This window comes from Shewanella phaeophyticola (assembly GCF_025398315.1).
GTDB classification, from domain to species: Bacteria; Pseudomonadota; Gammaproteobacteria; order Enterobacterales; family Shewanellaceae; genus Shewanella; species Shewanella phaeophyticola.
Window position 1 is genome coordinate 4152340 of the sequence record NZ_JAODOQ010000001.1, and the last position, 115343, is coordinate 4267682.

At 42.6% G+C, this 115343-nt stretch carries 78 protein-coding genes, 3 rRNA genes, 27 pseudogenes and 1 riboswitch (1 of these 109 running past the window's edge); of the genes and pseudogenes, 40 read left to right on the forward strand and 68 right to left on the reverse strand.

Going from position 1 to position 115343, the window contains the following annotated elements; all coding sequences use genetic code 11:
- The 8 genes and pseudogenes from N4T56_RS19290 to moaA all read right to left on the reverse strand — a co-directional run.
- On the reverse strand, positions 1–2 hold a 2-nt sliver of the coding sequence (locus tag N4T56_RS19290; protein WP_261734319.1) for a hypothetical protein. The gene continues 460 nt to the left of window position 1, outside the view; only 2 of the gene's 462 nt are visible here; only part of the start codon is in view: it crosses the left edge, with 2 bases visible at positions 1–2; its stop codon lies off the left edge, out of view.
- Positions 3–198: 196 nt separating this feature from the next.
- On the reverse strand, positions 199–1305 hold the full coding sequence (locus tag N4T56_RS19295; RefSeq protein ID WP_261734320.1) for an ABC transporter ATP-binding protein: 1107 nt from the start codon (positions 1303–1305) through the stop codon (positions 199–201).
- Entirely contained in the window at positions 1289–1966 is a 678-nt protein-coding gene (modB, locus tag N4T56_RS19300) for a molybdate ABC transporter permease subunit (RefSeq protein WP_261734321.1), read from the reverse strand. Before modB ends, N4T56_RS19295 begins: the two co-directional genes overlap by 17 nt.
- Entirely contained in the window at positions 1966–2814 is an 849-nt protein-coding gene (modA, locus tag N4T56_RS19305) for a molybdate ABC transporter substrate-binding protein (RefSeq protein WP_261734322.1), read from the reverse strand. The genes modB and modA overlap by 1 nt, the downstream gene beginning before the upstream one ends.
- A 64-nt stretch (positions 2815–2878) precedes the next feature.
- Entirely contained in the window at positions 2879–3340 is a 462-nt protein-coding gene (gene moaE, locus N4T56_RS19310; RefSeq protein WP_261734323.1) for a molybdopterin synthase catalytic subunit MoaE, read from the reverse strand.
- 2 nt (positions 3341–3342) lie between these two features.
- Positions 3343–3591 (reverse strand): annotated as a pseudogene (moaD, locus tag N4T56_RS19315) (molybdopterin synthase sulfur carrier subunit).
- Positions 3592–3645: 54 nt separating this feature from the next.
- Positions 3646–4077: a cyclic pyranopterin monophosphate synthase MoaC gene (moaC, locus tag N4T56_RS19320; protein WP_390904090.1), complete on the reverse strand. Its 432-nt coding sequence runs from the start codon at positions 4075–4077 to the stop codon at positions 3646–3648.
- A 113-nt stretch (positions 4078–4190) separates the two neighbouring features.
- Positions 4191–5172: pseudogene (moaA, locus tag N4T56_RS19325) on the reverse strand (GTP 3',8-cyclase MoaA).
- Positions 5160–5292: riboswitch (molybdenum cofactor riboswitch) on the reverse strand. (Overlaps the previous pseudogene by 13 nt.)
- Positions 5293–5525: 233 nt before the next feature.
- On the opposite strand from moaA, the pseudogene N4T56_RS19330 reads away from it, so the two are divergent.
- A pseudogene (locus tag N4T56_RS19330) lies at positions 5526–7175 on the forward strand (electron transfer flavoprotein-ubiquinone oxidoreductase).
- Between the two features lie 246 nt (positions 7176–7421).
- A complete protein-coding gene (locus N4T56_RS19335) occupies positions 7422–9341 on the forward strand; it encodes a methyl-accepting chemotaxis protein (RefSeq protein WP_261734324.1) in 1920 nt (639 codons plus the stop codon).
- Between the two features lie 95 nt (positions 9342–9436).
- Here the strand turns inward: N4T56_RS19335 and N4T56_RS19340 are convergent, their stop codons facing one another.
- From N4T56_RS19340 to N4T56_RS19365, 6 genes and pseudogenes are all read right to left on the reverse strand, one after another.
- Positions 9437–9796, reverse strand: coding sequence for a DUF4870 domain-containing protein (locus tag N4T56_RS19340; protein WP_261734325.1), 360 nt, complete (start codon positions 9794–9796; stop codon positions 9437–9439).
- Between the two features lie 54 nt (positions 9797–9850).
- Positions 9851–10543 (reverse strand): MOSC domain-containing protein, encoded by a 693-nt coding sequence (locus tag N4T56_RS19345; protein WP_261734326.1) that lies wholly within the window; start codon positions 10541–10543, stop codon positions 9851–9853.
- A 217-nt stretch (positions 10544–10760) separates the two neighbouring features.
- Positions 10761–11612 carry a PfkB family carbohydrate kinase gene (locus N4T56_RS19350; protein WP_261734327.1) on the reverse strand — a complete coding sequence of 284 codons (852 nt, stop codon included), beginning with the start codon at positions 11610–11612 and terminating at the stop codon, positions 10761–10763.
- Positions 11613–11690: 78 nt separating this feature from the next.
- Positions 11691–13029, reverse strand: a pseudogene (locus N4T56_RS19355) (coproporphyrinogen III oxidase family protein).
- Positions 13030–13279: 250 nt separating this feature from the next.
- Entirely contained in the window at positions 13280–13621 is a 342-nt protein-coding gene (gene yqfB, locus N4T56_RS19360) for a N(4)-acetylcytidine aminohydrolase (RefSeq protein ID WP_261734328.1), read from the reverse strand.
- 42 nt (positions 13622–13663) lie between these two features.
- The gene (locus N4T56_RS19365; RefSeq protein ID WP_261734329.1) at positions 13664–14533 is read right to left on the reverse strand and encodes an AraC family transcriptional regulator; all 870 of its coding nucleotides are present in this window, start codon (positions 14531–14533) and stop codon (positions 13664–13666) included.
- A 287-nt stretch (positions 14534–14820) separates the two neighbouring features.
- On the opposite strand from N4T56_RS19365, the gene N4T56_RS19370 reads away from it, so the two are divergent.
- Positions 14821–15984, forward strand: coding sequence for an iron-containing alcohol dehydrogenase (locus tag N4T56_RS19370; protein WP_261734330.1), 1164 nt, complete (start codon positions 14821–14823; stop codon positions 15982–15984).
- Positions 15985–16093: 109 nt separating this feature from the next.
- On the opposite strand, the gene N4T56_RS19375 is transcribed toward N4T56_RS19370, so the two are convergent.
- A complete protein-coding gene (locus N4T56_RS19375; protein WP_261734331.1) occupies positions 16094–16426 on the reverse strand; it encodes a DMT family transporter in 333 nt (110 codons plus the stop codon).
- A 257-nt stretch (positions 16427–16683) separates the two neighbouring features.
- Here N4T56_RS19375 and N4T56_RS19380 point away from each other — a divergent pair, with 257 nt between their 5' ends.
- Together N4T56_RS19380 and N4T56_RS19385 are read left to right on the forward strand one after the other, a co-directional pair.
- Complete coding sequence (locus N4T56_RS19380; protein WP_261734332.1) at positions 16684–17898, forward strand: tetratricopeptide repeat protein; 1215 nt, start codon at positions 16684–16686, stop codon at positions 17896–17898.
- An 89-nt stretch (positions 17899–17987) separates the two neighbouring features.
- Positions 17988–18533: a hypothetical protein gene (locus N4T56_RS19385; RefSeq protein WP_261734333.1), complete on the forward strand. Its 546-nt coding sequence runs from the start codon at positions 17988–17990 to the stop codon at positions 18531–18533.
- A 14-nt stretch (positions 18534–18547) separates the two neighbouring features.
- Here N4T56_RS19385 and N4T56_RS19390 read toward each other — a convergent pair whose 3' ends face one another.
- Both N4T56_RS19390 and N4T56_RS19395 read right to left on the reverse strand, forming a co-directional pair.
- Positions 18548–19069, reverse strand: coding sequence for a hypothetical protein (locus tag N4T56_RS19390; protein WP_261734334.1), 522 nt, complete (start codon positions 19067–19069; stop codon positions 18548–18550).
- On the reverse strand, positions 19057–19200 hold the full coding sequence (locus tag N4T56_RS19395; RefSeq protein WP_261734335.1) for a hypothetical protein: 144 nt from the start codon (positions 19198–19200) through the stop codon (positions 19057–19059). Before N4T56_RS19395 ends, N4T56_RS19390 begins: the two co-directional genes overlap by 13 nt.
- A 218-nt stretch (positions 19201–19418) precedes the next feature.
- On the opposite strand from N4T56_RS19395, the gene N4T56_RS19400 reads away from it, so the two are divergent.
- On the forward strand, positions 19419–20459 hold the full coding sequence (locus N4T56_RS19400; protein ID WP_261734336.1) for a DUF7450 family protein: 1041 nt from the start codon (positions 19419–19421) through the stop codon (positions 20457–20459).
- 103 nt (positions 20460–20562) lie between these two features.
- Here the strand turns inward: N4T56_RS19400 and N4T56_RS19405 are convergent.
- The 18 genes and pseudogenes from N4T56_RS19405 to N4T56_RS19490 form a co-directional block, all read right to left on the reverse strand.
- Positions 20563–21431 (reverse strand): annotated as a pseudogene (locus N4T56_RS19405) (EamA family transporter).
- Positions 21432–21542: 111 nt separating this feature from the next.
- Positions 21543–21986, reverse strand: a complete 444-nt coding sequence (locus N4T56_RS19410; protein WP_261734337.1) for a GNAT family N-acetyltransferase — start codon at positions 21984–21986, stop codon at positions 21543–21545.
- Positions 21987–22344: 358 nt separating this feature from the next.
- Entirely contained in the window at positions 22345–23316 is a 972-nt protein-coding gene (locus tag N4T56_RS19415; RefSeq protein WP_261734338.1) for a formate dehydrogenase subunit gamma, read from the reverse strand.
- Positions 23317–23395: 79 nt separating this feature from the next.
- Positions 23396–23964: pseudogene (fdh3B, locus tag N4T56_RS19420) on the reverse strand (formate dehydrogenase FDH3 subunit beta).
- 28 nt (positions 23965–23992) lie between these two features.
- Positions 23993–26852 (reverse strand): annotated as a pseudogene (locus N4T56_RS19425) (formate dehydrogenase subunit alpha).
- Positions 26853–26870: 18 nt separating this feature from the next.
- Positions 26871–27068: a formate dehydrogenase gene (locus tag N4T56_RS19430; RefSeq protein ID WP_261734339.1), complete on the reverse strand. Its 198-nt coding sequence runs from the start codon at positions 27066–27068 to the stop codon at positions 26871–26873.
- A 421-nt stretch (positions 27069–27489) separates the two neighbouring features.
- Positions 27490–28482 carry an alpha/beta fold hydrolase gene (locus tag N4T56_RS19435; protein ID WP_261734340.1) on the reverse strand — a complete coding sequence of 331 codons (993 nt, stop codon included), beginning with the start codon at positions 28480–28482 and terminating at the stop codon, positions 27490–27492.
- Between the two features lie 89 nt (positions 28483–28571).
- Positions 28572–29456, reverse strand: a pseudogene (locus tag N4T56_RS19440) (formate/nitrite transporter family protein).
- A 104-nt stretch (positions 29457–29560) separates the two neighbouring features.
- Positions 29561–30355, reverse strand: a complete 795-nt coding sequence (locus tag N4T56_RS19445; RefSeq protein ID WP_261734341.1) for an EcsC family protein — start codon at positions 30353–30355, stop codon at positions 29561–29563.
- An 84-nt stretch (positions 30356–30439) separates the two neighbouring features.
- Positions 30440–30673: a hypothetical protein gene (locus N4T56_RS19450; RefSeq protein WP_261734342.1), complete on the reverse strand. Its 234-nt coding sequence runs from the start codon at positions 30671–30673 to the stop codon at positions 30440–30442.
- Between the two features lie 277 nt (positions 30674–30950).
- A pseudogene (locus N4T56_RS19455) lies at positions 30951–31966 on the reverse strand (formate dehydrogenase subunit gamma).
- Positions 31967–32013: 47 nt separating this feature from the next.
- Positions 32014–32610 (reverse strand): formate dehydrogenase FDH3 subunit beta, encoded by a 597-nt coding sequence (gene fdh3B / locus N4T56_RS19460; protein WP_188919402.1) that lies wholly within the window; start codon positions 32608–32610, stop codon positions 32014–32016.
- A gap of 27 nt (positions 32611–32637) precedes the next feature.
- Positions 32638–35486: pseudogene (locus N4T56_RS19465) on the reverse strand (formate dehydrogenase subunit alpha).
- A 16-nt stretch (positions 35487–35502) separates the two neighbouring features.
- Entirely contained in the window at positions 35503–35700 is a 198-nt protein-coding gene (locus N4T56_RS19470; protein ID WP_188919404.1) for a formate dehydrogenase, read from the reverse strand.
- Between the two features lie 50 nt (positions 35701–35750).
- Positions 35751–36416, reverse strand: coding sequence for a TorD/DmsD family molecular chaperone (locus N4T56_RS19475; protein WP_261734343.1), 666 nt, complete (start codon positions 36414–36416; stop codon positions 35751–35753).
- Between the two features lie 10 nt (positions 36417–36426).
- Positions 36427–38114: pseudogene (locus N4T56_RS19480) on the reverse strand (4Fe-4S binding protein).
- A 140-nt stretch (positions 38115–38254) separates the two neighbouring features.
- Entirely contained in the window at positions 38255–38899 is a 645-nt protein-coding gene (locus tag N4T56_RS19485) for a DUF3306 domain-containing protein (protein ID WP_261734344.1), read from the reverse strand.
- Positions 38896–39363, reverse strand: coding sequence for a DUF3305 domain-containing protein (locus tag N4T56_RS19490; RefSeq protein ID WP_261734345.1), 468 nt, complete (start codon positions 39361–39363; stop codon positions 38896–38898). Before N4T56_RS19490 ends, N4T56_RS19485 begins: the two co-directional genes overlap by 4 nt.
- 335 nt (positions 39364–39698) lie before the next feature.
- On the opposite strand from N4T56_RS19490, the gene N4T56_RS19495 reads away from it, so the two are divergent.
- Positions 39699–40559 (forward strand): formate dehydrogenase accessory sulfurtransferase FdhD, encoded by an 861-nt coding sequence (locus N4T56_RS19495; RefSeq protein WP_261734346.1) that lies wholly within the window; start codon positions 39699–39701, stop codon positions 40557–40559.
- Positions 40560–40568: 9 nt separating this feature from the next.
- Here the strand turns inward: N4T56_RS19495 and rlmF are convergent.
- Both rlmF and N4T56_RS19505 read right to left on the reverse strand, forming a co-directional pair.
- A pseudogene (rlmF, locus tag N4T56_RS19500) lies at positions 40569–41632 on the reverse strand (23S rRNA (adenine(1618)-N(6))-methyltransferase RlmF).
- Positions 41632–42030, reverse strand: a complete 399-nt coding sequence (locus N4T56_RS19505; protein WP_188924733.1) for a flagellar basal body-associated protein FliL — start codon at positions 42028–42030, stop codon at positions 41632–41634. Before N4T56_RS19505 ends, rlmF begins: the two are co-directional and overlap by 1 nt.
- 126 nt (positions 42031–42156) lie before the next feature.
- Between N4T56_RS19505 and N4T56_RS19510 the strand changes: the two genes are divergently transcribed.
- Positions 42157–42723: a chorismate--pyruvate lyase family protein gene (locus N4T56_RS19510; protein WP_261734347.1), complete on the forward strand. Its 567-nt coding sequence runs from the start codon at positions 42157–42159 to the stop codon at positions 42721–42723.
- 71 nt (positions 42724–42794) lie between these two features.
- Here N4T56_RS19510 and N4T56_RS19515 read toward each other — a convergent pair whose 3' ends face one another.
- The 3 genes from N4T56_RS19515 to N4T56_RS19525 form a co-directional block, all read right to left on the reverse strand.
- The gene (locus N4T56_RS19515; RefSeq protein ID WP_261734348.1) at positions 42795–45662 is read right to left on the reverse strand and encodes an immune inhibitor A domain-containing protein; all 2868 of its coding nucleotides are present in this window, start codon (positions 45660–45662) and stop codon (positions 42795–42797) included.
- Entirely contained in the window at positions 45662–45970 is a 309-nt protein-coding gene (locus tag N4T56_RS19520; protein ID WP_261734349.1) for a hypothetical protein, read from the reverse strand. Before N4T56_RS19520 ends, N4T56_RS19515 begins: the two co-directional genes overlap by 1 nt.
- Before the next feature lie 183 nt (positions 45971–46153).
- Positions 46154–46750, reverse strand: coding sequence for a YhgN family NAAT transporter (locus N4T56_RS19525; RefSeq protein ID WP_261734350.1), 597 nt, complete (start codon positions 46748–46750; stop codon positions 46154–46156).
- 264 nt (positions 46751–47014) lie between these two features.
- Here N4T56_RS19525 and N4T56_RS19530 point away from each other — a divergent pair.
- The 3 genes and pseudogenes from N4T56_RS19530 to hemN all read left to right on the forward strand — a co-directional run bounded on the left by N4T56_RS19530 (position 47015) and on the right by hemN (position 50968).
- Positions 47015–48601, forward strand: a pseudogene (locus tag N4T56_RS19530) (metal transporter).
- A 56-nt stretch (positions 48602–48657) separates the two neighbouring features.
- Positions 48658–49407 carry an NRDE family protein gene (locus tag N4T56_RS19535; RefSeq protein WP_261734351.1) on the forward strand — a complete coding sequence of 250 codons (750 nt, stop codon included), beginning with the start codon at positions 48658–48660 and terminating at the stop codon, positions 49405–49407.
- Between the two features lie 184 nt (positions 49408–49591).
- Positions 49592–50968, forward strand: a complete 1377-nt coding sequence (gene hemN / locus N4T56_RS19540; protein WP_261734352.1) for an oxygen-independent coproporphyrinogen III oxidase — start codon at positions 49592–49594, stop codon at positions 50966–50968.
- A 156-nt stretch (positions 50969–51124) separates the two neighbouring features.
- Here the strand turns inward: hemN and add are convergent, their stop codons facing one another.
- Positions 51125–52123, reverse strand: a complete 999-nt coding sequence (gene add / locus N4T56_RS19545) for an adenosine deaminase (protein WP_261734353.1) — start codon at positions 52121–52123, stop codon at positions 51125–51127.
- A 219-nt stretch (positions 52124–52342) separates the two neighbouring features.
- Between add and N4T56_RS19550 the strand changes: the two genes are divergently transcribed.
- Entirely contained in the window at positions 52343–54148 is a 1806-nt protein-coding gene (locus N4T56_RS19550) for a DUF885 domain-containing protein (RefSeq protein ID WP_261734354.1), read from the forward strand.
- Positions 54149–54206: 58 nt separating this feature from the next.
- Entirely contained in the window at positions 54207–55181 is a 975-nt protein-coding gene (locus tag N4T56_RS19555; RefSeq protein WP_261734355.1) for an alpha/beta fold hydrolase, read from the forward strand.
- On the opposite strand, the gene N4T56_RS19560 is transcribed toward N4T56_RS19555, so the two are convergent.
- The 4 genes from N4T56_RS19560 to N4T56_RS19575 all read right to left on the reverse strand — a co-directional run bounded on the left by N4T56_RS19560 (position 55147) and on the right by N4T56_RS19575 (position 63568).
- Complete coding sequence (locus tag N4T56_RS19560; RefSeq protein ID WP_261734356.1) at positions 55147–57630, reverse strand: putative bifunctional diguanylate cyclase/phosphodiesterase; 2484 nt, start codon at positions 57628–57630, stop codon at positions 55147–55149. The genes N4T56_RS19555 and N4T56_RS19560 overlap by 35 nt on opposite strands.
- A gap of 754 nt (positions 57631–58384) precedes the next feature.
- Positions 58385–58501, reverse strand: a 5S ribosomal RNA gene (gene rrf / locus N4T56_RS19565).
- Positions 58502–58712: 211 nt separating this feature from the next.
- Positions 58713–61609, reverse strand: a 23S ribosomal RNA gene (locus tag N4T56_RS19570).
- Between the two features lie 415 nt (positions 61610–62024).
- Positions 62025–63568 (reverse strand): 16S ribosomal RNA (locus N4T56_RS19575).
- Together the 16S, 23S and 5S rRNA genes form the textbook arrangement of a ribosomal RNA operon.
- Positions 63569–64115: 547 nt before the next feature.
- Here N4T56_RS19575 and N4T56_RS19580 point away from each other — a divergent pair.
- From N4T56_RS19580 to N4T56_RS19595, 4 genes are all read left to right on the forward strand, one after another.
- Positions 64116–64667, forward strand: a complete 552-nt coding sequence (locus tag N4T56_RS19580; RefSeq protein WP_261734357.1) for a gamma carbonic anhydrase family protein — start codon at positions 64116–64118, stop codon at positions 64665–64667.
- Between the two features lie 253 nt (positions 64668–64920).
- Positions 64921–65625 (forward strand): GAF domain-containing protein, encoded by a 705-nt coding sequence (locus N4T56_RS19585; RefSeq protein WP_261734358.1) that lies wholly within the window; start codon positions 64921–64923, stop codon positions 65623–65625.
- A 68-nt stretch (positions 65626–65693) separates the two neighbouring features.
- Positions 65694–65936 carry a GGDEF domain-containing protein gene (locus tag N4T56_RS19590; protein ID WP_261734359.1) on the forward strand — a complete coding sequence of 81 codons (243 nt, stop codon included), beginning with the start codon at positions 65694–65696 and terminating at the stop codon, positions 65934–65936.
- On the forward strand, positions 65917–66144 hold the full coding sequence (locus N4T56_RS19595; protein WP_261734877.1) for a GGDEF domain-containing protein: 228 nt from the start codon (positions 65917–65919) through the stop codon (positions 66142–66144). The genes N4T56_RS19590 and N4T56_RS19595 overlap by 20 nt, the downstream gene beginning before the upstream one ends.
- A gap of 27 nt (positions 66145–66171) precedes the next feature.
- Here the strand turns inward: N4T56_RS19595 and N4T56_RS19600 are convergent, their stop codons facing one another.
- Genes N4T56_RS19600 through N4T56_RS19615 form a run of 4 tightly spaced genes read right to left on the reverse strand, consistent with a single transcriptional unit; the run spans position 66172 to position 69940 of the window.
- Positions 66172–66426 (reverse strand): DUF1488 family protein, encoded by a 255-nt coding sequence (locus tag N4T56_RS19600; RefSeq protein ID WP_261734360.1) that lies wholly within the window; start codon positions 66424–66426, stop codon positions 66172–66174.
- A 43-nt stretch (positions 66427–66469) separates the two neighbouring features.
- Positions 66470–67258 (reverse strand): shikimate dehydrogenase, encoded by a 789-nt coding sequence (aroE, locus tag N4T56_RS19605; protein WP_261734361.1) that lies wholly within the window; start codon positions 67256–67258, stop codon positions 66470–66472.
- Positions 67259–67289: 31 nt separating this feature from the next.
- Entirely contained in the window at positions 67290–68546 is a 1257-nt protein-coding gene (locus N4T56_RS19610) for an amidohydrolase family protein (protein WP_261734362.1), read from the reverse strand.
- 11 nt (positions 68547–68557) lie between these two features.
- Positions 68558–69940 (reverse strand): amidohydrolase, encoded by a 1383-nt coding sequence (locus tag N4T56_RS19615; protein WP_261734363.1) that lies wholly within the window; start codon positions 69938–69940, stop codon positions 68558–68560.
- A 159-nt stretch (positions 69941–70099) separates the two neighbouring features.
- Here N4T56_RS19615 and N4T56_RS19620 point away from each other — a divergent pair, with 159 nt between their 5' ends.
- A complete protein-coding gene (locus N4T56_RS19620) occupies positions 70100–70534 on the forward strand; it encodes a group II truncated hemoglobin (RefSeq protein WP_261734364.1) in 435 nt (144 codons plus the stop codon).
- A gap of 28 nt (positions 70535–70562) precedes the next feature.
- Here N4T56_RS19620 and hemF read toward each other — a convergent pair whose 3' ends face one another.
- The 7 genes and pseudogenes from hemF to N4T56_RS19650 form a co-directional block, all read right to left on the reverse strand.
- Positions 70563–71495, reverse strand: a complete 933-nt coding sequence (gene hemF, locus N4T56_RS19625; protein ID WP_261734878.1) for an oxygen-dependent coproporphyrinogen oxidase — start codon at positions 71493–71495, stop codon at positions 70563–70565.
- A 4-nt stretch (positions 71496–71499) separates the two neighbouring features.
- Positions 71500–72066 (reverse strand): annotated as a pseudogene (locus N4T56_RS19630) (L-threonylcarbamoyladenylate synthase).
- 39 nt (positions 72067–72105) lie between these two features.
- A complete protein-coding gene (locus N4T56_RS19635) occupies positions 72106–72669 on the reverse strand; it encodes a DNA topoisomerase family protein (RefSeq protein ID WP_261734365.1) in 564 nt (187 codons plus the stop codon).
- Positions 72670–72728: 59 nt separating this feature from the next.
- Entirely contained in the window at positions 72729–73202 is a 474-nt protein-coding gene (locus N4T56_RS19640; protein ID WP_101033474.1) for a DUF494 family protein, read from the reverse strand.
- Between the two features lie 2 nt (positions 73203–73204).
- Entirely contained in the window at positions 73205–73657 is a 453-nt protein-coding gene (locus N4T56_RS22965) for a DNA-processing protein DprA (RefSeq protein ID WP_449329051.1), read from the reverse strand.
- 22 nt (positions 73658–73679) lie between these two features.
- The gene (locus tag N4T56_RS22970) at positions 73680–74222 is read right to left on the reverse strand and encodes a DNA-processing protein DprA (protein WP_449329052.1); all 543 of its coding nucleotides are present in this window, start codon (positions 74220–74222) and stop codon (positions 73680–73682) included.
- 84 nt (positions 74223–74306) lie between these two features.
- Entirely contained in the window at positions 74307–75413 is a 1107-nt protein-coding gene (locus N4T56_RS19650; protein WP_261734366.1) for a LysM peptidoglycan-binding domain-containing protein, read from the reverse strand.
- A gap of 126 nt (positions 75414–75539) precedes the next feature.
- On the opposite strand from N4T56_RS19650, the gene def reads away from it, so the two are divergent.
- From def to trkA, 4 genes and pseudogenes are all read left to right on the forward strand, one after another.
- Positions 75540–76046 (forward strand): peptide deformylase, encoded by a 507-nt coding sequence (gene def / locus N4T56_RS19655; protein ID WP_261734367.1) that lies wholly within the window; start codon positions 75540–75542, stop codon positions 76044–76046.
- 15 nt (positions 76047–76061) lie between these two features.
- A pseudogene (fmt, locus tag N4T56_RS19660) lies at positions 76062–77017 on the forward strand (methionyl-tRNA formyltransferase).
- A 1-nt stretch (position 77018) separates the two neighbouring features.
- Positions 77019–78301 (forward strand): annotated as a pseudogene (gene rsmB, locus N4T56_RS19665) (16S rRNA (cytosine(967)-C(5))-methyltransferase RsmB).
- A 16-nt stretch (positions 78302–78317) separates the two neighbouring features.
- Positions 78318–79728: pseudogene (gene trkA / locus N4T56_RS19670) on the forward strand (Trk system potassium transporter TrkA).
- Between the two features lie 115 nt (positions 79729–79843).
- On the opposite strand, the gene hemG (N4T56_RS19675) reads toward trkA, so the two are convergent.
- On the reverse strand, positions 79844–80395 hold the full coding sequence (gene hemG, locus N4T56_RS19675; protein WP_261734368.1) for a menaquinone-dependent protoporphyrinogen IX dehydrogenase: 552 nt from the start codon (positions 80393–80395) through the stop codon (positions 79844–79846).
- Between the two features lie 194 nt (positions 80396–80589).
- Here hemG (N4T56_RS19675) and N4T56_RS19680 point away from each other — a divergent pair, with 194 nt between their 5' ends.
- Complete coding sequence (locus N4T56_RS19680) at positions 80590–80895, forward strand: ArsR/SmtB family transcription factor (protein WP_261734369.1); 306 nt, start codon at positions 80590–80592, stop codon at positions 80893–80895.
- 18 nt (positions 80896–80913) lie between these two features.
- Here N4T56_RS19680 and hemG (N4T56_RS19685) read toward each other — a convergent pair.
- From hemG (N4T56_RS19685) to pepQ, 4 genes and pseudogenes are all read right to left on the reverse strand, one after another.
- Positions 80914–81446 (reverse strand): annotated as a pseudogene (gene hemG / locus N4T56_RS19685) (menaquinone-dependent protoporphyrinogen IX dehydrogenase).
- Positions 81446–82904: pseudogene (locus N4T56_RS19690) on the reverse strand (TrkH family potassium uptake protein). The pseudogenes hemG (N4T56_RS19685) and N4T56_RS19690 overlap by 1 nt, the downstream one beginning before the upstream one ends.
- Positions 82904–83593, reverse strand: coding sequence for a YigZ family protein (locus N4T56_RS19695; protein WP_261734370.1), 690 nt, complete (start codon positions 83591–83593; stop codon positions 82904–82906). Before N4T56_RS19695 ends, N4T56_RS19690 begins: the two are co-directional and overlap by 1 nt.
- Positions 83586–84905 (reverse strand): annotated as a pseudogene (gene pepQ / locus N4T56_RS19700) (Xaa-Pro dipeptidase). The gene N4T56_RS19695 and the pseudogene pepQ overlap by 8 nt, the downstream one beginning before the upstream one ends.
- Positions 84906–85139: 234 nt before the next feature.
- On the opposite strand from pepQ, the pseudogene fadB reads away from it, so the two are divergent.
- The 5 genes and pseudogenes from fadB (at position 85140) to N4T56_RS19725 (ending at position 93175) form a co-directional block, all read left to right on the forward strand.
- Positions 85140–87289 (forward strand): annotated as a pseudogene (gene fadB / locus N4T56_RS19705) (fatty acid oxidation complex subunit alpha FadB).
- A gap of 22 nt (positions 87290–87311) precedes the next feature.
- Positions 87312–88476: pseudogene (fadA, locus tag N4T56_RS19710) on the forward strand (acetyl-CoA C-acyltransferase FadA).
- Between the two features lie 254 nt (positions 88477–88730).
- Entirely contained in the window at positions 88731–88976 is a 246-nt protein-coding gene (tusA, locus tag N4T56_RS19715; protein ID WP_261734371.1) for a sulfurtransferase TusA, read from the forward strand.
- 3 nt (positions 88977–88979) lie between these two features.
- Positions 88980–89423 carry an MOSC domain-containing protein gene (locus N4T56_RS19720; RefSeq protein WP_261734372.1) on the forward strand — a complete coding sequence of 148 codons (444 nt, stop codon included), beginning with the start codon at positions 88980–88982 and terminating at the stop codon, positions 89421–89423.
- A 568-nt stretch (positions 89424–89991) separates the two neighbouring features.
- Positions 89992–93175, forward strand: a pseudogene (locus N4T56_RS19725) (amidohydrolase family protein).
- A gap of 89 nt (positions 93176–93264) precedes the next feature.
- Here N4T56_RS19725 and N4T56_RS19730 read toward each other — a convergent pair.
- Complete coding sequence (locus N4T56_RS19730; protein WP_261734373.1) at positions 93265–93828, reverse strand: DNA-3-methyladenine glycosylase I; 564 nt, start codon at positions 93826–93828, stop codon at positions 93265–93267.
- A 112-nt stretch (positions 93829–93940) separates the two neighbouring features.
- Here N4T56_RS19730 and glyQ point away from each other — a divergent pair.
- Positions 93941–94848 (forward strand): annotated as a pseudogene (glyQ, locus tag N4T56_RS19735) (glycine--tRNA ligase subunit alpha).
- 9 nt (positions 94849–94857) lie between these two features.
- Positions 94858–96942: a glycine--tRNA ligase subunit beta gene (gene glyS / locus N4T56_RS19740; protein WP_261734374.1), complete on the forward strand. Its 2085-nt coding sequence runs from the start codon at positions 94858–94860 to the stop codon at positions 96940–96942.
- 94 nt (positions 96943–97036) lie between these two features.
- Here the strand turns inward: glyS and N4T56_RS19745 are convergent, their stop codons facing one another.
- The 5 genes from N4T56_RS19745 to dnaA form a co-directional block, all read right to left on the reverse strand.
- On the reverse strand, positions 97037–98089 hold the full coding sequence (locus tag N4T56_RS19745) for an HDOD domain-containing protein (protein WP_390904091.1): 1053 nt from the start codon (positions 98087–98089) through the stop codon (positions 97037–97039).
- A gap of 103 nt (positions 98090–98192) precedes the next feature.
- Positions 98193–100610 carry a DNA topoisomerase (ATP-hydrolyzing) subunit B gene (gyrB, locus tag N4T56_RS19750; protein ID WP_261734375.1) on the reverse strand — a complete coding sequence of 806 codons (2418 nt, stop codon included), beginning with the start codon at positions 100608–100610 and terminating at the stop codon, positions 98193–98195.
- A 15-nt stretch (positions 100611–100625) separates the two neighbouring features.
- A complete protein-coding gene (recF, locus tag N4T56_RS19755; RefSeq protein WP_261734376.1) occupies positions 100626–101708 on the reverse strand; it encodes a DNA replication/repair protein RecF in 1083 nt (360 codons plus the stop codon).
- Positions 101709–101796: 88 nt separating this feature from the next.
- Entirely contained in the window at positions 101797–102897 is a 1101-nt protein-coding gene (gene dnaN, locus N4T56_RS19760) for a DNA polymerase III subunit beta (protein WP_261734377.1), read from the reverse strand.
- An 18-nt stretch (positions 102898–102915) separates the two neighbouring features.
- Positions 102916–104304 carry a chromosomal replication initiator protein DnaA gene (gene dnaA / locus N4T56_RS19765; RefSeq protein WP_261734378.1) on the reverse strand — a complete coding sequence of 463 codons (1389 nt, stop codon included), beginning with the start codon at positions 104302–104304 and terminating at the stop codon, positions 102916–102918.
- Positions 104305–104749: 445 nt separating this feature from the next.
- Here dnaA and rpmH point away from each other — a divergent pair, with 445 nt between their 5' ends.
- The 6 genes from rpmH (at position 104750) to N4T56_RS19795 (ending at position 109214) form a co-directional block, all read left to right on the forward strand.
- Complete coding sequence (gene rpmH / locus N4T56_RS19770; RefSeq protein WP_006083827.1) at positions 104750–104887, forward strand: 50S ribosomal protein L34; 138 nt, start codon at positions 104750–104752, stop codon at positions 104885–104887.
- A 12-nt stretch (positions 104888–104899) separates the two neighbouring features.
- A complete protein-coding gene (gene rnpA, locus N4T56_RS19775) occupies positions 104900–105256 on the forward strand; it encodes a ribonuclease P protein component (protein WP_261734379.1) in 357 nt (118 codons plus the stop codon).
- Entirely contained in the window at positions 105223–105477 is a 255-nt protein-coding gene (yidD, locus tag N4T56_RS19780; protein WP_188739966.1) for a membrane protein insertion efficiency factor YidD, read from the forward strand. Before rnpA ends, yidD begins: the two co-directional genes overlap by 34 nt.
- Positions 105478–105480: 3 nt before the next feature.
- Positions 105481–107109, forward strand: coding sequence for a membrane protein insertase YidC (gene yidC, locus N4T56_RS19785; protein WP_261734380.1), 1629 nt, complete (start codon positions 105481–105483; stop codon positions 107107–107109).
- 97 nt (positions 107110–107206) lie between these two features.
- On the forward strand, positions 107207–108568 hold the full coding sequence (gene mnmE / locus N4T56_RS19790; protein ID WP_261734381.1) for a tRNA uridine-5-carboxymethylaminomethyl(34) synthesis GTPase MnmE: 1362 nt from the start codon (positions 107207–107209) through the stop codon (positions 108566–108568).
- A gap of 25 nt (positions 108569–108593) precedes the next feature.
- On the forward strand, positions 108594–109214 hold the full coding sequence (locus tag N4T56_RS19795) for a 3'-5' exonuclease (RefSeq protein ID WP_261734382.1): 621 nt from the start codon (positions 108594–108596) through the stop codon (positions 109212–109214).
- 1 nt (position 109215) lies between these two features.
- On the opposite strand, the gene N4T56_RS19800 is transcribed toward N4T56_RS19795, so the two are convergent.
- Positions 109216–110082 carry a LysR substrate-binding domain-containing protein gene (locus tag N4T56_RS19800; RefSeq protein WP_261734383.1) on the reverse strand — a complete coding sequence of 289 codons (867 nt, stop codon included), beginning with the start codon at positions 110080–110082 and terminating at the stop codon, positions 109216–109218.
- A 139-nt stretch (positions 110083–110221) separates the two neighbouring features.
- On the opposite strand from N4T56_RS19800, the pseudogene N4T56_RS19805 reads away from it, so the two are divergent.
- The 4 genes and pseudogenes from N4T56_RS19805 (at position 110222) to mnmG (ending at position 115331) form a co-directional block, all read left to right on the forward strand.
- Positions 110222–111351, forward strand: a pseudogene (locus N4T56_RS19805) (S-(hydroxymethyl)glutathione dehydrogenase/class III alcohol dehydrogenase).
- A 75-nt stretch (positions 111352–111426) separates the two neighbouring features.
- The gene (gene fghA / locus N4T56_RS19810; protein WP_261734384.1) at positions 111427–112272 is read left to right on the forward strand and encodes an S-formylglutathione hydrolase; all 846 of its coding nucleotides are present in this window, start codon (positions 111427–111429) and stop codon (positions 112270–112272) included.
- Between the two features lie 258 nt (positions 112273–112530).
- Positions 112531–112981: pseudogene (gene mioC / locus N4T56_RS19815) on the forward strand (FMN-binding protein MioC).
- A 461-nt stretch (positions 112982–113442) separates the two neighbouring features.
- Positions 113443–115331, forward strand: a pseudogene (gene mnmG, locus N4T56_RS19820) (tRNA uridine-5-carboxymethylaminomethyl(34) synthesis enzyme MnmG).
- Positions 115332–115343 lie beyond the last annotated feature (12 nt).

Here is a 115343-nt window from a genome sequence, read left to right on the forward strand (position 1 = left end):
ATCGACGGCGTTGCCATCACGGCACAAGGAAGAAAGCATATTGCTAATAGCAACCGAACCATCACTAGCCTCTATTTGATTGAAAATTTTATTACAGCACTACTCTACCTAAGAGCGGCCAAAGTCCCAAGAAATCTAAGATTAATAATTGATCATAAACACCGTAAAACAAGGCTTTCGAGCATAAATCAACTTGAATTAAGGGTTTTTTAAGATATGAATTTGCTCAGACTTTAACGCGATGGTGGTATGCACTCCGCTTTGCAGACCTAACTTTTCGACTAAGTGGGTTGGCACGTCAGCATTAAGCACAGAACCAATACCCATAACAGATGCTATTACACGTGATGACTCGCCCATGACCAATACCGACTCGATCATGACATCAAGCTTATTGATGCTTTTGCATAATCGGCCACTGCTGATGGCATTAAAACGAATGCCCTGATTGGGGATAACCCAACGGATAGCTTGACCCTTTGTAAGCTGCGGGGCACTGTCGCTGATAATGAGCTCTTCACCGAGTTTAAACCAGGTCATGTTACGCTCAATGTCTTGCTCAACCACTTCACCATCAAAAATATTACGCAATCCCATTTGGCGAGCCACCGCTTCATCATAAGGATGCGACAGCACTTCAAATGGTTGACCTTGTTGGAGCATTTTTCCTTGGCTAATTAACATCATTTTATCGGCGAGCAATAACGCCTCATGCATGTCGTGAGTCACCATCACCACTGGAATTGACAGTTGTTGCTTTAACCTTGCAAGTTCAATGTACAAGCGTTCGCGGGTTTCACGGTCAACCGCCGAAAAAGGCTCGTCGAGTAATAAAATGGCTGGCTCGCGAGCCAATGCTCGCGCCAACGCCACACGTTGACGCTGACCACCCGAAAGTTGCGCCGGAAAGCGGTTCGGTAAACCATGTAAATTAACCCGCTCTAGCCAATCTAGAGCACGCTGCTTACGTTCTGACTTAGGGATATGGTCAAGCCCTGCTATCACATTATCTAATGCCGACAAATGCGGAAATAGACCAAAATGTTGTGGCATATAGCCAATATGGCGCTGCTGCGGTGTTAACGTCACAGCCTCTGCAGAATCAAACCATAAAGCATCACCACATAGAATATGCCCTTGCTTAGGGATTGTTAGCCCAGCAATCATTCTTAGTAAGGTGGTTTTACCACCGCCCGAAGGCTCTACTACCGCTAACACTTCACCGGCTTTACAGGTAAAGTTTGCCGCCAATGGAATGGGCAGCTCCTGGCTAATATGACAAACAAGATCAGCGTTGTGTGGCATTCAGGCCTCCTAAACGCCGCGACAGACTGGTCGTTAATGCCAGAGCACTCACTGCAAATAGTAACAATACCAATGACATCATGCCTGCGGAGTCAAAGTCGAAGGCTTGTACGCTGTCATAAATGGCTATTGAGATCGTTTTGGTTTCGCCAGCAATATTACCGCCGAGCATCAATACCACACCAAATTCACCTAACACATGGGAGAAGCACAACACTAGTGCAGTCAATACACCAGGCCATACCATAGGTAACTCGACTTTAAGAAAAATCCGCATACGGCTCATACCACAGCAAGCTGCTGCGTCACGAATATCAATTGGAATGGCTTCATAAGCACGCTGTATCGGCTGCACAGCAAAGGGAATATTGACAATAATGGAGGCTATCACTAGCCCAGAGAAGTTAAACACCAGCTGTTGGCCAAAAAGTTGCTCAGCAAGTCCACCAATGAAACTTTGATTACCTAAGCCCACCAGCAAGTAATAACCAATGACGGTTGGCGGCAAAACTAAGGGCACTAAGATTAATGCTTCTAGCCATGATTTACCGTGAAATTGATAATAAGCTAACCCCCTGCCTATGATGATCGCCAGTGGAATTAACAACAACACAGTATAGCTACTGAGTTTGACCGACAGCAATAGCGCTTGCCAATCCATTAGTCGAGCTTCACTGTTGTTTTAGGCAAGTTAAAACCAAACTCATTTAATACTTTTTGCGCTTGTGGGCTTTGCATGTATTGATAAAAGCGCGTTGCGGTTTCAGAAGCATTTGGCATTAATGCCATGCGTTGATTTAACGGTTGGTATAAATTATCAGGAATAACCACATGGTTAGCTAACTGAGTAAATTGCGGCGCAAGTACCAAGGACAAAGGTACGATACCACCTTGAGTCGAACCACTAATGGTAAACTGTGCGGCTTGTGATGCGTTTTCGCCCAGGATCAGTTTAGGTTGCACCGCATCCCATAGCCCTTTGGCTTTTAACACCTCTCGGGCACGTTCACCATAGGGAGCATGATCAGGATTCGCTATCGCAAAGCGCTTAAGTTTGCCGTCGGTAATAAATTGCTCTAATCCCACCAATTCAGCATCAAGAATTAACTGTGATTGTTTTGGTGCTGCCAGTGCTAAGCGACCGATGGCATAAATAACTCCAGCATCTTGGGTATAACCCGCCTTATGCAATTTTTCTATATAAAACTCATCGGCACTGAGCATTATTTCAAAGGGGGCACCGTGTTGAATTTGAGTGATAAAGTTGCCAGATGAGCCATAACTGATACGAACAGACAAACCGGTTTGTTGTTTGAAGTTTTTGGCGATGTCATCAAGGGCAAATTTAATATTTGCTGCGGCAGCGATGGCAGGTGTATCGGCAGCTTGAGCAACATGAGTCGGCAATATCACACTCAATAAACCCAATACTAGTGTAAAGGTAATAGCGCAACATTGGCTTTTGAAACGCTCACCATGAGTAAAAACAGATAACGAAGTAAAAAACATTAATAACTGACCTTATTGGTTGAGCAAACAACGGCAGAATATTAGTTAGATTATTTTTGCCACACTATTTTTGCCACATCTTAGCCGCTTGCTCATCACTGTCACGAGCTTCGACCCATTTACTGCCAGCATCATTGGCTTCAAGTTTCCAGAATGGTGCTTTGGTCTTTAAAAAATCAATTAAAAACTCACATGCAGCAAAAGCAGCCTTACGATGAGCACTGGTTACACCGATAAACACAATCTGCTCACCTAGCGCCATCGTGCCGACACGGTGAATAATGGTCACCTTGTTTAATGGCCAGCGCTCACGTGCTTGTTGGCAAATTTGATCTAATACTGACTCGGTCATGCCTGGGTAATGCTCTAACGTTAAATCGGTCACTGCGCTGCCATCATTAAAATCGCGTACTTTACCAATAAAATTGACTACCGCACCATCTTGGTTGTCATTGGCTAGCAAGGCATATTCGTCGGCAACGCTAAAGTCCTGAGTTTGCACTCTAACAGTGGTTAATACTGTCATGATTAACCCCCTGTTACTGGAGGGAAGAATGCCACTTCATCACCGGCCTTTATCTGGGTATCCCATTGGCTTATCGTTTGATTAACCGCAACAAGTAGCTTATCCGAAGTGAGCACTTTGGCTCACTTATCATCGGTTGCAGCCAGTGCAGCACGTAGCTCTTCTGCGGTATGGATATTGGCGCTACTGTGCTCCACTTTCGCGGTACCGAGTAACTCGCGGACTTGCGCAAAAAATAATACTTGGATCATAGTGGTCTCTCAATACATTAATTTGATGACAATAAATAACTTAACTAGCCAATATTAAGCAGTAAAGTGGCCAGATTTTCCGCCGCGTTTTTCAAGTAATCGCACCTGCGAGATAATCATATCTTTTTGCACGGCTTTACACATATCGTAAATGGTTAGCGCAGCCACAGATGCAGCGGTTAATGCTTCCATTTCAACACCGGTTTTACCAGACAATTTGCACAAACTAGTGATACGGACACGATTATGTTCTGGCTGAGCCTCAAGCTCAACTTCCACTTTGGTTAACATTAAAGGATGGCATAACGGAATAAGATCTGAAGTCTTTTTAGCGGCTTGAATACCGGCAATACGAGCTGTAGCAAACACATCACCTTTATGGTGGCTACCGCTCATGATCATCGTTAATGTATCAGCGGCCATGTCGATATATGCTTCAGCTCGGGCTTCGCGTTCGGTCACTGCTTTTTCAGTGACATCGACCATGTGGGCATTACCATCTGCATTAATATGGGTGAAACGATTACTCATGATATGAATACCTTATCAAATAGAATTTGTAGGTTAACGACACTTATTTGAGCTAAGAAAGGTGGCGACTAACCACCAATAGAGGCTAGATGCTTCGTCACGCCAGTAATGCCTTGATGCAGAAAGTGAGTTTCTTTCTTTTGCTCTAATTGGCCATGCAAACGAGTGATTAGTTCATCACGTTGCGATGCATCTTGCAGTAAGTCGCGTAAATCAACGCCATTTTCAGTAAATAAGCACAAGTGCAATTTACCTTTGGCAGAGACTCTAAGACGATTACAGCTGGCGCAAAAGTTTTTGGCGTACGGCATAATCAGGCCGATACGGCCTTGATAATCACTGTGACTGAAGTTTTGTGCGGGAGTCATCATCGGCACTCGGTAAATCGTATAACCAGCCTTCTTGCTCAAGCTGCTTTTTAATGTCGATACCGGCCAAATGATGGGCATTGAAATAGTCACGACCGAGACCTGTCTCCATCAGTTCAATGAAGCGCAAATCAATAGGCGTGTGTTTAATCCAATGTAAAAAGCGCGGTAAATCTTTATCGTTTAAGCCTTTCAATAACACCGCATTAATTTTGACTCGTTCAAACCCCGCCTCAAGTGCGGCATCAATACCACGCATCACTTGGTCGAATTTATTTTCACCGGTGATTTGGTAAAACATTTTGGGGTCTAAACTGTCTACTGAGACGTTAATACGGCGCAAACCTGCGTCATACCATTCTTTTGCATGTTGCTGTAAACGATAACCATTAGTGGTCATGGCTACAGTATTGACATTAGGGTTATCAGCAACGATGCGCACGATATCAGTAAAGTCTTTGCGAAGGGTAGGCTCGCCACCTGTGATACGAATTTTTTGCGTACCCACAGCAGCAAAACCCGCTACGAGATTTTCAATTTCGTTAAGCGTTAAAAAAGTAGGTTTGCCATCAGGGCGATAGCCATCGGGCAGGCAATAGCTGCATTTGAAATTACAAACGTCAGTGACTGACATCCGTAAATAATGAAATTTTCGTCCAAAATTGTCTTGTAACTGGGACATGTTAACCTTTCCAAGTGTGGGAGGTAAGTGCATTTCTTTACTCACCCCGGTGGCAAAATTACCACGGCAAAATGCCCATATCATTGACGTAGGGCAAAAAGCTCGGAGAACCGTCAGACCTAATTATAGGCTTATTTGTAGGTTTACAAATACCCCTTTAGATGAATATCTTATTCAAAATGACTAAATCGTTAACTATTTGTGACTCGACTCACGCTGATAAGATTGTGTTTGCCACTGTGACAAAAGCAAATTTTGCGGTAAGGTGAGTAAAAGGATAAACGATCGTTTAACTATCGTGATAAAAAAACAATAAACCCGCACGCTAACGGGAAACTTTGAAAGGTGAGAACATGGAACGCGAGTCAATGGAGTTCGACGTTGTAATAGTCGGTGCAGGCTTCAGCAGGTTTAGCAACGGCTTGTCGTTTAATGCAGATATCAAAAGATGCCGATAAAGACATCACGGTATGTGTGGTAGAAAAAGGCTCTGAAGTGGGCGCCCACATTTTATCGGGCGCGGTATTTCAACCTGATGTACTGGACGAGTTATTCAATGATTGGCGCGACTCAGATATTCCTCTCAACACCAAAGTCAGTCACGACGAAATTTATTTACTCAACTCTGAGTCCAAATCACGCTTAATGCCCAACAGTTTAGTGCCTAAAACCATGCACAACGAAGGCAACTATATTATTAGTGTGGGCAACCTCGCCCGTTGGTTAGCCAATCGTGCCGAAGCCATGGGTGTCGAAATTTTTCCAGGTTTTGCTGCCAGTGAACTGCTGTTTAATGACGACAACAGCGTCAAAGGCATTTTAATTGGCGATATGGGCGTCGATGAAGATGGCCAGCCTAAAGACAGCTACATGCCAGGCATGGAGTTACACGCTAAATATACCGTGTTCTCTGAAGGTTGCCGAGGCCACCTCGGTAAGCAGCTTATTCAGAAATACCATTTAAATAATGGCAAAACCCCACAACATTATGGATTAGGGTTTAAAGAAATTTGGAAAATTCCTGCTGAGCAACACCAGCAAGGTAAAGTGGTTCACACTGGTGGTTGGCCATTAGTCAATGGCTCATCTGGCGGCGGTTTTTTATATCACATGGAAGACAATCAAGTCGCTGTGGGATTAATTATCGACTTAAACTATAAAAACCCTCATTTAAGCCCGTTTGACGAGTTTCAGCGTTATAAAACACATCCGGTTATTGCCCAGACACTTACTGGTGGCGAGCGTCTAACTTACGGCGCCAGAGCCATTGCTAAAGGCGGTTTAAACTCATTGCCTAAGATGAGCTTTCCGGGTGGATTAATTATCGGTTGTAATGCAGGCACCCTTAACTTTGCCAAAATTAAAGGTACCCATACTGCGATTAAGAGCGGGATTATTGCAGCTTCAACCTTAGGAGAAGGGCTAATTGCCGGGTTAGAGGGCGGTAAAGACCTTGACTGTTTCCAGCAACGTTTTGAAGAAAGCTGGCTACATGAAGAACTACATCAATCGCGTAACTTTGGCTCTGCGCTGCATAAGTTTGGCACTTTAATGGGGGGGCATTTAACTTCATAGACCAAAACTGGTTTGGTGGTAAATTCCCTGTGACCTTCCGCGATACTACGCCTGATTATGCTTCAATGGGATTGGCCAGCGAGTACAGCAAAATTGATTACCCAAAACCAGATGGCAAACTCAGTTTTGACAAGTTGTCATCGGTGTATTTGTCGAATACCTACCACGAGGAAGGTCAACGCTGCCATTTACACTTAAAAGACCAAAGCATTCCGATTTCGGTTAACTTAGTTAAATTTGACGAGCCTGCACAGCGTTATTGTCCAGCTGGCGTATATGAAGTGGTCGAAGATGAGGGCGAGAAAAAGTTTGTCATTAATGGTCAAAACTGTATTCACTGTAAAACCTGTGACATTAAAGACCCAAGCCAGAATATTACCTGGGTAACCCCTGAGGGCGGCGGCGGATCAAACTATCCAAACATGTAAACGACAAGTTATGTTTATTTGCCATTAACTCTTTGTTCACCCATCGTTAATTTATTGGCTACTGTCAAAAAAACGCACTTAAAAATAGGTGCGTTTTTTTTATTTTTTCGACTATCATTAGCCCCATAACATCACAAAGACCTACACCATTAACCGTTTTGTCATTATTGATTAATACAAAATTCTTATTAATTTATTGCCATTGTGTCCGATATAACAAAGAGATACTTTTTGAGGCCGTTGTAGATGAATACATTTAACACCCTTACCATTAAACAAAAAATCCTGCTCACGGTAGCGTTTGCCGTGCTGCTTTCAACCATGTTAGTCGGAATACTGAGTCAGCGCAGTGCCAAACAAGTGGTTGAACAGCGCATGCTTGAATCAGAAATGCCCAGTTTAGTCATGCAAATCCGTAATGACATCGACCTGCAAATAAGCAGTTTAATTCGTGCTGCAGAACAGCTCGCGAACAGCCGAATGTTAGGCGCATGGCTTGAAGAAGGCCGCCCTGAAAGCCAAGAAACGTTAGTGGTAGCTCAGCTCAAAGACATGCAAAATCAATTCGATTTAGTGCAAGCTTCTTATGCCGATCGCGACACTGGCGCTTACTACACCCAAGATGGTTTTTTACGCATATTAAACCAACAGCAAGACGCATGGTTTTTTGACTATCGTGCGAGTAAAAAAGAGCGCATGTTAAGCGTATACACAGAAGCCAGCGGTGAAGTAAAACTGTTTGTGAGCCACCAGCAACCTAATGGCCGAGGCATGGTCAGCTTAGCCAAGTCGCTAGATGATATGGTGAACTTGTTGTCGTCATTTAAAATTGAAGACACAGGCTTTGTTTACCTTGTTGATGCCAGCGGTAAAGTACAGCTTCATCCTGACACACAAAAAGTCGGTAAAGCGTCATTAGCCAACTTATACCCTAGCGGTAATACCAACAGCTTGCTAAATAAAAATGATTTTAACTTAGTTAAAGCCGATGTTAACGGCGAAGAAATGCTGATTGCCAGCAGCTACATTAAGTCGATGGATTGGTATTTAGTTGCGCAGGTACCTGAGTCAGAAGTTTTTGCTTTGCTTGAAGAGTCGGCTTACCAAATTTTAATTTGGACTGTGCTAATTGCCGTGGTGTTTATTGCCATTTCAATTGCGGTTGCAGGTTCTGTTAGCCGCCCAATTGCTCAAGTTGCTGAAATGTTCAGAAACATTGGCGAAGGCGAAGGTGATTTACGCCAACGACTCCCTGTCAATGGCGAAGATGAAATAGCCCAACTAGCTCGCGGGTTTAATAGCTTTATTAGCAAAATCCAACAAACCGTTATTGAAGTTGCAGAGACCAGCCAACAACTGGGCTCGTCGGCAGTTGACGTGTCAAACCAAGCACACCAAACTCTAGATGACAGTCATCTGCAAAAAGATCGCACCATGATGGTTGTCGCAGCCATTAACGAAATGGGCGCCACCGTAAACGAAATTGCTGCAAATGCCGCACAAGCAGCTGTAACCGCTCGTGATGCAGATACAGAATCCGTCGACGGCCAAAAAGTCGTCACGCGTGCACGTTCAACCATTAATCAACTCTCTATAGATGTTGCCCAGGTAGGCGAAGTGATTGAATCACTTGCAACTCATACTAAGTCAATTGGCAGTATTTTAGATGTGATCCGTGCTATTTCTGAGCAAACCAACTTACTGGCTCTCAACGCTGCCATTGAAGCGGCTCGCGCAGGAGAAGCCGGCCGTGGTTTTGCCGTTGTTGCTGATGAGGTCCGCAACCTTGCCTCACGTACTGCAGCATCAACCAATGAAGTACAAACCATGATTGATAAGCTGCAATCTGAAGCCAGTCGAGCTGTAAATGCCATGGCACAATCGAGCAGTCGCTCAAAAGAAGGGGTTACTGCAGTCGATGAAGCCAGCCAGTCACTCAGTGGCATCAGTGAACGTATTGCTCAAATTAGCGATATGAACATCCAAGTCGCGGCTGCAACTGAAGAACAATCAACCGTGGTTGAAGATATTAACCGTAATGTGACTGAAATTAACGATATCACTCAACGTACCTCTGACACCGCACAAGCGGCAGCTGAAGCAAGTAAAGCCTTGAACCAACTTGCAAGCCGACTCGATGTGTTGGTGGCGCGATTTAAGGTGTGATCCCATTTGAGTGTTTGCAACCAGCAAACACTCTACAGCTCGTAAATATAATAATGCCACTCATTGAGTGGCATTGTTTTTATCACCTTAAGGTATTATTTCAAAAACTTAATCGACAACGGATATTGATAGGCTATCCCGTCGCTGGCTTTAACAATGGCCATGATGGTGCAGATAATATCTAATAATGCCAAGCCTGCTAGCAATAACACCCCGACGCCAACCAATATTAAAATAGCTGAGATTAAGGCATAAATCAGTAAGCTTAACTTAAAGTTAAGGCAGTTTTTACCGCACTGATTAGCAAACTCAAACTCGTCACGTTTCATCAACCACACAATTAGCGGATCTAAAACGCTTCCAAGCGGAAACACATAACCCGCAAAACTGGCGGCGTGGATCAATAAGCCCATGTCTTTTGCTTGTTTATTGACTTCACCTGTCAGTTCAGACATTAGATTTTCCTTATCATGCTGTTATTTAGTATACGTTATTGTCTAACAGTATTTTTAACTGGCTTTACCATACAAACGCATTGCCCAGTCTTCGATACTTTGTTGTGCTAAGCGGCGTTGCAGTGATTCTACCCAGCTTTGTGCTAAGCCTTCACAGGCAAGTAAAGTTTGATACTGTTCGGCATCAAACTCGGGTAAAAAGTAAATTTGCATCGCCTTAGCAATACTAATGTCCGTTTTACGCTCAATTAAACAAATGCTATCGCTTGGGCGAATTACCCCTTCAGACAATACCCGATAAAACCAACCACACATTCGACTCTCTTGCATAGCCAGCGCAAATTTGGGCTGGTCAAATTGTACATTAAGCTTAAAACAAGGGGAGCGAGGTTGGGTCACTTGCAAAGTGACATCACCGATTTGAACAATATCACCAATATTGACGAGGGACTCATTCACACCGACAGTACTAATGTTTTCACCCATCGATGGTGCATCTTTAAAGCTAGACATTAAATCCCACCGGCGGTATTGGCCATAATGTTCGCGGGGAAAATGATGTAATACTCGATCTAAACCACCGTGATGCTTTGGATCGGCCTCGCTATTACCCACAACGCGATCAAACTGCACCGTCAGTTGTGTTGCGGCATGTTTTTGATTCATACCACTGGCAACACCATTGTGCATTTGCACCTGGTCACCTAAATACAAACCCGAAATACGATTAACCCACGTTTTATTCATCCTGCTTTCCCCACAGATCCTGTAGAATCAATATACTCAAATTTCAGGTAAAAAAAGCCTTACAGGGGAATAGTAAGGCAATAAAAATATGGGAGTTAATACCGCAAAATACTCATTACAAAGACATATTTACACTTAGCAATGAGTATAAGTTGATTAGACGGGTACAGAATAATGCTCAAACATGACATGAAAATGACAACTGCAAAGATTTTCATTAACTTGATGTAAGGTGCTTTTTAAGCGCGTCACCAGGTATAGAGCTTGGGGTTGCAACGGCAAATGAAGCCCATAACGCCCCCTGATGCATTGCATCAAAAATAGACATGTTTTGGCATAAGCCATGGATGACACCTGCAGCATACGCATCGCCCGCACCCGTAGTATCAACAACCTCAGCCATTACCGCGGGAACATGTTGTTCGCCTTCAGCGCTGTAGGCTATCGCACCTTTATCACCATCGGTAACAATAAAATACTGTAATGCATCACCAGCAATAGATTGGGCAAACTGCCACGGCGCTTGGTTGCAACGTCCCTGCATATCGGTAATCGATGCAATCAACACGTGGCAAGGACGCTTACGCTGATCTTTAGCCAGTTGCGCAATCACTTTGCAATGAGGATTACTGTCGATAGCATCTTGAGTACATATGTCGGCACCATTTGCAGATGAATTGATATAAAACGCGTCCCATTGTTGCCAATTAGGAGCATGAGATAACTCGAATATCGGCCGCTGCGGTCGAATAATGGTGCGTTCGCCATCAGGAGTCATCACCAATAGCATCTCACAAGTGTTACCGCTAAAACGATGAACTAAACGACAATCTAATCCAAGGGTACTTGCTTTCGCTAAAATCCAATCGCCTATGTCGTCACTGCCTACTTCGCTAACTAACGACACATTATGTTTAGCCCACACCAACCCTAAGCCGGTATTGGCGCCACCACCGCCTAAACGTAAGCCACCATCTTGATAATGAAACCGCCCGCCAGTTTGCAATGGTTTGTCTAACCGTAAAATACGGTCACAATTGATATTAGCGAGCAGTAAAATGTTGGCCATAGCGATACCTAGAATAACCCCGACGAAAGAGTGTTGAGTATAACAAAATCGGCGTAGATCACACGGCTATCGACATAATTACATATCAGTCTCAGCAAGTGGTTGACGCAGCTGGGCTCGCACATTGTCCATACCAGAGTAAAACTCTTTCATCATTAAGAGGCCCAACATTTTTCCGTTGTCGGTCACAATCAATTCATCAGGGTTAACCGGATCATTTTTGAGCGCGCCCATGGCTTTCATTGACGCCATTTCTTTAAATAAGGCAGTGTCTAAATTGACATTAAAGTTATCGCGGAAATACTGACGAGATAAACGTCCAGAGAACATACCCAGTAAGAAACGATATTGCATGACTTCTTTTAATTGGTATTTTTTCTGTTGCTCAACCGCCATGCGGCTCATGCGCAATACGTTGTTGATATTTTTTCAGTGAAAAGGTATTTACATACAAAGTATCATTTAAAAAACTAAATGAACCCGACCCCACACCTAGGTACTCATCATAATCAATTACGTACTCATCAAAACCTTCATTATCGGTTTTACCAAATGCCCAAGCAGAAAGCTGGTTATACTGACCCGTTAAGCTATTCAAAATCTGGCGATACTGGCTAACCATTTCACCATGAGGTGCAGCGAGTTGGCCTTTAACGCTTTTACGAGTTTGGTGAGTAATCATTAACGGATAAGTAGTAATTTGGCGCGGATCCAGCTTAGATGCCATATCAAGATCTGATTGGATAATTTCGTCGGTTTGACCTTTAAAACCAAAAATTAAATCAACGTTGATAATCGGGAATAACTCTTTTGCCGCCATAATGCGGTCAAAAGTTTCTTGTCCAGAACCAAACTTATCTAAACGGTCGGTCATTTTTAAAATACCGTCATCAAAGCTTTGCACCCCAATCGACATTCTGTCGACCAAACCTTTAAGTTGTTTAAACTCAGGGCTGGCTAAATGCTGTGGATCTGACTCACAAGACACCTCTTTAATGCCCGGGAATAATGTTTTTGCGTGTTCAATGGTGCGAGCGAGTTCATCTTCTAATACCGTGGTGGTGCCGCCACCAATGTACATTGACTCAAATTCATAACCTAAATCTTTCGCCATCTGCATTTCTTTGCGTAGTGCAATAAAGTACTCACGCGCTTTGTCTTCACGAAATAAAAAGCGGTGAAAAGTACAAAACGAGCACAAGGTATGACAAAAAGGAATGTGGGCATACAACATATACTTTTTGCCTTCAACAGGCTTAGGCATACGGTCTGTTGAAATGGTGTCAAGACGCAGATTTTTATCGACATAATACTGCATCACCCGTTCCATTGAACTTATCATCCAGTTAGGCACAGTAATATTGGCTTGGTAAGGTTTAATCAACTCTTGGCTGGCTGATTGAATGATTGAAGACATAGAAAATCCTAATTGAATGAAGCCCTAAGAGCAAAACCATTGACAGTAAAATGTTAGATATACAAATACGTCACACGCAGAAAGCAAAAGTATCACTTTAGCGGTAGCTAAAATGTGAAGTAACTAATAGATATGCAAACTAACATGGTTAGAAGAGATCATTTGTTAAGCAGATCATGTTTTAGACACTGCTGTATTGAAGCGTGTCTAAAACGAGATATGGCACTTGAGATCACTGTTTGATAGAGGATTAATTTGAACCGGCTTTCGCGTCAACAAGCGAAAAAGAGATCATAAATAGACGTTGTTGGTCAGGGTAAACCTGTTGGATAAGGTGTTTAAGTTCATCTAAAGGTAAGCTTTCTTGGTCGGCATGAAATTCATTGATGTCGTCAAAGGCTAATGGCTCAATGGCCAAAATAACAATATCGCAAACCTTTGTATTGCTTTCAAGGGTATAGACCTCCACTTGGCTACCTGGTTGGTAATGACTTTCGTTGAAATCACGAATGGTAATCGTCTTTTCCCCCGACGCCACTAATGGCGTTAAAAACTCAAAAAACGTTATTTGTGTTGGTGCAATTGCAGACATATTAAACCCTTGATCAATGAAATAACCCAACGTAAACGCGTATTATAACCGAGCAAACTCACCCGGGCTTTGATCAAAGTAGCGTTTAAATTCACGGCTAAATTGTGCCGTGCTTTCATAGCCCACCTGGCTAGACACCTCTTTCACTTTAAGCCGCTGCAATTGCAGTAACTCTCTGGCTTTATTTAAGCGAATTTTCTTCAAATATTGAATAGGCGAAGACGTTGTAACCTCTTTAAAACAACGATGAAATGCCGATGGGCTCATGTTAACTAAACTCGCTAGCGTATCCACCTCAACCGACTCACCATAATGCTTATGGATATAACTCAAGGCTTTTTCAACCCGAGACAAACGAGTGTGGCTTAACGACAAAGCATATAACGGCGCAGCATTTGGCGCGTCTAATAAGCGATATAGCAGTTCGAGCACTAACGCTTCGCCCATTACTTTAGCCTCTAAAGGTGACTGCAAAGCCTGTAATAAGCGGATGACACTGCAATCCATGTCTTCAGTGCTGTCGGCAATAAAAAAGCCACTTTGGCGAGACTCGTTTAAGTCTTTTGGAATTTGATGATGTTCGTCCATTAACCTAACGATGTAATTTAGCTGCACTAAATTAATATCCACCATCAACACTAATACCGGTTCTTCAATACTGGCAAAGGTTTCGCATTCAACCGGCAGCGGTACCGTCATCACTAAAGAATGTTGGCGGTCATAATCGAAGGTTTGATCCTCAATATAAACACGCTTTTTACCCTGGCCAACGATCAATACACCTTGCGAGTAGCACAATGGATCTCGAGAAGCATATTGTGAGCCACGGAACACATTCACCCCAGACAAGTGGGTATGATTAACTCCCTCTTTGGGTGCTAACTGTGCCATTAGCCTTGCTATCTCACTCATAAAACCACCTTGATAAAATTTACAACATCGCTGTCAAACAGAGAGTGATATTACCAAAAAGGTAGTAAAAGGCATCATATTTATCAAATAAAGGTCTCTTACAAACAAAAAAGGTAGGAATGAGCATGAACACAATAGTTCTGTGTATGTTTATTTTGACTCAAGAGACTAATATAGACACATGATTTTTGGTTGTTGTTTGCACCATTCTTAAAACCCGATGTTTAAGAACATGAGTTAACAGCAACGTATTTATTGTCTTATCGCTAAACCAAAAGGCGCCAATTATGCTTAACTTTAATTATCGTAACCCTACTCATGTTGTTTTCGGCAAAAACCGTATTGCAGAGTTAGATCAACTTATACCAGCCAATGCCAGAGTATTAATCACTTATGGTGGTGGTAGCGTACAACGTTTCGGCACACTTGATAAAGTCAAAGCCGCTTTAGGTAACCGCACTGTATTTGAATTTGGTGGTATTGAAGCCAACCCCAAATACGACACTCTATTAAAAGCTGTAGAAGTGGCTCGTAATGAAAAAATCGACTTTCTATTAGCTGTGGGTGGTGGTTCTGTGATGGATGGCACCAAATTTATCGCCCTTGCTACTCAGTTTGAAGGTGACACAGCCAGTTTGCTACAGCACGGGTTTAACCCTGTGCCAGTGGCTGATGACAAAGTCATTCCACTCGGTGTGATTGCTACCCTGCCGGCTACGGGTTCTGAAATGAATGCCTTTGCCGTTGTAAGTTATCAAGGCGGTAAGTTCCCAGTAAACCACCCATGTGCTTACCCAACATTTGCCATGTTAGATCCAGAATTAACCTTCAGCTTACCAAAAATTCAGGTTGCTAATGGTGTGGTTGATGCATTTGTGCATGTACTTGAACAATATGCCACTTACCCTGTTGATGCTCGTGTACAAGACCGCATGGCAGAAGGTATTTTACGTACATTAATTGAAGTTGAACCTATCACAGTTGAAGAGCCAACCAACTACGATGCCCGCGCAAACTTAATGTGGAGTGCAACATCTGCCCTAAACGGCATGATTGGCACAGGTGTACCGTTAGATTGGTCGACTCACATGATTGGCCACGAGCTAACTGCCCTATTTGATATTGACCATGCACAAACGCTCGCGGTGATCTTGCCATCACTATGGCGCGTGCTAAAAGAGCAAAAACACGCCAAACTCGTACAATATGCTGCACGCGTGTGGGATATTACAGAAGGTGACGAAGCAAGCCGCGTAGACCAGGCTATCGACAAAACCGAAGCCTTCTTCAAGCAAGTGGGTTTACCAGTGCGTTTACGTGAGCATGGTGTAACTCAAGAGCAACTCTCTCAAGTGGTTGACGCGTTAGAAGCCCACGGCATGACAGCATTATCTGAAAGCGGCAAAGTAGATTTAGCCACCAGTCGTAAAATTTTAGATATGGCGTGGTAGTCAGCATTTAATCGAAGCGACATAAAGTTCGCTTCGAGTTGCTCGAAACGAAAAAGGGCTTAACAATGCATGCATTGTTAAGCCCTTTTTGTTGTTATTCTTTAAAAGACTAATGCGGCGTCACATTTGAAAATAAATTCATGATTACCACACCAATCAGAATAAATCCCATGCCCACTAGTGCGCCTAAATCTAATTTTTGACCATACAACACCCAGGCTATCAGGGTGATTAACACAATCCCTAGTCCTGCCCATGTGGCATAAGCTACACCCACTGGGATCCCTTTTAATGCAAGAGAAAGAAAGTAAAAAGACAACACATACCCAACAATAACCATGATTGAAGGCGTAACTTTAGTAAATCCATCACTGGCTTTAAGCGCAGATGTCGCCACAACTTCGGTTAAAATCGCCACACTTAACAATATCCAACTTTTCATTTTTACTTTCTACCCAGCCAAACAGGCGAGCAGTATAAAGATTAATCGAAAAAAAATCAGCCCGCGAATGTTTATCTACATCGATAACTAAACTCAACCCGCACCCATTCACTCTATGTCATCATAGTTTGCGACTCAGACAATCAATCACGACGATTGCTTGTATTTACATTCACTATCTGTTTATGTTGTTAATATGTTAAATGAATATCGCTGTGTAACAGCCCTCAAAAATTAGGTATTGAATTGGTGATAACGTGAAGAAATTTTCAACAACCTCTTTATCTATGTTTTTACTGTGTATTTTCTGCCTTAGTGCCACAGCAGATGTCGAGGTAACGGAAGACATAAATAGTGAAACTAACGTTATACTTGAACAATGTAACACTCGTATAAAGCAAGTCTCTACCAAAGCTAGCCTCAGTTTTTGTAGCCAACAACTCACTGCATTAGATAAAGAAAATTACCCTATTACTGCCGCTAAATTACAATTGACGTTATACGATCTTTACCTTGAATTAGATGATGCAGCGGCAGCTGAACAACAGCTCATTAGCATAAAAAATAGTACTGGGTTTAAACGAAGTACCGAAATCCAATACCTTTGGTTTCGCAAAAGTGCAGCAGAAAAACTCTATAAAAAAGACTATGTCGAAGCCAGAAACCTATTCGAAAATGCATTCAATATCGCGCAAACTGCACAATCAGACCTTTGGTTAGCCAAAAGCTACAACGACTTAGCATTAACGGAACAGTATTTAAACCACTATGCAAAAGCCTTAAGCTACTACCAAAAAAGTTTGGCTATTAAAGAAGCTTTGGGAAATGATCTTTATACCGCCATTACTTTAAGTAATCTGGGTCTTATCTATAAAAAGCTCGAAAAATATACCGAGTCTCAACGCTACTTTGAACTGTCACTCGAGCATTATTTACGCCACACAAGTGACAATGCAGACATAAATGCCATTAACTATATGTCGCACCTCTACGGTAATCTTGCTGAGATATATAATATAAACAATGAGTTCAACAAGAAGCACTTTTATAGCGATAAGGTAATATCGGCTTATAATGACAATTTAACGGGTAACGACAAGCTTTCTGCTTTAATCAATTTGGCCACAATCCATATCAATGCAAATGAATTTGCACCCGCTCAAGCAGTTGCTGATAGTTTATCGGAATATTTACCTCGTCAAGATCACTCATTTCATGATGTGATTTACTATTTAAAAGCGCAAATTGCCAATCACCAAAAAGATGTCACACAAGCAATCACATTCATTGAAAACGCCATGGATTATAGCGACACCAAGCATGACTCATTACAAAAAATGAGTATCTATCAATATGCAAGTGAGCTCTATTATGACAATGGACGTCCTTATGAGTCCTTAGTCTATTTAAAGCGATATCAAGTATTACATGAGGCTTTGCTTGAAAAAAATACAGCGAGAACATTAAAGTAATTCAAAGTGATATAGAAAATGAACGCGTACAAAGAGCATTAGTTGAAGAGCAAGTCATCAACCAACAAAAAAGCCAAGAAATTGATAAATTGCTTAACTTAATTTTGGGTATCACCAGTATTAGCTTACTTGTCGGTTTTATAGTGAGTTTTTATATTTATCGCAAGCGTAAAGATCGGCAGCATTTAATGACCATTATTGAATCGCATAAACAGCAGTTATTTTTATTGTCTAATGACGATACAGCAGAGCAAGAAGAGCACGAACAACAACCAGACGCCTCACCACAAACACCAAGCGAAGTAACAGCCTCGTTTGCAGAATTGTTGGTCACGACTATGCTTGATTGCATTAATATTTGGGAAAAGAGCACTAAAACCAATAAAGTAGAACTGGCCGATAGAAGCCAAATCTGGACAATTTCTATCGACTCAGGTCGCCTCCGCACGCGTTCTTTAGATAAGTACCTTCATATAAAAAAGTTACCCAATAATCCACGTTGGCGTAATGTGGTAAAAACGTGTCACTTTATTCTGTCTGAGTGTCATTTAACGGATAGCGATAGAAAATTACTCACATCACACCTCAATCAAATCATGCAGGTAATCAAAAGCGAATCGTTAGACAGCCTATAAGGTGATTGATACTGTTACCCGCCTTTTTTGAGTATTGGTTGCGTTAGTTTAATGTCACTGACTCGCTCTCTGGGTAATGGTTTAGTCATTCGCTTTGACACACAGTTAAACTTAATTCCCTCAGCCAACATATAATCACTTTGATTTGCTGTTGCAGGGTTAATACCCACTAAAAAGCTATTGGGACTGATGAACTTTGGCATTAAGCCATTATTTTTATCTGCGGCATTAATTGATGCGTATGCATTACACATCGACACTGCCACAAGTCCGGCGATATTGACTCGATTGGTCACACTATTAAGGTTAGTTGTCGCAATATTATTACCTTGCAGTTTGGTAAAAGGATCTATTACCCCATGAAACCCGCCATATTCCTCTAACTCAAGATCAGGTTGTTGTAGCTGCTTTACTTGTATTGACTGAGCATCTGATGCGACAACATGATCATTGTGTAATACGAGTTGTTTGCTCAACATCCATCTTTCAATATCAAAATATTGAGCGCGATAGTGATACTCTTTTATAATATCCACTCGCTGAGTTCAAACGAGACTTCTGTTTTTACCGCTGTGTTTGCAGGTGTTAAATCACTAAATGCAAGCTGATGAGCAGAGGCACTGCTAATACAACCTAGTAGGGTAAGTAGCGTTAATGTGTGTTTCATAAAATATCCTTTTTTAGAATGAGTGCATCACCTTAGACGCTATGTATTTCCGATTTTATAGTCTACAAAATATTAGGGTAAATTTGGGTAAAAACCAAACCTGCCCCATTTTAACCCTCTAACTTTACTGACATTTTTATTTCCGCTGGTAGTTTTAAATCAGCTTAAGTCATTAAGCATGATCCACAATTTTACTAACCAGAATAAGGAAGGTCAGGATGAGTATATTCAAAAAAACATTCGTCAGTATGTGTCTAATGAGTGCATCAACGATGGTTTGTGCAACCCCAATAACCGCTAACGTCACAGCAGATAACGATTTCATTGTGGTACATTCACCAGGTAATGGTAGTACACCTACGGTGGTTTACCGTGGTGCCAATGGCAGTAATTGGCAAAAAATTGAATCATTCAAGTTTGATATCGACAACTCAGCCCAATCACTAGAAACCTGTTCAGTCAGTGTTATTGCATGGGGAGATGGTAAGGTGTCACAAGGCATGGCTGCCATATTCAAAGGTGACAATACTATTTATACCGGCTCAGGCCACTTTAAAGCACACCAATCTTCGATTCCATCGTCTGGTTGGGCACAAACTGGCGGACCTAATGCGAGTCAAATTAATACATTAATTGCAAATACCATGTCTAATGGCCAATCACCTTATCTATTGCCTGGTTCTGTCGCGGGAGGCACCTCCCCTTGGGGAACGATGAACTTTCCGCTAGTCAGTAATGTGAATGCTAATAATTTCCGTTGGGCGTGGTCGACAAATAATTTAGCCCAGAAAACCTATTCTGTATTTACCGCTGCCTGTGCCGATATTGTTGAAGCGGCACCGGTTGCAGTCCATATGCCTGGAGAACACTTCCAATGTTATGGCGTGCAGAAAGGAGATGCTCTTCGAGAAGAAACCATCATGATAGAAGATCAGTTTGGTAAAACCCGTGCCGTTTTGGGTAAGCCAGTATTGTTATGTAACCCGTCAAGCAAAATCCACAATGACAAGATGTATAAAATTCGAGACGAAAAGCGTCATATGGTTTGCTATGACTTAATCAAACAAAGCAAAGTGAGAAACTACAATCTAGAAATCAACAACCAATTTGCGCCTGATCAGATAGTCAATGATCAACGAAAGCTGTTCTGTGTACCATCGAGTAAAAAACACTTACCTCCAGTCAAGCCTAATAAACCCGGTAAGCCAATACCAAGAGAAATGAAAAGAGCAGAAATAAAACCATTAAAGCAACGATAAACCGACATTGGTAAAGTGTTATGCATAGTCAGTGAGCCCCTCACTGACTATTTTTTATTGGAGAAAATGACAAGAATACAAAAATATTTACTCGCTCAGAAATCTACACCCCCATCTCAACCGCTTTTTTAGGAGTGAAACTACTGCCTATTGACGCAATAATCACTAAACCAATAGCGAGCCACTGTAATAAAGATAATTGTTCACTCAAAATAACAAACCCCGCGAGGGCGGCGATTGCAGGCTCTAAACTCATCAGTACACTAAACGCTTGAGTCGGCATATTACGCAGCGCAACCATTTCTAATGAATAGGGTAAGGCACTTGATAATACCGCCACCAACAACCCAAGTGGTAATACTTCCCAGCTAATTAACGCTAACCCTTGGGTAACAGCACCAACGGGAACTAAAACGATCGCCGCGACCGTCATACCAAAAGCCACCGTTATGCCACCCGATGCTTGCTTGCCAGTACGAGTGCCAAATAAAATATACCCAGCCCAACAAGCACCGGCGCCAAGTGCCATCAATGCCCCTGCGATATCAAGCCCTTGAGCACTCGACAAACTTGGCATGAGTAATAAAATTCCCGCTATGGCGCATGCCACCCAAAACAAATCGCTTTTGCGCTTTGAGCTAAATAAGGCGACCGCCAGAGGCCGGTAAACTCAAGCGCCACAGCAATACCTAACGGAATACGCTCAATCGCAAGATAAAATAAGATATTCATCCCACCCAGGCACAAACCATAAATAATAATGCTTTGCCACTCTCGGCTCTGAGGCAGTGCACGCCAAGGGCGGAACACTATCCACAAAACAGCTGCGGCAAAACCTAAACGCAAAGCCGTGGTGCCTTCAGGCCCAATAATCGGGAAAAGTTGTTTAGCTAAAGATGCACCCGATTGAATCGTCACCATTGCCAACAACACACTACCGACAGCAGTAAGAAGTACACGATTGATTTGCATAAAAAAACCCAAGCATGAAAAACACAATAACGGCATTCTACATGAGCAAGTGAAAACCGAGCAGTATTAAATATCAACATCCACAGAAGTCATACCATTACGCGATTAATATTATGTCTGCGCGATGTTTTTTATAAAGGCAATTTTGCTGTTCGTGGTTGCACCATTATTTTCATAACCACAGATATGATAACCACTGGCAATCAGCATATGTAACATGTTGGGAAACTGATTCATGGACTTAACCCTAATCGCTTTAAATCCATGCCTAACAGCCCAAGACTCTTGCAATTGGCGTAATTGAGAAGCAACTTTCATTTCTCTGTGCTGTGGTGCAACACCGCCAAGCCAGCTGTAAAACTCATCATGATTGAGCGAATAACCCACTTTAAAACCAATCGGCGTTGAATCGTACTTAGCCACTAAAATTAACGCACTTTTACCCGCAAGACGCTCAGCTATTGTGGTTGCCGTGATGCTATTGCCAAACTCAGGTACGACTGCAAGTACCGCGACAATATCTTCTACCGTACCTTCAACAAACTGGTAAGTCATAATGCCCTCTCTTTATCTCACTAACCAACGATGTAATAACCGACCCGGCATAACAGAAAATGTGCCTGCAACAATTAACCCTGCAGGTACCGCGTAAAGCGTTAGTAGGCTGAGTAAGTGTATGTAACCAAAAATGATTAAAAAATAGCGAGCCTAATTGAGCAGGCATAAACAAAGACACTATGGCGATAAATAACATCAAGAGCATGAACATGTTACCTAATGCTTTGTGCGATATGCTGTGGCTCAAGGTAATGCATTAAACCATGATTAATCAATAAGCCTCTTTTTTGAGGCATAAATAGAAACACCTTATCAGTTGCCCAATAAGGTGTTTACCAAATGACACGCCATTAATTTACTTTTTGTAAGTTAAGGTGCCATTTTCTTTGATCTCATCAAACCACAAGTTGTGATGTTGAGTCGCCCAGTTTTCGTCGCAGTAGCCAGAGACCATACACTCCATACCGCCTTCAGACATGACTGTCGCCATAAAGATATGCACGATAGAAAACGCGGTAATAATAATGGCGCTCACCGAGTGAAGCACTAAAGCGATTAAGCTCAGGGTACGGCTTGGTTCAAATATATTTGGGAACAGTAACAACATGCCTGAGGCACAAATCACTAGGCCAAATAGTGCAAACGTCCAAAACCATAGTTTTTCACCGGCGTTAGCAAAACCTGCGTCAGGGTGCTTACCTTTAAATGAACCAAAATTAATATAACCACCAACATAGAGCATCCACTTGATGTCGTACATTTTTGGCATTTGATTTTTAGCCCAAAGCACGGTCATCAGTAGCCAACCGAACATAAATGGAATGGCCATGTAGTCATGCACTAACTTAGCGGCATTAATTAACCCAGCCCATAAGCCTTCACTCAAATATGGGTGGAAAAAGAAACGACCCGCTAACAAGGTTAACCCAGTTAAAATCAGTAATAAGCAAGGTATTGCACCCAACCAGTGAATACTGACATCAAACTTTGACCAGCGGTGCACCATTTTGCCAGAAAAACCACCGTGTAATTTTGAAATGCCGTTTACTTTAATAAACAACACAAACACGATAATCATGCCAAATAACGCAGCCATAATGGCGGGTGCTAATAAGTCGCTACGTAGCTGAAACACACGCATGTCGTAGGTATTAATGAGCTGGTTATGAGCCTGGCCTTGAGACGTGGTAACGCCTTGAGCACCATCTTTTACTTGAGTCCACATTAACTCGTTGGCTGAGCTCGGCTCTTCTGCGGTATTTGCCAGGGCAAAACCACAAAAAAGTAAACTCAGCGCCACAGATAACGCGATTAGTATATTTTTCATGTTACATCCTTTTGAGTCGCTAGGTGCTCAATATCTTGAATACCTAGCAACACTTGGAGACTAACTTAACAACAGAGAATTAACCCCAAATTGCATTGTTAGAACCACGAGAAGCAACACGCTCACGGTAGATATTTGATACCACACCGGCATCACCCGCAAGCAACGATTTAGTTGCACATAACTCAGCACACATTGGCAACTTACCTTCAGCAATACGGTTAGAACCGTATTTGAGGCGCTCTGCTTCAGAATGATCTTCTTCAGGCCGCCAGCACAGAAAGTACATTTGTCCATTTTGCCACGACCACCAAATGTTGACTTTTGTGGGAACTGAGGTGCGCCAAAAGGACACGCATAGAAACAGTAGCCACAACCGATACAGGTATCTTTGTTGTGTAGCACTATGCCGTCTTCGGTACGGTAGAAGCAATCTGTAGGGCATACCGCCATACAAGGTGCGTCGGTACAGTGCATACAGGCAACAGATATTGATGCTTCACCTGGCTCACCGTCTTTGAGTGTCACCACGCGGCGACGTTGAATACCCCACTCTAAAGCAGAGTCGTTTTCGTTTTTACATGCAGTGACACAGCCATTACATTCAATGCAGCGCTTGGTATCACATAAAAATTTCATTGTAGCCATATTGGCAATTCTCCTAGCTTAACTGCAATTACGCTTTTACAATCTGACAAAGTGACGCTTTGGTTTCCTGCATTTGAGTCACAGGATCATAACCATAAGTCAATGCAGTGTTAGCCGATTCACCGATAACGTAAGGCACAGTGCCTTCTGGATAGTTAGCCGCCAAACTCTCGCCGTGCATCACACCAGCAAAGTGGTATGGCATCCAGGTAACACCAGGCTTAACACGTGGCGTAACCATCGCTTTAATCTTAATTCGGCCACCTTCAGCACCTTCAAGCCATACTGTATCGCCATCACGCAGGCCACGATCAGCAGCATCTGCAGGGCTAATTTCAACAAACATTTGTTGTTGAAGTTCAGCAAGCCAAGGATTAGAGCGAGACTCTTCACCACCACCTTCATATTCAACTAAACGACCCGAAGTCAGTGCTAGTGGATATTTAGCTGAACTGTCGTGGTCTTGAATTGATTTATACAAGGTCGGTAAACGGTGTACTTGCATATCATTGTAAGTAGGATACTTAGCCACAAGATCGCGACGCGGTGTATAAAGCGGCTCACGGTGTACAGGCACTTGGTCAGGGAAGTTCCAAACAATACAACGCGCTTTAGCGTTACCGTAAGGAATACAGCCATGCTTCATTGCCACACGCTGAATACCACCTGAAATATCAGTTTTCCAGTTGTGACCGTCTGCATGTTGCTTCTCTTCTGCAGTTAAATCATCCCACCAGCCAAGCTGTTTAAGCATGTCTGCGGTAAACTCTGGGTAACCGTCTTCAATTTCAGAACCAACAGAGAAACTGCCTTCGGCAAGTAAATTTTTACCTTCGTACTCAACACCATAACGTGCACGGAAGTTACCACCGCCCTGCAATACATGTTTATTTGTGTTATACAAAATTTGAGTGCCAGGGTGTTTCTGTTCTGGTGTGCCCCAACATGGCCAAGGTAGACCATAGGTTTCACCTTTCACTTCGCCGCCAAGCGCTTCTAGAGTCTTATTGCTAAATAAGCCCCAGTTTTGGGTATGTAGCTTAAGACGTTCAGGGCTTTGGCCTGACATACCAATAGTCCACATACCGCGGTTAATTTCGCGGGTAATGTCTTCAATCACTAGAAGATCGTCAGCATTTTTGGCGATGCGCTTGGTGTATTCTTTATCGATGCCCAGCTTTTGCGATAAGCGGTACATGATTTCAAGGTCTGTTTTCGACTCAAATAATGGCTCGATAACTTTTTCACGCCATTGCTGGCTACGGCCTGAGTTTGACACAGAACCTTCAGTTTCAAACTGAGTCGCGGCAGGTAACAAGTACACACCATCTTGGCGACGATGCATTACACCGGCCATGGTTGGGAATGGATCCACAACAACGACGGTTTCCATCTTGTCTAACGCATCACGTACATCTGACTGACGAGTTTCAGTGTTAACAGACTGACCCCAGAAGAATCCCAAACGAATATTGTCTTTTTGGGCAAGTTTTTCAGGTGTTTCTAACACACCGTCATGCCAGCGAGAACAAGGAATACCAGGTGTATTCATAGGCACACGGCCTAAGTATTCGTTTTGGTCAAAACGTGATTTAACCCAATCTAAATCTAAGCTCCAAACGTTGCTCCAATGTGCCCAAGCGCCTGAAGTTAAACCGTAATAACCTGGTAAAGTATCAAATAACAGACCCAAGTCTGTTGCACCTTGCACGTTATCGTGACCACGGAAGATGTTAGTACCACCACCTTGAATACCCATGTTGCCTAAAGCAAGCTGTAAAATACAGTAGGCACGAGTGTTGGCATTACCCACGTGATGCTGAGTACCACCCATACACCAGATAACGGTACCTGGACGGTTTTCGGCCATGATTTTAGCAGCTTGGTAGACTTCTTCTTCGCTACAACCAGTAATGTGTGCCACTTCTTTAGGAGGGAACTTCTTCACTTCTTCGCGAATAGAATCCATAGCAAAAACACGTTGGTCAATAAAGTTCTTATCTTCCCAACCGTTTTCAAAAATATGCCATAACATACCGTAAATAAATGGAATATCAGTACCAGGACGAAGACCACAGTGTAAATCAGCGTGTGCAGCGGTGCGTGAGAAACGCGGATCAACTACAACTAATTTAGCGTTGTTTTTTTCTTTGGCGATTAAGATATGTTGCATTGCAACCGGATGCGCCTCTGCAGGGTTCGCACCGATAAAGAAGATTGCATGTGCATTCTGAATATCATTAAAAGAGTTAGTTTGCGCACCGTAGCCCCAAGTGTTTGCAACACCGGCTACCGTGGTAGAGTGACAAATACGCGCTGAATGGTCGACATTGTTGGTGCCCCACATCGCGGCAAGTTTACGATACATGTAGCAGCCTTCGTTAGAAAACTTAGCGCTACCCATAAAGTAAACAGAATCAGGATCATGACTCTTTACGGATATCCATCATCTTATCGCCAACTTCATTAAAAGCTTGATCCCAAGAGATTTTTTTCCACTTTCCACCCACTAATTTCATTGGGTATTTAAGGCGTTTTTCACCGTGGCCATGCTCACGTAATGCAGCACCTTTAGCACAATGACCGCCGGCGTTAAATGGATGGTCAAATGCTGGCTCTTGGCCAGTCCACACACCATTTTGTACTTCAGCGTATAAACCACAACCTACCGCACACGCACTACAAATAGTTCGTTTGATTTCAGTAGGTGCATTATGAGGTACATCTTTCGCTTCTGCGCGGCGGATCATACCTGTGCCCATCATTGACGCTGCAGCGATACCACCTGTTGCAACACCCATTTGTTTCATAAACTGACGACGATTAATACCAAGCTTATTAGAAGCATTATTGGTAGGAGCCGTATCTGACTTGCGAGTTAATTTCATCGCTAAAATTCTCCTAAACTAGCCGCGTAAGCTATCGTAATAACTGCGAATGTGGGCTGTTTCTTGATAGCCTTTAATGTGAGAAGTGCTTGCACTTTGCTCTGTTGCGTTGGCAACCTTAATGCCTGTCGCGGCAATAGCGACGCTTGCTGTACTACCAATAGTGATAGCTTTCAGCAAAGATCTACGATTCAGATCAGGTTGTTGCTTACTCATGTAATCTCCATCGAAAAGGAAACACTTTTTAACATGTTGCCAATGCTGCCATCTTGCTAAAAAGTGCGGACTGAACACCTTGCTTAAGCACAGTGTTTAAAATTTCGAGGTGATATTAAGAGGGATAGTGCTGTGGTAAATTGATCTACATTAAGGAAGGGAGACTTTACTGGCTTAAAAAGTTAGAAATGCCTTATAGATCACACATATAACTGTTCAAAAATTAAACACTAAATTACCTTGGTTTAATAAAGCTTAATCTGCTGAATAAATGCTATTTAGCGATGGTACTTTTTGAGGTAGGAGAGTATAAAAAAACCCCGAGGAGACCCTCGAGGTGATAATAATATCGTTAAATTTCGTCAGTTTATTGTGATACAACCCCCCATAAAAAGAGGTTGTAATGTCCCGCTGCATAAGATTATTCAGCAATAGCTTGATGAAATGCCTCAATAAATACTGGGTAGTCTTCTATTTGTGGCATATGACCTAACCCTTCAAGTTCGATTAAGGTTGAGCCTTTAATTAACTGATGTGCGTTAACACCTAATTTTTTATACTCGCCTAATTTTCTGCTAACCCCTTCTTTTAGCCAACCCAGGCCTGGGTAGGTTTGATCTCGGGTACCGATAATGAGTACCGTTTCACTGGTTATCTGAGAAAATCTATCAACGACATTTTCAGAGAATATAGATCCATAAGTGAGGGCATTATTCCAAGCTACGATAGGCCAATCACCGCCAGCCAACATACCTTGTAACGGCACTAATAACTTTTCATACTCACTAGACCATTTACCGGCATAATAATTAGCTTTTTGATAGTTACGTGCTTTGTCTAAGGTTTTGCCTAGTTCGTTTTTGTAGAAAAAATTTACGTCTTTAAATTGCACATACTGGCTGTAATCTTCTAAGCCAATTGGGTTAATCAAAATCAGTTTACTGACCGTACTTGGATAATTAACCGCAAAGGTTGTCGCAAGCATGCCCCCCATTGAATGGCCAACAAGCTCAATCTGGTTAACCTCTATGCTGTCCAACAACAATTTTGTATTGAGCGCCAGCTGACCAAAACTGTATTGATAAAAGTCGGGTTTAGTTGATTTACCAAAACCAATCTGGTCAGGAATAATCACTCGATAACCGTTTTTAAGCAGGTCATTAGCGACTTGTTCCCAGTAATATCCCGAGAAGTTTTTACCGTGCAATAACACCATCACTTTTTTGGCATCTTTGTCGCCAATGTCCATATAGCGCATGGCTAAGTCGGTTTTTTGCGAATTAAAGTTAAACGTTTTAACTTCAAAAGGATATTCAAAACCATCTAACTCTTTGTTGTAGGTTACAGGTTCGTCAGCGAATGCTCGCGGCACGAGCAAAACAAGGCTTAATAATATTAAAAAAAAGTTCTTCATATTGATCTCATTAAAAAATCATAAACAAAAATACACAATGCCAGTGATTTACGCTTCACACAACATCGTAATTTTCACCTCTTAAGTTGTTACATTTCTTGGCGAACTTGGCCATAAGCTAGCATGGCAAATAAGCCTGTACCGCCAATGATATTGCCAAGCAACATTGGCTCAATGTGTAATGACAGTGCCATAACAAAATGCAGCTCGCCATTAAGCACTAAAGTAAATATTTCATTAGAGCCGGCAATAACGTGAGTAAACTCACCTGCCGCAATTAACCAGGTGAACATCATGATCAACATCAATGATGAACCTTTTGCTGACGGCAGCATCCACACGAGTGCTGCGATAAAGAATCCTGCAGGAATACCGCGTAATAACGATTCTGATGGGGATAACTCTGCTACATGCCGTGATATCTGTAATATGGCACTAACAATATCTTCGGTTAAAATGTGGCCATACACCACCATCGCTGCAGTAAAAAAAGTCCCGACAAAATTTGCAGTTAACACAACGGCTCATAGACGGGTTGTTCTGGCTAAATGATGTTTTGTTGTATCGGCTAGTAGGGGCAAAATAACGGTAATGGTATTCTCGGTAAATAATTGCAGCCTGGCTAAAATTACCAAAACAAAACCAAAGGTATAACCCAGACTCTCAATTAAAGATAAGTAAGGATGATCGCTACCCAGATTGCTGCGGATAACAGCTTCGGCTAATACCGAAGATGAAATACCAATGCCGGCGGCAATGCCTGACCACCACAAAGATAATAAGGGACGTTCTAATTCTTCTTGTCCTTCGCGCATTATGATTGAGTAAACAGTCAACGACGACAGGCTACTATTTTCTGCAACGGCTTCACGATCTGCACCGGTCAAGGCGATTTCAGATGGGCTTATTTCTTGCTCACGCGCCTCACGTTTCACCGCGTCGTGATTAGGTTGAGATGGTCCATTTTCTGTCATGTCGCTATCCTTTTCTGCAATAAATTGCTCTGGTGCCTCTTACTTAAAAATACCCTATCTTGTTGATTGATTGGCGCTAATGCAAAAGCGAGATTCGCTGGCGGCTAATACGTGTTGTTAGGTAACAAGTTGTAAGCTTTTCTAACTGTATCACAGCCATATAGTCGCTCTAACTTTCGGACAATAAAATGGCCTCTGGCCATGTCTTGAAAGTGATCAATAAACACAGTATTGATGATTGCACCACCTGCTGCGCCAATCGCCGGTAAAGCTTGAGCCGCGGCTTTTTGGGTAACTTGTACGCCAAACTTTTCAGCAATATTGCTGATGAGTTTCACCAAAATTGGTGCAGCTTCGTCGGTTATCCCTTTTGTCACCATAAATTCAGCCGCCTCCGACACCGACTTTGCTAATGCTGCTCTCACCGCAAAATAACCTGATTCACTGCTATCGTCTAAATCACTCGCGCCGCCTAAAGCAAACACTTCTAAGCAAGCCATTTTTGTGTCGAGAGAGGTAATTAATTCACCTTCACTGCGGGCAATATCCGCAATAGATCGCAACATAATCGATGTAGAAACCGGCAGTTCAACAGCAATGGCTGTCAAACCAAAAAAACCACCTACACCACCACTCACTGCAGCACCTAATTTGTGCCAACGATTAGATGACGCTTCACCGGGAATATCTTTCATGGTAAAAATAGCGGCTTCAGAGGCTTTCATTAATGATTTTTCAGTGACTTTGGCGATATTTTTATTCCAGTTAGCAGGCAGTAACGCTAAACCCTTTTCAATTGGCGTACCAATAAAGTGGCTTATTTTTACTGCTAATCCAGGGTTTTCTAATAGCGATTTGGCAATAACAAGTTCTTTGTAATGCGATTCTGAAATATTCAACGAGTCCCCTTACTGGTATCGCAACGACGTGGCAAAAAAATGTAAAGACCTTCAGTTATTTATACAACAAAGCCAGTTCCAAACTTAGTCATCTGTTTTTACATTATGACTGACGACTCTGGTACTTGTTGCTTTCTTTACCATTTCGTGCATTTCTTGCTCGGTTTTGAGGCGGCAAACAGACAATTGACCTAAACGCATAGCTTTAATCGCCTCTAAAGGATTATCAACCTGGCTACCTCGTTGTGACATATCATAAGTAACACTATCATCAACATTTTCATCAACGGGTGTTTTATCATTTTTTGAGCTTGCCATTACTGCCTCTTTTAATCATAGATGTATTAGCAAAAAACTGTCGCTTAGGTGGGCTAATCATGCCATTTTCACAATATTTAATAACATACCTCTTTCTCGACTCATGAGGATAGCCTTTGATCATGACCACATTGGGATCATATTAATTACACCGCTGAACTCACCATACAACAATCAGTCAAAACAAAAAAATACCAATAAAAAACACCTTGTAAGTTACCTAACAAGGTGTTTTATCTTTACCATAAACAAGTGTGTTGACACTTACTTTATAGGGTTACTCTTTGTATTTTAACGTGCCATCGGCTTTGATTTCGTCGTACCACACATTGTGGTGCTGCGAAGCCCAGTTTTCGTCACAATAGCCAGATACCATACACTCCATACCACCTTCACTGAGTACGGTTGCCATCCAAATATGCACAATCGTAAACGCGATTAAGATTGCGGCGCTGACACCATGCACTAACAAGGCAAGCAACGACAACTCTCTTGGTAAATCAAGTGTAGGGAACACTAACATGACCCCTGTAGCACTGATGCTTAGACCAAAAATAGCTAAGATCCAAAACCACATTTTTTCACCCGCGTTAGCAAATCCACTGTCAGGATGCTTGCCTTTAAACGGATCAAAGTTAATGTAGCCACCCACCACTAAAAACCATTTTAAATCGTACATTTTAAAGGTTTGTAATGGCATCCACTTAATAATACACAACAACCAAGAGACCATGAAGATAGGCCCGACCAGTCGTGAGTAAACTTACTAAATGCGATGATACCGGCTCATATTCCTTCACCCACATAAGGTGCAAGAAAATGTCGCCCGAGCATAATGACGATACCCGTTACCATTAGCGTTAGGCAAGATATCGCCATAATCCAATGTAACCACAGATCGCTTTTACTCCAACGAAGTACCATTTTGCCTGAAAAGCCTTTACTCAGTTTAGATGGACCATTGACTAAGTAAAACACTAAAAAGGCACCAAAAACCCCTATCACAGCTAAGCCGATTGCAGGTTTTAGGTAGGTATTTCGCAAGGCCTTTCCTTCATTACCTGCGACATTGATAAGCACATCGGCTTCTAAGCCTTTATCTGTACTGTATCCCGGTTCGCCGGCTTTAACTGCACGCCAGAGATCTGCATCGCTGGATTTAGACTTTGCTTGTTGCTGGCTAGATTGTTCATCAGCGGCATACACCGGCGATGTGACCAAGCCCAATCCCATACACAGAACCAACAGAGCAAACATCCTGCGCAGTGATTTGTTTAACGTTAAAGTTAACATTGTCACTCCTTAAATGGCTGCGAACTTAATCGCAGCCTATGCTCTGGTTAGATCATTTCACCTGTTTTAGGATTGTAGCCCCAAATCACATTTGGATTACCGCGTGTTGCCATACGTTGGCGGTAAATGTCAGACACAATGCCTGCATCGCCCGCAAGTAACGCTTTTGTTGAACACAACTCGGCACACATTGGTAATTTACCTTCTGCAATACGGTTAGCACCGTATTTTTGGCGCTCTGCATCAGAATGATCTTCTTCAGGGCCGCCCGCACAGAAAGTACATTTATCCATTTTGCCGCGGCTACCAAATGCAGTCTTTTTAGGGAACTGCGGTGCACCAAACGGACAAGCATAGAAACAGTATCCACAACCGATACAAGTATCTTTGTTGTGTAACACAATGCCGTCTTCGGTACGGTAGAAACAGTCAGCAGGACATACGGCCATACAAGGCGCGTCGGTACAATGCATACAAGCAACGGATATTGATGCTTCTCCTGGTTCACCATCGTTAATTGTCACCACGCGGCGACGCTGAATACCCCACTCTAAAGCAGAGTCGTTTTCGTTTTTACAAGCTGTGACGCAACCGTTACACTCGATGCAGCGTTTGGTGTCACACAGAAATTTCATGACTGCCATAATGGCTTATCTCCTCATCAAGTGTTGTTAGGCTTTGCTGATCTGACACAAGCTAGACTTAGTCTCTTGCATCTGAGTCACAACGTCATAGCCATAGGTCATTACCGTGTTGGCTGATTCACCAATAATGTAAGGTACTGTGCCTTCTGGGTAGTTTTTCTCTAGGCTCTTGCCTTCAAATACACCCGCAAAGTGGTACGGCATAAAACATTCGCCAGCAATAACACGTGGTGTCACCATTGCCTTAACGGTAATTTTTGCCCCTTCTGGACTGTGAACAAACACGTCATCACCATCACGTAAACCGCGATCTGCAGCATCGGCTGGGTTGATCTCGATAAACATTTCTTGCTGAAGTTCTGCAAGCCATGGGTTACAACGGGTTTCTTCACCACCACCTTCGTACTCAACCAAACGACCAGTTGTGACAGCAAGTGGGAAGTCAGTAGCAAAATCCTTGTCTTGAATTGACTTATAAAGTGTAGGGAGACGCGCCACCATACGGTCTTCATAAGTGGGGTACTTAGCCACTAAGTCACGACGTGGCGTGTATAGCGGTTCGCGGTGTAATGGAATGTCATCAGGGAAGTTCCATACGATACAACGCGCTTTAGCGTTACCGTAAGGCATACAACCATGCTTAATTGCCACACGTTGAATACCACCAGAGATATCTGTTTTCCAGTTTTTACCTTCAGCTTTGACTTTCTCTTCAGCCGTTAGGTCGTCCCACCAGCCAAGCTGTTTAAGCATGTCGGCAGTAAACTCTGGGTAACCGTCTTGAATTTCAGCCCCTTTCGAGAAAGAACCTTCTGCAAGAATATTATTACCTTCGTGTTCAACACCATAACGTGCACGGAAGTTACCACCACCGTCTTTCACTTCACGGCCTGTGCGATACAGAATTTGCGAACCAGGGTGTTTCTGTTCTGGTGTGCCCCAACATGGCCAAGGTAAACCATAAGTTTCGCCTTTAGCTGAGCCGCCAGGTGCTTCTAGTGATTCAACGTCGAAGGTGCCCCAGTTTTCTTGGTGCATTTTCAAACGTTCTGGGCTTTGGCCTGTGTAACCAATAGTCCACATACCTGTGTTAAATTCACGGGTGATATCTTCCACTAATGGCTCGTCACCATTGACTTTAATGTGCTTACAGAATTGATCTGCAACGCCCCATTTTTTGGCCAATTTGTACATAATAACGTGGTCAGGTAACGACTCAAATAGTGGCTCAATCACTTGTGAGCGCCACTGAAGTGAACGGTTAGATGCTGATACTGAACCATAGGTTTCAAACTGAGTTGCTGCTGGCAGCAAATACACGCCATCTTGGCGTTCGTGCATAACACCCGCCATGGTTGGGAATGGATCGACAACCACAATCGTGTCCATCTTGTTAAGCGCTTCACGCACTTCACGGCCACGAGTTTCGGTGTTAACAGACTGACCCCAGAAGAATCCCAAACGAATGTTGTCTTTTTGGGCAATCTTGGCTTTGTCTTCTAACACACCATCGTGCCAGCGCGAACAAGGAATACCTGCAGATGTTTGTGGTGATTGACCTAGGTATTCACCTTGGTCAAAACGATCTTTAACCCAGCTTGGTTCGAGATCCCATACATTTGACCAATGGTCCATGCACCTGACGTTAAACCGTAGTAACCGGGTAAGTTATCAAATAACAAACCAAAGTCTGTTGCACCCTGCACGTTATCGTGACCACGGAAAATGTTGGTTCCGCCGCCTTCGATACCCATGTTGCCAAGGGCTAGCTGTAAAATACAGTAAGCACGGGTGTTAGCGTTACCGATGTGATGCTGAGTACCACCCATACACCATACGATAGTGCCTGGCTTAGTTTCAGCCATCATTTTGGCTACGCGATACATTTGCGCTTTAGGTACACCGGCAATGTTTTCGACTTCTTCTGGCGTGTATTTTTTCACTTCTTCTTGGATACGTTCCATGCCGTATACACGTTGAGAAATGAACGAATCATCTTGCCAGCCGTTTTCGAAAATATGCCATAACAGACCATAAATAAATGGAATGTCGGTACCTGGACGAATATGAACATATTCATCAGACTTAGCCGCGGTACGGGTAAAGCGTGGGTCAACCACAATAATTTTAGCGCCGCGTTCTTTACCAATTAAAATGTGTTGCATCGCCACTGGGTGAGCTTCACATGGGTTAGAACCAATAAACATCATGCATTTTGAGTTGCGGATGTCGTTAAACGAGTTAGTTTGCGCACCGTAGCCCCAAGTGTTTGCAACACCGGCTACCGTGGTAGAGTGACAAATACGTGCAGAGTGATCGACATTGTTAGTGCCCCACATTGCCGCTAATTTGCGATACATATAAGCTTGTTCGTTTGAAAATTTAGCACTACCCATAAAGTAAACTGAATCAGGATCAGATTCTTGACGAATTGATTCCATTTTGTCGCCTACTTCATTGATGGCTTGCTCCCATGATAGGCGCTTCCATTTACCACCTTCTAACTTCATTGGGTATTTTAAGCGTTTTTCACCGTGGCCATGCTCACGTAATGCAGCACCTTTAGCACAGTGTCCACCTTGGTTAAATGGATGGTCGAACGCAGGCTCTTGCCCTGTCCATACACCATTTTGTACTTCAGCATAAATACCACAACCAACAGAACAGTGAGAACAAATGGTTCTTTTCACTTCTGTAGGTGCGTTATGAGGCACGTCTTTTGCCTCTGCTTTACGCATCATACCTGCACCAAGCATTGACGCTGCGGCAATACCACCTGTCGCCAAACTGGCAGACTTGAGGAATTGACGTCGGTTAAGACCTAAGCCGGACGTTGTTTTAGTCTCGACTGTGTCTGATTTGCGGGTTAATCGCATCACACACTCTCCTTTGTTATTTGCTTAACGAAGCATAGTAATTACGAATATGCTCTGTTTCGCGATAGTTATTGCCCTTAGGCTCTTCGGTAGAAGGTTTAGTCACTTGAGCAAGTGCCGGAGCACTCACACTTGCAACAGCACCTGCCGCACTGCCGAGCGCTAATGCTTTTAGCATTTGACGACGACCCATGTCGGAAGCTTGCTTCTTCATAATGTCTCCTTATTGATAAAAAGATGAGGCCGGTTAGGCCATCATCCGGTTTAGTTAATTTGCACAGCTTGTTCTTCTACTGGTTCTAAGTCAGCACTACCTGGACAATTCACCGGAATATTTAAACTTAACTGTTCAAATTCGTTAGCTTCGGCCGTAAAAAAGGCGTTAGCCAGTTGCGCAACCGCAACGTAAAACTTAGCACTAGGTGTTTTAGCTAAATGGTCGCAAAAGCGAATAATCCAGCTACCAATATGGCGCTGATAAAACGCTAATTGGCGATAACCTGGTGCCTCTAAAATGAGGCAGCCCATCACTTCGCATAGTGCGGCGACATGATCTTCTGGTTCTTTGACGTTTTCTTCGCGTTCAAATCCTAATTGCATTAAGTCACTGCGTAATACGGCTAGGGGTTTGTCCATTAATGAACCTGTCATAAACCAACTGCCGTAAGGCATTATTTCACCGCTGCCTACCCCTAAGAAGATGGCAAAATATTCATCTTCTAGTGTATCAGTATCACTTTTTTGTGCTGCTTGCTTCAATGCTACCCAGGCATCGCTCATGGCGTTGCCTTCGTCGACTTCTATGTCTAAATCAGCTAAAAACTGCAATAATTCGGCACTCGGTTGGCGGCGCATTAACGCTGCCAACAACTGATAAATATCAGCTCTTAATTGGTCGTTCTCGCTTATTTCTCTCACTGTTTCTGTCATAGCAGATCTCTTATCGCAATTGCTTTTCTGGATCGTCAAGGATGTCTTCAAACATGTCTTTTACACGGCAGTCGCCACACATTTTCAAACGCTCTATATTGGCGCTAAATGCACTGTGCGCGCCGACCATTTCTATCATTTTGTGCACCATTGATTGGGTGGCAAATTCGCTACCGCATCGTATACATTCAAATGGTGGTTCTTTTTTTAGTATTTGAACTTGCTGGCGCTGTTGTGGATTAAAGTTAATTTGTGCCACTAAGCTAATGACTTTTTCAGGACAAGCAGCTTCACATAAACCACATTGCACACAGTCTTGCTCTGTAAACTTAAGTGCTGGCGTATCACCACCATCTTTTAGCGCTTGGGTTGGGCAAGTCGCAACGCATGACATACATAACGTACATTTGTCGCTGTTAATGCTCACAACACCATAAGGAATATTGGCGATAGCTAGCACATTATCAACGGCTGCAGCTTGGCTGTTTAAATGATCAATAGCTTGAAACAACAAACTTCGCTTGGCATTGCTAGCAGGCTGAAAGTCAGCTTGGTTTACTGTCATTGGCATAATGACAGGCCACGCTAAACTGATTGCCAACGATGGGTATAAATCAGCAAGATCGTCTGGACTAATTAGACGTATACGCTGTGGCTGGCTACATTTCATCTAAAATGCGATTTGCTAACGCTAATTCACCGTTTAACATTTGGGTTAATGTAGGTGCGGTTAAGTCAGTATTTAAGATAAGGATTTCACGCGCGCCATACGCTAACGTTGTCATCCAATGGTCAATACTGGCAACGGTAATCTCTTCCATTGCGATGGGTAACACATCACCGCTTAGCTCGTCTGTAATAAATTGCGCACCGGCTTCATTATCATGAAATAACACCACGGGGGCTGTTTGCGCTTGTAAACGGTAGCGACTAACAAGCTTTTCAAGGTAAGAATGCAATGATTTGGGTGACGGTAAGTCGTAACTTAATGCCCCTGTTGGGCAAGCGTTGCTGCAACTGCCTGCGCCATGGCAAAGGTATGGGTCAATTTCAATTTTTTGCGCCACGCTGCTAATTGCATCCGCAGGGCAAAAATTTAAACAACGATTGCAACCATTTAAACCATGTTTGTTATGAGCGCAAATATCATGATTTACTTTGACGTATCTTGGCTTATCAAACTCCCCGACTAAATCAGGGATTTGCTCAAGCGCGTCAGCAAGCAGTGCAGGGTCTTGGCCAACGTAAAAATAGCCAGGAGGTAACATTTCTAAGTTAATGCTTGGACTATGGCTTAAGTCGAGCACGATATCAAAGTGGGCTTGACGAATTGCCACCACACTTAAATCGCTTACGCCATTGTCACCTTCAACCTTAACCTGAAACTGACCTAAAAAGCCTTTAATGCTGATTAATTTATTATAGTAGCTTTCAATGTCAATTGCCGCATTCATTACCGCTTCAAGGTGAGCTTCATCCTGACTGGTAATCGCTTCATTAGCCAAAATGACACAGTTGTTCATAGTGGACAATTTGTCCGCTGCTAAACGGGCAAGATCTTCTGGGTACAATGACTAATACATTGCCTTGAGTAGTATAGCTGACTGTTGGCGGGATCAGATTTTGTAGAATCTGCGTATTCGCCATCACCTGCTGCCGAGCTTGTTTCAGCATAGGCTGGTTTTTAATTATGCTCATTGCGTTCCTAATTTCGGTTTTATACTGGGTTAATGACAGTGGCTCATTACTGCTATTAACGCTTGTTTAACTAAGCTCATTCAAACGACTGACAGCACATCCATTACTTTATCAATATCATATAGGTATGCAGAGATCTGTTAGCCTTTAGCCTCATCACTGGCAAAAGCTGGCACAAGCTGGTCATCATCCTGAACTTGTGCATGACTGGCCGTAAGTGGCTCTGTCGATTGTTGAGATAAACTTAACGATTCATCGCCATCGATAACATCGGTGTTATTTACCGTTTCAGCCATTTCAGCTTCAAGCGGAGAATCAATGTTGTTTTCAACTTCTGCTAGCTGTTCATCTTCAGCATCATCAGTTTTTTCAACAACATAACGAAATACTTTATTCGCTAATTCAGCTGATACATCAGCAGATAACACTGGCTGATTGGAGTAATCCAGAGCGTATTCTAATAATCCATCAATATGCCCATATTGTGGTTGTTTCCATAAGGCTCGTAATGCTGCAGCTTTCGCGGTTGGATCAACATTTTTAGCCATAAAACGAGCAAAGCTGCCACCCACTTCAATGGTATTTGGATCGGGCAACGGCTCGTCTTCGACATTGGTCTCAGTTAATGCCTCATCAACATCGTTTGTTTGACTCGCATTATCTAGGGCAATAACATCAACGGTCTCATCGACATGAGCGGCTTCTCGCTCAAGCTGTTCAGCTTCTTCAGCGACTCGTTGGCGACGTAACTCCCAACGACTTAATAATCCGTCAGAGCTACTCATTGCATGTTTCCTAAATGATCTGCACTCGGGCCTTCATTTTTACGACGATTAACATGCTTGCGACGATGGGCGCTAATTTCCACTTCGCCATGGCGGGTGATAAAGGCTTCAATCCAACAGGCAACGGCGCCTGGCATGGCAACGTTTAACACTGGCGTGTCTGACTCTAGACAACCGGCGCTCACGTGTTGGTCAGCCGAAATCATCGCTGGGATCCAGGTGCCATCGCTTAGCTCATCACACACGATGAATAACGTTGGATTTTCCATATCGAGATTAATGCGGTAACTGCCGCGTTGATCTTTGTATAACTCAAGCGGAATTAACACCGCATTCTCTGGTTTAGGTTGCGTTGCTGGCACCATGTGTTCAAGCTCCCAGCGTACTGATGACCAGCGTCCGGTTTGCACTTGCACTTTTTTGAGTGACACATACATCGGCCATATCTTATCGGTATGTTGCATATTGATGCTGACCTCTGAGTTAATTACGTGCTGAACTAGCCACGGATAATTGAATTGCTATTCTTAATTTACAGCAAAAATAGTGCCAACTAAAAATCAAAATTAACTTTGAACTTGATCCCAATTTATCCATTAACAATAGGACATTATGTCCACACTGCAATGCTAACTGGGACATTAATACACGTTAAAAGTATTGATTTGTTGAAGATTTGCGCCAGATCACGCTTAAGTAAGATGTTTTCAGTTTTAAGGAATAATTATTGCTATGCTAAACCAACGATGAAGCCATTTATCTGCGCCAACATCTCAATAAAGACCTCAAGAGGCTACCTATGACCCAATCTGCTTCGGCAACATCTGCAACTAAAAAGCCCGTTAAGTTTGTAAAAACAGCGACTCAAGTTCCATTAACACTTGCAGTAAAAGCCGTTGATGATCAAGGTGAAATTGTCGATAAATTTGTCGCCTGTGAACGTCCACTAACAGTGTACTTAAACTGGCGTCCAATCGTGACCTTAATGACCTTAGGAGCAAAACCTGAATCATTAACCATTGGTTATCTTAAAAACCAGGGATTTCTGAGCGATTTAAGCTTATTAGAGTCTGTCATTGTTGACTGGGATGTGAGTTCTGCCGCGGTAATTACCCAAGAAGTCTCTGATGATATTGAACAAAAGTTGTCGGAAAAAACGGTTACATCAGGTTGCGGTCAAGGGACGGTTTATGGTGGTTTCTTACAAGGTTTAGACGATATTGTGTTGCCGACACCAGCCTTAAAACAATCAATAATTTATGCGCTACTTAATAATATTAATGCCTACAATGAAACCTACAAAAATGCAGGTGCGGTACATGGCTGTGGTATCTGCCAAGACGATAAAATTTTAGCCTTTGTTGAAGATGTTGGGCGTCATAACGCAGTAGATACCTTAGCCGGTGACATGTGGTTAGAGCAGCAAACAGGCAGCGATAAAATCTTTTATACTACAGGCCGATTAACCTCAGAAATGGTGATTAAAGTCGCCAAGATGGGAATACCGGTATTATTGTCTCGCAGTGGTGTTACCCAAATGGGCTTAGACTTAGCCATGCAGCTAGGTATTACCTTGATAGCACGCGCCAAAGGGCGTCATTTTTTGATTTATCACGGCAGTGAAACCATAGAGTTTGATGCACTCAAAAATAACGCATAACACCTCAAGCTAACCTCGTAATTGTCCCCACTGCTGATGCAATTGCGTGGGGATAAAACTCCACGCCAAAATACGAGTCACTTTATTGCCTTGAAGTACATTTCAATGGTTTTCACCTCAACAGCATGTATTTGCTTAAGCAACTGATAACACGACTTAAGATTGTCTGATTTCGATACTAACGAAGTAAACCACAGCACTTGGCTGCCAAATGCTTTACTTTGGTTGATCATATTCGCTAAAAATTGTTGCTCGCCACCATCGCACCACAGCTCAGCTTTTTGCCCACCAAAATTCAACTTAGGATGAGTTTGTGCTGCAGATAAATTACTTGAGGTTTTGCCGTGTTTTTGTTGTTGGCTTTTAGCGAGATTAGTCACCTTACGCAAAGTACCTGCGGAGGCTTCGGCTAAAGAACGATGAAAAGGCGGGTTACACATGGTGACATCAAAACGTTCGTTTTTAGTAATAATGCCATTAAAAATAGCCTGAGGGTCGGGTTGCAACCTTAGTTGTAAGTTTGCAGCAATATCAGGGTTTTGCTTGGCAATATGAGCCACGTTATCAATCGAAGCGGGATCAATATCTGAAGCAACAAATTGCCAACCATAGGTGGTAATCCCCAACAAAGGATAAATACCATTGGCACCGGTACCAATATCTAACGCCCGTATTCCTGCTCCACGTTTAATGTGACCTTTTAATGCTAATAAGTCAGCAATGTAGTGTAAGTAATCCACACGTCCAGGCACTGGCGGGCATAAATATCCTGACGGAATATCCCAGGCGTTAATATTGTATTCACTGAGCAGCAACGCCGCATTTAACGCCTTAACTGCTTGAGGGTCGGCAAAGTCGATTGATGAATTACCATAAGGGTTAGGCCGCACAAAAGCGGCTAATGATGGCATTACACTAACTAACTTATCAAAATCATAGCCATGCTGGTGAGCGTTACGAGGGTGTAACGTTTTGATTATGGCTTTTTTCTGTGGTGCTTTTTTCTGTGCCGTTGGCGAGCGTTTAGCCGTAGGTTGCTTAGCTCGGCCAACACGAGATTTGGGATAGGTCATTAATCGTATAAGTATTTGGTGAACAGTAAATTAACCACAATTGCACGGCCAACTTCTTGCTCCATTAAACGGTTAACGGTTTCATAGCATTCACGGCGAATTTCTTCTCGGCCAGAAAGCGATTTCACTTTATCTTCAGACTGGTTACCCAGAATTTCAACGATGGCCGAACGTAAAAGTGGATCATGGTGCTCTAAACTCACAAGATCATTAGGATCTTTTACCATCAACTCAACACTGATCTTAACAAAACCTAATTTTTTACGATTAGAAATATAATTAGTCACGATATCAGGCTCAAAGCCATAATATGCGTAATCTTCAACACCTTCATCTGCCGCATTGACGTTTAATGAAACACAGCACCAAATAACTAACGTAAAAAACCATTTTTTCATAATAAGAGACACTCCTAAAGATGTAACGTTAATTAAATCGGCCATGTTGTACACACCTTGAGGCGTGTTTGGTGATTCACGACATGATAGACTATTGCCGTTGAGGTATATTGTAACGAGTTTTAGATGAACGTGACCAGTGTTAGCTTTCCATATGGTGAATCAATTCATTGGTTTTCGCCACAAAAAATCGATTCCTTGCCCGATAACCAACTCAAAGACTGGTTATTAGCACCAGGTAGTTTAACCCAACGCCTTAAAAACCATTGTCGCCATTTTGAAGTCAAAGTCCTTGGGGAGCACTTGCTTTCACCTCTTGAACATGAGTTTCCAAGCCACAATGAACCGGTATGGATCCGTGAAGTACTATTATGCCTTGATGGCTCACCCTGGGTGTTTGCTCGCACATTGATCCCACAAAATATTTTACACACTCAACACCATCATTTTCAGGGTTTAGGTGTTCGTCCGCTTGGAGAAGTATTATTTACCAGCCCAGATATTACTCCAGGCGATATCGAAGTAGCCCAGTTCGAAACCTGTGGCAGACTTGCTGCATTAGCCACAAGCCTTGACCAGCATGTGACATCGAGTTTATGGGGGCGAAGACGCTATTTTAATTTACTTGATTCACAACTGATCGTTAGCGAGATTTTTTTACCCGCAGCAGTTGAGTACATCAATCAGTATTAAACCGCACAGCAATAAAAAAGCCCATTATGTTAAGTAATGGGCTTTTTATTGGTGGTGTCGATAATCTATATTTACACGGTTTGAGTCAGCTTACGATATCCACCAACAAGTGACAGTAGCATCAAACTTAACCAACCTAAACTACCGCCACTACTGCTACTGTCAGTAGATGTGGTCTCTGTAGGCGTAGTGGTAGTAGGCGTGGTAGCAAGCGTAATCGTCACATTTTGACTAACCGTTGACTCATTGCCTAATGAGTCTGTAGCGACTAATGTCACCGCATAAGTGCCACTCTGGGTGTAAGTGTAGCTCGGGTTTTTTACCGTACTTGAGGCACTTCCATCGCCAAAATCCCAAAGGTAGGTGAGCCCACCAAAGCCTTCGGTTGAACTGTTTGTCACACTGACACTGGCATCAGTTTGAGTTAACGTAAACGCGGCAACAGGCAATATGACCACTCGTATGTTTTCTGTGGCGGTTACCGTATTACCCGCACTGTCTTTCACTACCAAGCTCACGTCATAATCACCTGATTGTGCGTAAGTATAAGTGGGGGCGGTATCTGTGCTAGTGGCATTATCACCAAAAGACCAAGCATAGGTGTAGTCACTGCCACCAGTAACCTCAGCACTAAAACTCACATCAGCACCGTTTACTTGTGCGCTAATCTCTGCAGTAAGCGTCACTTCAGGTAAAACACTGCTGTCAGCTAATGCAAATTCAACGGTTGCCGTACTGCTATCGGAGGCTTGCTCAGTTACCTGCATGGTTAACCCTAACTCAGGTAATATCATGCCGGCTTGTGGCTTAAGTGGCGCGCTGTAATCTCGGCTGTCATCAAATAATGACTCAGCACCTAAAGATGTATCGCCAGAGTAACTACTTTGAGCATACAAGCTAAAGGTCGCATCACGAATTTGCACGTCGGTACTGCGGGTACCGATAAGGTTTTGATCGGCGTCAATCACCCCGATTAAACCTTCACCAGGGTGTTCTGAAACATTATTATCAACTTGGTTAAAGTTCTCTAACCATAGTAATACACCCGGTTCGTATTTTTCATAAAACAATCCACCATCAACACCTTGATGACTGCGAAGCTGGACAATATAACGTCTTGCTTTACCAGGACGACTATCATCAATACGGCTAAAACCGGATAAAGTTGCAACACCGCTAGCCTCAGCGCCATCAACATAAAATGCGTTACCTTGATTGGTCAGTTGAATGTCATCAATCGCCATACCATAGTCGCCAACGGCTTCATCGGTTTTATACACCATGCTGATTTGAACGGTGCGTCCAGCATAAGCACTAAGGTCAAAGCTAAGATCAACCCAGGATTCTGTACCCGTTGCAGTGTTGATATCACTTGATTGGCCTGTAATGTAGTTTTTTACACTAGGGAAAATAGCATTAGTTGTGGTGGTGTAGTTACCAGCAATAGCCACACTGTCGACCATCACTTGCACATAATCATAATCAACTTCGATATTCCAATGCGCTTTAAATGTCAGTGCTAATGGCGTATCTAGCGGCAAGGTAACATCAAATGACATCGCATTACTGACCATGTTGCCTTGGCCAGAATAATATTGGTACTCGCCACTGAAAGGAGCGGTAAAGGCAATATCCTCAGCGGGTAAGGCTATCGATAGCTGGTTTACAGCATCGGCATTAACCGCATGATTTAACTGCACAGCAGTACCACTGCTGGTTAAATCGGCTAGAGCAATATTTTGCTCGTTAACCCATTTACCTTTATATTTTTGCTGAAGGTATGATCTCGCATATGGGCTAAAGCCACTTGGCTGAGCCCCGGCAATGCTCCCTGTCCAACTGCCGCCAGACATTAACGACCAGGCGCCTACGGGTGAACCATCGCCACTGTAAGTGAGATCATATTCATCGGGTAAACCTAAATCATGGCCAAACTCATGGGTACAGACACCGGCAGCAGAGTCGATAGGTTGCACGGTATAACCAAATACTTTAAGGCCACCACGCCCAGGTATGGTATAACCGGTAGTGCTGGTATCAACATAATAGCGATGCGACCAAATAGCATCATCGGCCAATACACCGCCACCCGCTTCTTCACCAATACTTGAGTGAAACAGCATCACATGGTCAATGATGCCGTCGGCTTCATCGTAATTACCGTCGCCATCTAAGTCGTATGGATCTTCTACATCATAAGTTGCTAATTCGGCATCGGTCATATCGGCAACCGCTTTAACAACCGCCTCTTTAACTAATTCAGGCACGGCTTGATCATCTTCGTCAGCATTATTGGCACCATAATATGCCGCGTTATTGTCTGCTGTAATCCAACCTTTCACGTCACCGGTAAAAAAGAAACTCTCGCCCGATACAGCCTGAAAATATTGATACGCCGACTGTAACGTTTCATTATTGGGTCCAGTAAAACCAGTCTCTGAGAACAACAATTGCTGGTAATGTGATGCGGGGTAACTGCTGTAATACATCGCAGTATCGCCAGATTCAAGCTGGTTAGCATCGTAAGGTAAATCAGGAAAGTCCACCAGCACAGCCAACACTTTAACCGTTTTAGTGATATCTTGGTCAGCCTGAACGGTGTTATTTGAGGCCACATATTGAGCCGTTTTACTGCTACTAATTGACTGTGATAACTGATTAAGACGCGCTTGCTCAGCTTTGACTTCAATGGCTGCGGGTTTAAACGTGGCATCACGACCGCGGCTCACAAATGCTTCTACAGCAGCTTGTTTTTCTGCATCACTGGCATCTGCCGCTAATTCACCGCGTTTAATTAACCAATACAATACTTGCTGTTCATTGATGATAGCGCCATCGGTTGGCGTGCCCGTTTGCGGCGCGGCTACCGCGGCCATACTGCTGCATGCAAGCAACAAGCTAGAAACAGCAACCCCTTGATATTTAGTTAACTTACTCATTACGACTTACCTGTATTTGGTGTAGGTTTGTGGCATTTTTCAAATGCTTTTTGACGCTTAGCAATATAGTCGGCAACCGTTTTATCTATTTGTGCCTGATCCATATCGTCAGTAATTATTCCTTTGGCGCGCAAGTTTGCAATTAACTTGCTGCGATCTCGTATCGGCGGCATACCACTAGGATCGCAATCTTTAATGATAGGTTTGGTGGCCACTTCGGCGACCTGTTTGTCAGTTTGCGTCTCAGTCACTTGATGTTGGCAACCCAGCAAGCTTAACAGTCCCAACATAATCAAAATATATTTCATATATCACCCCAACCCATAATTACATGACATTAACAGTTGCAACGATAGACTTACAATTAAACTTAGACATTGTTTAATGTTTGATGACTGTTCGATTAAAAAGTAGTAAATAAATCATTAAGAGGGCTTAACAAAACAAAAAAACCGACTCATAAAGTCGGTTTTAAAAGTGATTTCGGTCGATTAACCTGTGGTGTGGTTAATATAGTTTGAAATGCCATCGAGTAACATTTGCACCGATATCATCACCAGCACCATCCCCATCAATCGCTCAACAGCAGTTAACCCTTTTTCGCCTAATAAACGGGTAAATAATTTGTAAAACATCAAAATAAACGCACTTAAAGCCCATGCAGACACTAAAGCAATAGTCCAATCCATCATTCGGCTGCTATCGGTATGCGCTAATAAAATCAACGCGGCCAAAATAGACGAGCCAGCCATTAACGGAATGGCCATTGGCACAATAAACGGCTCTTCACCCGCAGCTAAGCCTGCTACACCACCTGGTGATGGAAAAATCATTTTAATCGCAATTAAAAATAGAATAATCCCGCCGGCAATGCTGACAGATTCTGAACGCAAATTAAGAAAATTCAAGATAGCTTCGCCAGCGAACAAGAATGACAACATGATAACTAGCGCAAATAACAATTCACGGATTAACACTCTGCGGCGCTTTTTAGGATCTATGTGGCGCAATATGGAGGCAAAAATCGGTAAATTACCGAGGGGATCCATAATCAGAAATAACATCACAGCAGCAGAAAAAATATCCATGGACAACTATCTTTTAATTTGTAAAACAATGACGATATTGTATACCGAAAGAGTCACAACAATCGACGTAATGAGTCAGATATTCGTTTAATCTGTTTCCATTAGCACAGTCCTCTACCTTCACTGTGGCCTATGGCTGACTATCGAGCATTGCTTGCATTATCTGTTTTAAGTAAATTTTTCAGCTTGCGCTATTCGCACGCTACAACATAATTGAAAAATGTTATACTGCATCGTTTTTTTTCGATTGAACTCTTGGATAACATGCTCTATCTCATCGCTAGTTGTATCGCATTATTATTTGGTCACTTTTTTACCGTTACTTTTCATCGGGAAGCGGGCTACAAAAAGGCTTAGACGGGTTTATATTTGTCTCGCTAGGTGGGCTAGTGCTCATCCATATATTGCCAGAACTGCTCGAACACGGCGGATTTATCACACTGTTTTTTGTGTTGCTCGGTGTTTGAGGGCCTACTGCCAGCGAAAAACTGTTTCATCGATATTCAGACATTACCCATAATATTACTTTAACCCTCGGTATTGGCGGGCTGTTACTGCACACGATTACCGATGGTGGTGCAATGATACTAGCACAACAAGAAGGCAACTCTATTCTACTGGCCTTGGGCGTGATTATGCACCGTTTACCTGTCGGTGTGGCTATTTGGTGGCTATTAAAGCCGCAAGTGGGAACCCATTGGGCCAGTATAGTGTTAGCGGCAATGATGTTACTCACCGCAGCAGGCTATTTTGCTGGTGAGCAGTTATTAATTCAATTAAGCCTGGAAAATACGGTTTATTTACAAGCATTTGTGACCGGCTCAATTTTACATGTTGTACTACATCAACCTCATGGTCACCAGCACGAAGACAAGCAAGGAAAATATCAATACCAGGCAGGCATTGGCAGCTTACTGGGCTTAGGTTTGTTGGCACTATTATTGTTAATGGACACCGGAGGCCACGAGCATGCACATAATAACCATGGCTCTGAACAGTTTGTGAGCTGGTTATTAACCATTTCACCCATTTTATTAGCCAGCTATGTTATTGCGACTGTTCGATTTGCTATGGGTTTACGGCCATCTCATCACTCACTGGCTCTGCGCTGGTTACAACGCCTAGCAGGGCCTGAAGCTCTTTTGGTGACCTTACTTTTACTGGTACCTGGTTTGCCCTGTACCAGCTGTTCGGCTTATTGGCGATAGGTGTATTGATGACGGTGACTCAAGTTGAGATTACAGACCCACATCCTTCACAACCTAACTCGGCGCTGCGTTTTGGTTTTGGCCAACTCATTGACCGAAGCGCACCTTGGATAATATTAAGTTTAGTATTAGCGAATTTAATTGGTCACCCATCCGTACCATTAGAAAACCCAGCGCTACAAGTATTCATTTTACTGCTGGTCTTTTTACCCATGCGCTTTTGTAACCTTGGCACTGTTATTTTAGCATTAGCTTTAGCTTACAGCGGCTGGAGTCAAATAGCCGTTGCCTTTACGTTATTAGCCGCACCAGTGCTCAGTATTGGTCAGTTAAAATTAATGAATTGGAAACAAGGCTTGATGTTAGGCGTTATTTTGTTGGCAGGGCTAATGGTAGCAGACCAAGTAACATTAAACTCAACAGCCACGTTAAATCTGCCAGATAGCGTCAATATGATTGGCTTGGTGGCGATAGCATTACTATTTGGCGCAAGCTTATTACGCCTTGGCCTCGTCAGTTTTTAAGTCGCTTGATGATTAATATAAAATCTGCGCCACATGACCATACAAAAGCTCATAACCATGGCCACCATCATGCACATGCTAAAGCTGATAACTCAGAGCACAATCATCAACATAAATAACCCGTAAATAACATTTATGGTTATGATGGGGTTACCGTCCTTTAACGAGTAGCCCCATGTGTATTTTGTTCGTTGCTATTGATGCCCACCCAGATTATCCACTGATTATTTGTGCCAATCGTGATGAGTTTCATCATAGAGCAACAGAACCCGCACATTGTTGGCCAACCACACCCGCCATCTATGCAGGGCAAGATAAACTTGCCGGCGGTACTTGGCTTGGAATGAATCAACTTGGCCAATTTGCAGGATTAACCAATATACGAGAAATGGAGCCGCAAGACGGTGTACGAAGTCGTGGTGAATTGGTCGTAAATGCGCTATGCACAACTGATATCACCCCTCAATGGTTAAGCGAACACGCCATCAACTACAATCCTTTCAATTTAGTGTTTCAACAACAGCAACAACTGTATTGCTTTAACAGTAAAACTTTGCAAACGACATTGTTGTCGCCAGGGTTTCATGCGGTGAGTAATGGTGCATTAGACGATGTATGGCCTAAAATGGCTAAAGGTCAGCAAGCACTTCAAAGTTACATATCCAAAACGGCTCAACCTGATGTGGAAGCCTTACGCACAATAATGCTCGACACCTCTCAACCAGCAGATGCAGATTTACCACAAACAGGCTTGAGCATGGAGTGGGAACGAAGACTGTCCTCTATTTTTATTCAACACGAAGAGTATGGCACCCGCTCAACCAGTATTTTGCTCAAACACCGAAGTGGCAGTATGACATTTTGTGAAACGCGTTATGACGGTAAAGCGCGAAATCTCGGTTCGCAGCAATTTACACTGGGTTAACTTCAACATTTCACGCCAACAGACTGTGACATACTCCTCATTACTCACAAAATCTCATATCAGCGGGCGCTAAACTGCATGGGTTTAAACAAGCAACATTCATTTTTACAACCTAGATCAAGTTAATTTGTTTACGAACATTGCATACTTCGTGTGTTGCTAATTTACCCCCGGAGGACACGCCTTGAAGCAGCCCACTCAGATTAGTTGGGATCAGTCGATGATCGAAAAATACAATTACAGCGGTCCCCGTTATACTTCTTATCCGACCGCATTAGAATTCGATGACGCTTTTACTGAGCAAGATTTACTGACATCGATTAAAAATAGCAAAACCGACAAACTGTCGTTGTATGTGCATATTCCTTTTTGTGCCAAGCTTTGTTACTACTGTGGCTGTAATAAAATTATTACCCGCCATGCCCACAAAGCAGACCAATATATAGAGTATTTAGCCGCTGAAATTATTAAGCGCGCACCGCTATTCAAAAATTACACCGTAACCCAAATGCATTGGGGCGGCGGCACACCCACCTTCTTAAGCCCAGAGCAAATTCTTAAGTTAACGGCGTTGATTAAAGAACACTTTAATTTTGCTGAAGTGGGTGAATACTCAATTGAAGTCGATCCACGTGAGATTGAACTGAGTATGTTAGACACATTAAAAGAAGCCGGTTTTAACCGGGTATCTATTGGTGTGCAAGACTTTAATAAAGACGTTCAAGTTGCGGTGAATCGCGAACAAGACGAACAATTTATTTTCGACTTAATTGCCAAAGCGAAAGCATTAGGGTTTGTATCGACTAACGTAGACCTTATTTACGGTCTACCGCTACAAACACCAGAAACTTTTGCTCAAACAATTGCACGCATTATTGAATTATCGCCAGATCGTTTATCGGTATTTAACTATGCGCATTTGCCATCTCGTTTTGCGGCGCAACGTAAAATTAAAGATGCCGATATGCCATCACCACAACAAAAACTTGATATGTTGCATCAAACCATCGAGTCTTTAACGGGTGCCGGTTATCAGTTTATTGGTATGAATTACTTTGCTAAACCTAATGATGAATTAGCCAAGTTACAAAATGCCGGCAAACTACACCGCAACTTCCAAGGTTACACCACTCAGGAAGAATGTGACTTGTTAGGTTTAGGTGTTTCATCAATCAGCCAAATTGGCGATTGTTATGCACAAAACCAAAAAGACATTCGCCCTTACTATGAGTCCATTGATGCTAATGGTCATGCACTTTGGAAAGGCTGCAGCTTAAATCGTGATGATGAAATCCGCCGCGCGGTAATTAAGCAAATCATTTGTCACTTTGACTTAGACATGGCCAAAATTGATGCTGCGTTTGATATTCAATTTGAAGACTACTTTGCTGAAGACTTAAAGTTATTACAGACCTTTATTGACGATAAGCTTGTCGACATAACAGACCGCAAACTTACTGTTAGCGCGACCGGTCGCCTACTTATCCGTAATATCTGTATGTGCTTTGATGTGTATTATCGTCAAAAAGCCCGCCAACAGCAGTTCTCACGGGTGATTTAACTCAGAGTTAAACATATATGACATAAAAATAGCCAGCATTTGCTGGCTATTTTGTTATGTACTTTATAAGGTTTACCTCAAAATATTACAGCATTTACTAGGGTCTGTTGATCTTTCAAGGTTGTTTTTGCAGCAAAGATTAACAGACCCTAGAGACTATTTAGCTTTTCTTGCGTATAACGCTTTACGCTCACTGTCTGACAAAAAGGTCATCTCAACGCCATTACGTTGCAAGGTTGCCAATTGGCTATCGCTAAAGCCCATTTCTGATTTAACCACACGATACTCGTGCGCGATGTCAATTGCGCTTACTCCTGGGTCATCAGTATTCAAACCAATTAACACGCCAGCGTCTAAAAATTTACGCAGAGGATGCACATCATAGTTTGCAACAGTTGAGGTATGCAAATTACTGGTTGGACACGATTCAATACCAATACGATGCTTCGCGAGGTATTCCATTAATTTAGGATCATGGATGGCATTAACACCATGACCAATACGAGTGGCACCTAAAACGTTAATGGCTTGCCACATGCTTTCTGCACCCGCAGCCTCGCCCGCATGTGCAGTGATTTGTAGTCCAGCATCACGAACACGTTTAAAGTGTTCAGTAAATAAGTCGCCTGGGAAACCTAGCTCGTCACCCGCGAGATCCATTGCAACAATGCTGTCACGGTGCGCTAGAATGCCTTCTAGCTCTAAACGGCATTTTTCTTGGCCAAAAGAGCGCGACATAATACCAATAAGGTTAATTTGAACGTCGTACTCTTTAACACCTGCACGTACACCATCAATAACCGCTTCAACCACACCTTCAATGGGTAAATTATGATTCATCGCCATATAGTAAGGACTAAAGCGCAGCTCTGCGTAATCTAACCCTTGTGCAGCGGCATCGGCTACGTTTTCGTAGGCAACACGCTTAACAGCATCTAAATCAGCCAATACAGCAACCATCCAATCTAGCTTCTTTAAAAAATCGACAAGGTTGTTTTCTTTACCCTGAATTTGCACAAAAGGGGCAAGTTCTTCTAACGAATTAGCGGGTAACTTAATGCCATGTTGATGGCCTAATTCCCAAATGGTTTTTACGTTAACATTACCGTCTAAATGACGATGCAAATCAACCAGCGGAATGGTTGTATCGATCATAATTAACCCCTATAAACTTACCCTGCCATTGGTTTGATTTTGTCGGTCAGAGAATAGTATTCAGTTTAACATGTATTTACATATTTTCTGATGGCGATTGTTTTTTTCTGATTTCAGTCACAACAAGTCTAAACAGTATTTGCGATGTGTTTTTGGATTGAAATCGGGCATACTCTCAATAAACGAAGCCAACACTTTGCCAAATTAAAGGACTTTTTGATGCGCTTGCTGCTGTTACCTGCACTTTTTATATTCAGTATATCTGGCTGTCAATTCAACGCGACACCTCAACCCTCCATAGACGCTCCTGCGACACAAGCCAATACTGAACAAGAGTTACAGACCTTAATCGATAAAAGCTGGGCGCTCACGTTAGCCGACTCTCCAGAGCTTGCCGCCAGTTTAGGTAACAAAGATGCCGCCAGTAAACTCACTGACCTATCCCCAGAATCGTTAGCACAAAAAGATCTGCAAACAAAAACACTACTCACACAACTCGCTGCGCTAGACCGCAGTAAGTTATCTACAGCTAGTGTTATCAACGCTGATATGCTCCAAGCTCAACTGCAAAATGATGTCGACCTTTATCATTATCATGATCATTACTTACCCATCACTGCAGAAAGTGGCTTTCATGCCTATATCGCCTCCATCGCAAAATCATCTTTTAACAATATTGACGATTACCAACAATATATTGCCAAGTTAGAAGGCATGCCACGTTATTTTGAGCAACAAACATTTTGGCTTAAGCAAGGCCTTGCTAGCGGAATAACGCCTGCAAAAGTCACCTTAAAAGGCTTTGAAGACAGTATCAGTGCTTTTATTGTTGAACCACAAAAAAGCGGCTATTTTACGCCATTCACTCACTACCCAGACCATTTCAGCGCTGCACAGAAAACCGCACTTACCCAGAAAGGTCTTGAGTTAGTCGCAAATACTGTATTGCCACTTTACCAGCAGTTTTATGACTTCATGACCCAAGAGTATATTCCTAATGCACGCACTGAAATAGCAGCTTCAGCACTACCTAATGGCTCTGCGTTTTATCAAAATAGAGTGAATTATTACACCACTGTTAATATGAGTGCCGAGCAAGTTCATAAGTTAGGGCTTGAGGAAGTAGCAAGAATACGCGCCGAAATGGAAGCAATTATTCAACAAGTAAAATTTGACGGCAGTTTTGCGGACTTTTTACATTTTTTACGCACCGATCCACAGTTTTACCCAAAGTCGGCAGATGAGCTACTAAAGGAAGCCGCCTTTATCGCCAAAAAAGCCGACGCTATGCTGCCTAAATATTTTGGTCAATTACCTCGCACACCTTACGGCATTGCACCAGTTCCTGCAGAAATAGCACCTAAATATACAACTGGACGTTACTCTGGCTCAAACCGCGATGATGAGCCTGGCTATTATTGGGTTAATACTTACGCGTTAGATAAACGCCCTTTGTATGAGCTCGAAGCACTTACATTACATGAAGCCGTACCAGGACATCATTTACAAATTTCATTAAACAAAGAGCTAGCAGATTTACCCAACTTTAGACGCTATAGCTATATTTCAGCGTTTGGTGAAGGTTGGGGGCTATATTCAGAATACCTCGGACTTGAAGCTGGATTTTATCAAGATCCATACAGTAACTTTGGCCGTTTAACTTACGAAATGTGGCGAGCTGCCCGCCTAGTAGTCGATACAGGCATGCATGCAAAAGGCTGGAGTCGTCAACAAGCAATTGATTTTATGGCCAGCAATACTGCGTTATCAATGCATAATGTCACAACAGAAATTGACCGTTATATTTCATGGCCAGGACAAGCACTGTCTTACAAAATAGGTGAGCTCACCATTAAACGCTTGCGTGCAAAAGCAGAGGCCGAATTAGGCGCTGATTTTAATCTCAGTGCTTTTCATGATGCGGTACTTGAAAATGGGTCAATTCCAATGTCAGTATTAGAACAAATGATTGATCAGTTTATCTTGCAGCAACAAGCCTTATTATCAACCAATGCCCAAAGTTAACGGCCATTGATATAACCCGATAAACACCTAAACATATTAACCAGCTGGCTTATACATAATGCATTACATGAAATTTTCGTCTGAACTCAAGTTAGATACCAGCGCCCAGCGCGATTTTTGGCTAGGAGTCAAACAAAGCCACTTTAATACACCAGACGGGATTAATATCGCTTATGCCCATATCCAACATCCAGATAGCCAAAAAGCAATAGTCATTAGCAATGGTCGTGTTGAGTCATATATAAAATATAAAGAGTTAATGTTTGATTTATTTCATCAGGGTTTTAGCATTTATGCATTAGATCATCGAGGTCAAGGGCTATCTGACCGGCTGACACATAACCCTCATATGGGATATGTGGATAGCTTTAGCGATTATACTCAAGACCTTAGCCAGTTTATCGATGAAATAGTCACGCCTTTTGAGCATACGGAACTATTTATGTTAGCTCATTCAATGGGAAGTACTATCGCAAGTCACTATATACACTTACACCCCACCACATTTACTGCCGCCGTATTCTCAGCCCCGATGTTTGGCATTAATCTGCCTTTTGCTGAGTCACTAGTACGCTGGTTAGCCGCTAAATTTGATAACAGTCAGATGGTTAATGGTAAAGTAAACAGTCGCTTTGTATTAGGCGGTGGTGCTTATCAAGCGGTTAATTTTAACCGAAATCAACTCACTCATAGCCCACAGCGCTACCAGTATTATCGAAATTTATTTAATTCCACACCAAAGGCTCAATTAGGATCACCGACTAATCATTGGTTACTTGAAGCCTTAGATGCAGCGATGCAAAGCATAGGTTATGCCAAAGAGAGCCAAACTCCGATTTTGATTTTACAGGCAGAAAAAGACAGCGTCGTTTGCAATGAAGCACAAAATCGTTCCCTCAGTAACAAGTGCCACAAAGTGGTTATTGAAGGAGCTTTTCATGAGGTCTTTATTGAAACGGATATAATGCGCAATATCGCCTTATCGTATTCAATGGACTTTATGGCGCAACACTCAACGATAGCTGCGTCTTAATCAACTGTGTAATGTCGTCTTTATCAAGTGGACGGCTAATAATGTAACCTTGAAATCCCGTACATTTTGCGTGAGTTAATAAGTTGAGTTGTTTTTTGTTTTCGATTTGCTTAGCGACGACGGGTAAATTCAACTTATTCGCAAACTCAACTATGGCGTTAACAATGTTAAATATTTCAGGGTTATATTCTATTTCTTCAAGATACACAGCCGCCAACTTAACCTGTGAAAATGAAATCCCTTGTAATTGATGCACACCACAAGAACCACCACCAAAATCGTCCATCGCGATATTAATACCATAAGCTTGTAGTTCTATAATCTTATTTCTTGCGTCATCAGCATTAACCTTAAAAATGTCTTCTGCTATTTCAAATTGCAGTAATTTAGGTGATACATAGGTCGCTGATATTCTGCTCATTACCACGTGAGCAAAATGATCCTGATGAAAATGCCTTGAAGAAATATTAAGTGACATCACAGGCACAGTTGAATTCATTTGCTGTAAAGAATTGATTAACAACAATACTTGGTCGAGTGCCCAGAGCTCAATTTCAAAAATATAATCAGTTACTTCAGCTGCGGCAATAAATTTGCGCGGACTAATATAACCAAATTGTGGGTGATACCAGCGCATCAATACTTCGACACTATTCAATTGCCCTGTATGATCAACAACGGGCTGATACACCAAAGACATTTGTTTATTATGGATGGCAAGCTTAAGCTCACTTTGCAGTTTTATTGGCTGTACATGTTGTTGGTCTAATTCTGGCTGATAGATAGCACAACCATTAGAACGACTATCCTTAGCTTGATCTAAAGCACTATCCGCTCGAGCCAATAATACTTGTGGTTCTAACGATTCAATTCCATCAAAAACAACTAACCCCACCCTGGCTGTTATTGATAAGTTTTGTTCGGAAATAGTGAACCCACGACCAATGAGCTGCCTAACTTCACTAGCTAAAGCCAATGCACGCTTATTTGCTTGATCAATATCATGACCGAAGTTTTTAGCCAAAATAACAAATTCATCTGCGCCAAGGCGAGCCACAGTTCCCGCACTTGAAAAACTCCCAGATAATCGGGCAGCAATTTGCATCAATAAACGGTCACCTAACTGTCGGCCAAGAGCATCATTGATCAGCTTAAAGTTATCTAAATTAATCATAAGGAGCGCAGAGAACTGGCCAGTCTTACGGCTAAGCACTTGCAAATCATAAAGTTGATCAGCAAGAACTTCTCGATTGATTAAATCTGTTAAGCCATTGTGATTAGGTTTATCCACCGAAATTCGCTGACTTTTAACGTCACCAGAAACATCAGTAATGGTACCAATAATCCGTAAAGGCCTACCTAACTCATCCCACTCAACAATTTTCCCTCGATCAAGCACCCAAATATAACGGCCGTCTTTGTGTCGTAAGCGATGCACACTCTCATATTCATCATGTTGATTATTGATGTAATTCTGTAAGGTATTTAATACCTGAGGCTTATCTTCACGATGTAAACGAGATTCCCAAACAGAATAATCATTATCTAGTTCATATGGTTGATAGCCTAATATTTCTTTCCAACGATCAGAAACAAACACATCACCAGTAGCAATCGCCCAATCCCAAATTCCATTTCGCGCGCCCTCGACAGCAAACAGCCAACGCTGCTCTGCATCATTAAGTCGCTTTTGGCTGCGATATAAACGACCTTTCACTAAATTTAAATAATCCCGTAAAGTAGACATTTCACGCGTTACGCAAATAATATTGGTATTGAAGTCGGGCTTATCGATGTTTTTAGCGGCATGACTTAATTGGGATAATGGGCGAATAAAAGCATAATGTAAGAGAATACAAAACAACGTCAGTACAATTGCACCTAAGCCCCATATTTCAATAAAACGCTTGAGTAAGCTCTCTGTAGCTTCAGACAATAGATTAGCGATATCATATTCAAGGTAAATAAGTTCTACGGTATTAGAATAACTAAAGCGTGAATTTGAATTGAGTGGATAATAAGCTTGAATCGATAAGCGTTCAAAATTAACAGTTACATTAGGTTTATTACTGCCAATAGCAGCACTATGCTTATCGGCTGAATAACCTTCAAGTACATTGATAGCATTACTTTCACGCCAAATAATATGGTTAGCAAATTTAATATCGCTAGCAGAATCTAAAATAACATAAGCCATCATATTCTGATCGGTCGATACTAAGGCAACCTCTTGCTCTATACGTTCAAAATCTTGAGTCATCACAGAAGATTCAATTACATGACTCATACGGAAAAGATCTTTTTGAATTTGCTCTGATTGTCTTAACGCTAATTGATCATTTAATTCTGCATGCTCATAAAAATACTCCCCACTTACCAAACCGAGGTAAAGGATAATAAAACACGCAGGAATAAGGAAAGACAAAGACAGTTTCGGCAACCGAGGCAAAATAAACCCACCCAATAAAATAGATAAATATATGCTAGCGGTAATCTTAGCAATATGTAAAGGAATAGTTATAGAACACAACCACATAAACAGGATAATGACTGTTTAATCATGAAGGGCTTTACTCCACATATTGTAGTGCATATACCAATAGAATTCAGTGTCTATTAACCACCAAACCTGAATGCATCAACAAATCATTGTGTTAGGGCTCGATCATCAAGCAATAAGCGCTAGAAGATAAAGAAAGCTCATTTCGCCATAACAATAGAATAACAATTAAAGCCAAGTCGAGTTAAAAATTGATATTGAATGCCTGATTTTTGTAGAGCTTCTATAGCTGCTTGAAATAACACAATTTTACTGATTGACAACACTGCTATTGATGCTCATTTCGACCAATAATAATTGATGCACAAAGCTCAAATTCCAGACGTAAAAAAGCCCGTTGCGTTAGCAACGGGCTTATCACTCTCTTTTCAGAGAAATTCGGCGTCTGGAAATGACCTACTCTCACATGGGCATATCGACCACACTGCTATCATGCCCATTCAACGCACAAACCTTAGACGTAAAAAAGCCCGTTGTGTTAGCAACGGGCTTATCACTCTCTTTTCAGAGAAATTAGGTGCCTGGAAATGACCTACTCTCACATGGGCATATCGACCACACTGCTATCTTGCTCATTTGACACACAAATCTTAGACGTAAAAAAGCCCGTTGCGTTAGCAACGGGCTTTCGTACTTATTAAGCGTCTGGAAATGACCTACTCTCACATGGGGAGACCCCACACTACCATCGGCGATACTGTGTTTCACTTCTGAGTTCGGAATGGGATCAGGTGGGATTCACAGCTCTATGGTTTCCAGACAAAAAATTGTACGGAACAAATTTTTAACGCACTTTAGTGCGGCTCGTTAGGGTCAAATACATGGATGTATTTGATAAATTGCTCCTCTATCTAATGCTACATTGAGCATTAAATAATAATTCGGAAAGCTGATTGCTTTGAGTCTCTACACACCACTTAAGTGCTCTATTCTAATACTAAGTTCGTATCAGTAAAACCCATCTGGGTTGTATGGTTAAGCCTCACGGGTCATTAGTACAAGTTAGCTCAACGCCTCACAACGCTTACACACCTTGCCTATCAACGTAGTAGTCTCCTACGGCCTTTAGAGAGCTTAAAGCTCTAGGGATGACTCATCTTAGGGCTCGCTTCCCGCTTAGATGCTTTCAGCGGTTATCGATCCCGAACGTAGCTACCGGGCAATGCTATTGGCATAACAACCCGAACACCAGCGGTTCGTCCACTCCTGGTCCTCTCGTACTAGGAGCAGCCCCCTTCAATCATCCAACGCCCACGGCAGATAGGGATCGAACTGTCTCACGACGTTCTGAACCCAGCTCGCGTACCACTTTAAATGGCGAACAGCCATACCCTTGGGACCGACTTCAGCCCCAGGATGTGATGAGCCGACATCGAGGTGCCAAACACCGCCGTCGATATGAACTCTTGGGCGGTATCAGCCTGTTATCCCCGGAGTACCTTTTATCCGTTGAGCGATGGCTCTTCCATTCAGAACCACCGGATCACTATGACCTACTTTCGTACCTGCTCGACGTGTATGTCTCGCAGTTAAGCTGGCTTATGCCATTGCACTAACCGTACGATGTCCGACCGTACTTAGCCAACCTTCGTGCTCCTCCGTTACTCTTTGGGAGGAGACCGCCCCAGTCAAACTACCCACCAGGCACTGTCCCGAACCCCGATAAGGGGCCGCGGTTAGAACATCAAAACTACAAGGGTGGTATTTCAAGATTGACTCCACACAAACTAGCGTTCATGCTTCAAAGTCTCCCACCTATCCTACACATGTAGGTTCAATGTTCAGTGCCAAGCTATAGTAAAGGTTCACGGGGTCTTTCCGTCTAGCCGCGGGTATACGGCATCTTCACCGCAATTTCAACTTCACTGAGTCTCGGCTGGAGACAGCGTGGCCATCATTACGCCATTCGTGCAGGTCGGAACTTACCCGACAAGGAATTTCGCTACCTTAGGATCGTTATAGTTACGGCCGCCGTTTACCGGGGCTTCGATCATGAGCTTCTCCTTACGGATAACCCAATCAATTAACCTTCCGGCACCGGGCAGGCGTCATACCGTATACGTCATCTTGCGATTTTGCACAGTACTGTGTTTTTGATAAACAGTTGCAGCCACCTGGTATCTGCGACTCCCAACAGCTTAGAGAGCAAGTCTCATCACCGTCAGGAGCGTACCTTCTCCCGAAGTTACGGTACCATTTTGCCTAGTTCCTTCAGCCGAGTTCTCTCAAGCGCCTTGGTATTCTCTACCCGACCACCTGTGTCGGTTTGGGGTACGATTTCTACTAACCTGAAGCTTAGAAGATTTTCCTGGAAGCATGGCATCAACTACTTCATCACCTTAGTGACTCGTCATCAGCTCTCGGCCTTAAGATTTCCCGGATTTGCCTAAGAAATCAGCCTACCACCTTAAACGCGGACTACCAACGCCGCGCTAGCCTAGCCTTCTCCGTCTCTCCATCGCAGTTAGCAAAAGTACAGAAATATTAATCTGTTTCCCATCGATTACGCCTTTCGGCCTCACCTTAGGGGTCGACTCACCCTGCCCCGATTAACGTTGGACAGGAACCCTTGGTCTTTCGGCGAGGGAGTTTTTCACTCCCTTTATCGTTACTCATGTCAGCATTCGCACTTCTGATACGTCCAGTGTGGGTTACCCCTTCACCTTCAACCGCTTACAGAACGCTCCTCTACCGCGCATCTCTAATGAAATGCACCCGTAGCTTCGGTGGTATGTTTAGCCCCGTTACATCTTCCGCGCAGGCCGACTCGACTAGTGAGCTATTACGCTTTCTTTAAATGATGGCTGCTTCTAAGCCAACATCCTAGCTGTCTAAGCCTTCCCACATCGTTTCCCACTTAACATACACTTTGGGACCTTAGCTGACGGTCTGGGTTGTTTCCCTTTTGACGACGGACGTTAGCACCCGCCGTCTGTCTCCCGTATAGCACTCATTGGTATTCGGAGTTTGCAAAGGGTTGGTAAGTCGGGATGACCCCCTAGCCTTAACAGTGCTCTACCCCCAATGGTGTTCGTACGAGGCGCTACCTAAATAGCTTTCGAGGAGAACCAGATATCTCCCGGTTTGATTGGCCTTTCACCCCCAGCCACAAGTCATCCGCTCATTTTTCAACATAAGTCGGTTCGAGTCCTCCAGTTGATGTTACTCAACCTTCAACCTGCCCATGGCTAGATCACCGGGTTTCGGGTCTACACCTTGCAACTAAACGCGCAGTTAACACTCGGTTTCCCTACGGCTCCGCTATTCGCTTAACCTCGCTACAAAATGTAAGTCGCTGACCCATTATACAAAAGGTACGCAGTCACGGTCTCAAGAACCGCTCCCACTGCTTGTACGTATACGGTTTCAGGTTCTATTTCACTCCCCTCACAGGGGTTCTTTTCGCCTTTCCCTCACGGTACTGGTTCACTATCGGTCAGTCAGGAGTATTTAGCCTTGGAGGATGATCCCCCCATATTCAAACAGGATGTCACGTGTCCCGCCTTACTCGTTTTCATCAATGGTTAGTTTTCGTGTACGGGGCTATCACCCTGTGCCGCTGTGCTTTCCAACACATTCCACTAACACCCCACTGACTTAAGGGCTAATCCCCGTTCGCTCGCCGCTACTAGGGGAATCTCGGTTGATTTCTTTTCCTCCGGGTACTTAGATGTTTCAGTTCCCCGGGTTTGCCTCTACACACTATGTATTCATGTGCAGATACTCACTTATGTGAGTGGGTTTCCCCATTCGGACATCGTTAGCTCAAATGCTTGTTACTAGCTCGCCAACGCTTTTCGCAAGTTACTACGTCCTTCATCGCCTCTGACTGCCAAGGCATCCACCGTATACGCTTGGTCACTTAACCATACAACCCAAATGAGTTTCACTTACGTGAACTCTGGGTCATATCATGACCAGCTGGTTTTTACTTTGATAATTCATGCACTTTCGCACACGAAATCGCCTTAGTTTTTAGAATATTCAAGACACTTAAACAGTGTTTTGAGAACTCAAGTGTTAATGCTTTCGCATTAACGTTTTTCGCACTAACCTAATCACACAAACAACAACGAATCGTCATTTATGCGCCTTTTAGTTAGTACTATCAGCTTTCCAAATTGTTAAAGAACAATGCTTACCGGCTCGCGGCGCATTTTCGCTCTACTTCCGAAGAAGTTAACAAGCAATCTGTGTGAACACTCAAGCACATGGATGTGCTGTGTGCAATAAACGCACGGATGCAGTTTATTGCCTACCAAGTATCGAGCTAGTCGTATAGGTAAGGAGGTGATCCAGCCCCAGGTTCCCCTAGGGCTACCTTGTTACGACTTCACCCCAGTCATGAACCACAAAGTGGTGAGCGTTCTCCCTAAGGTTAAACTACCCACTTCTTTTGCAGCCCACTCCCATGGTGTGACGGGCGGTGTGTACAAGGCTCGGGAACGTATTCACCGTAGCATTCTGATCTACGATTACTAGCGATTCCGACTTCATGGAGTCGAGTTGCAGACTCCAATCCGGACTACGACGTACTTTGTGAGATTAGCTCCACCTCGCGGCTTTGCAACCCTCTGTATACGCCATTGTAGCACGTGTGTAGCCCTACTCGTAAGAGCCATGATGACTTGACGTCGTCCCCACCTTCCTCCGGTTTATCACCGGCAGTCTCCCTAGAGTTCCCACCATTACGTGCTGGCAAATAAGGATAGGGGTTGCGCTCGTTGCGGGACTTAACCCAACATTTCACAACACGAGCTGACGACAGCCATGCAGCACCTGTCTTAGAGTTCCCGAAGGCACACCAGAATCTCTTCCGGCTTCTCTAGATGTCAAGAGTAGGTAAGGTTCTTCGCGTTGCATCGAATTAAACCACATGCTCCACCGCTTGTGCGGGCCCCCGTCAATTCATTTGAGTTTTAACCTTGCGGCCGTACTCCCCAGGCGGTCTACTTAATGCGTTAGCTTGAGAGCCCAGTGCTCAAGGCACCAAACTCCGAGTAGACATCGTTTACGGCGTGGACTACCAGGGTATCTAATCCTGTTTGCTCCCCACGCTTTCGTGCATGAGCGTCAGTCTTTGTCCAGGGGACCGCCTTCGCCACCGGTATTCCTCCAGATCTCTACGCATTTCACCGCTACACCTGGAATTCTACCCCCCTCTACAAGACTCTAGTTCGCCAGTTCCAAATGCAATTCCCAGGTTGAGCCCGGGGATTTCACATCTGGCTTAACAAACCGCCTGCGCACGCTTTACGCCCAGTAATTCCGATTAACGCTCGAACCCTCCGTATTACCGCGGCTGCTGGCACGGAGTTAGCCGGTCCTTCTTCTGTAAGTAACGTCACAGCTAACGAGTATTAATCGTTAACCTTTCCTCCTTACTGAAAGTGCTTTACAACCCGAAGGCCTTCTTCACACACGCGGCATGGCTGCATCAGGGTTTCCCCCATTGTGCAATATTCCCCACTGCTGCCTCCCGTAGGAGTCTGGTACGTGTCTCAGTCCCAGTGTGGCTGATCATCCTCTCAGAACAGCTAGGGATCGTCGCCTTGGTGAGCCATTACCTCACCAACTAGCTAATCCCACCTAGGTTCATCCAATCGCGAAAGGCCTGAAGGTCCCTCCTTTCCCCCGTAGGGTGTATGCGGTATTAGCAGTCGTTTCCAACTGTTATCCCCCTCGACTGGGCAGATCCCTAGGCATTACTCACCCGTCCGCCGCTCGTCAGCAAAGTAAGCAAGCTTACTTTCTGTTACCGCTCGACTTGCATGTGTTAGGCCTGCCGCCAGCGTTCAATCTGAGCCATGATCAAACTCTTCAATTAAAGTTTTTTCGAACCCGAAGGTTCTGCTCAATGAATTCTGATTGCTTATCTCACCGAAGTGAAACAAGTCTTTTGTACATATTGCTATGAACATTCATCGTTGCATTGAGTTTAAATTTTTTGATTGCCTACGTTCCGAAGAACAAGAAGACAATTTCGAATAACTCAATACCTGTGAATGTCCACACAGATTTCTTGTTTTGATTGTTAAAGAGCGTTGATGCCTTATTTCATGCACCGCCGGTAGACGCTAGGTCGTTGGCTTGGGAGGCGTATTTTACGCTTTCCCATCTTCGCGTCAAGTGTTTTTTCAAACTTTCTTTTCGCTGTTGAATACAATGTTTTGAAGCACTTGATTCAACCTAACTCGGTGACCGCTTTCGCTGTCTGCCGTGTCAGTGGATGCGCATTATAGGCACCATGAGATTTAGTGCAACCCCTTTTTTAAGGTTATTTGTTGTTTTCGACTTGTTTGAAGATAATTTAGCCTGACCAGCCAGTTTTTAAGCATTATACTGTCACAAACCATGAATATATAAGGATTGTTATGTCGACTAATATAAGAACTTACCAAGGAATACACCCTAATTTAGCTGATAACGTTTATGTTGATGAGTCGGCTGTGCTTGTCGGAGACATAAAATTAGATCATGACGCGAGTGTGTGGCCTTTGGTTGCTGCCCGTGGAGACGTTAATAAAATCCGTATCGGTAAACGTAGTAATGTTCAAGACGGCAGCATATTACATGTTACCCGTAAATCTTCGGCTAACCCCAATGGTCACCCTTTGATTATTGGTGACGATGTGACGATTGGCCATAAAGCAATGCTTCATGGCTGCCATATTGGAAACCGGGTCTTGATTGGTATGGGTGCTATTTTACTTGATGGTGCAATAGTAGAAGATGATGTCATTGTTGGTGCTGGTTCTTTGGTACCACCAAACAAAGTGCTACAGAGTGGTTTCTTATATGTAGGTAGCCCTTGTAAACAGGCTAGACCGCTAACGGATGCTGAACGTGCCTTTTTACCTCAATCAGCCGATAATTATGTACGTTTAAAAAATGAGTACTTAGTGGATTTACTCCAATCGAGTTAACTCCTCTTACAAAATGGGCTGCAATACTAGTGAGTCCATTTTGTTTCTGTTATAAATCATTGTCGTTGTAATCTATGGTTGGTATTTTCTGTTTGCTTATTAGTAATTAATGATGAATGACAAGCTAGGATGTTAACTTCTACCAACACCAAGTTATCAATGATTGTAAAGTGAGTGCTAAATTTGCAGAAGTTCATATTTATAATGCTTAAGCCTTAATGTCATATCAGCTTCGGTTAACAAGGATGATGTTGTGCAGATAAAAAACCAGCTAAACACCCAACTGCTTACTCAAACTGATGTAAAGCAGCATATCTTGCAACTGATAATCCCTTTAGTACTGATCAGCATCATTTTATTTATTAGTTTCGATAATCGGCAAGCCTACCAATATTTGGGGTTGTTTGGCGGTGGTTACGCTATTAGTTATGTCATTAGCTATTTTACACATAAACAAAATATACAGCGTCTATGGCGACACATAGAACAAATTTTACGTATCAATGAAACCACCTATGAGTTAGTTAAGGTATCCAGTCAGTATGATTCTGAACAAGATTTTATCGATGCGTTACTGCTAAAAGCAGTTACAGCTGTGGATGATGCAGAAATGGGCAGCATTATCTTAATTGATAACAACACAGATAGATTACAATTTGGCTCGGTAGTCGGGCTTGATATAGATAAGCTTAGCCAGATTAATTTTACCTTAGAAGAAACCTTTCTTTATAGATTAACCAAAGGACGCTTAGATAGAACCGTTATCATCAATAACATGCGCAACGTCAATTCACAAAGTACACTCACGGATGATGACCAATTTGTTTTACTCAATGCATCGTCTAAACCTATTTGTTCGACATTATCTAGCCCTATTCGTATTGATGGCGAGCTTTATGGAATGATGAACTTAGACAGCAGCATGATGGAAGCCTTTGGTGAATACGATATAGCTTAGTGAACATACTCACATATGAAGCGGCCAATGCAATTTCACTTTATCAAAAGTCGAAGAAAATAGAGCTAATGGCTAACTATGATGGCTTAACAGGATTGTATAACCGTAAGAAGTTTGATGAGTCAGTTTTGCAATGGCAGCACGATATGTCACAGGCAAGTTATATTGTTATCTTAGATATGGATAATTTAAAACCGTTAAATGATTTGTATGGACATCAAGCTGGAGATGATGCTTTAAAAGCATTCGCCCAATTACTCAAATCCATTTGGCATCCTGCATTTTTAGTGGCTGCGATACGGGGGAGATGAGTTTGTTGCTTTATGCTATGATCCGCTTGAAACTTTAGAAACACAGATCACCCAAATCCAAAAAGAATTAGGCCAATTAAGTCCGGCGATTTACTTCAGTTACGGTATTGCGCAATACCAGCAAGATTGGAGCAAATCATTTAAGCAAGCTGACAGCAATATGTACCAACAAAAACGTTTAAAAAACAAAATGCCAGGTTCTAAATAAGTTTACGACTGCAAAAAGTGAATATAACTAAAGCTCAATATCACCGGTGTCGGTAAATGCCTCCTGGTTTATCAACTCTTCAGCCTGATCTTCAAGGTCAAACTGACATTGCTCAAACATGCTGGCAGCATTGTGTTGGTTCACCATTTGCGACTGACACAACCCAGAGATCGTCGCAAAGCTAACGTAACAGTTAATATTGACACCTTGTTGCTGAGCAACAAACCTAACGTTATCAGCCTCGACAAATAGCTGGTCACCAAAAATCACACTTTGATTCATTGCGCTGTAGCCTTTTGTGCCAATTGCTCACGCAATTTGTGCATTACAGGCCTTTGTCTGGGGTAACACCACGCCATAAACTGAAGCTTGCCGCGGCTTGCCCCACTAGCATACCTAAGCCATCTGCTGTTTTACGTGCATGTTGCGCCTGAGCCCACTGATTAAAAGCAGTAGTTTGCTGACTGTAAGTCATGTCATAACAGTCGGTTGTGGCATCAACAATGGCATTGGGTAATGCAATAAGTTGACCAGATAACCCCGCAGATGTTGAGTTGATAACCAAATCAAATGGAGAAATCAGCTCATTAATCGGTTTGGCAAAAAAATTACCATATTCATTGAACAGGCTTTGCAGCTCTAGCGCTTTTTCATGGGTGCGATTACAAATAACCAATTGCGCTACATTTTGTTGCAGTATCGGTAAAATACAGCCTCTCGCGGCGCCACCAGCCCCCACCAGCAACACACGCTTACCTTTTAAGGGACCAAACAGCATTTCTAAATCGTTAACCAATCCCACACCGTCAGTATTGTCGCCACCAATTTTACCATTGGGTAAATTGAACAACGTATTGACCGCACCCGCCAACTTAGCCATATCACTGAGTTCATCGCACATGGTAAAAGCTTGCTCTTTAAAAGGCGCGGTAACATTGGCTCCTTTACCACCATTGGCAAAAAACTCAGTTAATGAAGTAGAGAATTGATCTACCGGTGCCAAAATCGCTTCATAGCTAATATCTTGCTGAGTTTGTTTAGCAAATTCGCTATGAATCAATGGTGACTTACTTTGGGCAATCGGATTACCAAATACAGCATACTTATCGGTCATCAAAAACTCTCTTCATTGGTATTGAGTCAATTTAACGATATGCGGCTGGCATATCGGTTTTTTTCAAATAGCGATCTCGTAACTCATCTTGACGACTTTGCAAAGATTGCTCTTCACCTGCTATCCACATTTTTTCAATACGAGTGCTAAATTCAAATGGGTCGCCACTCCATAATACTAGATCAGCAGGTTTGCCGACTGCAATACGGCCACTGTCTAGATGAAAAATATCGGCAATATTGGCCGTCAATGCCGCTAACGCATCGTTGTAATCCATGCCGTTAGCAACCGCATTACCAGCACTGTAACGTAATGCATAAACGCTATGACTATCACCGGGTAAAGCAATAGCCACTTTGACACCTGCTTTTGCCAGCTTACCGGCATTTTCAAGAGAGTTATGCAGAGAATCAAAACTCTCTGGCAGATTGCGCATCGCATCTATCACTACCGGAATATTGGCTTGGGCTAATGGCTCTGCAACTAAAACGGCATCGGCACCATTAACGATAATCAAATCCAGCTCGAAGTCTTGTTTAAGCTTAATTAAATGAATAATGTCGCTTGCGCGGTCAACGGCCACAATCAACGGGATATCACCGGCTAATACTGCCGAAATAATGCTATCTTCACGACTAGGATCGTCGCTATCATGTTTATCTGAGTTATTGGTTTTTTTGGCTTTGGTGAACGTTTTTTGGGTATCTTCAAGCTGATATATAAGCTGCTGCATTCCCATGGCGCGCGAACCATCATCGGTTGCGCCTAACTCAACATATAAGCCGGTGTTGTTTGCGATAACGCTATCAAAATCCCCGCTTAAATCGGCCACAAATGTTTGACCGGCAAAAATGCTCTCTCCACCGCCTGAAGTGACAATGTTACGAGTAATCCCACCCTTGCGAGCAAACGGAATGGTGCTCGCGAGAGGATTAAACGCAAAGCTAGGATCAAAACCGATATCGGCTTCTTTATCTCTTGCATCACGAGAGGTTGCTACCGCACCGACTTCAACCAAGCCCATGTCATTCATTGCAGCAATAAACCCTGGGGTTAACGTGGCCGCTTTAGCATCAATAACACTGTCGACTTGGGGATTGTCGGGGTTAATGGCTGTAATCGTACCGTTTTCGATAACCACTGTGGCATTGTTTAACACGCCTTGTTCGGTTGCGGTATGCACTGTCGCATTGATAATCGCTAGACTGTCCGCTTGAGCAGCATTCGCGCCAAATGCCAAGCCAATAGACAAACTCAAAGCAAGTGCTGATTTAGTAAATAATGTCATTGTCTTGCTCCTTATTGTTGGCCTAACATAAAGTCACTTTGCGCCTGATAGGCTGGGTCTTGGCGGTCATACACTTTGGCACCATCAATAAACACCTTTTCAGCTTGGGCATACACACTAAACGGATTGGTATTCCAAATCACCACATCGGCATTTTTACCCGGCTCGAGTGAGCCTGTTTTATCGTCAATGCCTAATGATTTAGCGGCATTTGAGGTAATCCAACCAATCACATGTTGCTCTGCTAACTCAAACCCATTTTCATTTGCGGCGTGCATAATTTTAGCAGTTTCTTGGTTTAAACGTTGAATGGTGACACCCGAGTCAGAATGCACAATGGCACATGAGTTTTTAACCGCATCAACCATGGCCACATTTTCTAACACCATGTCATAAGCTTCGAGCTTAAAGCCCCACCAATCTGGCCACATCGCGGCACAATTGCCATTTTCAGCCAATAAATCTGCAACTTTGTAAGCTTCAACTGCGTGATGGAATGTCCCTGCGTGATAACCAAACTCTTTGCCTAAGTCGATCATCATTGCCATTTCTTCGGCTTTGTAGCAGTGGTTATGAATGAGAATATCGCCTTCAAGCACACCTTTAAGGGTATCTTTCATTAAGTCGCGCTCTGGCACAACAGGATTTTTACCTGCGGCGTAGTCTGCTTCGTATTTATCCCACGCACGTTTGTATTCTGTGGCTTGAATAAACGCGGTGCGGTAGCCTGCCATGTTACCCATACGAGTCATGGGCAATTCTTTACGGCTACCATAAAGGTTTTTAGGATTTTCACCACAAGCCATTTTTAACCCGTAAGGTGCCTGAGGGAACTTCATTGCCTGCATTGTTGCCGCAGGAACATTTTTTAATGTCACCCCACGTCCACCAATTAAGTTAGCAGATCCAGGTAAGATTTGCAGTGTGGTAATACCGCCCTCTCGAGCACGGTTAAAGCCAGGATCCTGTGGCCATACACTGTGCTCAGCCCAAACCTCAGCCGTAACAGGGTTGGTCATTTCATTACCGTCATTATGAGACTCAGCATTGGGGCTTGGATATACACCTAAGTGTGAATGCACATCAATAATACCAGGAGTAACCCACTTGCCTGTAGCATCAACAACCACCGCGTCGTCAGCAACAACCTGTTGACCTACAGCGCTTATCTTACCGTCTTTAATTAACACATCAGCATCATCAAGACGCTCACCAGTACCGGTTAATACTATGGCATTTTTTAGTAATGTCGTTGAATTAGGTAATATCTGATAGGTGCTAGGGTATGGATTAGCATTGATAGTCACTTGTGGATCTTGTTGTTCTGCAGGGTTACAACCGACAATTGCAGCAGATAACACCGCCGCAACCAAAGCTCGTATTTGTTTGGCCATTGGGATCTCCTTTCTTATTTTGCGACCAATCTAACCAAGTTACCTGTTGAAATACAGCGTAATCGTTAAATAATTGGTATCAAAACGTTAATAACAAAATCATTCTATGCGGCGATGGATTAGATATAATGGCCGTAACATTCTTAACCACACGAAACGATGAACTGGTTACGTAAAATATTCGCTAAAACGCAAGCTAACGATGACAGAGATACCACACAATCTAACGCCTACGATTTAATTGGTGGCGATAAAGTCATACGCGCTATTGCCCATGACTTTTATCAGCAAATGCAAACCCGGCCTGAAACCCAGCGTTTACTCGCAATCCATCGTTCTCCCATTGCAGAGTCTGAACAAAAATTATATGAATTTTTAAGTGGCTGGCTTGGTGGTACGCAGCTATACCAACAAAAACATGGTCATCCTGCGCTTAGAGCTAGACATATGCCTTTTGCAATTGATGAATCAATGCGAGATCAATGGTTAATTTGCATGCGAGCAGCCATTGAAAGCAGTATAAAAAAGCCTGAACATCAACAAGTGATTATCCAGGCTATTGCAACGTTAGCTGACAATATGCGCAACCGATAACGGCTCGCGCGATATCATCGAGTAATGCTTAAACTTGCGCCAACCAGTCTTGAGGTTTTAAATAAACCTCATATAACTCTGCTTCTGCTGAGCCTTCTTCTGGCGTAAAGGCATATTCCCAACGAACTAATGGCGGCATCGACATAAGGATTGATTCTGTGCGGCCACCGGTTTGTAAACCAAATAAGGTGCCACGATCATAAACCAAATTAAACTCTACATAACGACCACGACGATACAGTTGGAACTGACGCTCATCGTCGTTATACTCAAGTTCTTTATTGCGCTCAACAATTGGCGCGTAAGCTTCAATAAATCCATTACCTACCGCTTGCATAAACGCAAAACTACGCTCAAAACCAGGTGCATTTAAATCATCAAAAAATAACCCACCAACACCACGAGTTTCATTACGGTGTGGCAAAAAGAAATATTCATCACACCATTTTTTGTATTTAGGATAAACATCCTCACCAAATGGGTCGCAAATATCTTTCGCCGTTTGGTGCCAACTAATCACATCTTCTTTAAAGGGATAATAAGGCGTTAAGTCAAACCCACCGCCGAACCACCATACAGGCTCAGCACCTTCTTTACGGGCAATAAAAAAGCGTACATTGGCATGAGTGGTTGGAATAAACGGGTTATTAGGGTGGATCACTAACGACACCCCCATGGCCTCAAAACTGCGGCCAGCCAACTCAGGACGATGTGCGGTAGCCGATGCAGGCATCGCAGCTCCCATCACATGCGAAAAATTCACCCCGGCTTGTTCAAAGACTTTACCTTGAGTCATCACACGGCTAGTGCCGCCGCCACCTTCTTCACGCTCCCATGAGTCAGCTTTAAAGCTCGCTTTACCGTCAAGTTCTTCTAAACTCTGACAAATATTTTGCTGTAATGCCAACAAAAACGACTTAACTTGTTGTGCATCCGGCACCTGATATTGGGTATTGGGCATATTATTAACTTCCATTTCGAAGAGTTTGGCCACTGCGGGCATCGATAATTGTTGATGGCTGACGCTGCTCACCAAGTTGACCTAAAATTAATGCATCAATTTTATCGCTAAAATCAGTGATGATATGTTGTGCATCGACCACGGGAGGTTCACCCGCTAAATTGGCACTGGTCGATACTAATGGTTTATTAAGGGTTTCGCATAACTCACGTACCACCGGATGGGCAGACACTCTTACTGCGATAGAATCGAACTGACCACAGAGTAATTGAGATACCTGCGGCTTAATGGGCATTACAAACGTAAACGGTCATAGCCATTTAGATTGCGCAAACTGCAACTGCGACTCGGAGAGCTGAGTAATATCAATATAAGGTAATAGTTGTTCAAATGAACTTGCAACCAAGATTAATCCCTTTTGCCAAGGACGCTGCTTTACTGCCAATAGCTTTGCAATTGCGCTGTCATTGTCAGGATCACAACCTAAACCAAATACAGCTTCTGTTGGATAAGCGATTACGCCACCTTGCTCAATAAGAGTAGCGACAGCCGATGGCTGCAGTTGCAACATTGGATTTCCTTTCATTAGATTTTTGGTAATGACAACGAACTATAAAACTCGCTTATATTTACAGGATTTTTGCGGACACTCAAGACGGCTGCCTGCTGCGCCTTTTCGTTCAACTAAAATCCCAAAGCCGCATTCAGGACACGACTCGTTATAAGGAGGATAGTTTACGATAAACTTGCATTTAGGGTAGGCACTACAAGCAAAAAAAGTTTTTCCATAACGACTCGTTCGAGATTCTAAATGACCTCTACTGCATTGAGGACAGGTAATTTGTTCAACTTCACTGCTGTGATCATGCTTTTCAATATGAGTACACTCAGGATAATTGGTACAACCAATAAAGATACCAAACCGCCCAGACTTTACCGCTAACTCATGTCCACATTGCGGGCATAGTGAACCACTGATCACTTGCGTTTCAATTGACTCATGCTGCACTAAAGGCCGTGTATAATCGCACGTTGGATAATTATTACAACCAACAAAACTGCCATGCTTACTGTGCTTAACCGACAGCTCAGAACCACAAACAGGACAAAGCTCAAACTCTTTCTCCAGTGCATGTTCGTGGACAGTAAACAGCTGTTGATCAATTTTCGACATGGTGCTCTCAATGAATAATTTTCTATAGACCTAAAAAAGGAGGCTAAGCCTCCTTTCTGTTATGAGTGTAAGCGCCCTTCTGGCTGCTCGAAGATTAAATCTTCCATTTGCTCATAGGCTGACTCATTTCCTGGCACATTGAATAGTACCATTAATACCACCCACTTGAGATCTTCTAACACCAATGTAGGCTCATCTAACTCCATCACCCGGTCAATTACCATTTCACGGGTTTCAACACTGAGCACTTGAATTTGTTCTAAGAACAATAAAAATCCACGACACTCAACATCTAACTTTGCCATCTCCGCTTTGGTGTAGATACGGAATGAATGTTGCGCATGATTGCACAAGTATGGTTTATCGCTTTCTTGTAGATCAGCTAAGTGCTCTAACCAAGAAAGGGCTTTAATAATATCGACTTGATGAAAACCCGCTCGAGTTAACTCTTTGGTGAGCTCATCTTCATCCACTAATAGTTCAATTTCACTATGAACATAATTTTCAAATAAATACATGAGGATATCAAACATGGCTAACTCCTCTTTAGTCTGACGTAACCACCGGGCACAGCTGCAACCCACCCTTGTAATTCAAGTTCAAGCATTTGTACTAACACCAGATCTATTGGCTTCCCACTATCCTCAACCACTGCATCAATTGCAGTCGTTTCATAACCTACACTAGCTAACAGTGAAGGAAATGGCAAATCACAAATGTCATTATCCTGTATATGGTGCCGATGATGCAATTGTTCAAGGTGATAATCCGATAAACTACCCAACTCTTCTATTATATCGGCAGCAGACTCAACAAGTTTTGCGCCGTTTTTAATTAAATCATGACATCCTTGGCTGTAACCGCCGAGTACCGAGCCCGGAACAGCAAATACCTCACGGTTTTGCTCCATTGCCAACCGAGCACTAATTAACGAGCCACTTTTACGGTTTGCTTCAACCACAACAGTACCTAAACTCAAGCCACTCACAATACGATTACGTTTAGGAAAATTACCCGCATAGGGTCCCTATTTGCGGCCAAAACTCACTGATAACACAGCCAGATTGAATAATGTCGTGATACAACTGTTGATGTCGTTTGGGGTATATACGTTCAACTCCAGAGCCTAAAACTGCCATCGTCGAGCCATTAGCCGCCAATGCCGCTTTGTGGGCAGCGCCGTCAATACCCGTAGCCATGCCACTGGTGATAACAAAACCCTGACTTGCCAAATGATAAGCAAGCTCCGCTGCCATATCTAAGCCACCACGTGATGCATTTCGGCTCCCCACAATGGCAATGCTAGGCATCACCAATGGCGTAACGAGACCTTTAACAAATAACACTAAAGGAGCATCACTAATTTGTTGTAATAAAGGAGGATAGAGTGGATCTGAAGGGGTTAAAATATAGTGATGAGGTTGCGACTCTTGCCATGCTAATGCCAAATCAACTTTATCAAAATCGATTTGGCATTTTGCTAGCTGGCTTGCCGATAATGGCAAGCTTTGAGGTTCAAACTCTAGACGTTGACGAAGTTCTTCAATGTCCATTTGAGTTAATAATTGTTGAATCCGAGCTGATCTCTAACCCAGATACTGCACAAACAACTAGCCAGTCGACCAGTTTATCCGAAATTATTCACCCTTTAAGGTTAGTGGCTCAGGCTTAGTGAGTTTGTCGCCAGTGCGAACAGGGATTTCATTAAACATAATCAAGCCTAAACTCGTTTTATCGAAGACTTTAAATACCAATAAGTTCCCATGAAAAATGTCAGGCATCTTATGCGAAGCCTCTTCAACAAAGTGCGCCAACACTTTGTCATATGATGAACGGTCTAATGCTCGTACAGGTAAACCGTCATTATCATAGGTAATGATTTCACCATCTCGATACATTGAAAATACATGGCCTGTTTCAACACCATCTTCACTACCGCGGTCAATGTATACAACATCAAGCTTGCCGGCTTCACGGATTTTTCCGTTAATGGCTAAAATTGATGTAGGAACCGTAAGCTCGGCCGCTTTTGGGATAAAATAAGCAGACATTAAGGCTTCATCTTCAACCGGAGCAACTCTAAAGCCGCCTTTGGTTTCACGTAAGCTACTTAGTAGCTCTACTTTTGATATTGGCTCAGACTCAATCACCCGGCCACTAGAGGCTAAAATCATCTCTTGGCCTAACATGCCTTCTCTGTCTGAAGCAAAAAACTCACGCCCAGTTTCATACATTGCCACTTTTAAGCCGACCTCAAGCGGAGCGTTAACATAAACAACTTCACTCACCACATGGTGCAGTGATGGACTCTCACCACTCATCACCATTGGCAAACTGGCAAACCAAGCTGGATCTACTACTCGGTTTTGCGTTAAATAAGGTTGAATAAGCGCTAAGTCCACTGCAGGGATAGGACCATTTTTTGAGGCCACTCTTCCTTCAGGACTTTTCTTTATGTGCTGTTTTACCACTAAACGTGGTTGACCATCGATAAATACCAATGTCAGCCTATCGCCAGGATAAATAAGATGAGGGTTAGCGATTTGCGGGTTAACACCCCACAATTTAGGCCAACGCCATGGATCATTTAAAAAATATCCAGATATATCCCACAACGTATCGCCCTTTTTAACGACATACGTATCAGGATGCCCAGCTTTCAAAGTAAGTACATCAGCACTAACTCCAAAAATATTTAATGATAAAAAAGCAAGTAAAAGTAAGCGTTTCATGGTGTGATTCATGTTGTTTAGCTCTTTATTAGAGCTTTTTACTGTTATTGATAGGCGGTAAGGATTAAAATTACCCTATTCGCAACTGCCAGTATAGCTAACTGGCTGAAATTTGACAGACTTGTTAAGAGTTTATATATGCCATTATTAAATGTTTTACGATTTCCAGATGAGCGTTTACGCACTATTGCTGAACCTGTAACTGATTTTGGTACAGAATTACAAACCCAAATAGATAATATGTTAGAAACAATGTACGAAGAAAAAGGCATTGGTCTTGCAGCAACCCAAGTCGATTTCCATAAACAGCTAATCGTCATGAATCTACAAGATGACGTTGAGCGTCCAACGATCTTTATTAATCCACAAATTGTAAAAAGCAGCGGTGACTTTGCTAACGAAGAAGGCTGTTTATCTGTGCCCGGTATTTATGCCAAAGTAGACCGTGCTGAATTTGTGACATTAAAAGCACTTGATCGTCACGGTGAAGAATTTACCGTTGAAGCCGACGAATTGTTTGCAATTTGTATCCAACATGAAATGGATCACTTAAAAGGTAAGCTATTTGTGGATTACTTGTCACCACTTAAACGTCAGCGTATAAAAACAAAGCTTGAAAAAGAAGCTCGTCTAGCCGCCAAGTAACCAGTAGGAACAAATTTGAAACCGTTAAAAATTATCTTTGCCGGTACTCCGGATTTTGCCGCCAGACACTTACAGGCGCTAATAAACTCTGAACATGATGTGATTGCCGTATACAGCCAACCAGACCGACCGGCTGGCCGTGGGAAAAAACTGACCGCCAGCCCAGTTAAAGCATTAGCACAACAACATAACATCAACGTGTTTCAGCCGGCATCATTACGCAACGAAGATGCCCAAACAGAATTAGCCAGCCTCAATGCCGATATTATGGTCGTGGTCGCTTACGGATTGATTTTACCAAAGATAGTACTTGATACACCAAGATTAGGCTGTATTAATGTTCACGGTTCTATATTACCTCGCTGGCGTGGTGCCGCACCTATTCAGCGTGCACTGTGGGCTGGAGACACCGAAACAGGCGTCACCATCATGCAAATGGATGTCGGCCTTGATACGGGCGACATGCTGCTAAAAACACACTTACCTATAGAAACAAACGACACATCAGCAAGCCTATATGAAAAACTAGCAGAACAAGGCCTCAAGCCTTAGTTGAAGCGCTAACAGGCTTAAGTGATGGTAGCCTTAAAGCACAAAAGCAAGATGAAGCCTTAGCAAACTACGCAGAAAAGCTCTCCAAAGAAGAAGCTCGTATTGATTGGCACAAAAGTGCTAAACAATTGTGGCAAGAGATCCGCGCTTTTAACCCTTGGCCAGTTAGCTACTTTGAACATCAACAAAGCGTCATTAAAATATGGCAAGCTACCTACAATGCCCAAACATGCTCGCAAGCCCCGGGCACTGTGATTTCGGCCACTAAACAAGGTATTGAAGTTGCAACGGCTGACGGCTCATTAATCATTGAAACCATGCAACTACCTAACAAAAAGCCCTTAAATGTGGCTGATATCTTAAATGCTCGTAGTGATTGGTTTGCTGCTGGTGTGTGTTTAAACCAAGAGGCTAACTAGCATGAATGTGCGTGCACTTGCAGCTAAAGCGATTTATGAAGTACTTGAAAAAGGCATCTCGTTATCGGTTGCGCTACCCGATCAACAGCAACACTTACAAAACGGTAAAGACAAAGCCTTGTTAGCTGAACTCTGCTATGGAGTTATGCGACAATTACCACAGTTAGACAAATGTGTAAGTGATTGCCTTGCAAAACCATTTAAAGGCAAACAACGCATTTTACATCAGTTATTGATAGTCGGTTGTTATCAGCTTTACTTCACCCGCATTCCTGCACATGCCGCCATTTCAGAAACAGCAGAAGCCTGTCGACAACTGCGTTTTGATGGACTAGTAAAGGTCATAAATGGCGTTTTACGCAATATTCAGCGCCAAGATGCTGTGTTAAACACCGACTCAGATACGCTACGTTTTAATACCCCAGCCTGGTTTATTAAACGCTTACAACAAGCCTATCCAGATAACTGGCAAGCCATTATTGAGCAAAGCCACCAACGTCCACCAATGTGGCTACGCAACAATCGTTTATCGCAATCGCGTGAAGACTATTTAAGCACATTAACGACACAAGAGATTAGTGCCCAAGCAGGCTCGAGCCCAGATTCAATCTTACTCGACAGCCCTAAAGATGTCGCCAACTTGCCAGCGTTTATGCAAGGTGCAGCGTCGGTGCAAGATGGCGCGGCTACATGGCCGCGACACTCTTAGCACCAGCGGCAAATGAGCTAGTGTTAGATGCTTGCGCCGCACCTGGTGGTAAAAGTTGTCATTTAATCGAACTCGCCCCAAGTATTAACCTTGTTGCGGTCGATTTTGATGAAAAACGGCTTGCACGAGTACAACAAAATCTAGACAGACTGCATTTAAAAGCGCAAGTTATTCACGGCGACGCTGCCGATATTGACTCATGGTGGCAAGGGCAACAATTTGACCGTATTTTACTGGATGCGCCATGCTCAGCAACCGGAGTTATCCGCCGCCATCCAGATATCAAATGGCTACGTAAAAACAACGACATTGAAGAGTTAGCCAATTTACAACGACAAATTTTTGATCACTGTTGGCAATGGCTAAAACCCGGTGGCACATTATTGTATGCAACCTGTTCTATTTTACCGCAAGAAAATAGCCAACAAGTTGAGCAATTTTTAGCCCGCACGCCAGACGCTAAGTTAGTGCCCATCGCACAACAATCAAATCCCGAAGACATTGGTTGGCAGATTTTACCCGGCCAAGACAATATGGATGGTTTTTATTACGCGCGCCTAGTTAAAGCAATTTAAGGATGTACCCAAAGCCATGAAGATTATTATTTTAGGGGCGAGCCAAGTTGGCGGCACATTAGCTGAAAACTTAGTCGGTGAGAATAATGACATCACCTTAGTCGATAGCGACCGAGCAAGGCTAAGGCTACTGCAAGATAAGTTTGATTTACGTGTTGTTGTAGGTCATGGCGCACATCCAAGTGTATTAAAAGAAGCGGGTGCCGAAGATGCCGACATGCTAATTGCTGTGACAAACAGTGATGAATGTAATATGTCGGCTTGCCAAATAGCTTACAGCTTGTTTGGTACACCGACAAAAATTGCCCGAATTCGCTCCGAAGCCTACCTAGAATTACAAGATAAACTGTTTATCAACAGTGAGATTAAAGCCGGTGATGCGAAACCGCGAGGTGGTTTTATTATCGACGAGCTTATTGCTCCAGAACAGTTAGTAACCACTTACATACAAAGGCTGGTTGAATACCCAGGTGCATTGCAAGTACTTGAATTTGCAAAGGGTAAGTTGAGCCTAGTCGCAGTAAAAGCTTATTATGGTGAGGCCTTTAGTTGGCAATGCATTAGCCACATTACGTGAGCACATGCCCAATATTGATACCCGAGTCGCGGCGATTTTTAGACAAGGTCGGCCGATTATGCCGCGCGGTACCACCATTATTGAAGCCGATGATGAAGTGTTTTTTGTTGCCGACAGTCGCCATATTCGTGCGGTAATGAGCGAAATGCAAAAACTCGATAACTCATACCGCAATATTATGATTGCGGGTGGCGGTAATATCGGCTTTGGCTTAGCACAAAAGCTGCAACGTAATCACTCAGTGAAACTGATTGAACACCGACAAGAACGAGCCGAGCAACTATCTGAAAAACTTGATAAAACAACAGTTTTTTGTGGTGACGCATCAGACCAAGAATTGCTGATTGAAGAACACATAGATCAAACTGATGTGTTTATTGCCGTCACCAACGATGACGAAGCAAACATTATGTCGGCATTACTCGCAAAACGTATGGGGGCCAAAAAAGTGATGGTGCTCATTCAGCGTGAAGCTTACGTCGACATTGTACAAGAAGCTAATATCGATATCGCAATTTCACCACAGCAAGCCACAATCTCAGCGCTACTGACTCACATTCGCCAAGGCGATATTTGTAACGTTTACTCACTACGTCGTGGCGCAGCGGAAGCCATAGAAGCTATCGCTCACGGTGACGCCAGTACATCAAAAGTCGTTGGCAAACAAATTGGTGAAATAAAGCTACCACCAGGAACCACCATTGGTGCCATAGTACGAAACGATGAAGTATTGATGAGCCATGACAAAACCGTGATAGAACAAGGTGATCATGTCATCTTATTTTTAGTGAATAAAAAATTCATCGGCGATGTAGAAAAGCTCTTTCAGCCGAGTGCATTTTTCTTTTAAGGTGAGTTTTTTGAGCTCGAGTTACACCAATACAATACTAATTTTCAGCCACTAAAAAGCACGGCAACTTTTGCCGTGCTTTAGCGCTAAGCTATCTCATTAAATCATGTCACCGTTAGCTAAACTCAACCTGGGCTAGCTTAGCTATATGATTGCCGTAAGCTTTCACATCTTCCCAATCGGTATAGTCAATAATAGCGGTAGGATCTGTCGATTCATCAGTCATTTTCATGATCAATCTAATCATTAAACTGTCGTACCAAGGCCAAGATGGATAATCCACTTTACCGGCAATAATCTTAACATCTTGTGGTTTCCAGGCCGACAAGGTTAAAAACTTCTGTAAATATTTATTGTTTTCAGGGATGCGTTTTTCAGGATTACGCGCCACCACATTGACACAAAAAAAGCTATTTGGAATATTCGATAACGCTTGTTGATGTTGGCTGACAAATTCAAAAACCGACTTATGGTATGAGCCATATAAAACACAGGCACCTAAAGCTACGGCTTGATATTTATCCCATTCAATCGGTTTTTGTTTAGTATCATGGATATTCACTACATCACATTGATCACCATTAGCGATAATTTGATCAGCAATAGCACGACTAATTTGAGCCGTGTGCCCTCCACGAGAATAATAAAGTACTAATATGTGCGCCATGTTATGTCTCATTACTGCGTTATTTGCCTCAGTTTGGCATAAAAAGTGGTTTTTAAACCTGAGCAATGATCACAAATTAGAAATAGCTCATATATTTAATAGTTAAAATTGAGATCTGTGAAGTGCAGAAGTATGATGATACTAAATAGGTAGTTAGTGTTAAACTAACTCAAGTTCACTAGGTTGGAATACTCATGCAGCAAAATATCGATGTCGTCACCATGCTTAATAATGCTGAAACAGCCGCGCAATGGCTAAAGGCAATAGCGAATCCGTATCGACTGATGATTTTATGTTTACTGCTGGAAAAAGAACACAGTGTGACAGAGCTAAATGAAACAGTGCCATTGAGCCAGTCGGCATTGTCACAACATTTAGCCGTATTGCGCACGCAGGACTTAGTGAATACACGAAAAAGCTCTCAAGTGGTGTATTACACCCTTAAAAATGAACAAGTGACTGAAGTCATATCCATTTTACACCGCCGTTATTGCGCCTAATCTGAATAAGGCGTTTTGTTAACGCTTTTGTGCCGCAATTTTCTTGGCAAAGCCTTCTACTTTATCCCAGTCGGTAAACTCAAAAGTGCCGCTGGTGTCTGTTGGCCTTTGGTCATCCACATAATGAAACGAATCATAACCTTATCGAAAAATCGATAACGTGGGTAATCAATTTTACCGGCAAAAACCCCAAGCAGTTCAGGTTTCCAAACCGATAAGGTTAAAAACTTTTGCATATAAGGATTGGTTTCAGGGGTATTTTTTAGCGGTTTTCTCGCTACAACGTTTACGGTAAAAAAACTGTTCAACTTAGTGTCGAGCAATGCTTGGTTTTGCGCTGCAAACTTAAATAACTCCGGTCGATGCTTGCCATAGCGGATACTGGCACCAATCACCACTTTATCCATTGCAGCGAGCTGCTCAGCTGTCACATCCGTTAGATTAATCACTGTCACTTGCTCGCCACTTTCGCAAAGTACTTGCTCAATTCGCTGACAAATAGCCAAGGTTTGTCCATCAACTGTTGAATACAGAATTGCCGTTTTTAACATTAATTTTTCCAAAAAGTAGGGGTAAACAACACCAATAATGTAAAGACTTCTAATCGACCAAACAGCATCGCAACAATTAATACCCACTTAGCGCCATCTGTCACGTTAGCATAGCTTGATGCAACGTCTCCTAAACCAGAGCCTAAGTTGTTAATACTCGCCGCAGTGGCACTAAATGCCGTCATTGCATCCATTTCCATGGCCATTAAAATCACCATACACACCACAAACACCAGCGCATAGGCAGAAAAGAATCCCCAAACCGCATCAATAATCCGGTCTGGTAATGCATTTCCGCCGATCCGGATTGAATACATCGCCTTAGGATGAACTAAACGTTTCAATTCGCGCGAGCCTTGTAACACCAATAGAATCAAGCGGATCACTTTCATACCGCCACCGGTTGAACCCGCACAACCACCAATAAAGCTCGAAAATATTAACAAAATAGGTAAAAACAACGGCCAGGAATGAAAACTTTCAGTGCCAAATCCTGCGGTAGTGGAAATAGATACCACTTGAAAGAATGCATAATCGAGGGTTTGTTCTGCTGAATCGTAAACACCAGACTGATATAGCGTCATAAAACAAATGGCTGTTAATACCAGCTGCACGGCAATTAACACTTTAAATTCAGCATCTTTAAAATAGATTTTAAAGTTAATCCCACGCCAACTAAATGCGGCAAAATGCAGACTAAAATTGACGGCTGCAATCAGTAAGAAAATCGCACAAATCACATTGATTAATGGGCTATCAAAATACCCTAAACTGGCGTCATGGGTAGAAAATCCGCCAATCGCAATGGTTGAAAATGAATGACAAATAGCATCAAAAGCGTCCATTCCGGCAAAGTAAAATGCTAACGCACACAAGGTTGTCAGCATAAAATAAATGTACCACAAAGCTTTGGCTGTTTCGGCAATACGAGGAGTAACTTTGGTGTCTTTTACTGGACCAGGAACTTCAGCTTTATATAACTGCATACCACCAATACCTAACAGCGGTAAAATAGCCACAGCAAGTACAATGATACCCATGCCGCCCATCCACTGCAGTAAATGGCGATAAAACAATACCGATTTAGGTAGCTCATCAAGGCCAACAATAACGGTTGCCCCTGTGGTGGTTAGCGCTGAAAAGGATTCAAAAAAACTGTCTGATTCAACTGAGATTCGGCTCATTGGAAAAAATAAACGGCAGCGCCCCTATCGACCCAAGAACCGTCCAGAATAACACCACAATCAAGAATCCCTCGCGGGTACGAAGGTCACCTTTTTGATGACGATTGGGATACCACAATAAAAAGCCCAAAAAGATACTGACAAAAAAGGCCTGAATGAACGCAGTACCACCGCCATCTTTATACAAGATAGCCACTAATGCCGACGGTAACATGGTGATTGAAAATAATCCCATCAGCAAACCGGTGATTCTAATAATTGTTTTATATTGCATTAAGGATTCTGTTTAGGTTGTACTGCGACCATGTTAACAATTGAATGACATTCTGGCATAAGTTCGCCATTGGTCAAACTGTAAACTTTACTTGTAACTGGCACTTGAGTCAGGGTCGCTAAAGCTTGATTAAAATCTTGATGGTATGATTTGGCCAATTCAAAATGAATTTCAACCCTATCAGTAAACACTTTATCAATAACCACGCCATCATGTTGATTAACTAAATATTCTACATCGGTTAATTGCGCATAATGACACACTAAACTCGTTGGGTAGCGTATATGTTTTATTTGCGTTTGTACTTGAGGCAATCCTTGCTTAATCCCTGAGGTATAAGCACGAACTAACCCTCCCACACCCAACTTGGTACCACCAAAGTAACGCACAACAATTGCACCAAGCTCACCAATATTCGCTCCCTGCAGGCACGCTAACATGGGTTTTCCGGCACTACCCGACGGTTCACCATCATCGCTCGCCCCCATATCAATGGTATTTTCAGGGCTGCCAGCCACAAAAGCATAACAATAATGACTCGCTCCTGGATATTGTAACTTTATGTCAGTAAGCGCTAACTTCATTTGTTGTTGATTTGGACAATGAAACAACAAAGAGATAAAGCGGCTATGCTTTATCTCTTCCTCTATCAACACGTTAGCTTGAGGTATTAAATATGACTCAATCAACTAAACCAAACTCTCTTGTCATGTTCTCGACCTGGTTTTGATGCACGATTACATTATCTTCTATTCTGATCCCACCAAAAGGACGCAGTTCATCAACCGTTTTCCAGTTAATCATTTGTTTTGCAGACGGCGATAATTGTTCAAGTAAGCTGTCAATAATATAAATTCCCGGCTCAACTGTCAGTACTTGATTTGCGGCTAATACTCGAGTGCAGCGTAAAAATGGATGCGCGTCTGGCGCAGCAATGTGCGTACCGCGCTCATCATGAGCATAACCGCCCATATCATGCACTTGCAAGCCTAACATATGCCCTAAGCCATGAGGGAAAAAAGCACTGGTAATGCCTTGTACAACTAATTGCTCAACGGTGCCGGTTGCAAGTTCAAAATCAACGAGTATTTGGCCAATATGCTCATGTGTCGCAATATGTAAATCAACATATTTAACCCCGGGTTTCATCTGTTCAATAATGGCGAGTTGCACTTTATTAAGCGCGACAATCAATTGATAAAAACGGTTTTTCTCAAAAGCATAAGTACGTGTAATATCAGCAGCATATCCATGAAAATTAGCACCCGCATCAATCAAAAAAGATAACCTTTGTTCAGGTTTAGTATGCTCAAGTGCGGTGTAATGTAAAATCGCAGAATTTTGATTTAATGCCACAATATTGCCATAGGGAACATCATTTTCACCTTGGCCGATTTCCAATAAATAGCACTGCTGAATTTCGAACTCACTCGCCCCATTATAAAACGCATTTTTGGCCGCTAAATGGCCTTTAACGGCAATTTGGTTGGCGCGGCGCAAACACTCAAGCTCATACTGTGTTTTATCAGCGCGATGATAATGTAAGTAATTCATCACAGCATCAGGGTTACGGGCTGTAAAACCTAACACATCAGCCACATCTAAGTGCTCACCGATATAGGCTCATGCGGTCATATTTTTAGGTAAGTAATCAGCAATACGATCAGGCTTTGTTAATAACTGAATATTAAAATGTTCTGTCCAAAAAGTTTGTGGCACATCATTCACTTTATGCCAAAAATCTACCGGACGATAAAACACTAAAGTCGGCTTGTCTTGTCCATTAGCAATTACCCAACAGTTAGGGGTGTCTAAAATTGGCAGCCAAGCTTTAAATTGTGGATTGACTTTAAAGGGGTAATTTAGGTCATCTAAAAATTGTCTATGAGGTTGTCCCGAGTGAATCACAATGCCGGCAAGGTTTTCACGCTGACAAATATCAGCAACACGACGATTAAGCTCGGTAATATGCGCATGATATAGATGGGCTAACTGATCCATAGATTGTCCCTTTGATAAGTTTTAACCCAATAAGTCTATCACAAACTAAAAAACTCATCGCTAGATGATAAAAAATTAAACGGCCGTTTAAATTGGGTGTTGTAATTTTTCTCATTTAGTCGCACACTGACAATCAATTGGTCAATAGATGGCCTAAACTGCTGTGAATTGAGCTTGATAACTGCACAGTAAATAAGATGTGGAAGTCGCTTTTAAGCAATAAGGAAGCAAGCAATGATCTACCAAAGCCCTACCATTCAGGTTGAGTTACTTGAAGATAATATTGCCAAACTGTGTTTTAACGCACCCGGTTCGGTAAACAAGTTCGACAGAGAAACTCTAGCCTCATTTGATGCTGCATTAGACAGCATAAAGCAAAACACCAATATCAAAGCGTTATTGCTGACATCAGCAAAAAGCACCTTTATTGTTGGTGCTGATATCACTGAATTTTTGAGTCTATTCCAGCAGGATGATGCGACGTTACAAGCTTGGGTTGAACAAGCTAACGCGGTATTTAATAAGCTTGAAGACCTACCATTCCCTACAGCCTCAGCGGTTAATGGATTTGCATTGGGCGGCGGTTTCGAAACCATTTTAGCAACCGACTTACGTATTGCAGATACCAATGCACGTGTTGGCTTACCAGAAACTAAACTGGGGATTATCCCTGGTTTTGGTGGCACAGTGCGTTTACCACGTGTTATCGGTGCAGATAATGCCGTTGAGTGGATCACTACAGCAAAAGATCAACGCCCGGCAGATGCATTAAAAGTTGGCGCCATTGACGCCGTGGTTGCGCCAGAACATTTAGAAGCAGCAGCACTACAAATGTTGCACGATGCATTAAATGGCAGCATTGACTGGCAAACACGTCGCACTAAAAAGCAATCAGCACTTCAGTTACCAAAGCTTGAAGCCATGATGTCTTTTGCTACCGCGAAAGGCATGGTGTTCTCTGTTGCGGGTAAACATTATCCAGCACCAATGGCTGCTGTGAATGTGGTTGAGCAAGCTGCAGGTTTAGATCGCGACGGTGCATTAAAAGTTGAAGCGCAAGCGTTTATCAAGCTAGCTAAAACAGATGTAGCCCAAGCACTAATTGGTATTTTCTTAAATGACCAGTTTGTAAAAGGTAAAGCCAAAAAAGCCAGCAAACTGGCTAAAGATGTTAACCAGGCAGCTGTATTGGGTGCAGGTATCATGGGCGGTGGTATTGCATACCAAAGTGCCAGTAAAGGCACGCCAATCGTGATGAAAGACATCGCCCAGCCTGCATTAGATTTAGGCTTAAATGAAGCGGCTAAAATTCTATCAACACAAGTTGCTCGCGGCCGCTCTACCCCAGAAAAAATGGCTAAGGTACTTAACAACATCACTCCATCGCTTGATTATGCCGCCATTAAAGATAGCGACATTGTAGTAGAAGCAGTTGTTGAGCACCCTAAAGTGAAAGCAACCGTATTAGCTGAAGTTGAAAATTTTGTATCTGAAGATGCCATCATTGCTTCAAATACATCAACAATATCAATTAACTTGCTAGCAAAAAGCCTTAAAAAGCCTGAGCGTTTCTGCGGCATGCATTTCTTTAATCCTGTGCATAAAATGCCATTAGTTGAAGTTATCCGCGGCGAGCACAGTTCAGACGAAACCATTGCATCGGTTGTCGCTTACGCAAGCAAAATGGGTAAAACACCAATCGTAGTAAACGACTGCCCAGGCTTCTTCGTTAACCGCGTGTTGTTCCCATACTTCGCTGGCTTTAGTGGCCTGCTTGCTGAAGGTGCTGACTTTGCCGCTGTTGATAAAGTCATGGAAAAACAATTTGGCTGGCCAATGGCGCAGCATACTTACTTGACGTTGTCGGCTTAGATACCGGCCACCACGCACAAGCGGTTATGGCTGAGGGGTTCCCTGATCGCATGGGTAAAAATGGCAAAGACGCTATCGATATTATGTTTGAAAACAAGCGTCTAGGTCAGAAAAACACCAAAGGTTTCTATGCTTACTCAGTTGACCGTCGTGGAAAACCGAAAAAAGATATAGATCCTACAAGCTACGAATTATTAAGCGCTGAGTTTGGCGCATTAAAGGCCTTTGAGTCAGATGACATAATCGCTCGCTGTATGATCCCAATGATCATCGAAACGGTTCGTTGTTTAGAAGAAGGCATTATTGCATCACCTGCTGAAGGCGATATGGGTCTCGTTTACGGTATTGGTTTCCCTCCATTCCGTGGTGGTGTATTCCGTTACATAGATACCATGGGCGTAGCCAATTTTGTTGCCCTAGCAGACAAATTCGCACATCTTGGTGGCTTATATCAAGTTACCGACGCAATGCGCGAACTTGCAGCCAACAACGGTAGTTACTACCAAGCCTAATCAGTGGGAAAGGAATTAAATCATGAAACAAGCTGTTATCGTAGACTGCATTCGTACCCCTATAGGCCGCTCTAAGGCTGGGGTATTTAGAAATGTACGTGCAGAAACATTGTCTGCAGAATTAATGAAAGCACTACTAGTGCGTAATCCACAATTAGACCCAAACGACATCGAAGATGTGATTTGGGGTTGTGTACAGCAAACGCTTGAGCAAGGATTCAACATCGCTCGTAATGCTGCATTAATTGCTGGTATTCCAAAAACGGCAGGTGCTGTAACTGTAAACCGTCTATGTGGTTCATCAATGGACGCATTACATCAAGCTGCTCGAGCCATTATGACTGGCCAAGGTGACACTTTCATTATTGGTGGTGTTGAGCACATGGAGCCACGTACCAATGAACCACGGTGTTGATTTTCATCCGGGTATGGCAAACCGCGTAGCAAAAGCATCTGGCATGATGGGCTTAACCGCTGAAATGCTGGGTAAAATGCACGGTATCACTCGTGAACAACAAGATGCATTTGCCGTACGTTCACATCAACGTGCACATGCAGCAACCATTGAAGGTCGCTTCGCTAAAGAAATTTGGGGCATTGAAGGCCATGATGCAAACGGTGCATTAATTAAAGTGATGACTGATGAAGTGATTCGTCCTGAAACATCATTAGAATCTTTAGCCGGTTTACGCCCAGCATTCGACCCTGCAAACGGTACGGTAACCGCAGGTACGTCATCTGCATTATCTGACGGCGCTTCTGCAATGTTGGTTATGGAAGAATCTAAAGCGCGCGCTTTAGGGCTAACCATCCGTGCACGTATTCGCTCAATGGCGGTTGCCGGTTGTGATGCTGCAATTATGGGTTATGGCTCAGTTCCTGCTACCAAGAAAGCATTAGCCCGTGCAGGCTTGTCAGTTGCCGATTTAGATCTTATCGAACTAAACGAAGCCTTTGCGGCTCAGTCTTTACCTTGTGTTAAAGATCTTGGCTTACAAGATGTTGTCGATGAAAAGATTAACCTTAACGGCGGCGCAATTGCACTAGGTCATCCATTAGGGTGTTCTGGTGCACGTATCTCAACTACGCTAATAAACTTAATGGAAGAAAAAGATGCTACGCTTGGTCTTGCCACTATGTGTATTGGTTTAGGTCAAGGTATCGCGACAGTATTTGAGCGTGTATAAAAATCGTTTAATTAAAAAACTGAGCCAAACTTAGTTTACGAATAAACACTATAAACGAGCCAATTTGGCTCGTTTTTTTATTTTTAAATTTTTTCTGCTTTGGCTAATGTTCCACGTGAAACATGTTCTATGAAAATTTAAAAACAATTCAAAAACGAAACAAATCGACATATGTTAGCAAAACTCAAACTTGGCAAGTATTACTGACAAGAGTAATATTGGCGCAATTACACTGGTAAAATAGATTTTATTCAATGACCGATATATTTGCTCAAGCACAACATCAACTCGACGCACTTGGCCTTCGTTGCCCTGAGCCCGTAATGATGATCCGCAAAACCGTTCGTAAAATGACAGAGGGCGAAACCTTACTTGTTATCGCTGATGACCCCGCGACCACAAGAGATATTCCAAGTTTTTGTGAGTTTATGAATCACACATTAATTGCCAGTGACACCAGCAAAACACCCTATCATTACCTACTCAAAAAAGGACTTTAGATCATGGCCATCACATTGGAAGCCATCGCATACAAAACAGCAAAGCGTGGTGTAATGAAACCGACATTTTGTGCCAATGTGACTTTAGAGCGTGGTGTAGAAAATGATGTATTTGGCCGCCCAGGTAAACGCCAAGTGACCGTTATGTCTCAACAACAATGGCAACTTGCCTGCAAGCAAATTAATGCCAATCTGGATTGGCTCACTCGTAGAGCAAACTTATTAATTGATGGCCATCAATTTAGTGCCGAAGATGTTGGTAAAATCATTTCAATTGGTACCGATCTTCAGCTGCAAATAACCGGTGAAACTGACCCATGTAAAAAGATGGAAATGGCTCACCCGGGTTTAGAACAGGCACTTTTACCAGACTGGCGTGGAGGTGTGACTTGTCGAGTCATTCAAGCTGGTTTAATTCAACCTGATGACCTAGTCACCGTAGCGTAAAAAGATACTAGGGTCTGTTGAACTTTGCTGTTTTAATTTTGTTCGAGTTAAAAACGTTTTATTCGAGGCGAATTGATTGATGCCTAGTAATCTAAGCAACTCTTTATTTGCAAAGAATCATTCAACAAAGAGTAAAACGTTTTTAGCCGAACCTTTCAGGTAGCGTTTGTTGGCCATTTTTACTGCGTTATCGACTTTTTATGTAGAATAACTACACCTCAAAGTCTCTGCCGCGCAGTTATATATGTGAGTAAAGACCAACAATTCGCTGCAAAAACAATCTTGAAAGATCAACAGACCCTTGGTAACTCATTTTTATTTAAGCTTCACCCTTTAAACTCGCCTCCCATCTCTCTATGCCCAGTAATGATTAATGGGTATCTATGTTAATTTCTGTCATCAATTGAAACAGATTTGTTGTACACCTTATCGATAATTTGTGCGATAAAGGAACCTCTAAAATGACACGTTGCTGTATTTAAGTGTGCAAAGTCATCAATATCTAATACAAAAAAATCGAAACAGGTTGATTCCACTAAAATCTAAAACCAAACGGATAATCTAATTTATGTTTACATCAAAATTGACACCTATTTATGCAGCAATAGTCCTATCACTCGGCATGAACACCATAAGTATTGCCGCTGAAGATGACGTAACGAAATGGCAAGTTAACTCACCAGAAAATGCTCCATTGCAACAAATTGACATTAATGTCACAGAAGGCACCTGGATGAATGTCAATGTATCACCTGACGGCAAACATATCGTGTTTGACCTATTAGGTGATATTTATCAAATGCCAATTTCTGGTGGCGAAGCCAAGCCACTTGCACAAGGTATCGCCTGGCAAATGCAGCCTGTTTACAGCCCAGATGGTAAATACATTGCTTTTACCAGCGATGAAGATGGCGGTGATAATATCTGGATTATGGATGCAGATGGATCAAATCCACACCCTGTCACCAAAGAAACCTTTCGATTACTCAACAGCCCAGCATGGAGCCCAGACTCGCAATACCTTGTTGCTCGCAAGCATTACACAGGTACCCGCAGCTTAGGCGCAGGTGAAGTATGGATGTACCACCTTGCTGGTGGTGAAGGCGTTAAATTAACCGAACGACCAAACGAGCAAAAAGACTTAGGTGAACCAGCCTACTCGCCAGATGGCCGCTATATTTACTTTAGCCAGGACGCAACGCCAGGAAAAACCTTTCACTACTCTAAAGACTCAGTAAAAGGTATTTATAAAATTAAGCGTTATGACACCCAAACTGGCGATATCGAAGTATTGATTGAAGGTACCGGTGGCGCAATCCGTCCAACCCCAAGCCCTGATGGCAAAACATTAGCATATATTAAGCGCGATGGATTTCAGTCAACGCTTTACTCACTGGATTTAAAGTCAGGTGCGGAGACAAAACTCTACGATAAGCTTGATCGCGATATGCAAGAAACCTGGGCGATTCATGGTGTTTACCCAACAATGTCGTGGATCAAAGACAACAAGCACATAGTGTTTTGAGCCAAGGAAAAATTAACAAAATTGATGTCGACAGCAAAAAGGTCAGCAACATTCCATTTAGCATTAAAGGCCAACGCGACGTCCAGCCGGCTGTTCGTTTCACGCAAAATCTAGATCAAGATGAGTTCGACGTAAAAATGTTACGTATGGCTCAAGTCTCACCGAACGGCGAAAAAGTTGTATTCGAAGCCTTAGGCAAAATTTGGATACGCGATATTAACGGTGGTAAACATAAGCGCCTTACTCGTTTAGATGATGATATAAACGAACTGTTCCCGCAGTGGTCGCGCGATGGCAAAGACATTGTATTCACAACCTGGAACGATCAACAACAAGGCACTGTTAGTGTAGTTAGCGCTCGAGGCGGAAAAGCCAAAGTACTAACCAGCGAACCGGGGAAATACGTTGAACCAACCTTTTCGCCTGATGGCGATTACATTGTTTACCGTAAAGCCCGTGGCGGATACATGACGCCACGCACCTGGTCACAAGAGCCTGGCTTATATAAAGTCGATATCAAAGGTAAACACAGTACCAAACTAACTGCCAGCGGCCATCAACCGCAATTTGGTGCTGACTCGGATCGAGTGTATTTTATGGATTTTGGTAAAACCCCTGAGTTTGCCTCAATCGGTATGAATGGTTTTGAAAAGCGTACCCATTACACCAGTGACCACGCAACAGAGTTTCGTATATCGCCAAATGGTGAACACCTAGCCTTTGCTGAACGCTTTAGAGTATACGTAACCCCGTTTGCCAAGCACGGCGAAACCATTGCCATTGGATCTAAAGCCACTAACTTACCGATTAGCCAGCTAAGTGCTCGTGCAGGTGAAAGCATTAGCTGGAATGCTAAAAACAACCAACTATATTGGACATTGGACCAGAGCTATATCAAGCTGATGTTGACACTCAATACAGCAAATCGGACAAAAAAGTAGAACCGAAAGTGACAGCCATTGGCTTTAAAGATAAAGCAGATGTTCCACGTGGAACTGTGGTATTTGTCGGTGGTAAGGTCATTACCATGGAAAATGACCAAGTCATTGACAATGGCGTTGTCATTGTAAAAGACAATAAAATTAGCCAAGTTGGTGGTGCGACATTAGCTATTCCGGATAACGCACAGGTTATCGATATAAGCGGTAAAACCATTATGCCTGGGTTATTTGATGCCCATGCACATGGTGGACAGGCTGATGATGAAATTATTCCTCAACAAAACTGGGCATTGTATTCTGGCTTGTCGCTAGGGGTAACATCTATTCATGACCCATCAAATGATACTACCGAAATCTTTGCAGCATCTGAACAACAAAAAGCAGGAAAAATTGTTGAATCACGTATTTTCTCGACAGGTACCATTTTATATGGCGCAAACCTACCGGGTTACACCTCACACGTAGATTCTTTAGATGATGCAAAATTTCATTTAGAACGTCTTAAAAAAGTTGGCGCATTTAGTGTGAAAAGTTACAACCAACCTCGTCGAGATCAACGTCAGCAAATTATTGCCGCAGCGCGTGAGCTCGAAATGATGGTCGTCCCTGAGGGTGGCAGCTTATTGCAACACAACTTAACTATGGCTGCAGATGGGCACACAACATTAGAGCACTCATTACCGGTCGCATCTATTTACAGTGACATTAAACAATTTTGGAGCCAAACCAAAGTTAACTACACGCCAACACTTGTTGTTTCGTATGGTGGTATATCAGGTGAACATTACTGGTACGACAAAACAGATGTCTGGGCTCACCCTCGTTTAAGCATGTATGTACCGCATGAGATTTTAGATGCACGCTCAATGCGCAGAACCACAGCACCAGATGAGCACTATAACCACTTTAATGTTGCAAGAGTGGCTAATGAGCTCAACGAATTAGGTGTTAAAGTTAATATTGGCGCCCATGGTCAACGCGAAGGGTTAGCGGCTCATTGGGAAATGTGGATGTTCGCACAAGGCGGCATGAGCAATATGGATGTACTCAAAACGGCAACCATTAACCCTGCAACCACTTTCGGCATGGATCATCAATTAGGTTCAATTAAGCCAGGTAAATTAGCCGACCTTATTGTCATTGACGGCGATCCATTAACTGATATCCGTATTACCGATAAAGTGACCTACACCATGATAAACGGTAAGTTATTTAACTCAGAAACAATGAACGAATTAAATGGTGATAAGCAAAAACGTAAGGCGTTTTTCTTTGAAAAGATCTAGCTCTCTCATTCTATTGATGTAAATTAAGTAAAAAGGGTGTTCCACGTGGAACACCCTTTTTTATTAACCATAATAAATATTACCGATAATCAATACTGACCGTAGCAATGGCAATCTGTCGTATGATCATTCACCATTCCAACGGCCTGCATAAACGCATAACAAATAGTTGGCCCAACAAAGTTAAAGCCTAACTTTTTAAGCGCTTTAGACATCGCTTCAGATTCTGGGGTTTGAGCAGGCACCTGGCTTAAGTGTTCAAAATGATTGACCTTAGGGCTTCCACCAACAAAATCCCATAAAAAAGTAGAAAAATCATTCCCCTGCTCAACAAACGCCATGTACGCTTTGGCGTTTTTGATGATCGAGTTTATTTTTAATCGGTTGCGAACAATACCAGGCTCAAGCATTAGTGCTTCAACTTTGTCTTGGTCAAATTCAACAATTAGGCTCGGTTCAAAACCGGCAAATAATTGCTCGTAGTTTTGCTGTTTTTTTAAGATGGTTATCCATGACAAACCGGCTTGCTGACCATCTAAACATAACTTGGCAAATAGTCGCTTAGCATCGAATTCAGGTCTCCCCCAAACGTTATCATGATAATCTTGATACAAAGGATCTTCACTTACCCAGCCACATCGGTTAACTTGCATTATACGGTTCCAATAACGTTTTTATTCATACGTTAAAAAATAACCTACATCTGCCTTGCTCGACAAGGTATAATCATTACCATTTTCTATTAATAGCCTGATAGCAGTAGACATGACGACGAAACACGACGTAAAGACATTTCAGGGTTTCATCCTAACCCTTCAGGAATATTGGGCGCAGCAAGGTTGCGCAATTGTCCAACCTCTCGATATGGAAGTTGGTGCAGGTACTTTCCACCCGCAGACGTTCTTACGTTCATTAGTGCCCAGAGCCAATGAGCAGTGCATACGTGCAACCGTCGCGCCGTCCAACTGATGGACGTTATGGTGAGAACCCTAACCGCTTGCAACATTATTACCAATTCCAAGTTGTATTAAAGCCATCACCAGACAACATTCAAGAGCTTTACCTAGGCTCATTAGAAGCTCTGGGCATTGACACCAAAGTACATGATATTCGCTTTGTTGAAGATAACTGGGAATCGCCAACATTAGGAGCTTGGGGCTTAGGCTGGGAAGTGTGGCTTAACGGTATGGAAGTGACTCAATTTACTTACTTCCAACAAGTTGGCGGCATTGAATGTAGTCCTGTAACGGGTGAAATCACCTATGGCCTTGAGCGATTAGCCATGTACATTCAAGAAGTCGACAGTGTGTACGATCTTGTTTGGACTGAGCGGACCTCGTGGCCGTGTAACCTACGGTGATATTTTCCATCAAAATGAAGTAGAGCAATCTACTTATAACTTCGAACATGCCGATGTCGACTTTATGTTTACTATGTTCGATGAATGCGAAAAGATGTGCCAACACTTATTATCGTTAGAAAAACCTCTACCACTACCTGCATACGAACAAGTAATGAAAGCCTCGCACGCTTTCAATTTACTTGATGCTCGCCATGCCATTTCGGTTACTGAACGTCAGCGTTATATTTTACGCGTTCGTACCATGGCAAAAGGTGTTGCAGAATCTTATTATCAAGCACGTGAAGCACTTGGCTTCCCACTGTGTAAGTAGAGGTCACCAATGAAATTCGAAAACTTACTCATTGAAGTGGGTACTGAAGAGTTACCGCCAAAGTCATTACGCACTTTAGCGGAGTCTTTTTTAGCAAACTTTACCGATGAATTAACCAAAGCAGACTTACCCTTTGATTCTGCGCTTTGGTATGCAGCGCCTCGTCGTTTAGCCATTAATGTTGTTGGCCTAGCCCTAGCTCAAGCAGATAAAGTCGTTGAAAAACGCGGCTCTGCGATAAGCTCTGCATTTGATGCAGACGGTAATCCAACAAAAGCGGCTCAAGGCTGGGCACGTGGCAACGGTATTACTGTTGATCAAGCAGAACGTTTAGTCACCGACAAAGGCGAATGGTTGGTTCATCAAGCTAAAGTGGTCGGTGTTGAGACTAAAAGTCTGATTGCTGACATGGCACAACGTGCGCTTGATAAGTTGCCAATCCCAAAACCAATGCGTTGGGGCAGTAATAAAACGCAATTTATTCGCCCTGTACACACTGTAACTATGTTATTGGGTAGCGAATTAATCGCGGGTGAATTACTCGGCATTAAATCTGCTCGAGTCATTCGCGGTCATCGCTTTATGGGTCAGGCAACATTCGAGCTAGACCATGCCGACAACTACTTAACTGCGCTAAAAGAGCAAGGTAAAGTTCTGGCTGATTATCAGCTTCGTAAATCATTAATCAAAGCAGATTCTGAAGCCGCTGCAGCCAAGATTGGTGGTGTTGCTGATATTCAAGAAGACTTACTTGAAGAAGTGGCATCATTGGTTGAATGGCCAATAGTATTAACAGCTAGCTTTGAAGAAAAGTTTTTAGCTGTACCATCTGAAGCCCTTGTGTACACCATGAAAGGCGACCAGAAATACTTCCCAGTATTTGATAAAACCGGTAAATTGCTACCAAACTTTATTTTCGTCACTAACATAGAATCTAAAGACCCACAGCAGATTATTTCAGGTAACGAAAAAGTCGTACGCCCTCGCCTAGCCGATGCTGAATTCTTCTTTAATACTGATAAAAAGCACACTCTAGAGTCGCGTTTAACCAGCCTAGAAACCGTGGTGTTTCAAAAACAGCTTGGTACGTTAAAAACCCGCGTTGAGCGTATTTCAACACTTGCAGGGTTTATCGCTACCAAACTTGATGACCAAGGTGTTAGCACAAACAGTGCAGATGCTAGCCGTGCCGGCCTATTGTCTAAAACAGACTTAATGACCAACATGGTGATGGAGTTTACTGACACTCAAGGCACCATGGGGATGCATTATGCTCGCCTTGATGGTGAAACCGAAGCGGTTGCAGTCGCGCTTGAAGAGCAATATAAACCTAAGTTTTCTGGTGATACAGTACCTACGGCAAGCGTGTCATGTGCTGTTGCATTAGCAGAAAAGCTAGACACCTTAGTGGGCATTTTTGGTATTGGCCAGGCACCTAAAGGCGCAGCTGATCCATTTGCACTTCGCCGCGCTGCAATTGGTATATTACGTATTATTGTTGAAAACAACTTGCCACTAGACTTAGTCGATTTAATTGCTAAAGCACAAGCGTTACACGCAGATAATGTTAGCACCCCTAATACGGCCGAAGATGTACTCGAATTCTTACTCGCACGCTTCCGTGCTTGGTACCAAGATAAAGGCATCCAAGTTGATGTTATTTTAGCGGTATTAGCTCGTCGCCCAACGCGTCCAGCAGATTTTGATAGTCGCGTTAAAGCCGTATCGCACTTCCGTGGTTTAGAGGCCTCTACTGCGCTTGCTGCTGCCAACAAACGTGTTTCTAATATTTTGGCTAAAGTTGAAGGCGAACTGCCTGAAAACATTAACCAGTCGCTATTAGCTGAAACAGCTGAAAAAGCCTTGGCAGAAAAGTTAGCACAACTACAACCGCAGCTAGCACCATTGTTTGCCAATGCTGATTATCAGCAAGCATTAACATTATTAGCCGATTTACGTGAAAGCGTGGATCAGTTCTTTGAAGATGTTATGGTAATGGCTGACGATGAAGCATTGAAAAATAACCGCCTAGCGTTATTAACCAATCTTCGAGAGCAGTTTTTGCATGTAGCAGATATTTCACTGTTACAATAATATGAAATCATTGCATTAAAAAAAGCGCCTTTACGGCGCTTTTTTATTGCTGAAGATTCATAACGACTTATACCAATCCTTATTAGAATTGGTATTAAAACTCGAGCAACTTTTCATGTAGTTCAGCAAACTCTTGTTCAGTTATACCAACCTGAGCCAACAACACGACAAGTTCTTTCTGCGGTAATTTATCCACTTGCTGCAGCATTGAGCACTCACTAATAATATTGGCCTTCCAGATGATTAATGTCATTTCATCATCTGGCTTAATGTTAGTATTAGCCAATAACGTTAACGGTGCTTCAAAATGCTCAGGTAGACGCCAGAAACGTGCTAATAATGCACTTAAGGTTAATGACTTTGTGGTCATGACCTGCTTAAACAAGGTTGAGCTAGGTTGTTCACCGGGCTCAGCTTGATGAAATGCATCCACCAGCATCTTAAAAATCGCAATTTTGCCTACATCATGAAGTAAGCCAAGTAAAAAAGCGCTATCAGATTGTTCAGCATTGGCGAGTTCACTGGCTAAAAAAGCCACCTGCATTGAGTGACGCCAAATCTCGGCACCAAAGCGCCTAAAATATATTGGTTTAATGTCTATCATTTCGCGCGCTAAACAGCTGGTGATAAAATGCCTTAATTGTTGTCGACCGACCTGTACTAATGCTTGCTGAATACTCGTCACATCGTTTTCAGAACGTTTGAAGGCCATTGAGTTACACAGTTTAAGGACTTCAACACACAATAATGGATCTTGCTCAATAAGCTTAATCAGCTCTTTGGTGTCAATATTGTCATCGGCAAGTTTTCTGTCTAATTCGAGTATTTTACTAGGAAGCTTTAATACATTTTCTGCAATGGCTTGAGGCGAGCTTAACGCCAGTTCTATATCTTGCATAACATGGCGTTCAAGATTATTAGCAATTCCTGTCGCATCGGATTGGGGACTGGCAAACAAAAAACTGTAAAACAAGGATGACAAATCTAATTGCGACTCGACAGCCTGTTTAGGGCTGACTTCAATAATAGGTTTAACGGTTACTGATGAAACTTGCTGGCGCTTCTCGACCGCTGTGCGGCCAGTAAATTTGACTTGTTCATTGCGGTCACGAATATTAAACAGCTTTTTAAAAAACCTTACGACCACAATAAGTAACCTTCTAAAATTAAACTAACGCCAAGAATTAAATCATAGCAATAAAAACAAAAATGGGCGCCAATAAGGCACCCATTTTATGATCTAAAACCATCTACACGTCTAAGTTAGCCACATTTAATGCGTTAGTTTCAATAAACTCACGACGAGGCTCAACTTGATCACCCATTAAGCAGGTAAATAGTTGGTCTGCAGCAACGGCATCTTCAATGGTAACACGTAACATACGACGAGATTCTGGATCCATTGTAGTTTCCCACAATTGCTCAGGGTTCATTTCACCCAATCCTTTATAACGTTGAATGTACAAACCACGTTTTGCTTCGCTCATAGTCCAATCTAACGCTTCTAAGAAGCTTTCAACTTCTTTAACGCGCTCACCACGTTGTACATAACCACCCTCTTCAATCATGCCATCAAGTGCAACGCCTAACTTAGCGATGCGTTGATAATCGGCAGAAGTAAAGAAGTCATAACCAAATAAGAAATTGGTATCGATACCATGCTTACGAATTGTCACGCTTGGGGTATACACTTTACGCTCAGGATCCAAAATAATATTGGCTGAGAAAATAATACCGCTGCTTTCACGCTCAACTAAATCATCAACAAAATGTTTACACCATGCCGTCATAAGTGCTTCGTCGCTTAGCATCTCAAGCGTCACTTCTGGATGGTACAACATGCGATCAGTTAGGTTCATCGGGAAACGTTTTTCTAAACGTGTAATGATTTTTTCCACTTCGCGGTATTGATTCACCAAACGCTCAAGCGGCTCTCCGCTCATGCCTAAAGCACCCTGGCTTGGGTAAACATGTGTGCCGTCTAACGCTTGCGTTGTTAGATATTCAGTTAATGCCAGCTCATCTTTAAGGTATTGTTCTTGCTTACCCTTTTTTACTTTATACAAAGGTGGCTGCGCAATATATACATAACCACGCTCAATCAATTCAGGCATTTGACGGAAGAAGAAGGTCAATAGCAGAGTTCGAATGTGTGAGCCGTCGACGTCAGCATCGGTCATGATAACGATGTTGTGGTAACGAGTTTTATCCGGATTGTATTCGTCGCGACCAATACCACAACCTAATGCGGTAATTAGTGTGGCCACTTCTTGTGACGATAACATCTTATCAAAACGTGCTTTTTCAACGTTTAAGATTTTACCTTTAAGTGGAAGAATAGCTTGGTTTTTACGGTTACGCCCCTGCTTGGCAGATCCGCCAGCAGAGTCACCTTCCACTATGTATATTTCAGAAAGACCAGGGTCTTTCTCTTGGCAGTCAGCTAGTTTTCCTGGCAAACCACCTAAATCTAATGCGCCTTTACGACGTGTCATTTCACGCGCTTTACGCGCAGCTTCACGTGCTCGGGCAGCATCAACAATTTTACCCACAATCAACTTAGCATCGGCTGGGTTTTCTAATAGGTAATCGTTTAACTTCTCACCCATAGTTTGTTCTACAGCACTTTTCACTTCGCTAGAGACTAATTTGTCTTTAGTTTGTGAGCTGAACTTAGGGTCAGGCACTTTAACTGAGATAACCGCGGTTAAGCCTTCACGTGCGTCATCACCCGTTGCACTGGTTTTACCTTTTTTGTTAAACCCTTCACGTTCCATGTAAGTGTTTAAGTTACGCGTTAATGCGCCACGGAAACCCGCTAAATGAGTACCACCATCGCGCTGAGGAATGTTATTGGTAAAACAGAAAATACTTTCTTGATAACCGTCATTCCACTGCATTGCCACTTCAACGGTAATACCGTCTTCGCGCTCTTGTGAAAAGTGGAATACATCTTTGTTTACCGGTGTTTTATTACGGTTTAAGTAATCTACAAATGCGCTAATACCGCCTTCGTATTTAAAGAACTCGTCTTTGTTTTCGCGTTCATCAACTAAACGAATACCCACACCAGAGTTTAAGAAAGATAACTCACGTACACGCTTGGCTAAAATTTCGAAATGAAATTCAACATCAGAAAAGGTTTGGCTACTAGGCCAAAAACGAATTTCGGTACCTGATTTAACTGCATCGCCAATTTCTTTAATCGGTTCGTTTGGTACACCATGAGTATAAAATTGCTCATAAATTTTACCGGCGCGACGAATGGTTAATTGCAGCTTTTCAGACAAAGCATTTACAACCGATACACCCACACCGTGAAGACCACCTGATACCTTGTATGAGTTATCATCAAATTTACCGCCGGCATGCAATACCGTCATAATAACTTCAGCTGCAGATACACCTTCTTCTTCATGGATAGAAACCGGAATACCACGACCGTCATCTTTTACAGAGACAGAACCGTCTGAGTGAATAGTAATGGTGATATCGCTACAATGGCCGGCTAAAGCTTCATCGATAGAGTTATCGACCACTTCGAATACCATGTGATGAAGACCGGTACCGTCATCAGTATCACCAATGTACATACCAGGTCTCTTACGGACTGCATCAAGGCCTTTTAATACCTTGATACTCGAAGAATCGTAACTATTCTCTGACATATTTCTCTCTCGTTGTTATTCAATAACCGTTACTTGCCCTTGCTCCACATGAAACATCCTGTTCGGAGGGCTAGATAACGAATCGACTATTGCTAGCGGATCAATTGCGGTGACAAATATTTGTGCACCGGTCTCGGTTAACTGCTGTAGCAATAGCTGCCTATGCTGTGCATCCAACTCAGACGGTAAATCGTCCACTAAATAAATACTGTTTTTATCTAGTTGTTGTTTGAGCAACTTTCCCTGTGCAATACGCAGTGCACAGACTAATAATTTTAATTGTCCACGGGACAATGCATCTTGTGCAGGTAAGTTCCCTACTCGCAAACGTAAGTCTGCTCTATGAGAGCCACTGCCCGTGTTACCCGCAGCGACATCGCGCGAATATTGATTTTCAAGTAACTGCGAAAAATCCGTTTTGCTGTCCCATCCTCGGGTAAAAGAAACCTTAATATCAACCTGAGGTAAAAACCGTCCTATTATACCCTTAAGTAGCTCATTTAACGAGTCTACATATCGATTTCGTATGTCGGTAACTTGTTCAGCATACCGCACCAGCTCTTTATCCCAAAATTGTATTTGGCTATAAGGAGATTGGTTACGAAGTAGTTGATTACGTTGCTTTAATACCTTGCGAACATTCACCCAGGCTTGATAAAAATGTGGGTCAGAATGAAATGCGCCCCAATCAATAAACTGTCTGCGAGCTTTTGGGCCTTCAAACAGTAAAGAAAAACTTTCAGGGGTAATAACTTGAATAGGCAGTGTTTCAGCTAATGTAGATAAGCGTTTGACTTTTTCGCCATTAATTTTGACTTCAATTTCACCGTTTCGATGACGTCTTAAACCAATTTTACAGTCATTTTCATCTTGGATAAGATTGGCGAACAGAGTAAGTTTGTCGTCATCATTATTAATCACTCGTTGTGATAAGTGGCTACGAAAAGAACGTCCCATCCCTAGAAAGTAAATCGCTTCTAAAATACTGGTTTTACCACTACCATTTTGACCGTAAATCAAGTTTAATCCATCACTTGGATTAAGCGATGCTGAACTGATATTACGAAATGACCCTATGGTAATGCGCGATAAACTCATGAATACCTATTGTGATAGCCAAATAAAGCAGTAGAGACAAAGAAGGTGCTTTGCAGCACCTTACATATGATTAATGAACAATAACGTATTACAGACGCATTGGCATCACCACATACATAGAATCTTCTTCTTTGTGGTTCTCTATTAATGCACTTGAGTTGCCATCGATGAGCGTAATACGAACATCATCACTGGCGAGGTTATTCAGTACATCTAATAAATAACTCACGTTAAAACCAATTTCGAGTTTATCTGAGTCATAATCAACGTCGATGATTTCTTCGGCTTCTTCTTGCTCTGGGTTATTGGCGGTAATCTTTAATAAACCAGGCTCAAGTTGAATTCGTACACCACGGAATTTTTCGTTCGATAAAATAGATGCACGGGTTAACGCTTGTTTTAATTGATTGCGGCTGGCAATAACCACTTTATTACCACCCTTTGGTAACACCCGGCGGTAATCAGGAAAACGTCCATCAACTAATTTACTGGTAAATACCGCAGAGCTAGTCATCGCACGAATCGCGTTATCGCCAATCGCAATGGTAATGTCTTGGTCGTCGCTTTCAAGCAAACGCGCCATTTCAACCACCCCTTTACGTGGCACAATCACTTGTTTTTCAGGCAAAGAAATATCAACAGTACGATGGCTTAACGCCAAACGGTGGCCGTCGGTAGCAATAGCGCGTAATAGATTACCTTCAGTTTCAAATAATAAACCGTTGAGGTAATAGCGCACATCCTGGTTAGCCATCGAAAACTGAGTCGAGTCGATAATCGACTTTAATACGCCCTGCTTTAAGCTAAATTCAATATCAGCCTGGAACGCTTCAACGTTAGGGTAATCTTCAGCAGGCAATGTGGCTAATGAAAAACGGCTACGACCAGAGCGTAACAACCATTTACCATCTTGCTGCTCTACTTTTAATTCGCTTTGTTCAGGAAGAGACTTAACAATGTCGAGTAACTTTTTAGCTGGTACAGTAGTGCGACCAATGTTGATGTCACCGTGTATAGCGGCTTGCCCAACAAGCTCAACCTCTAAATCAGTGCCCGTTAGCTTAAGTGAGTCTTCACTAACTTCAACTAATAAATTAGCAAGAATAGGTAAGTTGTGTCTGCGTTCTACCGCGCCACACACTAGTTGCAGCGGCTTTAATAGGGCATCCCTATCAATTGAAAATTTCATCGTTCAACATTCCCTGAATTAAGAAGACAAAGTTCTAATCAAGTTAGCGTAATCTTCTTTAATGTCATGACTTTCTTCTCGCAGTTGCGCAATTTTACGACAAGCGTGTAATACCGTTGTATGGTCACGACCACCAAAAGCATCGCCAATTTCAGGCAAACTTTGGTTAGTGAGTTCTTTAGATAGCGCCATCGCCACTTGTCGTGGTCTTGCCACACTACGTGAACGACGTTTAGACAGCATATCTGCCATTTTTATTTTGTAGTATTCAGCAACCGTCTTCTGAATATTGTCTATAGTGACTAATTTTTCTTGCAGTGCCAAGAGGTCACGTAATGCTTCACGCACAAAATCAATAGTAATTGGACGACCTGTGAAGTTAGCGTTAGCAATAACGCGGTTTAATGCGCCTTCAAGCTCGCGAACGTTTGAACGTAAACGCTTAGCAATAAAAAAGGCCACTTCATCAGGCAGGTTAATACCACTCTCTTGTGCTTTACGCATTAAAATCGCCACGCGGGTTTCTAATTCAGGAGGCTCAATGGCAACCGTTAACCCCCAACCAAAGCGCGATTTTAAGCGATCTTCTACCCCGTCGATCTCTTTAGGATAACGGTCTGAAGTTAAAATAATTTGGTGATTACCTTCTAATAATGCATTGAAGGTATGAAAAAATTCTTCTTGAGAACGATCTTTGTTGGCAAAAAATTGAATGTCATCAATAAACAGGGCATCGACACTGCGGTAATAACGCTTAAATTCTTCAATGGCATTATTTTGTAAGGCTTTGACCATGTCCTGTACAAAACGCTCAGAATGCATATACACCACTTTAGCATTAGGGTTATTTTTAATGATCCCATTACCAACTGCATGCAATAAATGGGTTTTACCTAAACCAGTGCCACCATATAAAAATAATGGGTTATAAGCGCCACCTGGGTTTTCAGACACCTGTAATGCTGCAGCTTTACCAAGTTGGTTTGACTTACCCTCAACAAAGTTATCAAACTGATAAGTCGGATTAATGTTACTACGATGATTCGCATTAACAATCGGCTCAGCCTGGGTATTAAATGACGTTGTACCAACTTGAGCACGCGTTTGGTTACTCACAGGCTTTGCGGCTACTGGGGCTGCTGGAGCAACAGGACGTGCAGACGGGCGGCTACCGATATCAAAACGCAACTTAGGTGCATCACTGCCCATTTGTTCAGTGAAAAATTGATTAATGATATTAATGTATTTATCGCGTACCCAATCGAGTACAAAACGATTTGGCGCATACAAAACCAGAGTATCACCATCCATTTCAGCTTGTAACGGACGGATCCACATACTGAACTGCTGGGCTGATAACTCATCTTGCAGTCTGCCGATACATTGTTGCCAAAGTGAAACCGCCACTTATTTATCCCCAAATATCTTTAGTCAAAGGAGGTGTATTCTATAGGGAGATCACAATGATCGCTATCCTTAAAAACAGATTTATCCCCAGCGGGATCATTCTATGTGGATATCTGGGATCATGAAAGATCAAAATCGATCCATTAATTGTAAATTTGATGCAAATCCCGCTTTATTAACCGATCCACATTGATCTATAATACGCAACCTTTGATCTATGAAAACAAGCAAAGATCCACAAGATGTAGTGTCTGTACACAGACTTATCCACATTTTCTGGTACTTTTAAGCTTTCTCCATCAAAGAAAGATTGGCAGAAATTCATCATATAACCACTTTCGTTATTGACGATAGTAATTAAAGTGATTACAATTCGGCCTCTTTTTTGCCCTTACCTCTAATGTTGGAGATAAGGTAAATTCACTAACAAAGACGGATTGCCATCATGAGTAAACGTACTTTTCAACCTAGCAACCTGAAGCGCAAGCGTTCTCACGGCTTCCGCGCTCGTATGGCCACTGTAGGCGGCCGTAAGGTGCTTGCACGTCGTCGTGCGAAAGGTCGCGCTCGTTTATCTGCATAAGTAGATAACTAGGTGACTAGCTATACCTTTACGCGGGAGTTACGTTTGTTAACTCCCGCGCAATTTAAATCTGTATTCTCCAATCCAATCAAAGCATCCTCTGCTGAAATAACTCTGCTCGCGATTCCAAATTCTGAGCAACATCCTCGTTTAGGATTAACTGTGGCCAAACGTTTTGTAAAACGTGCTAACCAACGTAATCGCATTAAACGCGTGATAAGAGATAATTTTCGTTTACATCAACACGACATCCCTAACCTTGATATCGTAGTATTAGTCAGAAATGGCGTGATGGAAATGGAAAATGCAGAACTACACAAATTGATAGAAAAGCTATGGCGAAAACTCAGTCGCCGTTACAATGGCTAGCAACTACGGTTATCCGTGGTTATCAAATTTTTATAAGCCCTTTACTGGGACCTAAGTGTCGGTTCGATCCAACTTGTTCTTATTATGCGATTGAAGCAATAAAAACGCACGGAACAGTGAAAGGTAGTTGGTTTGCAATCAAACGCATATTAAAATGTCACCCTTTACATCCCGGCGGTAGTGATCCCGTCCCCCCTAAAAATGACAGGTGTAATAAATAGGCTATGGAATCTCAACGCAATATATTGCTAATCGGTTTGCTGTTTGTCAGCTATCTAATGTGGACACAGTGGCAAACAGATAAAGCACCACAACCGGTAGCACAACAAACTGTTACCCAAACAAACGCAGCGACAATTAACGGCGCAGACGTTCCTGAAGCAGACTCAACTGGTATGCCAGTTGATATGCCTGCAACCAAGAACTTAATTACTGTTAAAACGGATCAGCTTGATATCAAAATCAGCCCTGTTGGTGGTGACATCGTTTATGCCGCATTGGTTGCGCATAAGGTTGAGATTGATAAAGATGACCCTTTTGTCATTCTTGAACAAACCAACGACCACACTTATATCGCACAAAGTGGTTTAATCGGTCGTGACGGCATTGATAGTAGTGCTAAAGGTCGTGCCGCCTTTGCCGCGCAAAATACATCTTATGCATTAGCAGACGGTCAAGACACATTATCAGTGCCATTAACCTTTACTGCAGACAACGGTGTCACTTACGTAAAAACCTTTACGTTTACCCGTGGTCAATATGATGTTGGCGTTGATTACAATATTAGCAACACTTCAGATACTGCATTACAAGTGCAAATGTATGGTCAAATTAAACAATCCATCAAAGAATCTGAAAGTAGCATGATGATGCCAACCTATCGTGGTGCGGCATTCTCAACTCAAGATACTCGCTACGAAAAATATGACTTTGAAGACATGGCAGACAAAAACCTAGGTAAAGTAACACTAGGTGGTTGGGCTGCAATGCTACAGCACTACTTCGTATCAGCTTGGGTTCCGCCTGCAACTGACTCAAACACCATTTTCTCAAGTGTGAGTGCTGGTGGTTTAGCTAACATCGGTTTTCGTGGCGCGTTATATGATATCGCACCTGGCACAACACAAAAAATTAGTTCACAATTTTATGTTGGCTCTAAAAACCAAAAAGCCCTTTCTGCTATCTCAGAAACCTTAAACCTAGTGGTTGATTATGGTTTCTTATGGTGGTTAGCAATACCTATTCACTGGTTATTGATGTTCTATCAATCATTTGTGGGTAACTGGGGTATGGCAATTATTTTAATCACCTTAACGGTACGTGGTTTGTTATATCCATTGACTAAAGCGCAATATAGTTCAATGGCTAAAATGCGTAACCTACAGCCAAAATTAGCTGAGATGAAAGAGCGTTTTGGTGATGACCGTCAAAAGATGGGTCAGGCCATGATGGAACTGTACAAAAAAGAGAAAGTAAACCCAATGGGTGGCTGCTTACCTATTTTGTTACAGATGCCAATCTTCATCGCATTGTACTGGGTATTACTTGAAAGCTATGAGCTACGCCACGCGCCGTTCATGCTATGGATTGATGACTTATCAGTACAAGATCCATACTACGTATTACCATTGCTAATGGGTGTATCGATGTTCTTGATGCAGAAAATGCAGCCAATGGCACCGACCATGGACCCAATGCAAGTTAAAATGATGCAGTGGATGCCAGTTATCTTTACGGTATTCTTCTTATGGTTCCCAGCAGGTCTAGTACTTTACTGGTTAGTCGGTAACTTAGTGGCGATTACCCAACAAAAGATTATTTATGCCGGTTTAGAGAAAAAAGGCTTAAAATAAGCCCAAGCTCAACAGTTAACTTATTCAAGAGTTAAATGAATAAAAAAGGCGGCTTAATAGGCCGCCTTTTCCTTTAATGATTTAGCAGGTATTTACCGTGACAACAGACACTATCGTAGCGCAAGCAACAGCACCAGGACGTGGTGGAGTGGGTATCATTCGTGTATCTGGCGATCTCGCAGCCAATGTAGCCAACGCCATTATTGGTCATGTGCCTAAAACCCGTTACGCCGAATATTGTGATTTTAACAGTAGTGATGGCCACGTCATTGACCAAGGTATTGCGCTGTTTTTTAAAGGTCCAAACTCATTTACTGGCGAAGATGTGCTAGAGCTACAAGGCCACGGCGGCCAAATTGTGCTCGATATGCTAATAAAACGCGTCATGGAAGTCGACGGCATTCGTATTGCCAAACCCGGTGAGTTTAGTGAGCAAGCGTTTATGAACGACAAGCTCGATTTAACTCAAGCTGAAGCGATTGCCGACTTAATTGATGCCACCAGTGAGCAAGCGGCAAAAAGCGCTTTGCAATCACTCCAGGGTGAGTTTTCAAAAGAAGTTCATGAGCTAGTAGAGCAAGTTACTAACTTGCGTTTATACGTTGAAGCCGCTATTGATTTTCCTGATGAAGAAGTCGACTTTTTATCTGACGGTAAAATTGCCAATGCTTTGTACCGGATTATCGACAAACTCACTTCCGTTCAAGCCAGCGCCAAACAAGGTTCAATTATTCGCGAAGGTATGAAAGTCGTCATTGCAGGGCGTCCTAATGCTGGTAAATCAAGCTTACTCAATGCCCTTGCAGGTAAAGAGTCAGCCATTGTGACAGAAATTGCCGGCACCACCCGTGATGTACTGCGTGAGCATATTCACCTTGATGGCATGCCACTGCACATTATTGATACAGCAGGGTTACGTGACACCACAGATACCGTTGAGCAAATTGGTATTGAACGCGCCTGGGCAGAAATTGCCAGTGCCGATAGAGTGCTGTTTATGGTTGATGGTACGACGACAGATGCCGTTGATCCACATGACATTTGGCTCGACTTTATTGACCGTTTACCTTCAAGATTGGGGGTAACGGTGGTGCGCAACAAAGCGGATTTAACTGGTGAAACACTCGAAATGTCGCAAGAGCAAGGATACGATGTTTACCGTATTTCAGCCAAAACAGGCATGGGAGTTGAAGAGTTGAAACAACACCTTAAGTCGTTAATGGGTTACCAAAGTAACCTAGAAGGCGGCTTTATTGCCCGCCGTCGTCACTTAGAAGCATTAGATTTAGCAGCAAGCCATCTACAACTAGGTAAAGAACAGCTTGAAGTGTATCTCGCCGGTGAATTACTGGCAGAAGAGTTACGTATGTGCCAAATGGCACTGTCAGAAATTACCGGTAAATTCACTTCAGATGACTTGCTTGGCAAAATCTTCAGTTCCTTCTGTATAGGCAAGTAGCGTATAGCTCAATAGGAATAAACACATGACATTGGCTAATCAAATTGTGGTACTCGACTTTGAAACCACAGGTTTATCACCCGACAATGGTGACAGAGCCATTGAAATTGGTGCGGTAAAGTTAGTTGATGGCCAAATAGTGGACTCCTTTCAAGAGCTAATAAACCCAGGAAAGCGGGTTAACAGCTTTATTGAACAATACACAGGTATTAGCAACAACATGCTCAAACATGCGCCATCATCTAAAGAAGTGATGACACAATTTGCCAAGTTTATCGATGGATTTAATTTAGTCGCGCACAACGCCAGCTTTGATAAAAAGTTCTTAGATGCTGAATTCAAGCATAATAAGCTGCACTACACAGGCCAATTTGCTTGCTCACTGTTGTTATCTCGTCGCATCAGCCAAAATGCGCCTAATCATCAACTTGGCACGTTAGTGAGTTATCACCAATTGCCAAACGATGGTGTATTTCACCGCGCCTTAGCTGACGCCACCATGACCAGCCACCTTTGGTTACATCAACTTGAGATACTGCAACAGCAACTGCCGCAGCATCAGATAACCTTGGATATTATCAATAAAATATCTAGCTTACCCAAAGCACAAATAAACCGCTATTACCAAACAATGGCTTACCAATAAGCTAAAGCTCTTGTGATAATTTATCCACTAACAATCGCACTTTGGGTGACAAATGGCGGTTGTGTGGGTACAAGACCCAAATACCTTCTTTTGGTTGTTGGTAAGGTGCTAATAACACCACAAGCTGCCCTGCTTCAATTGCGTCATTAACGTAATAACCGGGCAATTGCACAATCCCCAACCCCTTAATTGCTGCAGATAATAAACTTAAGCCACTGCTGCAACTCAACGAACCACTCACTTTAACGGCTTTAGACTTGCCCTGATCGATAAAATTCCAATGAGATTGGCTGCCAATTAAACAATTATGTTGGCTCAGTTCCGACAAGGTATAAGGTGTACCAAACTGAGCAATATAGCTTGGTGCAGCACACACATATTGACTGCGATGGGTTAAGCGTTTGGCCATCATTGATGAGTTAGTTAACCGTCCTAGCCTAATGGCTAAATCAAAACCACCTTCTATTAAATCAAGCTGGCGATTAGTTAACTCGCACACCACTTCAATATCGCGATATTGCTGCATAAAATCAATAACAATCGGCATGACAAAATTTTCACCATAGGTAACAGGCGCTGTCATCCTAATTAAGCCTTGAGGTTTATCTTTTAAACTCGAAATGGCTCGCTCAGCTTCATCAAGACTGTCGAGCACTTGGCGACAATGTTGATAATAAACCGAGCCTTCTTCAGTTAACGACACTTTACGGGTGGTACGGTAAAACAATTTAGTGTTTAAACGGTTTTCTAATTGGCTGACCTGCCGGCTCACTTGTGCCGTCGAAATACTTAACCGCTTTCCCGCCGCAGTAAAACTGTCGGTTTCTGCTACCGCAACAAACTCAAAAATTCCTTCCCACTGCATCATTATTACATTCTCGTAAAAGTCATTTACAAAACTAGCTTATTATCATTTTATGATAAACAAATATAATGAATAAATACACTACACTGTAGTGATGTTTATCATCCATATTTCATGGTGTTTACGTTTAAGGAAGCTATCTATGTCAGCACAATTTATTAAATCAAAAGCCGCAATTGCTTGGGAATCAGGCCAACCATTATCGGTTGAAGAAGTCGATGTTATGTACCCAAAAGCTGGTGAAGTTATGGTACGTATTGTCGCATCGGGTGTATGTCATACCGATGCATTTACATTATCTGGCGATGATCCTGAAGGCGTATTCCCAGCAATTCTTGGCCATGAAGGTGGCGGGATTGTTCATATGGTTGGCGAAGGCGTTACCAGTGTAAAAGTCGGCGACCATGTCATTCCGTTATACACAGCAGAATGCGGTGTATGTAAGTTCTGTACTTCTGGCAAAACCAACTTATGTAGCGCAGTACGAGCTACACAAGGTAAAGGCTTAATGCCAGACGGTACTACGCGTTTCTTTAAAGATGGTGAACCTATTTTCCACTACATGGGTTGTTCAACCTTTTCTGAATACACAGTATTACCCGAAATTTCACTGGCAAAAGTCAGTAAAGACGCACCATTAGAAGAAGTGTGCTTATTAGGTTGTGGTGTCACTACCGGTATGGGCGCTGTGCTAAAAACAGCTAAAGTACAAAAAGGCGATACTGTTGCCATATTTGGTTTAGGCGGCATTGGTTTATCGGCCATTATTGGCGCCACTATGGCTGGAGCAAGCCGAATTATTGGTATCGACTTAAACGAATCTAAATTTGAACTCGCTAAAAAACTAGGGGCAACAGACTGCATTAACCCTAAAGACTTCGATAAGCCAATTCAGGACGTCATTGTTGAAATGACCGATGGTGGCGTTGATTTCTCATTCGAATGTATCGGTAACGTTAACGTGATGCGCAGTGCATTAGAATGTTGTCACAAAGGCTGGGGCGAATCAGTGATTATTGGTGTAGCAGGTGCTGGCCAAGAAATTTCAACTCGTCCATTCCAATTAGTGACCGGCCGTGTATGGCGTGGCAGTGCATTTGGTGGCGTTAAAGGTCGCAGTGAATTACCAGGAATTGTTGAACAATACTTAGCAGGCGAGTTTAAGTTAGACCACTTTATTACCCACACAATGGCCTTGAAGGGATTAACGATGCATTTGATTTAATGCATAAAGGCGAAAGTATTCGCAGCGTTATCCACTTTGATAAATAAGTCTATAAGCTGATCTTAAGTTAAATAATAATGCAGTTAATTTTATTAACTGCATTTATTGTATAAGGACCCATCATGACCATTGAAAATATCAGCAGCACCAAAGCATTTGGTGGTTGGCATAAACAATATCATCATCAGTCAACGGCGCTCAATTGCACGATGCGTTTTGCCATTTACTTACCGCCACAAGCTGAACAGCAAAATGTGCCCGTATTGTATTGGTTATCAGGGCTCACCTGCACTGACGAAAACTTTATGCAAAAAGCAGGCGCACAGCGCATTGCTGCAGAGCTTGGAATCGCCATTGTCGCACCAGACACTAGCCCGCGTGGTGAAGGGGTTGCCGACGATAAAGACGGTGCATATGACTTTGGTTTAGGCGCAGGATTTTATCTCAATGCCACCAAACCACCTTTCGATCAGCATTATAAAATGTATGATTATGTGGTGTCTGAGCTGCCAGCAATCGTTGAAGCGCATTTCCCGGTAACTAACCAACGTAGCATTAGTGGTCACTCAATGGGCGGCCATGGTGCACTGACCATTGCATTGAAGAATCCAAAGCAATTTAACAGTGTTTCAGCATTTAGCCCTATTTGTAATCCAATGGATTGCCCATGGGGAATTAAAGCATTTCGTGGTTATTTAGGTGAAGATCAACAACAATGGCAACAATATGATAGTTGTAAGTTGATGCAAAATAGCCAACAATTTATCCCCGCACTGGTGGATATTGGCACCAATGACAACTTTTTAGATGAGCAATTAAAACCTCATACATTAGAAAAAATCGCACAACAAAAGGGCTATCCTCTCGAGTTAAGAATGCAGCCTGGATATGACCATAGCTACTATTTTATCTCGACGTTTATTGAACAGCATCTGCGATTTCATGCTAAATTTTTAAAGATAAACTAACACTGAGATGACTTTTACAAGGATTTAGCGATAACAAGACTAGCTAAAGCGATTATCACTAGCTAATAATGACCCAAAACGAGCCTTTTATGGCTCGTTTTTTTATTGCTAAAAAATATTACTGAGATAGCACGACCAAATGAACTGCTTATTTGGTCTTAAAAAGTGGAAATAAGCCAACATAAAGCGTAATTGAACGAGTAAAATAACCGTAAAGACATAAACCTGACGCTTAACTAGCAGTAATTTGGAGTAGAAATGGCAAATATAGCATTAATAGTGGGTACCACATTGGGCAGTTCAGAATACGTTGCAGATGAAATGGCAGAGCAATTAAGCCAATTAAACCACCATTCTGAAGTATTTATAGACCCACAATTAGCACAGTTAAACGACTTTTCAGTATGGATCATCGTTAGCTCAACCCATGGCGCAGGTGATCTGCCAGACAATATAGTGCCTTTTTATAAACAATTAATGCTAGAAATGCCTGATCTAAACGGGATCCAACATGCATTATGTGCCATTGGCGACTCAAACTATGACACTTTCTGCTAGCGCACCTGAAAAAATAATAGATCTATTATTACAATACGGATCAAACGCTATTGTGGATAAGATCCAAATTGATGTTCAACAAGACCCAGTACCAGAAGAGCCAGCCCTGGCGTGGTTATCGCAATGGCAAGATAAAATTAACCAGGCATAAAATACGATCTTATTTTGTATAAACTAAGATCAACTCACAATTTAGATCAGGTTTATCCACAAATTACTATTTATAATAACAACTTTGTGGATAAGCTATTATTTTCTGCGATCATAACTCTGTACTATTCACACTCCGATCTGCTTAAAGATCACCCTTGTGGATAAGTACCCGATCTATCCCCACCTTATATTGAGTTTGATCGCGATCAGATCACAGGTTTAAAAGTTCGTTATTTATTGATTTTAAATGAAAATAAAAGTTACTAACAGAAAAGCTCGATCCTAATAATAAACATAATAAAAAGATCTATATAAAGATCTTAAGATCTATTAAGCAAACCCATCTTGATCATTCTATGAAAAATGATCATTCACGTTCTGACAAGCAAGTGCTAAAATGCGCAGCTCGAATCGCGTTACAAATTGAATTTAACTTTCTAAGCAATCAAAGGTCGCATAATGCATTTTCATGAACGGTTTGATGTAATTGTCGTTGGTGGTGGTCATGCCGGAACTGAGGCAGCCCTCGCAGCTGCAAGAATGGGATCAAAAACATTATTGTTAACCCATAACATCGACACACTAGGTCAAATGTCTTGTAATCCCGCTATCGGTGGTATTGGTAAAGGCCATTTGGTTAAAGAGATCGACGCATTAGGCGGAGCCATGGCAACGGCTACAGACTTTGCCGGGATTCAATTTAGAACGTTAAATTCAAGTAAAGGCTCTGCTGTTCGTGCTACTCGTGCCCAAGCAGACCGAGCCCTATATCGTCAAAAAATTCAGCACATTTTACAAAACCAAGCTAACTTACGTATTTTTCAGCAAGCAGTTGATGATTTAGTGGTTGAAAATAATAAAGTTGTTGGTGTTGTTACACAAATGGGATTGGCATTTGAAGCACCTGCTGTTGTATTAACGACAGGCACTTTTTTAAGTGGAAAAATCCATATAGGTTTACAAAATTACAGCGGTGGTCGTGCAGGCGATCCACCAGCGATAGCATTAGCAAATCGGTTGCGTGAGTTACCGATCCGTGTAGGCCGTTTAAAAACCGGTACACCACCACGTATTGATGCCAATACCATTGATTTTTCACAAATGACAGAGCAAAAAGGCGATACTCCATTGCCAGTAATGTCATTTATAGGTGATGTAAGTCAGCATCCAAAACAAATTTCATGTTTTATTACTCACACCAATGAAAAAACCCACGACATTATTCGTGGTGGCTTAGACCGAAGCCCAATGTATTCAGGTGTGATTGAAGGTATTGGCCTCGTTACTGCCCATCAATTGAAGATAAGATCCACCGCTTTGCAGATAAGTCATCGCACCAAATCTTTATTGAACCAGAAGGTTTAAGCACTAACGAGATCTACCCTAACGGTATTTCTACCAGTTTACCTTTTGATGTTCAGCTTAATTTAGTACGTTCGATCAAAGGCATGGAAAATGCTGAAATCGTTCGTCCAGGTTACGCTATTGAGTATGATTATTTTGATCCACGGGATCTTAAAAACTCATTAGAAACCAAAACCATTGAAGGCTTATTCTTTGCAGGTCAAATCAATGGTACAACGGGTTACGAAGAAGCCGGTGCTCAAGGTTTATTAGCAGGTATGAACGCATCTTTACAAGTACAAGGTAAAGACACTTGGTGTCCTCGTCGTGATGAAGCATATCTTGGTGTATTAGTTGACGATTTATCAACTCTAGGTACCAAAGAACCCTACCGTATGTTTACTAGCCGTGCGGAATATCGTTTATTGCTACGTGAAGATAACGCCGATCTACGATTAACTGAAAAAGGCCGCGAACTTGGTTTAGTTGACGATAATCGCTGGGAATTATTCAGTAAGAAAAAAGAATCGATCGAACTGGAATTACAACGTTTACGTGGACAGTGGGTACACCCTAATTCACCCTTACTCGATGTGCTTAATCCACAATTGAATACGCCTATTTCGCGTGAAGCATCATTTGAAGATTTACTGCGTCGCCCAGAAATGGATTACAGTAAATTAATGCAATTAGAAGGTTTTGGTCCAGGCCTTGAAGACCCACAAGCTGCTGAGCAAGTGCAAATTCAAGTTAAATACTCAGGATATATTCAACGTCAACAAGACGAAGTTGATAAAGCTGTGCGTCATGAAAGCTCATTATTACCACTGGATCTAGATTACAAAGAAGTACCAGGTCTATCCAATGAAGTGATCGCTAAGCTAAATAACCACAAACCAGAAACAGTAGGACAAGCATCGCGCATATCAGGAATCACTCCAGCAGCTGTCTCAATTCTACTTGTACACTTGAAAAAGCGTGGTTTATTGAGAAAAAGCGCATAATTACAGATATTT

Bases quoted from the DNA above. Each gene is read 5' to 3' on its own strand.
- N4T56_RS19730 (WP_261734373.1), bottom strand. From the start codon at position 93,828: ATGCAAGTTAACCGATGTGGCTGGGTAAGTGAAGATCCTTTGTATCAA.
- N4T56_RS19345 (WP_261734326.1), bottom strand. From the start codon at position 10,543: ATGAATAAAACGTGGGTTAATCGTATTTCGGGTTTGTATTTAGGTGAC.
- modB (WP_261734321.1), bottom strand. From the start codon at position 1,966: ATGGATTGGCAAGCGCTATTGCTGTCGGTCAAACTCAGTAGCTATACT.
- N4T56_RS19430 (WP_261734339.1), bottom strand. From the start codon at position 27,068: ATGAGTAAGCAACAACCTGATCTGAATCGTAGATCTTTGCTGAAAGCT.
- tusA (WP_261734371.1), top strand. From the start codon at position 88,731: ATGACCGATATATTTGCTCAAGCACAACATCAACTCGACGCACTTGGC.
- recF (WP_261734376.1), bottom strand. From the start codon at position 101,708: ATGAGTTTATCGCGCATTACCATAGGGTCATTTCGTAATATCAGTTCA.
- N4T56_RS19340 (WP_261734325.1), bottom strand. From the start codon at position 9,796: ATGTCTGAACTGACAGGTGAAGTCAATAAACAAGCAAAAGACATGGGC.
- N4T56_RS19610 (WP_261734362.1), bottom strand. From the start codon at position 68,546: ATGACATTATTTACTAAATCAGCACTTGCTTTGAGTTTGTCTATTGGC.
- hemG (WP_261734368.1), bottom strand. From the start codon at position 80,395: ATGGCGCACATATTAGTACTTTATTATTCTCGTGGAGGGCACACGGCT.
- N4T56_RS19470 (WP_188919404.1), bottom strand. From the start codon at position 35,700: ATGAAGAAGCAAGCTTCCGACATGGGTCGTCGTCAAATGCTAAAAGCA.
- N4T56_RS19370 (WP_261734330.1), top strand. From the start codon at position 14,821: ATGCTTAACTTTAATTATCGTAACCCTACTCATGTTGTTTTCGGCAAA.
- N4T56_RS19435 (WP_261734340.1), bottom strand. From the start codon at position 28,482: ATGAAGAACTTTTTTTTAATATTATTAAGCCTTGTTTTGCTCGTGCCG.
- N4T56_RS19510 (WP_261734347.1), top strand. From the start codon at position 42,157: ATGAACGTGACCAGTGTTAGCTTTCCATATGGTGAATCAATTCATTGG.
- N4T56_RS19600 (WP_261734360.1), bottom strand. From the start codon at position 66,426: ATGAATCAAAGTGTGATTTTTGGTGACCAGCTATTTGTCGAGGCTGAT.
- def (WP_261734367.1), top strand. From the start codon at position 75,540: ATGCCATTATTAAATGTTTTACGATTTCCAGATGAGCGTTTACGCACT.
- N4T56_RS19375 (WP_261734331.1), bottom strand. From the start codon at position 16,426: ATGAAAAGTTGGATATTGTTAAGTGTGGCGATTTTAACCGAAGTTGTG.
- N4T56_RS19550 (WP_261734354.1), top strand. From the start codon at position 52,343: ATGCGCTTGCTGCTGTTACCTGCACTTTTTATATTCAGTATATCTGGC.
- N4T56_RS19410 (WP_261734337.1), bottom strand. From the start codon at position 21,986: ATGACTTACCAGTTTGTTGAAGGTACGGTAGAAGATATTGTCGCGGTA.
- N4T56_RS19680 (WP_261734369.1), top strand. From the start codon at position 80,590: ATGCAGCAAAATATCGATGTCGTCACCATGCTTAATAATGCTGAAACA.
- yidC (WP_261734380.1), top strand. From the start codon at position 105,481: ATGGAATCTCAACGCAATATATTGCTAATCGGTTTGCTGTTTGTCAGC.
- N4T56_RS19640 (WP_101033474.1), bottom strand. From the start codon at position 73,202: ATGTTTGATATCCTCATGTATTTATTTGAAAATTATGTTCATAGTGAA.
- N4T56_RS19615 (WP_261734363.1), bottom strand. From the start codon at position 69,940: ATGGCCAAACAAATACGAGCTTTGGTTGCGGCGGTGTTATCTGCTGCA.
- N4T56_RS19515 (WP_261734348.1), bottom strand. From the start codon at position 45,662: ATGAGTAAGTTAACTAAATATCAAGGGGTTGCTGTTTCTAGCTTGTTG.
- N4T56_RS19475 (WP_261734343.1), bottom strand. From the start codon at position 36,416: ATGACAGAAACAGTGAGAGAAATAAGCGAGAACGACCAATTAAGAGCT.
- N4T56_RS19490 (WP_261734345.1), bottom strand. From the start codon at position 39,363: ATGCAACATACCGATAAGATATGGCCGATGTATGTGTCACTCAAAAAA.
- N4T56_RS19800 (WP_261734383.1), bottom strand. From the start codon at position 110,082: ATGATGCAGTGGGAAGGAATTTTTGAGTTTGTTGCGGTAGCAGAAACC.
- N4T56_RS19590 (WP_261734359.1), top strand. From the start codon at position 65,694: ATGGCTAACTATGATGGCTTAACAGGATTGTATAACCGTAAGAAGTTT.
- gyrB (WP_261734375.1), bottom strand. From the start codon at position 100,610: ATGTCAGAGAATAGTTACGATTCTTCGAGTATCAAGGTATTAAAAGGC.
- aroE (WP_261734361.1), bottom strand. From the start codon at position 67,258: ATGACCGATAAGTATGCTGTATTTGGTAATCCGATTGCCCAAAGTAAG.
- N4T56_RS19485 (WP_261734344.1), bottom strand. From the start codon at position 38,899: ATGAGTAGCTCTGACGGATTATTAAGTCGTTGGGAGTTACGTCGCCAA.
- add (WP_261734353.1), bottom strand. From the start codon at position 52,123: ATGATCGATACAACCATTCCGCTGGTTGATTTGCATCGTCATTTAGAC.
- N4T56_RS19580 (WP_261734357.1), top strand. From the start codon at position 64,116: ATGTCGACTAATATAAGAACTTACCAAGGAATACACCCTAATTTAGCT.
- glyS (WP_261734374.1), top strand. From the start codon at position 94,858: ATGAAATTCGAAAACTTACTCATTGAAGTGGGTACTGAAGAGTTACCG.
- N4T56_RS19520 (WP_261734349.1), bottom strand. From the start codon at position 45,970: ATGAAATATATTTTGATTATGTTGGGACTGTTAAGCTTGCTGGGTTGC.
- moaC (WP_390904090.1), bottom strand. From the start codon at position 4,077: ATGGTCGATGTCACTGAAAAAGCAGTGACCGAACGCGAAGCCCGAGCT.
- N4T56_RS19335 (WP_261734324.1), top strand. From the start codon at position 7,422: ATGAATACATTTAACACCCTTACCATTAAACAAAAAATCCTGCTCACG.
- N4T56_RS19555 (WP_261734355.1), top strand. From the start codon at position 54,207: ATGCATTACATGAAATTTTCGTCTGAACTCAAGTTAGATACCAGCGCC.
- fdh3B (WP_188919402.1), bottom strand. From the start codon at position 32,610: ATGGCAGTCATGAAATTTCTGTGTGACACCAAACGCTGCATCGAGTGT.
- yidD (WP_188739966.1), top strand. From the start codon at position 105,223: ATGGCGAAAACTCAGTCGCCGTTACAATGGCTAGCAACTACGGTTATC.
- N4T56_RS19650 (WP_261734366.1), bottom strand. From the start codon at position 75,413: ATGAATCACACCATGAAACGCTTACTTTTACTTGCTTTTTTATCATTA.
- modA (WP_261734322.1), bottom strand. From the start codon at position 2,814: ATGTTTTTTACTTCGTTATCTGTTTTTACTCATGGTGAGCGTTTCAAA.
- N4T56_RS19505 (WP_188924733.1), bottom strand. From the start codon at position 42,030: ATGAAAAAATGGTTTTTTACGTTAGTTATTTGGTGCTGTGTTTCATTA.
- hemF (WP_261734878.1), bottom strand. From the start codon at position 71,495: ATGCCCAATACCCAATATCAGGTGCCGGATGCACAACAAGTTAAGTCG.
- N4T56_RS22970 (WP_449329052.1), bottom strand. From the start codon at position 74,222: ATGGACATTGAAGAACTTCGTCAACGTCTAGAGTTTGAACCTCAAAGC.
- N4T56_RS19395 (WP_261734335.1), bottom strand. From the start codon at position 19,200: ATGAAACACACATTAACGCTACTTACCCTACTAGGTTGTATTAGCAGT.
- N4T56_RS19535 (WP_261734351.1), top strand. From the start codon at position 48,658: ATGTGTATTTTGTTCGTTGCTATTGATGCCCACCCAGATTATCCACTG.
- N4T56_RS19525 (WP_261734350.1), bottom strand. From the start codon at position 46,750: ATGGATATTTTTTCTGCTGCTGTGATGTTATTTCTGATTATGGATCCC.
- N4T56_RS19620 (WP_261734364.1), top strand. From the start codon at position 70,100: ATGAACTGGTTACGTAAAATATTCGCTAAAACGCAAGCTAACGATGAC.
- N4T56_RS19350 (WP_261734327.1), bottom strand. From the start codon at position 11,612: ATGGCCAACATTTTACTGCTCGCTAATATCAATTGTGACCGTATTTTA.
- fghA (WP_261734384.1), top strand. From the start codon at position 111,427: ATGACCATTGAAAATATCAGCAGCACCAAAGCATTTGGTGGTTGGCAT.
- N4T56_RS19635 (WP_261734365.1), bottom strand. From the start codon at position 72,669: ATGTCGAAAATTGATCAACAGCTGTTTACTGTCCACGAACATGCACTG.
- yqfB (WP_261734328.1), bottom strand. From the start codon at position 13,621: ATGTCTGCAATTGCACCAACACAAATAACGTTTTTTGAGTTTTTAACG.
- N4T56_RS19415 (WP_261734338.1), bottom strand. From the start codon at position 23,316: ATGAAAAATATACTAATCGCGTTATCTGTGGCGCTGAGTTTACTTTTT.
- N4T56_RS19795 (WP_261734382.1), top strand. From the start codon at position 108,594: ATGACATTGGCTAATCAAATTGTGGTACTCGACTTTGAAACCACAGGT.
- N4T56_RS19450 (WP_261734342.1), bottom strand. From the start codon at position 30,673: ATGGCAAGCTCAAAAAATGATAAAACACCCGTTGATGAAAATGTTGAT.
- N4T56_RS19495 (WP_261734346.1), top strand. From the start codon at position 39,699: ATGACCCAATCTGCTTCGGCAACATCTGCAACTAAAAAGCCCGTTAAG.
- N4T56_RS19295 (WP_261734320.1), bottom strand. From the start codon at position 1,305: ATGCCACACAACGCTGATCTTGTTTGTCATATTAGCCAGGAGCTGCCC.
- N4T56_RS19365 (WP_261734329.1), bottom strand. From the start codon at position 14,533: ATGAGTGAGATAGCAAGGCTAATGGCACAGTTAGCACCCAAAGAGGGA.
- dnaN (WP_261734377.1), bottom strand. From the start codon at position 102,897: ATGAAATTTTCAATTGATAGGGATGCCCTATTAAAGCCGCTGCAACTA.
- moaE (WP_261734323.1), bottom strand. From the start codon at position 3,340: ATGACAGTATTAACCACTGTTAGAGTGCAAACTCAGGACTTTAGCGTT.
- N4T56_RS19720 (WP_261734372.1), top strand. From the start codon at position 88,980: ATGGCCATCACATTGGAAGCCATCGCATACAAAACAGCAAAGCGTGGT.
- N4T56_RS19400 (WP_261734336.1), top strand. From the start codon at position 19,419: ATGAGTATATTCAAAAAAACATTCGTCAGTATGTGTCTAATGAGTGCA.
- rpmH (WP_006083827.1), top strand. From the start codon at position 104,750: ATGAGTAAACGTACTTTTCAACCTAGCAACCTGAAGCGCAAGCGTTCT.